Consider the following 115343-nt stretch of genomic DNA (forward strand, 5'->3'; position numbering starts at 1 on the left):
CCACAACTTCCTCGGATTCCTCAGCCTCGCAGCCGCACTGACCTGCTGGAAGAAACTGGCCACATGAGACAACTTCTTAGCGCGGCGGCCCGCATTCGAAGTCTTACGCGCAGTAGCCGAAACTCGAGCCGGCTCAAGAGCTTCGGCGCGTTCGACGGGGAGGCTGTCCGTTACCGATGGAGATCACCATCCAGTATGATCCACGTCACGGCCGGTCCGGCCGTGACGCGGTTGCGCGGACGCCATCGGGTCCCGAGCTGCTGCGAGGGGGTCACGGAACGAAAGGGATGAGAGTCTGTGGCCGAGAGCGGCGCCACGGGTGAGAGGCCCTGGAATTTCGAATCGGTGGTGGTGGGCGAAGACGCCCGAGCTGGCGACACGTCGCTCGATCTTCACACCGACGTGCCGCACCTGGCTCGCATGTCCGACTACTACCGCGGCGGTAAAGACAACTACCTGGCAGACCGGCAAGCAGGCGAAGAGTTCCTGAAAGTGTTTCCGGATATCGTTTCCACCATCGAGGAGAACTGTGCGTTCCTCAGGCGGGTGACCCGATTCGCCGCCGATTCAGGTGTCCGCCAGTTCCTCGACCTGGGCTCTGGTATTCCCACCAGCCCGAACATCCACGACGTGGCTCATAGCGTCGCCCGGGAGTGCCGGGTCATCTATGTCGACAACGACCCGATCGTGCTCGCTCACGGGCGGGCCCTTCTGACCGGCGCGTCAGCAGGAGCCGGCGCGACGATGGTGAACGCCGACCTGCGCGAACCAGAGGAGATCTTCGCCTCCTCCGCCGTTCGCGACATCTTCGACCTCAACCGGCCCATCGCGCTCTCAATGGCTGCGATCCTCCATTTCATTCCCGACACCGACGACCCCTACGGCCTCGTCCGCCGGTATGTGGACGCGCTCCCCGGCGGGAGTTTCTTGACGATAAGCCATGGTGACCGCGAGGCCTCACCCGACACGTCGGACGAGGGAGCCGAGGTCTACCGGCAGCGGGGATTCAAGGTCAGTGTGCGTTCCAACTCAGCGATCGAGCGTTTCTTCGATGGCCTGCGACTGGTCGACCCGGGTTTCGTATACATACACCGCTGGCGCCCCGAGAGCGCAGCGGCGGCCGAACTGGCCGACTCCCACGCCAACCTCTGTGGAGGAGTAGCCCGGATACCCACCGGCTGACCCGGCCAGCGGCTGTCTGACCGCCAGCTGGGCGGCGAGTGCTGCGGGATCGACGTGCTGCGGGATCGACGTGCTGCGGGTGGCAATACAAACCTCGGGGCCGAACTGGTAGTCGGCTCGGAGTGTGAGATCGGCTTGCGGTTCTGTGAAGGCTTCTGCGCAGTGGCGAGCCGGTCACCACCACGCGCACAGTTCGGCGACGCTGGCGCACCAGTGGCTCCGTGTGGGCGCCGAATGCGGCACGTTCACTTCCGTCGTGCGGGCGTGCACCTGCGGCTGGACGGGCAACACCGTCCCGACCACCGACCCGGCACCGCGCACACGGTATGGGCGAAAGCGGAAGGCGCCTGGAACGGCGACCACGCGGCGGCGCTAATCGCGGACACACTACGGCGGCCGGTCTCGGCAGTGCGGTCTCCACACCCTTCGCGCCCGCTTTAGCGGCTTCTGGCGAGGGGTCCGACGCCCGACAGCTCACGAGCCCAGATCAGGACGCCTATCCGTCGCCATTCCGGAGGCCGGCCCGAGCCGGTCCGGGCGCCAGCTTGAGCGGCCAGCGGACGAACACCCGTCAAGATCGACGTGGATGAGGAGTCGATGGGGCCGCACGAACTCAGTGCGCACGGTGAGTCACCGTTAACCGGCCATCAGCGAATATGCACGCCGGAGATAGCGCGGGCGATCACCAGGCGCTGGATCTCGCTCGTGCCCTCGAAGATTGTGTAGATTGCTTGATCCGCAGATCGACTACAGCGCGTGGCGTTGGCCGGGTCTCGCGGTGCGGACAGCCTGACCAGGTGTTTTCGCTGTTCAGAGCGAGAAGTAGTCCTCGTTTGACGGCTCCGTCGGGCCGAGGCTGGCTACGGAAGGTGTCCGGAACGGTCCGGCTGGCTCCGGTGGTATCCGGGTCTCTGCCGACTCCGTGTCGACGCGATCATGGTCTGCGGGCTCGTGTCCTGGCGCGGGTGCAGCCGGGTCTGGGACCGGGCTGGCTTGCTGCTCAGCGGCGAATGAGGCGTCGATGAGCTGCAGGGCGCGCTGCTCCTGGCCGACGATGCATTTCGCGTAGACCGTGAGCAGTACGCGGACGCCGTGGCCGGCCCACTCGGCGACCTGGGTGGGCGGCACTCCGGCGTTCAGCCAGCGGGACACGGCCGCATGACGTAGATCGTAGGGGCGTCGCGCGAGCGGGGAAGCGGCCTCTACCGCCGTCAGTGCCTTCTTCCGGGCTGTGCGCCACACCGCCAGGTATCGGGCTGCCTTCACCGCGCCACCCGTCTTTGATCGGAAGATCCGGCCGTCTGGCGCGATCCCGAATCGCTCGATGTGCCGGCGGAGAAGCGCGACGAGTTCGGGGTGGAGCGGGACTGGCCGGACTTCGCCCTTCTCGCGGTGCTTGAGCTCCCGGGCTTGTCGGGGCTGGTCGGGCTCGTCGGACCATCGTGGCGAGACCTCGGGGTTGTTGCCTTCGAGCGCGGCCTCGCCCCAGCCGGACTCGGGCAGAGTCAGCTGGTTGATGTTGAGTTCTTGCGTCTCACCCGGCCTGGTCGCCGCGTAGTAGCTGCAGCCGTAGAACGCCTCCAGCTCTGGGGCGTTCTCGGCGACCGCGGCGAGCAGCCGCAGCGCGCGGGTGTGGTCGACGACAACTCGACGGTCGACGACGACGACCTGGCGCGGCGGGGTCCATTGGGCGCGCTGCAGCGGGTTGGCGTCGAGGTCGCCGCGCGCGATGGCGAAATTCACGACCTGGTTGAACAGGATGCGCCGGCGGCTGATCGTGTTGGCCGCGGCTTGCTTGCCGTCCAGGCGGTGGGACAGCGCGACGAGCGCAGCGCGTGCAACGTCGATGTCGTCGAGGTCGTGGACGGGCCGGCTGTGCCGCTCCATCCAGGTGAGCACGGCTGCCCAGCCGGCGGGTGGCTCGTTCTCGATGCGTCGGCCATCTGGCTGCAGGGTGATGCGCCTTCCGGTGAGGAAAGCCCAGCCCCCCAGCGCTTCACGGACCAGCTCGGCGAGGGCGGCCGGTGGCGGTTCGTCGAACAGGGCCGGGGTGATCGCCACGAGCGCTTCGGCGACCGCGCGCCGGGTCCCTGGTGCCTGGTGCTCGGCCCATTTCGCGTCGGCGAAGTCACGGGCGACCTCGAGCCAGGTCCGCGCTGGTGGCGGCGCCGGCTGCGCGATGGCGCGCCACTCGGCCAGCGGAAGCCCGGACTCGACGTCGAACGCCTCGCCCTTCCGGACGGCGGTGAGGATCTCGGCGCGGCGCGACTCGGCGGCCGACTTCGAGGCGAACGTGCGGGTGTTCGCGCGGGGCCGTCCGGCGACCTGCCAGCCGACCTGCCAACTGGAACCATTCTTGCGCCGGAGTTCCCTGACCGACCAGACGCGGACATCGAAGGTGGTTCGCCGGTCCTCCCCGCCCGGGTCGGGGACGCCGGCCTGGATGCGGTTCATGAGGCGGCCGGGTCGCGGGTCAGGCTGTCGAGCCAGCTGTTTAGGTCGTTACGGGCTACCCGGATCTGGCCGTTGGGCAGTTTGATGACCTTCGGGCCGGTGCCCTTGGTCTGCCAGTCGTGCCAGGTCGACCGCGGCAGCGGGCTGTCAGGTCCACCGAGTTCGGCGAGCACCTGGTCGAGGGTGAGCAGAACTCGCTGGTCGGGCCGGGCCGGCGGCTTCTTTTCTCGACCGGGATTTCGCCCAGTCATGGCACCGCACGTTCCGGACCGATGTCCTCGTCAACGACACCGCGAAGGTCACCGTCTCGTTCATCGGGAAAACTGGGTCACCACGAACGACCTCGTGCATGTCATCGTGGCTGCATACGGGACCGGATTCAGATTTGCCGCAGCCAAGCTGCGACCGGGTCCCAGCCTCCGCCGTCTTGTGGACGTCTCCATCCTCCTTGATCACGGTGTGACGTCGGCGGGCTCGCTGCTGGAGATGGCTTCGGCCGTGACTCCCGGTGCGGTTCGTGCAGCCGGCGACGCTGACACGTGACGTGCCACTATCTCTTCTTCGCGCCGTCGGCGCCCACGCGTCCGGCAAGCCCGGCCTGACCGCGTAGAAGCCCTTCAGGCCGACGATGTCGATGGCGCATGGGGGGACCTCCGCGTCGTGACGCGGCTGGCCGTCTCTCTTGTGTGTCGGCCTCGGCCGATTTCGCGGCACGCAGCGGCACCATTCCCCTGGACCCTTGTGGCGTAGCCGCAAGGGTCATCTGTGCCGGAGCAGGAGGGCCTCGGGGGTGGGCGCACCGTTTGGTCCGGTTCGTGCGGGACGGGACCTGTCGGCTCAACCACCGCCGTAGCCCTGCGGATCTTTCGGTCTTGGGCAAAGGAAGATGAGGATGGTGGGAAATTGAAAAGGGAGTGACTCCAGAAATCATCATTGATCATTGGTCGGGGCGGTCCCCTACCTGCCAAGATGTGATGAGACGGGTGATTCTCGCGGAGTACGACGCGGCGACTCGCAGCCGTGAGGGAACCCGCGAGTCCCGGCGTCCGGACTGCGGTCACGGTGGCGACGCCGAGACCGGCGCGGATCCTCAGAGCCGGCGGCCTGTCCGGCAGGTCGACGCCCCGCCGGCGGTCGTGGGAGGGCTGACCCTGCTCTGTCCGGCTCCGCGCGAGCGGTTGCCGTTCGGTGCTGGTGGGCTGGCGGCGTTACGATGTTGTCGTGACTGAGATGCCGCTGCCGGAGGGCGAGCAGCTTGCCCTCGTGGCCCGGGAGGCTGCCGAGTCCGGGCAGGTCGTCTATCTGACCGACCACGGCCGGCGGCTGGCGGCGATCGTCCCTGCGGGCCTGGCTGAGCTGCTCGAACGCGGCGCCGAGGCGCGCGGGGGCCGACGGGTTCTGGGCGCCCGCGGCGCGGGGCACAGCGGGCGGCATGACATCTCCGAACGGATTGAGGAGATCCTCGCCAACGAGGTGACGCCGTAGCTCTCGTCGTCGATGCTGGGCCGCTCTACGCCTACGTCGACGCCGATGACCAGCACCACGAAGCCTGCGCGGACCTGTTGGAGACGCACCCCGGCCCGCTCATTGTCCCGACCCTGGTTCTGACCGAGGTCGTCTACCTGCTCGGTACTCGTCTCGGGACCCACGCGGAGCTGCGCTTCCTTGGCGATCTTGCGTCCGGTGCCTTCGACATCGAGCCCGTCCACACCACCGACTGGCTTCGCATCGCCGACCTGGTCGGCCGGTACCAGGATCTTCCGCTCGGCACCGTCGACGCCTCCGTGATCGCGTGCGCGGAACGTCTCGGTATTGACGAGGTCGCGACGGTCGACAGACGCCACTTCACCGTCGTCAAGGCAAACCGGACGCTGAGCCTCCTACCCTGACGCCGTCTCCCGGCGCACCAGCACTTTATTGATCTTCCAGTGATGCCGTCATCCAGGGAGCCCCGTCGAAGCCGGCGGGCGATGTCGGCGCAGATCCTCCAACGGCTGGGTGGTCTGGACGGCGCTCTTCGTGCTGCCCGGCCCGGTCTCGTAGCGGACGGGACTGCTTGTCTCGCGGATTGGTCGGCGGCGGGTGCCGGCGGGCCGACATTGAGGTGAGCCGCTGGCGGGCGTCGAGGGCGGGCCGGTCCGGGCCGCGTCGCCTGGCGCCGGCCTTGGGTGGCGCGCGGTGGTGCCATCGCGAGGGCCGGCGGGACGCGGCGACCGCCACGATCGCCCGGAGGCCGGCGCGCCGCGGGTCGCCGCGAGTTCAACCCTTCAGCGTGCACGCCCCCGGCATCACGGTGGCCCTCGCGCTGGCCCTCACGGAGGCATCATGCAGGCCCTCACGGAGACCATCGCGCTGCGGTTGTCGGGATGTGCGGTTCGGCCGGGGTGACGGTCGCGGTGTTATCGGCGGTGACATGCGCAGTGTCAGTGGCTCGCAGGCTGGAGGGTTGGCCTGCCGGCGGGTTGCTGGCGATCACTCATGATCGTCAGGGCGTCGAGCGCTCCGGGAGATGCCGTCTTCCCGGCCTGTTCGGCGGCGCTAGGACTGGCCGCCAGCTGGGCGGATGTCTGTCGCGATGGCCGACGTGATGACCGGCCTGGTGACCGAGGTTTGCGCGGTGTCGTGCGTGGTGTCGATGGCGGTGACAGCGGTTCGCAGGCTGGGAGCTGTCCGGGTGGCTGCCGGCTGTGCCGGCGCTGCTGCTCCTCGCTGATCGGAGCGTCCTATGGCGTGCCGCGATCACTGCTCGAGTAGTTCTCGTCTGTCACGTCGCAGGGGCGTCCGGACCGGTGGTGCGCGGTGATCGCGACGGCTCGGGTGTTGCGGATACGGCCCGGTTCACCGGGGGAGTTGCGGCGTGCGGCTCGGGCGGTGGTCGCCTATGTGGAGGGTGGCCAGTCGGGGTCCTCGGTCGGGTTGGCGGGCTACTACGGCCGGGCGGTCGGCCGGGCGCGGGGGCAGCTGGCGGAGCTGGTCGGGCTGCGGGGCGAGGTGACGGGAAAGGCGCTGGCCCGGCTGCTGGAGGGCCGGCATGCGGTGACCGGTCGGCCGTTGCTGCCAGCGGCCGGGTCGGCGGCGCGGGTGCGGTCCGCCACCCGGGACGCCGGCACGGCGGCAGCCCGGCCGGCGGGCAGCGGCGGCGCGGCGGCCGACGGGGCTGGCGAGCTGCTGACGTTGAGGCAGGCGTCCGTGCTGGCCGGGGTGAGCGCGACGTACCTGCGTTTCCTGGTCCGGAAGACGGCCCTGGCCGGGGAGGAGGCCTCCGCCGAGATGCTGGCCGGGCGCAAGGGTGCGGATGGGCAGTGGCGGGTTCGCCGCGGCGACCTGGAACGGTGGATGGCGGCGCGGGTGGAGCCGGCGATGGTGCTCGGGTTCGACGTCGTGTGCGCGGCGCCGAAGTCGGTGAGTTTGCTCTGGGCGTTCGGGGACGCGGCGATGCGGGCGGATGTCGCGGCCGCGTTGGACGCGGCGGTCGACGCGACGATCGGCTACCTGGAGCGGCATGCCGCATTCGGGAAGGTCGCCGGGCGCAACCGGCCCGCCGAGGGCCTCGCGGTGGCGTCGTATCTGCATGACGTGTCGCGCAGCGTCGAGGCGCATCTGCACGTCCACAACATCGTGATCAACGCTGTGGTCGTGCCCACGGACGACGACGGTTCGGACATGTCGGTGTCGGGCTGGGAGTGGCGGGCGCTCGACGGTGCGGTGCTGCTGGGCCATGTCCGGACCGCGGGATTCGTCGGCGCGGCGGTGCTGCGCCACGAGCTCGCCAAGCGTCGCGGCCTGGAGTGGGGACCGGTCCGTAACGGGGTCGCGGAGCTGGCGGCGTTCCCCGCGGAGCTGTTGACGGCGTTCTCGACGCGGCACGGCGAGGTGATGGACGAGTTCACTCAACTCGTCGCCGCCGGGTTCGAGCCGTCGGGAGCGACGATGTCCGCCGCGCAACGCGGCTCGCGGGCGCCCAAGACTGTGCTGGCCGACGAGGCAGTGCATGCGTTGCAGGTCGATCGGCTGGAAGCGGGCGGATGGACCGTCGGCCAGGTCCGCGCACTTTCCGCCGCAGGGGAGTACCGGCCGGAGCCGGTGAGCGACCGGGATGTCGCCGAGCTGTTCACCCTGCTGGCCGGCCCGGTGGGGCTGACGGAGAAGTCGACGATGTTCGGCCGCCGCGACATCGTCCGCCACATCTCCGCTTGGAGCTGCGACCGGCTCGACGCGGAGGCGATCGAGCGGCTCGCCGACCGGTTCCTCGCCGATCCGCGGGTCGTTTACCTGCTGGACGCGACGCCGGGGCAGCGACGCCGGCAGGAACCGGAGCCTCTCTACACCGTCGAGGACATGCTGGACGCTGAGAAGCGGCTGCTCGCGCTGATCAGTCGGGGCCGCGTCGCCGCCGGCGTCGCGCCTCGTGTCCTGGCCAGCGCTCGGCTCGTCGATGCGCACCTGGCCGCCGCCACCCGCGACCCCACCGGCCTTGGCGCGAGCCCGCACGGCGCGTCTGGCACGACCGGCGCGAACGCAGGAGGCGCGAACGGCGCGACTGGCGCCGCGGCCGACCGCGCCGGTCTGCGCGGTAGTAGCGTGCGCGCCGGTCGAGCCGCCGGCCCGGTCGCAGATACGGGCACGGGTCGGACCGTGGACCCGGAGACCAACGGTGCGCCGCCGCGTGCCGGGAGCGTCGGACCGGTGCTGTCCGGGGAGCAGGCGGAGCTGGTGCGCAGGCTCCTCGCCGACCAGGACCTGGTGCGTCTCGCGGTCGGGGCCGCAGGGACCGGCAAGACGGAGGCGATGCGAGTCCTGGTCGACATCGTCGAAGCCGAGGGCCGGACGGTGTTCGCGACCGCGCACGGTGGCCGGCAGGCCGAGGAGCTGGCCGACCGGATCGGCGTCCCGGCACGGGTCGTCGCGAGCTGGTTGACCCTCCTCGACGCGGTCGACGCCGACCCCGCCGGCGAACTAGCCGCGGTGTGGCCAGCAGGGTCGGTGCTGATCGTGGACGAGGCGACTCAGATAGGCACACGCGACGCCGTTCGCCTGGTCGACTACGCCGCCCGGAACGGGACGGTCGTGATCCTGCTAGGTGACCCGGCGCAGCTCGGATCGGTCGCGGCGGGTGGCTGGTTCCGTCATCTCGTCGAGACGACCCCCGACGTGCCGACGCTGACGACCGTGCACCGCCAGACCGGGCCGGAGATGGCGGTGGTCCGCGCCGCGCTCGACGCGCTGCGCGCCGAAGCTGGCTCCCCGATCGCAGCGCTCGACCGGCTCGCCTCGACGGGCAAGATCCATCTCGCCGACGACTCGGATGCGCTGCTCGCCCAGGCGGTGGCCGACTGGTACGCCGAGCGTCGCCGCCAAATCGACGCCATCGAGCAGGACACGCTCGGCCCAGACCCGGACACTGTTCGCCCTCGGCCCGCCCAGGCGCCGAAGCCGGTCAAGGCGCACCTGCTGGCCGAGCGCCACCGCGACGTCGAGGCGCTCAACCGCGCGGCCAGGACGCTCCTGACCGCGGACGGCAGCCTGACCGGCCCGCCGCTGGCCGTCGCCGGCCGGGAGTTCCAGGTCGGCGACGAGGTCGTCACCCTCACCCAGACCGGCCACACGCTGATCCCTGCCGGCCGGCCCGGCTCGGCATACATCCGCACCGGCACCATCGGCGTCGTCACCGCCGTACACGTCGACCCCGCCAACCCGGCCGCCCAGTCGCTGACGGTCTACTTCCCGTCCAAGGGCGCCGTCGTCGTGCCGTGGACCTACCTCACCCACCAGTTCGATGACGGCCGCGACGGCGGCCTCGCCCACGCCTACGCACTGACCGCGGCCAAGGCGCAGGGCTCGACGATGGACACTGCCCGCGCCCTTGTCACCGACGACACCTCACGGGCTGGCCTTTATGTCATGCTGTCCCGCGCCCGCACCGACCTGGCCGCCTACCTGATCCGCCGAGAGGACCTCACCACCCGCGACGATGACGAGAACTGGCTGCCCGCCGCCCCCAGCCCCGGATCGCACGACCCGATCGAGCGGCTGGCCGGCCGCCTCGAACGCTCCGAGCTCGAATACACCGCTGCCGCCCGGGACCCGGTCGCCGCCAGCGCCCATCAGCTGCGCGCCACGCACACCCTCGCCGAACTCACCGCCCTGCGCGCCGGCCGGCGCGCCTCGGAACGTCTCCCCGGCCAGCACCTCCCGGTAGCGACTGCGCCGGCGGGCTCCACCAGGTCCGACGTGGACCGCACGAGCCACGAGCGCGCCGCCGCGAGCCGCGACGCGCCGTTCGCGCCGGACGCGCCGTTCGCGCCGAGCCAGGCGTCGCCGGCCGAGCCGAGCCGGCCGGCCCGCTCCGCGTCGGTCCGGCAAGTCGCGGCGGCGGCGGGTGTGCCGATCGGGCCGAGGACCGGCCCGAGTATGTCCGGCAGAGGATCCGACCAGGGCGCCCTCGACGTCGACGCGATATCGCGGCAGGTTCTACTGCGCCGCGCCGAGCTGGCCTCAGAGGCCGCCCTTCGCGCGGCTGCGCTCACCGACCCGCCAGCCCGGCTCGTCGCCCGGATCGGGCCCCGACCGACGGCCGGCCCGAAGCGTGCGGTGTGGGACAGGGCAGTCAGCGGCCTCGCGATCTACCACGCCCGCCATCGACCCGCCGCCCCGATCTGGTCAGCCGGCCCACCGCCCGGCGCCACCCCCGACGACCGGACACGCGACCCGTGGCTTGTGGCCCGCGACCAGGCCACCCGACTTGCCCACGCCTGGGCCGCGTTCCTGCCCGAATCGGTGCGAGACCAGTTCACGAATCCCGGCCAGAGGGTGCCCCGCGACCGGGCGATCGCCGGCCTGCATGCTCTCCTGGACGCCGGTCACCCGCCTGCTCGGCTCGCCGCAGCCCTCCGCCAAGATCCGGTCGATCGTGTCCAGACCGCAGCCGCGATCCTCGACCACCGCGTAGCCGACCTGTGTCGCCGCGCTGGGATCGACCTGACGCTCTACGACCTACCAGCCCCCGGCACCGCCCAGCAGGAATGGAACGCTGTCACCGACCTGCTCGCCCGAGCCGAGACGTCCCACCTCGCCATCCGCCCGACCCCGGCGCTCGCCGCCGAACGCCGGACCCTCACCGCGAGACTGGCCCGGCCGGGCGATCACAACCCAGCCGCCGGCCCGGCTGCCGCACCGGGAAGCGAGCCGCTCCAGCGGGCCGAGCTGCTGGCACGCGCGGAACTGGAGACCCGGCTTCGCCGTATCGAGGCCGCCCTCGACCGGCAAACCGCCGAGGCCCTCCTCCACGCGAATTCCGAGCCCACCAGCTACCTCGTCTCACTGCTCGGCCCCCGCCCACTCGACAGCGGTGCCGAGACAACCGAGTGGAATCAGGCGGCCGGCCGTGTCGAGCACTACCGTCACCACATCCTCGGCTTGCCCTACGGTCCACCCGCCCGGCCCGGTGCCGCCGATCCCATACTCCATGCGCTGGGAGACCGACCCATCGACCCCAGTGACGCAGCCAATTATGACCGGGCCTGCGACATTGATAGCTTGCGCGGCTACCAATTGGAGATGTAGTCAGTTTGTCGCGCCAATCCGACACCGCGATCGATCAGGCTCCGCGGAGACCGTCAGGCCTCGTGCTCGGAGAGGTGGGCGCAGCCACGATGCCCCCCAAGCTGGCTAACCGGCTGGAACAGACGTTTCTTCGGTAAGACTGTCAAGTCGGTGACTGGCAAGACGCGTGCCGTCTAGTAGCCATTCTCGCCCCTCGGCAGCAACTCCCTGGAGGAGGTGCAGCGTGTGGTGTAGGCCTGCGGCATCGAGGGCGGCGGCGGAGATCGAGTCCGCTGTCTCGTTCGGTAGGGGATGGCCGGCTGAGCCTGTGACCTCAAAGCTGATCTCGTCTTGGTCGACGAGCCTAAGCTTGAAGCTTCGTTCACCGCCGTCCTTGCGGCTCATCCGGACGGAGGCAATCACGTCGAACCGGTACTCGACCTCCTGCCAGTCGTGGAACGATCCCTGCGCGAAATTGAGCTCGGCCGTTAGTTGGCGAACTCCTCTGTCTGTCAGCAGAAAGACCATAATGGTGTAGCGGCTGTAACGCCAAGGACCGCGTAGTACGCGGGCGCGGCCTGCGGGATCAGCGCGCTCGTGGATGAACCCGTAGGACAACACATCACTTGGGAGCAACCGGTGCACTTTGAGCGCTGAGTCCAATAGTAGTGCCCGGTCGCATTCCAACCATGCCGCCATCTCGGTGTCTTCGGGCCTGCGTTCCTCCAGTTCGTCGCGCCATGTACGATATGCGCGATCGTCTTCTCGCTTAGTGCGGCGCGCGTCCACTCTGTCCGCGCGGCTCCGGCGGAATTCCAGGTATATTTGTGATACGGCGCGTGCCGTAAGCGATATTCCGCCAGCAGTCAGCAGCGCAGCCCCTATCGTGGCAAGGCGATCAGACTGAGCTGCCTTAAGAATGGCCGAGCTCCAGGCGGTGCCGCCGCCGGCGATCAACAATATTGCCGCCGCCCGTTGTGGGAGGGGAGTCGCCAGCTCGCGGCGATAGTCCCATAGCGAGCCGTCTTGCCAACGATCCCGCGTTCTTCTGGCGCGGTGCTTGATGAGCCAGGAAATCTTTTCTATCGGGATGCGGGAATCACGGTACACTTCGACGATCTCATCGCGCATTGCGCGGCGGATGGCGGCGGTCTGCTTCATCCACTCCCCGCGCCCCGTGTCGGGGAGTCTGTTCGTGGCGAAAAAGTGGTCGAACGTTTTATCCACCTTGTCCGCGAAGCCATCCAGAGGCGGTCGATGTCTTCGTATTGGCGAATTTCTATATTCGGCATCCTTCTGTCGGCGCCGCAGGGTCCGAAATCGCCAGTCGAGTGCGTATCGGCCACCGATACAGCTCGCAGTCAGAGCGAGGCAGCATGTCACGAGCGCTGCCGCGGAGCCCGCGCGCGCCAGGGTATCAAAGACATCCTTCGTCCCGAGCGCAAGCGCCGCAAGGGCCGCCACGCCACTCAGAACGGAGGTGGTAAAGATCTCGATCGGTCTTGTGGGCCGCTCTCTCGGCGCGGCGGGGTCTGCCTCGAAGAACAGCGGAACCCGACCGTGGCGATCATCCTTCTTGTGGTCTTGCTCGGCTCGGGCAACGGCTAGTTTCCAGAGTTCGTTCTCGATGGGGCCATCTAAGTACATTTCCAAATGTCGGAGGACATTGTCGCGTTGTGGACCATCGAGATTCTCGAGTCCGGCGAGCACCTCAGAGAAACTCCCTGAAGGTTGTTCGACCGCCTCTACTAGGTCGCGGACGATCCGGACGGCACGGTCCCATGGGTCTTCCGGCTTCGGTTCCGTGCTCGCACCGAAGAGCGGCGACGGATCTCGGAGAAGCTTGCGTTCCTCGTCCGAAAGCTCCCGCCAAGTTCGGCCACTGACCTGCGAGAGCATCCAGTAAAAGCAGACTCGGGAACCGCTGGCCCCGGACTTGACTGCCCCGTCGATCGTCTTGCGGGCGAGCCCCGACATTCCGCCGTCGAGGTATCTGACTCCAAGGTCGAACTTCTCAGGGGCTGTCCCGTCGTCACCAGTCATGTAGATGTAGACGGAGCCGTGGACAGTCTCGGTCTGCAAACCGACCCACGCGGAGTCCCCGGCAATATTCGTTGTGCCAGGATGCGGTGCGGTCACGACATCGCCTGTGCGAGCGTGATAGCGAGTGCGGCCAGGGCGGCCGCGTCGGCCACATCGGCGACGAGGCCGCGCACCTTCTTGAGAGCGAGCACAAGCTTGCCCTGCTCGGAGCCGGACCCACTGGTCAGAGCGTCGTCGGCCATGTCGAGTTCGCCCTCCGCGGCGCCGCGCGTGTCTTCGTCCAACTCGCCGGATGCACAGGCCCGGGTGACCTCGGCCCGGAGACTAGCGAGCACTGCGGTCAGGTCCTTCGGCTGCTGGGCGGCGGAACGTCCCATATTGATCTTGACGTCGCCGCGTACATTGCCAGCCTGCATACCGACGCGCGCGTTTCCGGAGGCGATGTTGCGGGTCATGTCACGCATGTCCGTTCCCTTCACCGTGGCGGTAGATGTTTTCGCATTGTCAGGCATGGGCTCGGCGGCAACTACTCTCTCGGCCAGGGCGACGGCGAAGGCAGCTGCGTTTTGGACCGCTCGTTCCTGCCAGCGCTCGCGGTCGCTGACCTGCTTGGTCCCGTCTGCCCGATCGCTGATAGCCCGGATCACGACCGCGGGTCGGCTCCTGTTCAGGTGCGCCGCCTGCGCGACCCCGGCGCCTTCCATCTCGACTGCCATAGCGTCGTTGTAGTGATCGAGGAGCCATCGTGCGTCTGCTGATGTCTTCGAGTCGATGACCATCTCGCCGGCTGCGATCGGGCCAAAATGAACGGACGGAGCCGGCCCCCGGTCGGACAGGTTGCCCATCCACTCGCCGTTTCTTTTTACCTCGCGCGCAAGCTGATCGATTGCGTGCGGGATCTCCCACGCTCGCGGCCTGGACTTGCGTCCGTCGTCTTCACTGGTGGCGCCGTGGTAGGCGTAGATGTGGGTCGCCACAACGATGTCGCCGAGTCCGAGATTGGAGCGGAGCGCGCCCGCAACACCGACGAAGAAGACGGCAGTTGGGTCGAACTCGGTGATGGCCCTCTCGGCGATGATCGCGGCAGCGCCGTTACCTTTTCCGACCAGTGCCAACGCGATCTGGCACCGACCAGAAGCGACCTTTCCTAGCTCAAACTGGGTACCCTGAGGATGTCTACGAAAGCGCCTGTCTTGCATCTGTTGCCGAACCGCGTCGTACTCGGAATCCAACGCAGTGAGAATTACAACCGGTTTGCGGGTCACTGGAGCTCCTTCAAAGTCGGCGGCCGGGGCGGACGGACCATCGGTGGGTACAGGGTTTTGTTTGGCCCCGCCGCGAAGAGGCGAGCGGGCCGCCCCGCGGTAGCACGTGCCTGCCCGGCGGGAGCGATGAAGCCTTCCGTCGTGCGGACCTTCCGGGCGAAGTTCCTAGGGTCGAGAGGCATCCCCCACACCGCCTCGTAAACCTCCTGGAGGTCGGCGATCGAGAAAACAGCGTCGCAGAATGCAGTCGCGAGGGCGGAGTGCTCCAGCTTCGAGCGGGCACGCTCGACGCCGTCGGTGACGATCCGCTTGTGGTCGAAGGCGAGATCACATCGAGCGTCGAGAAACTGATCGACTGGCCGCCAAGCGGCGTCAGCGGCGTCGGTTCCTGCGACGGGATCAGGTAGCTGCGGCGCGATCGCCAGATAGGCCACGGAGACCACACGTCCACGTGGGTCACGGCCGGGCTCGTCGTACACACCAAGCTGTTCAAGATGTAGCCCAGAAACGTCCAGGCCAGTCTCTTCCGCGAGTTCCCGAGTCGCCGCGGCCTGGATGCTCTCCTCGGCGTGAGCCAAGAAGCCGCCCGGCAGGGCCAGGGCGCCCCGGTAGGGCTCCTCGCCTCGTTCAACGAGCAGCACTCGTAGGACCGATTGCCGCAGGGTCAGGATCACCAGGTCCACGGCGATCAGCACGGACGGCGGTCTCCAAGGTTCTTCTTGCATGCCACCAGACTAGCTTCCTGTCAGGATGACAGAAAGTGGCGATGTTGTCGTCTAGGCGACAATCGATGGCGTGAGGCGAAGGAGCGTCGCGCCCCGAGGCTGCGAGGTACGCGGGTCCGCGGTGGCGGCAGTGTCATTGGCTAGGGCGGCCCAAGCCCTACGCAGGCAGGTTTCCGAATTATGATCTTGTCCGCGACCTCATCGATAATCGGCGATCCTCGGGCGCCGCCAGCGCGACTGGCCGCACGGGCGTCTTCTCAGGCGGCGGCTATGGCTTGGCGGCGCCATTCGGATAGGTAGCGGCGGGCGGTGCCCGCGTGTAGGTCGATGACGGGCGCGAGGTCTCGGGCGAGGGCGTAGTCGGTGCGCGGGTCGTCGGGGGCGACGTCGCGGAGCAGAACGGCGGCGAGGCGGGCGCGTTTGCTGCCGCGCCGGCAGGTGCGCAGGGCCCGAGTGAGCACGGCCGGCGGGATGGGCTCCGGCGCGTCCCACCCCGCGTCGCCGTCCGGCCAGGGCTCGTCGCTGTCTGGGGCCGACAGCGGTGCGGCGTTCTCGATCTGCGCGGCGGGCGCCGGGAGAGACGAGCCGGAGGCGGTCGGATGGCCGGCGTGTTGGACAGCGGTCGGCTCCATGCGCTGCCGGTCGTCGAGGTGCTCCAGGCCATTCGCCCCGTGCGCTTCGGCGCCAACCTGGCTGTCGTCGTGGCCGGCGGCGTTTGGGCGGTCGCCGCTGAGCGTGGACCGTCGGGTGCTGTCCGGGTCAGGACTGCGTGGGCCGGCGGCACGTTCCGGCTGGTGGCGAGCCTTACGGATCTGGCTCATGAGCATTTCGTAGGACCCGATCAAAGCTGCTGATGGCCACGCGGCTATCAACCTGGCTGCGAGGTCAGGCTCGGCGTGCATGACGTTCGCGGCGATGCTCGCGGTGGAAGCCAGCGCGAGCAGTGCATATGGCAGTGGGGAACGGCGGCGGCCAGCGCGGCTGTCGGCGAGGAGGGTCAGGCTCGCCGCGACGATCAGCCCGTCGACCGAGATCGGCACGATCGCCGCCGTCACCCGGTCCTCGCCGTGTTCGCGGGCGACGCCGGCCATGTGTCTGTAGGACACGATGCCGGCGATCAGCGCGACGGTGACGACGGCCGCGACGGTCGCCAGCCGGATCCAAAGCTCCCCGTTTCCTCTCCGCGACCCGCGCGTTCTGCTGGCCTCCGAGAGCGCGACTGCTGCGTCGCGTGGGCTGGTCAGCGGGACGGCGGAGACGTCGGTCGTCGTGGCCGTTGCAGCAGTCCCAGACGGGCGCGCCGAGGCGGGGCCGGCGGCGACGCGTGGGCCGGCGGCGGGCCGGGCTATGCGGGGCCGGACGTCGGTCGGCTCGCCCGGGCGGCCCTGGGCGGCGGTTGGCTTGTTGGCACGGGGCCGGGTGGTCGGAGTGGTCATAGCGGCCTGCCAAATGAGTAGGGAGCTCCTATATCGGCAGTGCGAATCTGCGGGCCGGTTCCGGAAGCCGTTGGCGGGGACTGGAGGCGAAGGTCCCGGCGGCGTCACCGCCGGTGTCACCACGGATGTCATCGCCGACGACATCGCGGCGGGCATCGCGCGGAACTGGGACCTTGTGGAGGCCATCCGTACGGGCATCGCTGACCCGCCGGACCGCCTGGCGGGGTGGGGTAGGCGGGTCAGGCCGCGGGGGCGCAGGCGCGCCGCAGAAGGCGGACGAGGGTGAGAGCGCGGTCAGCGGTTTGGGCGGCCAGCCAAGCGAGGAGCCGTTCGTCGTCCGGGCCGAGTGGCATGCCGGTCAGGGCGGCCCGTAGTTCGGCGGCCCTACCCGTCAAGGTCGTCGGTAGTGAAGCCGACGAGCTCCTGGCCGAGCCTCCCGGTGGCCTTCGCCTGCCCGTGCGATACCGGGCCATCCATCGGCCCCGATGTGGCGGTGGACAGGAACGCCAACGTGGTGTCGACGTCGCCGTATGACTCGACGAACCGGGCCGCGGCCGGCAGTTGCCGCAGGAGGGCGATCACACCGGCTACTTCGTCGTCCGGCTGGACCGTCACCTCGAACGGACTTTCCGGCGTCAGCCGCGCCCGGCCAACCTCGGCGCGCGGCGCCTTGTCGTCGGCCCGGACAGAGCCGGGGAGCCGCTCCGGCTCGGCTGTGTCCATGTGGCTGGGTGTGGGGCTGAGGGTGTGGATCTCGGTGACCACGCTGGTGAACCGCTCCTCCCACGCCGCCCACCCTTCCCGGGTCGCCGGCAAATGCGACAGGTCTGGGACGAGCAGCACCGCGTCTGGGTGACGGGCGATCTCGTCGACGGCGAGGGTCAGCCCTGGGCGGACCGTTGCGTCGTCGGGGGTCTGGCGGTCGGCGTAGACCTCGACGAGATCAAGCCCCGCCTGCCGGGCTTGGACGGCGAGGCGGTGGTGCAAGCCGTTGATCCGGTCCTCGTCGCCCGGGATGCACACGTAGCCGACCGCGCGGCGTAGCCCGGTCTGCGTGTCGGTTTCAGGGTCTGGCGGCGCCGCGAGAACGTCTCCCGCCTCGTCGGTGGACGTGTCGGGGCTGGGAGACGCGGGGGAGGGGACGGGCAGGGGGCGTGGCGCGGGCTGGGCCATCGCATCCTCCAGACCAAGGAGTGGGGTCAGACGGGTCCGCGATCCGGGCGCCTGGGTCCGCGACCGGGTGCGTTGGGCCGACATTAGCACCATGCCTTAAGGCAAATCTAGATGCCTTAAGGCATGCAATCATGCTGCGGGACAGTGGATGCGGCTATGGTCTAGGGCATGTCGTCCGCCGGACCGCCCTACACGCGGATCGCCGCGTCACTGCGCGAAAAGATCGCTTCCGGTGAGTACCCACCTGGCTCCCGGCTTCCGCCGCACCGGGAACTCGCCCGCACCTACGAGGCCGCGCAGGAGACGATCAGACGGGCCATCGCCCAGCTCCAAGCCGAAGGGCTCGTCGAGACCCGAGGCCAGCACGGCACGTTCGTCCAGACCCGTCACTCGGTCCGGCGGATCGCGACCGACTTCTACCAACGCCGCCCGGCCACCTCGACCGAACCCACCTCACCGTTCGCGCGCTCCGTCGAGGCCTCCGGCGGCCACGCCACCTGGGACCACGAGACCACCCACGAGAGTGCGGACGAGCACATCGCCGACCGGCTCGCGATCCAGACCGGCGACCCCGTCGTCGTCACCCGCTACCTCTACCGCCACGACGGAACACCCATCCAGACCGCCGTCTCCTGGGAACCCGCGGCCCTCACAGCCGGAACCCCGATCGAGCTACCCGAAGCCGGCGCCGCCGTCGGCGTTGTCGCGCGCTTCGACACCATCGGCCAGCACATCGACTCTGTCACCGAAGAGATGACCGCTCGGCCGCCCAGCCCAGCCGAGGTCGAGACGCTGGCGATACCACCAGGCGTTTCCGTCCTGGCCATGAGCCGCACGTACTACGTCGGCGAGACACCGGTCGAGACAGCCGACATCGTCATGGCCGGCCACCGGAACCTCCTCGCCTACCGCCTCGCCGTCAACTGACAGGAACGGGCGGTCAGGAGGTCGATGCGCTCGGGGGCTCGCCGACCATCTGGGGGTCCGTCTGTCGAGTGACCACGGCGAGCTGGCTCAGGCGTCGTCCCAGGCGCGTTCGGTGGCATCGGCGCACGGCGCAGACAATCCGCCGAGCCACTACATCCGTTCGTTCGTTCTGAGCAAGGCGATACGAATGGTCGCCATCGCGGCCGGTGTCCATGGACCCGCGCCCCCAACACCGGGCTGTCGACGGGTAGTCAAGCTTACCGAGGGCTTGTTGGCGGCTGGACCCGATGTGACCATGGATGGTTAGTGCGTTCCATCGCCGCCCGGCTATCGGGCGCGCCCGTCGGCGGCTCCAGCCACTCGCAGTCCCGAGCAATCCACTCCTTGGACGGCGGGCCGGTTCACGAGGAGTTCCCTGAGCGCCGCCGCGCTGGCGGGCCGTGACCTTTGGAAATGCTGAGTGCCTGGCTACGCGGCCGGTGGCGCCTTCTTCGTGGGAGGACTTGTGGATTCGTCGGTGGTTGAGGCCCTCATCAGGAGCCGGACGCTGGGCCCCGGGGGCTTTCGGGGGTTGGTCACTGTCCTCGCCGCGGTGTCTCCGGAGCGTCTGCTGACTCTGGCTGATCGTGCGGACCTGGACTCGGACACTCGGGCTGATCTTGTGCGGGCCGCCCGGCGGTACGACGTCGTCCCGATGCTGGACCGTTGGCCGGCTGACATCGGTCTTGTGAAAACGGCGGAAGCCGCACATGGGCCCGAGCCGTCACTGGTGGTGTACTGCGCAGTGCAGGGCTGGCTGGTGGAAGCGCGCGAAATGGCGGCCAGGCTGCGGCCCGGCGACATCGGTTCGGTTTCCTACCGGTGGGAGCGGGAAGTCGGCGCCCCGATCCCCGACGACGTTCGGATGGCCTTGCTCGACGCGCTGATGGTGAGACGCGAGCGGCCGACCGGGCTCGCCGAGATGACCGAGCGTGAACAAGACAAGTTCATGGAACGGATGCGGGCGGAGAACGAACATCGAGCGCAGGCCGTCTGGGACTTGCTCGAACCCGTGCCGCACCTGTGGGTCGAGCTCGCTCAGGACAGCAAGCACGCGAACATCGTCCGTTCGGTCCTTCTCGAGTACCCGGACGAGATACCCGACGACGTGCTGATCGCCTGCCTTCCCACCGTAACCCTCGACCATCTTCTCGCAACCCTGGATGACGCGCCTAGCTGGCTGGACGGCAAGGTACGTATGACGGTCGCCGCAGGGCACGTCCGCCGCCGGCCTAGGCTCCGCGTGATCGCGACGGACAGGCTGCGACAGATAGCACAAGACGCTGTCGACGGCGGCTGGACGCCGCGTCGCCGGTCGCTCGGGCCGGACTGGTCGGGCATCGCCAACCTTGCCGCCCTGACCGACGATCCAGCTCTCCTCTCGGCGGCCGCGGCGGCAGCCGCCGAACCTGAACGACGCGAAGCGCCGTACCTGCGCTACTACCCAAATGTCCCTGACAGCCAAGCTGAGCGCACCGACGCCATCCTGGCCTTGGTGGCCAACCGGGCGACGCCCGGCGCGGACTTGGTCGCCGTCCTGCCGACGCTGGACGGACAGACCCTGAGCAGGGTGCTGGAGCAGGCCGGCGAGGACCTCGCCGCCGCCTGCCACACCCAGCTTGACCGGCTCGCACGGGAGGCCGCGGCCCGCCAGCCCAAATACGTCGCCGTTCCCAGCGACGAGGAGTTGGCCCGCAGCGCTGACCCGGTGGCGGTGCTGCGTGACCATTTGCGGTATCTCCGCTACCCCGCTGCGCAGCGGGACCTTACCGCCGAAGGTCTGCTTCGCAGTCGCTACACCACACGCGAACTCCTGGAACTGATCCCGGCTCGCCATGTGCTGAGCTACGCCGACCGGGCCGACCAGATCGCGGAAATGATCATCGAGGTCTGTGGCGACCAGATCGGCCGATGGCAGGCGCTCGCCGGCGCCGCCGAGGCCAAGCCTGCGCTATCAATGACCTTCAAGGCCTGGCTGGCGCGGCTCGGCGACTGACCCCACCGCCCTTACATGATCTCCATGGCCCGCTTTCCAGAGCCAATGATCTCGCTGATGTGGAGGTGCCGCTGCACCCGCGAGGTGACGGCGCCGGCCTTTACTGTCTGACTCCGGCTGTTGCATCCGTCCTGGCCGCCACCGGCTCTTGCGTCTGATTGAGCCATCAGTGTCGGTTGCGACAGTCGCAGCCTGCTTGCGGGGGCGACAAGGAACGACACGGAATCGTGTCGGCGCGAGCGTGCCAGGTCGGATTCCGCGCTGTTGTGGTGTCAGGGAATTGGCAGCGGTACGGACGGATGCGAGGAAGACTTTGTCGCGGCGTCTCATTGGAGGCGCTGGGTCCGTGTCGTGGGGTGGTGGGATGGGGATCGGAGACGAGATCCGGGCGCGTCGGCTCGGCGGGGTCCGGGTGTCGGCGCAGCGGGTGTTCACCAATCGGATGCCGGAGAAGGCAGCGTTCGACGCCAAGGCCGCGGAGCTGCGCGAACGCGTCGCGGCCGAGCCGGATCTCATCCATGACTTCACCGCCCCACGGCGCAATGTTCTGGCGTTTTACGGAGACGGTGGGATCGGGAAGACGAGCCTGAGCCGGGAGCTGGAGCGCCAGTTCGTGACCGACGAGGGTGTGGCGCGGTGCGCGGTACGGGTCGATTTCTCGGAGCCGTCGTCACTGGACCCGGAGATGCTCCTGCTGCAGGTGCGGGCTGGCCTCGCCTCCCTCGGCCGGTTCCCGGCGTTCGACACGGCGCTGGCGGTCTACTGGTCGCGGCAGAACCCTGGGACGCCGCTGGCGGAGTTCGTCGCCCGTCAGTCGTCGCTCGGAGGTGCGGCAGCTCGGGACCGCTTCGCTCACGATCTTGCGGACTTCACGCAGAGCCTTGTCGACAACGCCGGAGCGGTCGTCGGCGGAGCGAGCCGGACGGCGCGATTCGCCTGGCGGCAGATCCAGGACGCGCTGGTCGTTCGGGATCTGCGGCGCAACTGCCCGTTCTTCGAGCAGGTCGTCACCGAACCGAACACCGAACAGCTTCGACTGCACCTTCCGCTGCTCCTCGCCTGGGACCTGACGAGGATCCAGCGGCGGCAGGCCGCCGAGGTGGTGGTCTTTCTCGACACGTTCGAGACCGTGCCGAACCAGCGGCGCTCGGCCCGGCTCGGCGACGTCGAGGACGCGGTGGTGCGGACGGTGTTCTTCCTGGCGAATGTGCTGTTCGTCGTCACGTCGAGGCGCCGCCTGGACTGGGCGGTCGAGGGACGGTCGGCATCCCTGGAGTTCGCGGGGCCGAACGCCTGGCCCGGTCTGCTCGCGGGGCCGGCGAGCGACCAGCACCGGGTCGGGATGCTGTCGCGGGCGGACTGCGAGGAGTACCTTTCCGGCTGCCTGCTCGACGAACGGGGCCAGCCGCTGATCGCGCCGGGGCTGCGGGCCGAGATCGCCCGGCTTTCCGAGGGAATGCCGCTCTACCTCGACGTCGCCGCGAACCACTTCCTCGCGCTGGTCGCCCGCGGGCAGGAACCGGCGCCGGACGACTTCACGGGCGGGTTGCCGCAGATCGTGATGCGGCTGATGGAGGACCTCGACGCCGACCAGGGCGACCTGTTGCGCGCCGCCGCGTTGCTGCGTGTCTTCGACCGCGGCACGCTACGAGTCGCGCTGCCGGGGTTGCGATCCTCGGCCGTCGAGCAGTTCCTCGACCGCAGCTTCGTGCTGCGCCGCGAGGACAACCTCTTCTCGATCCACGAGCTGTTGCAGACCTCGATCCGCCGCCAGGACTCCTTCACCTCCGACCCATGGGCGGCGAGCGAGTGGGCCGAGGTCGGTGGCAGGCTCGTCGCGCACTGGTCCGCCGAGTTCGACGACCCGGCCGCGCGGATCTGGTGGGACCGGCGCACCCAGGCGCTCGCGTTCTGGCAGCTCGTCGGCCTCTACGCCACAACCGGCACCGAGATACCGCGCCTCGCCTACATCATCATGCAGGTGCAACTGCGGGGAGTCTGGGCCACGATCGAGGCGGCGCGTGAACAACCCGCGGCGCTGCTCACCGAACAGGGCCACGCGCTCCTCGAACTCCTCGACGGGATGATGCGCCGCCAGATCGGCGACCTCGCCGACACCGTGACCACCCTCGAACCGTTCGCCCGCGGCGAGCGGCCCATCGAGACGAACCTGCGCCGCCTCGCGCTGTACTACCTCGGCGAGACCTATGACCTGCGAGGCGGCGACGCCGCCGGGACATTCCGCACAATCGCTGACGGCCACAACGATCGCCTCGCGAGCGAGGCCCTCATCTCCTATGCCCATTCCCGTTCCCGCGACGGCGATCAGCTCGCGGCACTGAACCTCGCCCGCCGCTTCGACCCTGACATCGACGACGGAGAGTTGCACTACCGGCTCCACGAACTGCTCGGCCACATCTGGTGGTGCTCTGGCGACTTCGACACCGCCGCCCACCATTTCCTGATCACCTTGCGCCGCGCCGAGGCCAATGACTCACCCCTGCTGACCGCACTGGCCCGCCGCCACCTGTGCCTGGCGCAGTGCTGGAACAACCCGACAGCGGTCCTCGCCGAGATCGACGAGGTCGAACAGCTCAACCGCGACCTCGGCCTCCCACCCGGCATCGCCCAGTGCCAGATGTCGCGTGCGACCGCCCTCATTGGCCAGGCCCCGCTCGACGACATCGACCAGATGCTCACTGCCGCCGCCGACACGTTCACCCGCTCCGGTTACCTCGACGACGCCATCGGCCCGCTGGCCACCGCCGTCTTCGCCGCCGCGGCCTACGGCTACCCCGTCCTCGCCATCCGTCGCCGCGCCGACCTGATGCGCCGTGCCCAGGGTCGCCGCGTCCGTCACTGGCTCGCCGCCGCGGACATCTGGACCCTGGGCGCTCCCGAGCCCAGCCACCCCGTCACGTGGCCTTCCGGGCTCGACGCGGGCACCGCCGCCTGGGCCAGGCCGCTCCTTGAGCGGCTACCCCGGTGAATCCGACTGGTGCCGGTCCCGCTCGGTTGCGGCATCGCCGTAGAGATGGTGCAGCCAGTTGTAGTGGAACAGGCCCCCGTCTACCGGTATGTCGGCGCCGGTGACGTAGGCCGCCTCCGGCGAGCACAGCCAGGTGATCACTCGGGCCACGTCCTGCGGCGTGCCCAGACGCCGCGCCGGAATCATCGCGTCGACCGCCGCCCGATGCCGGTCGCCGTCCACGGCCGGGCCGTGGCCGGTATCGATCGCGCCCGGCGAGACCGCGTTGACCCGGATCCCGCGCGGTGCCAGCTCCACCGCCATCTCCCGCATCAACATCAACAGGGCAGCCTTGGACGCCGAGTAGTCCGGAGACATCCGCACCCGCGAACTGTGCAACGACAGGTTGAACACCACCGACCCGGTCGTGCCCCGCGCAAGCATGCGGTCGACGACCGCGCGCGAGACGGCCCACGTCCCGACGATGTTCGTGTGCAACACCCGCGCCGCCTCCGCGACCGGCAACTCGGTGAATGACCGCCCGGCCATCACCCCCACGTTGTTGACCAGCACCTCGACCGCCACCGACTCGTCGATCAGCGACCACAGGTCGACGGCGACGTCCGCGATGTCGTGCTGCACGGGCAGGCACCCTGCGGGCAAGCTCGCCGCGGCGAGCGCTTGGCCGTCACGATCAACGGCCACGATCCGATACCCGCTCGCCGCGAGACCCCGAGCAGTCGCTAGACCGATCCCGCTCCCCGCGCCCGTGACCAGAGCCCACGGCCGAACATCGCCCCGCAACATGGGGCCGATCTTACGAAGCAGCCTCATGCAGGCCCCCGCGCAGGTCACGGCGTCTGCGACTCGCACGCCTCGTGCCAAACCGGCTCAACGAAAGCGCACTTCTTCGCGCCACCACGGTCCATCGCCGGATCGGAGCAGAACGATGCGAGTGACAGGCCGTTGAGGAAGTCGTACGAATGTTCGACCTGACGGATATCTTGCTACGCCGGGCTGGTGCGACCGAAAAATGTCGATTCCGCACCGCCGAGGCCGGAATGTTGGTATCTGTGTGGGTGGAGGCTGTCGCGCTGGGCCTTTGGCTTGTGGGGGTTCTGGCGCCGCGCACTACGGTGTGGTCCGGATCAGGCGGGGTGGCTACGGGGGTGCCTGAGTGGATGTGTTCGCGGTCCGCGAGAAGCTGGTTCGCGACTATGAGGAGTTCGTACGCGGGTTCCTGACCATCCGAAACGCGCGGATCCGGGACCACGTCGAGGGAGCGATCAAGAACGGCCTGCTGTGGCCGGAGGCGTGGCTGTCGCTGAACCCGGCGTTCGAGCCCGGTGGTGAGATCGCGGACCTGGCGCGCTCTGCCCAGGGCACAAGGGGCGCGGACGGTACTGGCGGCGCCGGTGCGGTCCTTCACCCGGGGTGCGCGGACATCTTCCAGATCAAGGGGCTTCCGATCCGGCTGCACCGCCATCAGCGGGACGCGCTGGAACTCGCCAAGGAAGGCAATAGCTACGTCGTCACGACGGGCACCGGCTCGGGCAAGAGCCTCACCTACCTGGTGCCGATCGTGGATCACGTTCTGCGGGTCGGCACCGGTGGCGGACTGAAGGCGATCATCGTCTATCCGATGAACGCGCTGGCGAATTCCCAGTACGAAGCCCTGCGGGAGTTCCTCGGCGGCGACAAGCGGGTGTCGGTCGCGCGTTACACCTCGCAGGAGAACGACGCTCGCCGTCGGGAGATCCTGGACGAGCCGCCGGACATCCTGATGACTAACTACGTGATGCTGGATCTGATCCTGACCCGGCCGCACGAACGGCGCCGGCTGGTCGACAGCGCGGGTGGCCTACGATTCCTGGTGCTGGATGAGCTGCACACCTACCGCGGCCGGCAGGGTGCGGACGTGGCGATGCTCGTCCGCCGCGTGCGAGAGGCATGCGACAGCCCACAGGTGCAGTGCGTCGGGACGTCGGCGACATTGTCGACGGAGGGAACGCGGGAACAGCAGCACGAAGAGATCGCGAAAACCGCGACCAGGCTCTTCGGACAGCCGGTCAACGCGGCCCATGTGGTCGACGAGTCGCTTCGGCGCGCGACCGCCGATCTACCAGTCAGCGTGAGCGAACTGACCGCGGCGGTCGATCGGTCGACGCCGCCGGCAGACCTGTCTTCGGATCCGCTGGCAAGCTGGGCCGAGACCGAATTCGGCCTGAATCCGGAGCCGACCGCGGGTCCAGGCAGCCCGCTACGGCTGGTCCGCCGCAAGCCGCGCCGGCTGCGCGAGGTTGCCCGCGAGTTGGCCGCGTTGACGACCCGGCCGGTCAGCTTCTGCGATGCGGCGCTGCGGGCGACGCTGTTGGCAGGCAGCAAGCAACGTGACGAGTTCGGCCGGCCACTGTTCGCGTTTCGTCTGCACCAGTTCGTCGGCAAGGGCGACACGGTCTACGTCTCGATCGAGGCCGAGGACGTCCGGCACGTGACGACCCGCCGCCAGCTTGTCCATCCGGAGAAGCCGGGGGCGATCCTCGTCCCGTTGATGTTCTGCCGGGAGTGCGGCCAGGAGTATCTGCAAGTCATCCGCCGCGGCGGCCGATTCGCCGTCGATGGTGACTTCAATGGCGCGGAGGACGAGGAGCACGGCGGCTATCTCTATGTGTCCTCGTCGAACCCGTGGCCGGTCGGGGACGAGGCGGTCAGGGCACGGCTACCCGGGTCGTGGCTCGAACCGGATGGGTCGCTGCCGAAGAACCGACGACCGATGTTGCCCGAGGTGGTCCGAGTCCCTCCAGACGGCCGTCAGCTCGACGACCTCGGCCCAGGTTCGGGCGAGGGCATCGAGGCGGCGTTCGTCCGAGCGCCGTTCCGGTTCTGCCTGAACCCGAGCTGCCGGGTGTCGTATGAGTCGGCGCGCCAGCAGGATTTCGCGAAGCTGTCGAGTCTGGGCTCGGAGGGCCGAAGCTCCGCGACGACGGTGCTGAGCTCGAGTCTGCTGCGGGTGCTGCGCGCGGACGAGGAGTTGGAGGAGGACGCGCGCAAGCTACTGGCATTCACCGACAATCGGCAGGACGCGTCGCTACAGGCCGGCCACTTCAACGACTTCGTGCAGGTGAGCCTGATCCGCGCGGCGCTCCATCGGGCGTGCGTGGACGCCGGCCCCGGCGGGCTGAGCCATGAAGACCTGCCCAAGCAGGTCGTGAGGGCGATGAGCCTCCCTCGCGAGCGGTACGCGGAGCAGCCGCGCGCGAAAGCGAGCTCGGTCCGGGAGCAGGCCGACCGGGCACTGCGGCACGTCATCGAGCTGCGGCTCTATCTGGACCTCCAGCGCGGCGTCAGGATCACGATGCCGAACCTGGAGCAGACGGGGCTGCTCGTCATCGGATACCGCGACCTCAACGAGGCGGCGGCAGACGACGATGCCTGGCGCGGCACGGAACTGGCCCCGATCGACTCGGCCGACCGCGAGCGGTTGATGACGGTGCTCCTTGATGAGATGCGCCGCGGCTTGTCCGTCCGGCACGAGGCCCTGACCGAAGAGGGGTTCGATCGGGCGCTGGCGCTGGCGGGCGAGCACCTCGTCGAGCAGTGGAAGCTGGAGGAGACCGACCTTTTCGTCGCCCCTCGGCTGCTGCCGCGCGCACGCCGCGGGAGCGAAACGCGCAGCGATCAGTACGTCTCCGGCCGGTCGGCCTATGGCCGTTACCTGCGCCAAGAGTTGCGCCGCCTGACGGACCATCCGATGTCCATCGACGACGCCAGCGTGGCGATCGGTCACATCCTCGAGGTGCTGGGAGACGGGAATCCCCAGACCGGCGAGGACGGCTACGGCATCCTGCACACCGTCGAGGGTGCCGACCGTCGCGGCGGGCGCGACCAGCCGCGGGTCCGCTCGCGGCCCGCTACCGCCGCCGAGCCGCCGGAGCGCAGCGAGATCGGCTACCAGTTGAAGGCTTCCACGTTGGTCTGGAAGGCCGGCGACGGCAAGAAGCGGGCTGCGGACCCGTTGCGGGTGACGGTTAGCCAGGACGGCGGCGAGCCGAACCGGTACTTCGTCGATCTCTACCAGGACCGGGCACGCGAGCTCGCTGGCCTGTCGTCCGCCGAGCACACAGCCCAGGTGCCGACTCTGCTGCGCGCGCAGCGGGAACGCGACTTTCGGAACGCCGACCTGTCGGTGATGTTCTGCTCGCCGACGATGGAGCTCGGTGTCGACATTTCGTCGCTGAACGCAGTGATGATGCGCAACGCGCCACCCACGCCGGCGAACTACGCGCAGCGCTCGGGACGGGCTGGGCGGCAGAGCCAGCCGGCGCTCGTCGTCACCTACTGCACGACCGGAAGCGCCCACGACCAGTACTACTTCGCCCGCTCGGATCAGATGGTGGCGGGCACGGTCGCCCCGCCGCGGATCGACCTCACAAACCAGGATCTCGTCCAGTCCCATGTGCAGGCGATCTGGCTGGCCGAATGCACAGTCCTGCCGTTGGGCCATTCGCTGGTCAGCGTGCTGGACGCGGGCGGTGAGGCCCCGACTCTAAAGCTCAAGCCCGAGGTTGTCGCGATGCTTTCCGACGAGGACGCGGCGCGGCGCGCCGCCCACCGCGCCCGCCGGGTCCTCGCACAGACCCCGGAGGTGACGGTCGCGAACGGCGCCCCCTGGTACGACGAGGAGTGGGTCGACCGGACAATCAGGCGGGCGCTGAATAATTTTGACGAGGCCTGCGACCGATGGCGGATTCTGTACCGGGACGCATACCGCGAGCTCACCGAGGCGAACCGGGTGATCGGCGACGTCTCCGCGTCAGCGGACGCGGTGAACGCGGCGAGAGGTCGCCACCGCGAGGCCGCCACTCGTTTGGATCTGCTACGCAACAGCGACACGTCGCTCGACCAGTCGGACTTCTACACCTACCGCTACCTGGCCTCCGAAGGCTTCCTGCCCGGCTACAGCTTCCCCCGGCTGCCCGTGTCGGCGTTCGTGCCAGCCAGGCGCGGCCGGCAGTTCGAGGGCAACTACCTGTCCAGGCCTCGGTTCCTGGCGATCAGCGAGTTCGGCCCCGGCGCGCTCGTCTACCACGAGGGCGCCCGATACGAGGTGTACAAGGTCGCCCGCTCGCTGCGCGGGGGCGACGCGGGCGGTCAGCCGCGGCTGGACCTGGAGTCTGCGAAGGTATGCGGCGGGTGCGGGGCGCTGCACCCACCCGTCGACGATGTCTGCGGTTCCTGTCTGCGTGAGCTGCCGACGGCGATGACGAACCTGTTGCGGATGACGACCGCGAGCACGATTCGCCGGTCGCGGATTAGCTCTGACGAGGAGGAGCGCCGCCGGCAGGGCTTCGACATTCGTACCGCGATCGCGATGGCCGTCAATGGCCCGGATCGCCGGGTGGAGGCGGTGGTCCGGGGCTCGGACGAGTTGCCACTGGCTCGGCTGCTGTACGCGGACGCGGCGACGCTGCGGCGGATGAACGTCGGGCTCAGACGCCGCAAGTCCAAGGAGCCGACCGGCTATCGGCTCGACGCGGCCACCGGACGGTGGGCGCGCCGTCGCGAGCAGCCCGTCGAACCGGACGACATCACCGAGACCGCGCCCGCGACCGGCAGGGGCGCGAAGGAGGTCCCGTTCCGGGGCGAGCTGGTGATCCCCTACGTGCAGGACCGGCGTAATGCCCTCATCCTCGACTGGCACGGCTCGCTACCGGTCGGCGAGGCGGGTAACGCGCCGTTGGCGAGCCTGCAGTACGCGCTCAAGCGCGCGGTCCAGGTGGTCTACGACCTGGAGGACTCGGAACTGGCTGCCGAGGCCCTGCCGACGATCTCCGACCGCCAGCGCATCCTGCTCTACGAGTCGGCCGAAGGCGGCGCGGGGGTGCTGCGCCACCTACTGTCCGACGGTGCGCTCGACGCCGTCGCCCGCACCGCGCTCGGCCTGCTGCACTTCAATCTCGACGGCTCCGACCGGGGCGCCCCCGACGGCGTCGACGAGCGTTGCGCCCAGGCCTGCTATGACTGCCTGCTGTCCTACGGCAACCAGACCGAGCACGAACTGCTCGACCGGTTCGCTGCACGGCCACTCCTCCTAGGCCTCGCTGACAGCAGCACCGGCCTCGTGCAGCCCGAGCCGATGCAGACCGTCATGCCGGCTCAACCTCATTCGCCGACCAGTGCCGGCCAGCTGCTCACGCCGGTATCTGGGGGCACTGTCGCAGCCTGGGGGCGGGCAGCGGCGACGGAGCGTTTCGTCGGCTGGCTGAGGACCAACGGGTACCGGCTTCCGGACGCGACCGGCGAGCTTATCGGCGCCGCAGATGCCCGCCCCGACCTGCACTACCGGCTGGACTTCGGAAACTGCGCCGTCTTCCTCGACGGCGCAGGCGAGGACAACCAGGCGGGCGCCGACGCGGCCGACCGTCTTTCGGCGCTCGGCTGGAGTGTGATCGACATCGGGCCCGAGCAGGAATGGGCGACGCGGGTGGCAGCACTGGACAGCATCTTCGGCCCAGGAACCGTGGCATGACGGCGACGGACACGACAACAGGCCCCACACCGGCGTCCTTCGCGGTCGGCTCGCTGGTCCGCACGCGCGGCAGGGAATGGGTCGTCCTGCCCGGCGCGACCGCCGGCCTTTTGCTGCTGCGCCCGCTCGGCGGCGCGCAGGATGAAGTCGCCGGCGTACTGCCCGCGCTCGAGCGGGTCGAGTCGGCGACCTTCCCGCCGCCGGCCGCCGACGACCTGGGCGACGCGACCAGCGCTCGGCTGCTGCGTTCCGCGCTGCGCCTCGGGTTCCGCTCCTCGGGCGGCCCGTTCCGATCGCTCGCCGGGCTCGCGGTTACCCCTCGCTCCTATCAGCTTGTCCCGCTGCTGATGGCGTTGCGGATGGACACCGTCCGTCTACTCATCGCCGACGGCGTGGGCATCGGCAAGACCATCGAGGCCGGCCTGATCGTCGCCGAACTGCTCGCGCAGGGCGGCGCTACCCGGTTCACGGTGCTGTGCTCTCCCGCGCTCGCCCAGCAGTGGCACGACGAACTCGCCAAGAAGTTCGGTCTCCAGACGACGCTGGTCCTGGCGTCGACCGCCGGCCGGCTCGAACGGGACCTGCCCCCCGGAGAGTCGCTCTTCGAGCATCACCTGTACACGATCGTCTCGACTGATTTCATCAAGTCCAGCCGGCGCCGTGATGAGTTCCTGCGAGCCTGCCCGGACCTGGTCATCGTGGACGAGGCCCACACCTGCGTCGCCGCGGACGACAGCACTAGTGCTACCGGCCGGGCCACCCAGCAGCGCCAGGCCCTGCTCACCGGCCTCGCTGCCGACCATGAACGCCACCTCCTGCTGCTGACCGCGACCCCGCACAGCGGGAAGGCTGCGGCGTTCCGCGCGCTCCTCAGCCTGCTCGACCCGTCGCTCGCCAACCTTCCCGAGGACCTTTCCGGCGATACCCGGCGCCGCGAGCGGGAGCGGATCGCCCGTCACCTCGTCCAGCGCCAGCGCGCCGACATCCGCGCCTATCTCGACGAGACGACGTCGTTCCCCGACCGCCAGACGACCGAGGAGTCCTACCAGCTCTCCCCCGCCTACCGGGATCTGTTCGCCGACGTCCTCACCTTCGCGCGTGACAGCGTCACCGACGCGTCCGGCGGCAAGGTCGCCCAGCGCGTCCGCTGGTGGTCAGTGCTCGCCCTGCTGCGCTCACTCGCCTCGTCGCCGGCTGCCGCCGTGGAGACGCTGCGCAACCGCAGCGGCATCGCCGACGCCGAGGACGTCGCCGACGCCGACGCCCGTGGTGAGGCCACCGTCCTGGATCTCACCGACGCGGCCTCTGTCGACGGCGCCGACACTAGCCCCGGCGCCCAGCTCGACCCATCGAAGCGGCGTCTCGCCGCGATGGCGACAATCGCTGAGAAGCTCTACGGGCCGAAGTCGGACGCGAAACTCGCCGGCGGCATCCAGATCGTCAAGCAGCTCCTCGACGGCGGCGATGCGGTCGTCGTCTTCTGCCGCTACATCTCCACCGCCGCCTACCTCGCCGACGCGCTGCGCGCCGCGAAGGGCTTCGCCGACGTCCAGGTCGCGGCCGTCACCGGCCAGCAACCGCCCGACGACCGGGCAGCGACCGTCGCCGACCTTGCCGAACGCACCGCCGGCTCGACCCGGCGGGTGCTGGTCGCGACCGACTGCTTGTCCGAAGGCATCAACCTGCACCAGCACTTCAGCGCCGTCGTTCACTACGACCTGTCGTGGAACCCGACCCGCCACGAGCAGCGCGAAGGCCGTGTCGACCGGTTCGGCCAGACCGCACCCGTCGTCCACGCCGTCACCTACTTCGGTGCTGATAACCCGATCGACCGGCTCGTTCTCGACGTGCTGCTGCGCCGCCACAACGCGATCCGCAAGGACACCGGCGTCTCCGTCCCCGTGCCCGCCGACTCCGAGGTCGTGCTGTCGGCCGTGCTGGAAGGGCTCGTCGCCGCCACTGCGCCGTCGGGCCAGCTGGAGCTGGAAGGAATCGGTGCGGCGGCGCGTGCCGACCTACTCAACCGCTGGGTGTCCGCGGCCGAACGCGAGAAGCGTTCCCGCAGCCTCTACGCCCAGGAACAGGTCAGGCCCGAGGAGGTCGGCCGCGAGGTCGCCGAGATCCGCGCGAGCCTGGGCGGGCCCGACGAGGTCCGCGGCTTCACTCTCGACACGCTCGCCTCCCTGCGCTCGCCTGCCCATCAACTCGGCGATGGGCGCTACCACGTCGTCACCGCGGGCCTACCACCGACGCTGCGCGACCAGATCGGCCGCGAGATCCTCGAAGCACGCCGGGGACGCGGCGGCGGCCGCTTCGCGGCCAGCTCTAGGGTCGACGACTTCTGCCTCGCCCCAGCCTTGCCCGCCGCACCAGGCGAAGTGGTGCTGACGCGCACCGACCCGACCGTCGAGACGTTAGCCCGATACGTGCTGGACACTGCGCTCGACCAGGTCGGCGTCGACGAACAGGACCGGCCGGCCCGCCGCTGTGGCGTCATGGTCACCGACGCGGTCGACACCCGCACCGTTCTCCTGCTCCTCCGCTACCGGCTGCACCTGACGCTGCCCGGCCGCGCCGGCCTTCGCCCGCTCGTCGCCGAGGAGGCCCGCGTCCTCGCCTTCACCGGGACCCCAGCGACCCCGAGCTGGCTCGACGAGCCGCAGGTCGCCGCGCAGCTCGCCGCCCGGCCCGTCGCGAACTATCCGCGCGACGTGGCTGTGGCCGACCTTCACCGGATGATCGGTCGCCTCGACGGACTCACCGGGCACCTGGACGACGTCGGTGACGAGCTGGCCGCGGCCCTGCTCGCAAGCCATCGCCGCGTCCGGGAAGCCGCAGGCTCCACCGGGAACCTGGTCCGCCGTGGCCTGTCCGTCAAAGCCCAGCGACCAGCCGACATCCTCGGCGTCTACCTGCATCTCCCGGCGGCCCGCCCATGACCACCACCACGCTCACCCCGACCTCAGCGCTTGGCAGGCAGGTGCGCATCGCCGGCATCGTTGGCGCGTTCACGACCGTGCGCGCCGTCGGCGGTCTGCTGCCTACCGATACCCTCATCGCCGTCAGCGCCAGCCGCGACCTGCCCGGCCTCAGCCCAGCCGACTACGGCCTCGTCGGCCGCGAGACCCTGCGCGAGGCGGCGAACCGCTCGTTCACCCGGCTGCAGGCGGCGTGGGCCGACTTCCGGCGCCTGGTCCCACCTGTACCGGTCACCGGCGCGCAGACCGAGCCGACCCGCCGCTGGCTGCGGGTCCTGTTCGAGGAGCTCGGCTACGGCCGGCTGCCTACCGCGCCGGCCGGCGGCATCGTCGTCGCCGGACCGACCGGGCAACGCAGCTACCCAGTCTCCCACCTGTGGGCAAGCAGCCCGATCCACCTGCTCGGCGCCGGCATCAGCCTCGACCACCGCACCGCCGGCGTCGCCGGCGCCGCCGCGTCCGCGCCGCACTCGATGCTCCAGGAGCTGCTCAACCGCTCGCCCGACCTGCTCTGGGGCTTCGTCTCCAACGGCCTGCGGCTGCGCCTGCTGCGCGACTCGGCGTCCCTGGTCCGCCAAGCCTTCGTCGAGTTCGATCTGGAGGCGATGTTCGACGGCGAGGTCTTCGCAGACTTCGCCCTGCTCTGGCTCGTCGCGCACGCCAGCCGGGTCGAGCCCCGGGCCGACGAGAAGCGTTCCGACAGCGAACCCAGCACGGCGAACTGCTGGCTGGAGCGCTGGAGGGCCGAAGGCGCGACCCGCGGCACCCGTGCCCTGACGGCCCTGCGCGGTGGCGTCAGCCAGGCGCTCACCATCCTCGGCCGCGGCTTCCTGGACCACCCGGCCAACGGCGCACTGCAGGCCGCGCTCCGTGACGGCGGCCTGCCTGGCCGCGAGTACTACCGCCTGCTGCTACGCGTCGTCTACCAGCTCCTCGTGCTGTTCGTCGCCGAGGACCGCGACCTGCTCCATCCACCGACCGCGAGCGCCGCGGCCCGCGAGACGTACGCCCACTACTTCTCCTCCGACCGGCTGCGCCGGCTCGCCCGCCGCCGAGCCGGCGTCACCGGCGGCCGGCACCACGACCTGTGGACCGCCCACCGGCTCATCCTCGCCGGCCTCGGCGCCGAAACCGGCAGGCCCGAGCTGGGCCTGCCCGGCCTCGGCGGGATCTACGAACCGGACCTGCTCGGTGCCCTCGGCGCGGCGGACCTCACCAACGCCGACCTGCTCGCCGCCGTCCGCGCGCTGTCCGTCATCCGCGACGACGCCGGCCTGCCGCGCCAGGTCGACTACCGCAACCTCGGCGCCGAGGAGCTCGGCGGCATCTACGAGTCTCTGCTCGAACTCGTGCCGACGTTCGACCCGACCACCGGCGAGTTCACCCTCGACATCGCCGCCGGCCACGACCGCAAGACCACCGGCAGCTACTACACGCCACCCGGCCTCGTCGAGATCCTCCTCAACGAAGCCCTCGACCCAGTCCTCGACGAGGCCGCCGCCGCGCCAGACCCTGAAGCGGCACTCCTCGCGGTCACGGTTTGCGACCCAGCCTGCGGCTCAGGGCACTTCCTCGCGGCCGCGGCCCGCCGCATCGCTCGGCGTCTCGCCGCTGTCCGCACCGGTGAGGCAGAGCCGCCGGTCGAGGCCACCCAACATGCCATGCGCGACGTCGTCGCCCACTGTGTCTACGGCGTCGACCTCAACCCCATGGCCGCCGAGCTCGCCAAGGTCGCCCTCTGGCTCGAAGCCCTCGACCCCGGTCAGCCTCTGTCGTTCCTCGACGCCCACATCAAGGTCGGCAACGCCTTGATCGGCGACACCCTGCTCGACGCGAATCTCGCCAGCCAGCACCGGGCCGACGATCCACTACTGGACAGCGCACGGGTCGGCGATCAGGTCGAGCTGGTCCGGCAGTCCCTGCCCGACGAGGCCTTCACGGCGAAGGCTGGCGATGACAAGGCGCAGGTCGCCTTCTACCGCAGGCAGAATCGCGGCGAACGGAAGGCGATGCGTGACCCCGAGTCGTCCCTGTTCGCGATCGGGACCCGGGACGGGTGGCGGTCGGCCTTCCGGCGTGTCGCCGACCTGCCCGAGGACAGCCTCGCCGCCGTTCACGAGAAGAAGCACGCCTGGCAGGAAGCGGAAGCCGACCAGACCATGGCTCGCGAACGGCTCGCCGCCGACGCGTGGTGCGCAGCCTTCGCCTGGCCGCACAGGCTCGACCCGGAGGCGGTCAGCCGTAGCGAGCAACGCGTCAACCGAGGACTCCTGCCCCTGGACCCGCCCGAGCTACGCGCCGATTCGCCACCGCCGACAGCGGCGACCATCGCCCGCATCCGCGAGACCGGCGCGGACGCCCTGACCACGGCCCAGCTGCGGGAGCTCGCCCGGCTCCGCCGCCAGCATCGCTTCTTCCACTGGCCGCTGGAGTTTCCCGAGATCCTCCCCGGCGGCTTCTCCTGCGTCCTGGGCAACCCGCCCTGGGAGCGGGTCAAGCTCCAGGACGAGGAGTTCTTCGCGACCCGCGAGCCCGAGATCGCCGAGGCGCCGAACGCCGCGGCCCGCAAGAAGATGATCGCAAGGCTGCCCATGGACCGGCCCGCGCTGTGGAACGCCTATGAGCAGACCCTGCGCGCCTCCGACATCGCGGGCCGCTTCGGCCACGACTCGGGCCGCTACCCGCTCACCGGCCGCGGCGACATCAACACCTTCCAGCTCTTCGCCGAGCACGATCTCAGCATCACCGCGGGCCACGGCCGCGCCGGTGTCGTCCTTCCCACGAACATCGCCACCGGAGACACCACTGCACCCTTCTTTCGCCACCTCGTCGCGACATCGACCCTCGCGGGTTTCTTCGACTTCGAGAACGAGGCGAAGATCTTCCCGGGGGTCGATCACCGGGTGCGGTTCGCTCTCCTCCTGACGACAGGTGGGACGCAAATCCGCCAGCCCGTCTTGGCCTTCTCCACCCGCTACCTGAGCGACCTCCCTGAGCGGCGGTTCACGCTGACGCCCGATGAGTTGTTGGCGGTCAACCCCAACAGCGGCACCCTTCCCGTGTTCCGCTCCCGGGTCGACGCCGAGATCACCGTCGGCATCCACCGGCGCGTCCCGGTCCTCATCGGCGGCGACGAGAACCCATGGGGAATTTCGTTCCTGACGATGTTTCACATGGCGAACGACTCGTCGTCGTTTCGGACCGAGAAGCAGCTGCGCGAGGACGGCTGGACCGACGACGGAAACGCCTTCGTCCACGGCCACCAGCGCATGCTTCCGCTGTTCGAGGCGAAAATGCTGCACTTCTACGACCACCGCTACGGCACCTATCACGGCCAGACCACCGCCCAGGCCAACATGGGAACGCTCCCGCGACTGACGACCGAACAGCACGACGACCCCGATGAGTCGGTCTGGCCCCGCTACTGGGTGGACGAGGCTGCGGTCTGCCAGGCGATGGCCGACCGTTGGGACCGCGCCTGGCTTCTCGGGTTTCGAGAAACTGCCCGGAACGTCGATGAGCGTACATTCATTGCGACGGTGCTACCAGAGTCTGGCGTCGGCCACAAGTTCCCACTTCTACTCCCGGACACCGGCAGCCCGGTCGGATGCCTTCAAGCAAACCTGGCGTCATTGGTTGTCGATTACGCCGCGCGGCAGAAGCACTCTGGCACCTCACTCGGCTACTTCCTCATCAGGCAGCTTCCAATCCTGCCACCAGACAACTATCGCAAGCCAGCCGCGTGGCAGATGGATGAAGGGCTTCGAGACTGGATCACTGGTCGAGTCCTTGAGCTGACCTACACATCGTCGGACATGGCGCCCTACGCCGAAGACCTCCACGACGACGGGCCGCCGTTCCGTTGGGTTCCTGAGCGGCGCGCGCAGATCCGGGCCGAGCTGGACGCCGCCTACCTGCATCTCTACGGGCTGTCGCGGGCCGAGGCGGAGCACGTCCTTGACTCGTTCTTCGTCCTCCGTAAGAACGAGGAGCGAATCTTCGACGAGTTCCGGACTCGGCGTCTCGTGTTGGCTGTGTACGACGCGATGGCGGCCGGCAGCTTCGTCTCGCCGCTGGAGCCGCCACCGGGCGATGGCCCACGCCATCTCGACGACGGGCGGCAGGTGGTCCCCGAGAAGGAACGTAGCGGCGGCCCTGACTTCGAGATCGATGAGCTCTCCGGCACGCTGTTCCCGCCCGACGGAACGTTGTTCTAGTTCTCTCGTCGACTATCGCTATACGAAGGGGTCACCGTGAGCGGTGAGGAGCTGGTCTACGCGGCGGCTCTGCAGGTGCTGGAACGGGGCTTCGTCCAGGACGACTCCGTGTTCACGCCCGGCCGGGCCATCTGGACCCAGGCCAACGCCCGTGAGCTGGCCAGCCGGTTGGCGCATCCTTCGGCGGGTGCCGGGAGTTCTTTCCTGGACAAGCTGCGGTCGGAGCTGGCGGGCGCGGGGTTGGAGGTTGTCCAGCTCGCGGCGGAGCTCATCTACTTTCACCTGCTGCCCGGCTCGGTGATGAAGGGCACGACGAAGCGGGTCGCGATCCGGGGGGTTTTCGGCGGTATGGACGGCGCGGTGCGGCTGCCCGCCGATCTCGACGCGGCCTTGGACAGCGGTGTGCTGAAGGTCGGTGTCGCTTACAACACGTACCGGGCCGCCCAGGTGACCTGGCTGGCGGAGGTCGTGGCGCACCTCAAGAATGAGCCCGAGCAGGCGCGGAGCGCCTTCCTCGCGGACCCGTGGGTTCTGCGCGAGCTGCTCGACCAACTTCCGAACACGACCGCGGCCGGCCAGCGGCGTGCCCTCCTGCACCTGGCTTTTCCGGATGTCTTCCTCAACAGCCTCCGCGCCGACCACCCAGCCGCGATCATGCAGGCATTCTCCGACCAGATAGAGCCGCTGCCAGCCTCCGGCGACATCGAGATCGATTTCGCCGCCTTCTGGCAGGCAATGCGCGCGAAGTACCGCCAGCCGGTCAACTTCTTCCAGTCTCCGTGGCGGGAGCAGTGGCTGGCAGCGCAGCAGGATTCGGAGCCGGCCGCGTCGTCCCAGCCAGGCTGGCTGGTGCGGGGCGCCAACGTCGCAGGTAAGAATCTGGTGCCGGACTGGCTGCGCGACGGCTACTGCGCGCTGTCCCTTCCCGACTACGGCGCGATCGCGCCTGGGCTGTCGCGTATCGCGCTGGCCAAGCTGGTCCGGGAGACTGAACCTGGTCTGAGCCCGAACCAGGAGGGGGCTCGGGTAACCTTGCTGGACCGTTTCTTCAACCGGATGAAGGTCGGCGACCTCGTCGTGACCGTCAACGAGGCTCGTGTCTATGCCGGTTTCGTGACCGGCGAACCGGCCTGGGCACCCGAGAGTCCATTGGCCGACCGACGGCGCGCCGTCCGCTGGCTCAACGCCGAACGCCCCTTCCCTCGCGCCGACCTCTCCGACACGGCGCGAGACCGGCTGTCGGGTCAGCTGGCGATCAGTGACCTCGGCGAGACCCGGACCGAGATTCTCCAGCTCATCCAGGTGGTCACGGGCGACGATGAGGCGCCGGAAGATCTGGGCGCCGTCGACGTGGATGACCTGCCGCTATCCGCCGCCGCGGACCAGCACCTGGTCGTCGAGGTCCGGCTACCGCTGAAGGCACTCCCGGTACCGGGGATCGAGCTGGCGGACGAGCTTCTCGTCGAACCTGGCTGGCTCGCCGAGACGATGGATCTCCTGAACGAGAAGAAGCACCTGGTCCTCTATGGGCCGCCCGGCACCGGCAAGACCTATCTCGCCCAGGCGCTGGCGCGATTCGCGGCCGAGCAGACCGATGGTGACCACCGGCTGGTGCAGTTCCATCCGTCGTACGCCTACGAGGATTTCGTCGAGGGCTTCCGCCCTTCGACTGCCGGCGGCGAGTCGTTCCGGTTCGCGAAGGAGCACGGCCCGTTTCGCCGGCTCGTCGCGGCGGCCGCCGGGAACCCGTCGGGCGCCTATGTGTTAGTCATCGACGAGATCAACCGGGCCAATCTCGCGAAGGTGTTCGGAGAGCTGTACTTCCTGCTGGAGTACCGGGACCGGACGATCCAGCTGCAGTACTCCCCGGACGAGGACTTCGTTCTGCCCGCCAATGTCTTCCTGATCGGCACGATGAACACCGCCGACCGGTCGATCGCGCTGGTCGACGCGGCGATGCGGCGCAGGTTCGCCTGGCAGGGCCTGTTCCCGAGCGTGCCGCCCGTCCGCGAGATGCTGCGTCGCTGGCTGACCCGTCAAGGCCTGCCGGCCTACGTCGCCGACCTTCTGGACGCGCTGAACGCGGAGATCGCCGACCGGGACGCGGCCGTCGGCCCGTCCTACCTGATGAACCGTCGCGTCGATACCGAGCTGGGCCTGGGCCGTATCTGGCGCACGCAGATCCTCCCGCTGCTGGAGGAGCGCCACCTCGGCGAGCACCCCGACGTCGCCGCTTACGTCCTTGAGCGCTACGGCCTTGGTGCACTGCTTCCCAGGGTACTGACGGGGCAGTCCGCGCCAGACGTCCCCAGCCAACCATCCGATCCGGACACGGCGGTCGACAGCACCGACGCCACGGCTGACTGAACGCCTTGATGCCCGAACGCATCGTCCTCGCCGAATACAAGAGCGACCGCATTCCGGGTCTATCGCCTGAGATCGCGCGGACGTTCGAGGCCACTGGCGCGGTGAAGGTCAGCCGTGATCTCGATGGCGTCATCCGCCTCGCTGCGTCGTCGACCGTTGGTCTTGTCCGTGCCGGCGACGTCGAGCTCGTCCTCACGCCGAAGGTCGGAGTCGCCCGGCTGTTGTGGCTCATCGGTCACGCCCAGAACCAGTCCGGCTGGCGTGACGACGACGTCGACCTGGAAGAGACCGACGACCTCGTCGCCGGCCTCGCCGTAGCGTTCGCGCACCGCGCCGGCCGAGCCCTCGCTCCGGGGGTGCTTCGCGGCTACCAGACCGTCGAAGAAACCTCGCCAATGCTGCGCGGCCGCCTGCGCGAGGCCGACCAGCTGCGCACCCGCCTCGGCCGCGTCTACCCGCTGGAGGTCCGCTACGACGACTACACCGCCGACATTCCCGAGAACCACCTCCTGCTCGCCGCGACTCGCCGCCTCCTGCGACTGCCTGGTGTGCCGGCCGCCACCCGCATTGAGCTGCACCGCTTGAACCGCGGCCTTGCCGACGTCACCCAGCGTCCTCCCGGCACGCGGCTGCCGATGCCCGCGGTGAGCAGGCTGAACCGCCGCTACCAGCCGGCCCTGCGCCTGGCCCAGATCGTCCTCGCAAACCATGGCATCGACATGCCCGCGGCCCCGAACGCGCCCGGCGGCCCAACCGTCGCGGCCACCGGTTTCCTCTTCGACATGAACAAGGTCTACGAGGACTGGCTGACCGCGACCGTCCGCATCGCGCTCGAACCGTACGGCGGCGTCGTCGAGGGTCAGCGCGTGATCCACCTCGACGAGTCCGGCCGTCTGGCCCCCCGCCCGGACATCACCTGGTGGCGCGACGGCCGCTGCCTCGCCGTCCTCGACGCCAAATACAAATCCCCGAAAGGCCATGACTTCCCCGCCGACGACCTCTACCAGCTGATCGCCTACTGCACCGCCCTCGATCTCCCCGAAGGCCACCTCATCTACGCCGGCGGAGTCCCGACGAGCTATGGCATCCGGGGCTCCGGCCCCCGAATTCGCTGCCACGTCCTCGATCTCCGCCGGCCGGTAACGACTCTTCTTGTCAAACTGTCGGAAATTGCCGAGAGCGTCGCGGCATTCCAGGCCGGCAACCCGAGAAATACTCCCAGTGAGAACAAAGGTCGGTGAAGGAATCACGTGACTCGCGTCGATGTAATCCGAGAGGGACTCGTTCAGCGAGCATTCTGGGTTCACCAGAGAATCGGCGATGGAATTCGTATTGGAATCTCCCAGAGTGAAGAAACCGTCACCGAGTCAATTCTTCTCGACATCGCCCTCCAGGTTCCAAATATTCAGGTAAAGACATTCACTCGCAAGCAAGAGGCTGCTACCGGTGCCGACTGGGAGTGGTGGTGGGAGGGTGAACGCTATTGGTTCGGAATGCTTGTCCAGGCGAAGCGACTGCACCATAATACTAGCGGTCAGCCATGGTATGAATTCTGGCACGCGACGAGGGAAAGCCGATACGGACCGTGGGTGAAGCAGGTAGACCAGCTGCTCGAGGCGAGTAGGCAGTGTGGCCTTCCGGCGATTTATGTTCTCTACAACGGACCGCAACCGAACCGCGTATCCAGTTGTCCGCTTGGAAATTCCTACGGCGTCTATAACGGAGTAACATTCATTACTGCTGAAGTGGCGAAGAAATTTGCGTCGCACCGCAAGGTGTCGCTTGCGGAGATAATGCCCCACGCTCGTCCGTGGTCCTGTTTGCTGTGCGACCCAGAACGGTGTCCGGGGGGATCTGATCGGCCTCGTACGGCCAAGCTGCGTCGCATTTCCTCTGAATATGGTCTGAAATCCTCTGATCTCGCGAATCGGGCATATAGTGCGGTCTACTCGGGGGGCCTTAATCTGCCTCTCCTGCGGGATTCGAGATCGGAAGACCGAGGCACCTCCAGCCCGTTCGAGCTCTTGACAATCCGTGGTGGTGGCGCAGCGACTTGGTCGTCAGATGACGAATGGGAAAATCTCGCTAGGCAAGCAATGCGCGAAGAACCACCCCCTTACGTGCGCAATGCTAGTTCTGCTGATGCCGAATCGTATGCTCAACGGCTGCTGGTGATGCGTCGAAGCGGCTGACGACGGGGGACCGGTGCTGCAGGTGAAACCGCTACAGGTGCCGGGGGCATTGGTCCAGTCGGATCGTTGATTTCACTACGAGGGTCCGGGTTGCCTTGCGTCACCACCTGATCTGCAATAGGGCCAATCTCGAAACAGCCCTGCATCAGGCCGGAACTGCGTCATGGGACTCTGGCAGATCGGCGAACGGTACGCCGAAGTTTGCGTGGCCGGTCGAAGCGGGGGCTGTGTTCTCGGTTATCTGCATCTCGGGTGTCATGCGACGGCGGCTCGTGGTGACGTGCCGACGGGGCGGAGTTCGGGGAACAGGATGTCGGGGTGGTCGGTGTCGGTGAGTTCCCAGATGACGCGGGACTGGGCGGCGCCGCGGGTGAAGACCGTGACCGGGTGGGGGACGACGATCGTGCCGTTCTCCCAGGCGCACCGTGGCCGCACCGCGCAGGTGATCACTGGGACCGGGTGGCCGGTCGGGACGGCGGCGCGCTGGTCGGAGAGTCGTCGCGCGACGGCGAGGGCCAGCATGGTCTGTGCGGGCGAGACCAGTGCTGGGCAGATGGCGAGTGCCTGTACGGCGTTGCGCCGTGCCATTGATCGGGCGACGCTTTCGGCCGTCAGCACGCCGGCTGGGATGAATTCTGGCCACGGCCTTAGCCCGAGCAGCACACCAGCCTTGCGAGGCAGGGGGAAGCGTTCCAGTTCGACCGTCTCTGGTCCGAGTCCGTCGCCGCCGTCCAGCTCGATCATCGTGACCGTCAAGGTTCCTCCCGCCTGACATTCCGTGGAGCCCACCGCCGCCGTGCCGGTGAGACCGGTGCTGGCCGGGGGAGCATCGCCAGCCCGACCGGTGCCGGCATGCGCCACTATTGGTGCTGGTCTCCTTTCTGGCAGTGACGGGATCGGCGAACTCTGCGCGACGTCTCGTCCGCTCAGCCGGGGCGTCTTCGGGGCATCTGAGGGACGTCTCGACGACGTCCGCGGCCGGGCCAGGACAAACGGCCGCCGGTGAGGGGATCATCGAAGGGAGTCCCGCCGCTCCTGAGGACGGCTGCCACGATGAGTTCCCCGCCCCGAACCCTGCTCGCGTCCCTCGTCACCCAGCGCTGCCTGACCGTCGAGGAGTTCTGCGCCGCATTCGCCGACACGGCGACGGCGATCGGCGCCGGCACCCATGGCATCACCGACCGGCAGGCGAAGCGTTGGCTCGCCGGCACGCTCGTCACCCGGCCGTTCCCGGCCGCCTGCCGGGTCCTCGAGGCCATGTTCGACCAGCCCGCCGCCGCCCTTCTCGGCCCGCCGGCGTCCACGACCGCTTCGGCTCTGACCCCGGTTCCGCGGAACGCGGACACCTACCCTGGGCGAGCGGCGCCCGCACCGTCGCAGCGGCCCGGCCACCTTTCGGGGAAGGCAACCCTCATGGCTGAAGACGCCGAGGACACACTGCGGTTCCTCGCCCGCGCCGAGGACGCCAGCCCGGCCGAGATCCTCGACCTGCTCTGGTCGGATGTCCGTCGCCTCGCCCGCACCTACGGCGACCGCCTGACGTTCCTCGCGGAGGACCTCGTCACCGCCCGCCGCGCCGTCTTCCGCCTCCTTGAGGCCCCAAATTCACCCGCGCGCAGCCGCGACCTGTATTTCCTCGGCGGCGTCGTCTGCGCGATGCTCGCCCACACCTCCCGCGACCTCGGCCAGCACGACAGCACCCAGGCCTACCAGCGCAGCGCCCTGCTTTGCGCGGACCGCGCCGGCCACGACGGACTACGCCTGTTCGTCCGCACCGAACAAGCCGCCACCGCCTACTGGGCCGGCCAACACACCGCCTCCGCCCACCTTGCCCAGCAAGCCGCCGACGAAGCCCGCACAGTCCGCGGCTCGTTGGCTGTCCTGCCCGCTATCCAGGAAGCCCGCGCCTGGGCCGCCGCCGGCCGCGCCGGCCTCGCAACCGCCGCGCTCACCCGTGCCAGCGACCTGCGGGACCAGATCACCCCCGATGACCTGGACGACCTCGGCGGCATCCTCGCCCTCCCGCTGCCCGAACAACTCGGCATCGCCGCCGGCACCGCCGCCTGGCTCCCCGACGCCGCAGGGGCCGAACGCGCCGCCCAACACGCCCTCACCGCCTACGAGACCGCCCCGCCAGCCGAACGCTCCTACAACTCCGAAGCGATCGCCCGCGCCGACCTGGCCCTGGCCCGCGTTCGGGGAGCTGCCCTCGATGGCGCCATCGACGCGATTGCGCCCGTCCTCGCGATCCCACCGGAACGGCGCGTCCACCAGATCCGCGCCAGCGTCACCCGCGTCAGCCACGCGCTATCCGGGCCGCGTTTCCGCGGGTCCGCCACCGCCCGGGACACGGTTGCCGCCGTCGAGGCATTCACCGGCGAACGGCCTGAAGCCGTCCCGCCCGGCCTCACAGCCACCGACAAGCCATAACAAACAGCCCGCGGTTCGAGCGTCCGCCTCGGCCCGGACTCGCGCGAGACGCGCCGCGCCACGAGCCGGTCTGCATCACCAAGTCCGGGGCGCCCGGCGCCGCGATGCTCGAAACCGGCCCACTGCCGTCACGCGGCGCCTCGGCACGCGCCAAGCCGATCTCCTGCGCGTGAGGCCACGCCGTCGCTCGGCCGGACCGGACGTCGTCTCATACCGGATGTTGTCACCGCAAGGAACACCCGCAGCCTCCTCACAAACGTCATCGCGGACAACACGGTCACCGCGACAGTCGCCGCCAACGTCACCGGCGGCCGCTCTGTCACTGCGACCGTAACGAAGGGCGTGGCGCGGCCCTCGTCGATCTGCGCGCCGACGAGCCGAACAACGACCGGCAGCCCGAGGGTGTGCTCGCTGCGACCGGCCGCGAGCCAAGACGGGCCGAGCGGGGCCGTGAAGCTGAGCCAGCCGTCACGTACCAATAGAACAGGGTCGGCCGGAGGCGGCTTGCTCCTCCGCACAGGGCCTCCGGACCGCCCGTGTCTGGGCTGTCTGGCGGCGCGGCGCTGGCCGGCGAACTCGCTGTCGACTATACGTCGACGCGATCTTGTGGAGCGATGTCTCGTGGTGAGCGACCGCTAACCAACCCTTAGCGAATGTGCACGCCAGAGATGGCCCGGGCGATCACCAGGCGCTGGATCTCACTCGTGCCCTCGAAGATCGTGTAGATCTTAGAATCGCGGTACATGCGTTCGACCGGGTGCTCGCGGCTGTAGCCGGCGCCGCCGAGGATCTGGACGGCTTTCTCGGTGACGGCGACGGCTACCTCGCCGGCCTTCAGCTTGGACATGGAGCCCTCGCCGGCGACGAACGTCTTGTCCTGCTTGCCCATCCAGGCCGCTCGCCAGATGAGCAGCCGGGCGGCGTCGATCTCCGTCTTCATGTCGGCCAGGGCGAACGCGATCGCCTGGTTCTCGATGATGGGGCGGCCGAACGTCTCGCGGGTCTTGGCGTAGTCGAGGGCGTATTCGTAGGCGGCGCGGGCGATGCCGACCGCCTGGGCGCCGACGGTGGGGCGGGTGCGTTCAAAGGTCGCCATCGCGCCCTGGCCGCGGGAGTGGCCGCCTTCGCGGGCCTTGGCCAGGCGGGCGTCGAGCTTGTCCTTGCCGCCGAGCAGGCAGCTGCCGGGGACCCGGACGTCGTCGAAGAAGAGGTCGGCCGTGTGAGAGGCACGCAGGCCGAGTTTCTTGATCTTCTTGGCGGCGACCAGGCCGGGGGTGTTCGGCGGGATGACGAACGTGGCCTGGCCGCGGGACTTGAGCTCCGGGTCGACGGAGGCGACGACGACGTGGATGTTCGCGATGCCGCCGTTGGTGATCCAGGCTTTCTGACCGTTGAGCACCCATTCGTCGGTGGCCTCGTCGTAGCGGGCCCTGGTGCGAAGCGAGGAGACATCGGAGCCGGCGCCGGGCTCGGAGACGCAGAAAGCACCGAGCTTCGGGTCTGACGCATCGCCGTAGCACTGCGGCGCCCACTCGACGAGCTGCTCCAGCGTGCCGGCCGACGAGATCCCGGCTGCGGCGAGGCTGCTACCCATGATGGCCAGGCCAATGCCGGCGTCGCCCCAGAACAGCTCCTCGGAGGCGATCGGCAGCGACAGGCCGGTCTCGTCGCCGAACATGGTCGCTAGCGAGTCGAACCCGTAGAGGCCGATCTTGGCGGCCTCCTGGATGACGGGCCAGGGCGTCTCTTCCCGCTCGTCCCATTCAGACGCCGCCGGCCGGACGACCTCGGCGGCGAAGCCGTGCACCCAGTCGCGCAGTTCGCTCTGCTCGTCCGTCAGGTCGAGGCTGAAGCCCATCGCGGTTCGTTCCCTCCGCTGCGGTCGTGCGGTACGGCACGGTGAGCATACCGACGGGTAACTTTGCGCGGAAGTAGATGCGCTCTGGTCCGCTATCTCCCCGCCGGGCATCGAGCAAGCGGTCCCTTGAACGAGTCATCCGTCAAGGCCACCGATCGTGGCCCCGTCTCGACCACGTCGTAGGACTCGCGGCATTCTGCCCCAGGGGCGGTGGTGGACGAACTCGCGGTGCCGAACGAAAGCAGCGCGGCCCAGGGGAGTGTGCTGTTTGATCCGGTCCATGGACCTGTTCCGAGGTCAGGACGGGCGCACGCGGTGACGCCGGGTGAGGCCCGCGCCCGGTTCGCGGCCGCCCGGGTCGCGCGGCTCGCGACCGTCGCGGCCGGTGGAGCGCCCCGGCTCGTGCCCGTCACTTTCGCGCTCCTGCCCGAGCCGGCCGCTCTGGGGGCACCAAACGCCCTGGGGGCGTCAGACGCCGTGGGGGCGCCGGACGCTCTGGGCGCGCGGTACACATTGGGGACGCTGGACCCCCTGGGAACGATCGTGACTGCGGTTGACCACAAGCCGAAGCGGACGACGCGGCTGCGCCGGTTGGACGACATCGCCCACGAACCGCGCGTGACCCTGCTCGTGGACGAGTACGACGACGAGTGGACTCGTCTGTGGTGGGCCCGAGCGGACGGCGTCGCCCAGGTCGTCGAGCCAAGGCATCCGGACCACGCCGCGGCGGTGCGCGCGCTGTCCGCCCGCTACCCGCAATACCGCGAACAGCCCCCGTCCGGGCCCGCGATCCTGATCACCGTGACTCAATGGTCCGGCTGGTCCTACGTCCCCTGACCGGACCTATGGGCCTCGACCGCGTCGGTCAGGCCCAGACTGGGCGCGAGCCGAGCCTCGGCGGCGTCGATCTTGCTCGCGCTCGTTCATGCGCCGTGGTTGCGGTTCCGCGTGTTCCGCCGACCGCGACCAGCAAGATTGCTGTCTTGGCCCTCGCGTGGCTGTAGCCGTTGGCCATTCGCGACCACCAGAGGGCCAAAACGGCGATCAAACCCCAGCGGCGCCGCCCTCGCTATGCCTGCAGCAGAGTCAGGTCATGCTGACGTGTTCCAGGACCTCGGAGACTGGGCGGCGCTTGGTCGGGGTCAGGGGCGGGACGGAGCGGTCCGGGTAGCCGGCGCGCAGGATCATCTGGGCATGGCCGGCGCCGCCCGTCGCCGAGCGGACCAGCGTGCGGGTCGCCTCGATGTCGACCGCCTGGCCCAGTGGGGACGTCCCGAGCCCGGCGGTGGTCGCCGCCAGCAGCACCCGGCCGAGCGCACGGCCGGCGCGCAGCCGGTCCGCCGGCCCGTCGGCGTCGGTGCCGAGCACCAGTGCCTCCGGATGCTCGACCCGGTCATCGAGAGCCGGACCCGCGTCGGCCCGGCCGGCACCGGCGCCGGTGGCGCCAGGACCAGGACCAGCACCGGCGCCGCCGGTGAAGTCGCGCAGCGGGAACTCGGCGTACTGGGGCTTCGCGCCCGGGTCGGCCGTCGCCCAGGTGATGCCGTCGACGGCGTCGGGGTCGGTCCGCGTCCAGGTGGCGAGCTCGGCCAGGTAATGCGGGTCGTGGTGCTCGAACCAGTCGGCCCTGGCGAGGAGCACCGCCAGTTCCACCCGGGCGTCCTCGCCGGTCAGCACGGACAGCCAGCAGCCCTCGGCCTCGGCCGCGTGGCGCAGCTCGCGGATCTCGTCGGCGGGCACCGCACCGGGCCCGAACGGGCGTCGGTCGGTGTGTCGCTGGGTGATCGCCGCGGCCAGCCGGGACTCGTCCTCGGTCGGCGGCCGGTTGCCCAGGACCTGCAGTGTGGCCAGCCGCCCGGTGCTGATGTCGGGGCCGTCTGGCAGCTCGGCGACCTCGACGTCGAGCCCGGCCGCTCGCAACGACAGCCAGCCGTTGAGCAGCGCGGCACCGCAGCTGACCAGCAGCTGGCGATGGTCCGGGTCGATCACGGGAAGCGCTCGGCTCAGGTCGGCGGACAGCTCCAGCGTGTCGCCGCGCAGCCGCCACTTCCACGGCTGGCTGTTGTGGATCGACGGCGCGAGGCCGGCGGACTCGACCGCGGCCTGGACCTGTGCCGCGGAGATCGTCGTTCCTTCCATGGACATGGTCCGTCCCCTCGCTTCACGGCCGGCCAGGGCGCGAACCTGCGGCCGGGCCCGGCGCGGCAGCAGCCCCGGCAGCCGATGCCATCCTTACCGACTACCTTCCCCGCGAGGCGCCGTCATCCCCGACAAGAGCCGAAGTCCGGCCGGGAGTGGGCCGTCCCGCCCCGACGGAGCGGGTCAGAAGGCGCGGGTCAGCCGGAGCAGGCCGAACCGGAGCACGCCGGACCAGAGCAGGGCCGGACCGGAACACGCGGGCCCGGCACGGCGTCGGACCGGAGCAGGGCCAGCGCGGGGCGGATCAGCAGGACGGGGCGGGCGAGCCGTTCGTGCCGCTGTAGATGTAGGAGTGTTGGACCCAGCCACCGGAGAGCAGCTGGTCCCAGACGGTGTTGTTCCCGTCCGTCTGCTGGCAGCGCAGCACGACCAGCGCCCCGCCGACCAGCTGGCCCACCGGGTCCGCGCCGAGCAGCGCGTTCGTCAGCGCGCCGACCACGCCGCCGACGATCTGGAGGACCGCGACGGTCTTGGTGACCGGGAACGGCCCGGTGTCCGGCCGGGGTGCGCTGGAACCGAGCTGGGGCCGGCTGACCGAGCCGACGCAGGCCGGCGCGCCGGATGGCGCGGAAGTGCCGGACTGGACGTACCCAGCCGGAATCCAGCCCGAGCTGGTGTAGACCCACAGCCTGGTCGTCGTGTTGCCGGCCGTGACCTGCTGGGCGTAGACCCCGCAGTAGACGTCCACCGGCGTGCCGCTGGGAACCGTGCCGCTCGCGCCGCCGAACAGGCTGAGGGTCGTCGGGCCGAGGTAGACCGTCACCGGCCCGCCGTTCGAGTTGACGACGGTCGTTCGTGCGGGCGGGGCGGCGTCGATCGGGAGGCCGGAGGAGCTCGGCTGTCCCAGCGGGGCCGTGGCCTGACCACTCGGAGGTGTCGCCACGCCCGACACCTCCGCGGTACCGGCGCCCGTGGCCGCCAGCTGGTCGGGGCCGGACGCTCCCGCGGGCCCGCCGTTCACCCGGCCTGGCCCGCCGGCCGGGCCACCCATGGCTGACCGGCCGGTCGCGCCGGCCGTCAACGGGCCGGCTGACCCGTTCGCGGCGGCGGTCGGCCCACCCCCGGCGCGGTCGGCCTCGATCAGCGGTCTCGCGATCAGGGCCGCGATCAGGAGCATGACCGCCACCAGCGCGAGCAGCACCAGTCGACGGCGGCGGCGCCGGCGGCGCAGCGCCCGAGCCCCGAGCTCCCTTGGTGCCGCCGCGGTGCCCGTGGCACTTGCCGGCGCCTGGACCGGCTGCGCCGCCGCCTGCGCCGCCACTGGTTGCGCCGCGACCGCCCGCGCCGGCGCCTGGGCTGCCGCCGCGACCGATGACGACGGTGCGGCGGCTTCGGCCTGGGTTTGCGGGGCGGCGGCGTCGGAGACCGCGACCGGCCCGGCCGCGTCCCCAGGCTGGGCGAACAGCGCGAACGCCGACCCGTCGACGACGCCGACCCGCTCGGACCGCGCGCCCGTCACGGCGGCGCCCGTCATGGCGGCGCCCGCTGCGGCGGCCCGAGGCTCGGCGGCGGCCGGCGGGCGGACCAGTGGCGTGGTGGACTCGTTCGGGTCGTCGTCGACCGGATTGACCACGGCTGGCGGAGCCGGGCTGGCGAGCGCTCTGACCAGGCCGGCCAGCGCGACACCGACCCCGTCCGCCGCGTGCGCGGGCCCGACCGCCTGCGGCGCGGGTCCGCCGGCCGGCAGCGCGCTCCCAGCGGGCTCGAGCACGGTCCCGGCGCGGGCGGCCGGGACAGGAGCGTCGGCAGCCGAGCGGCTTCCGCCGATCAGGGCGAGGCCCGCGGTCGTCCCGGGCGTCGCGGCGGGCGGCTCCCAGTCGGCCAGCAGCCGCCGGGCAGCGGGGCCGGCCTCGACCGGGTCCTCGACCGGCTGCCCGGTGAGGATCGCGACCAGCGCGACGGCGTCGGGCCGCTGGGTTGGATCGCGGCGCAGGGCGGCGCTGACGGCGGGCAGCAGCTCGTCGGGCACGCCGTCCAGGGCCGGCTCGGTGGACAGGATGCGCATCGCGGTCGCGGCTGCGGTCTGCGCGTCGAAGGGGTGGCGGCCGCGAGCGGCGAAGGCGACGCACATGCCCCAGGTGAAGACGTCGGTGGCCCGGGTCGCCGGGTCACCGTTGAGCTGCTCGGGCGCCATCCAGGCGACCGTCCCGATGACGTTGCCGGTGCTGGTGTTGCTGGTGAGGTCCTCGGCTCGCGCCAGCCCGAAGTCGATGATCTTCGGGCCTTCCCAGGAGAGCAGGATGTTCGCGGGCTTGAGGTCGCGGTGCACCACGTTGGCGGCATGCACGGCCACCAGGCCCTCGGCGAGCCCGACGGCCAGCGTGAGCAGGTTCGCGCTGCGCAGAGCGCCGCCGCGGGTGACCGCCGCCATGAGGTTGGCGCCCTCGACGTACTCGGTCACCATCCACGGCTCGTCGGCGTCCGGGTCGGCGTCCAGCACCTGGGCGACGCAGCTGCCGCGGACCCGGGCCGCCGCGCTGACCTCGCGGCGGAACCGACCGCGGAACTCGGGCTCGTCCAGCAGGTCCGCCCGGATGACCTTCACGGCGACCGGCTGGCCGTCCGTGCTCACCCCGAGGTAGACGGTGCCCATGCCACCGGAGCCGAGCCGCCCCCGCAGCCGGTAGGGGCCGACGGACCGACGGTCGGTGGGGCCCAGGGGAGTCAACATGCCCGTGCCACTCCACCCGGTCTGGGAGACGCCGGCCGAGCGCCACCGCGTCCCGTACCGGGTCGCCGCCGGCCGGCCAGGCGCGGAAACCGGCGTAAGACCACGTGGAGCAGCACTGTCGCGCTTCCCCCTCGCTGGTCGCCGCCGGCGCCGCCGGACCCGTGCTGGCGTTCGCGGGTCACGGTAGGGCATATCGTCCCGAGAAATCCTCGCAGAGTGGTCTACGAGTGTCGGCAAGGGCCTGGTGTAGTCCGCGTCCTGAGTGACCGGCTGCGATCGTGGGTAAACCGTGGGAATGGCTGTAGCCGATCCCGAGGCTGTGATTGCCGAGCTGATGTCTCGTCATGGCCGGACGTTCGCCGACGACTTCACGGCCGACGTCCCCGCCGACACCGCCGAGGCCATGTTCCGGCTGCTGGTGTTCGCGACGCTCGCGAGCGCCCGGATCCGGTCCTCGGCCGCGCTGGAAGCGGCGAACGCTCTGTTCGACCAAGGCTGGACCAGCCCGCGGGTCATGGCCGAGACCACCTGGGAGCAGCGGGTCCAGGTGCTCAACAAGCACGGCTACGCGCGGTACGACGAGAGCACCGCCCGGATCCTCGGCGAGTCGTGCCACTACCTGCTGGAGACCTACGACGGCGACATCCGGGCGGTCCGCGAGGCGGCCGACCACCATCGCGACCGCGAGCGCGACCTGTTGCTGCAGGTCAAGGGCATCGGGCCGGTCGGCGCCGACATTTTTCTGCGGGAGGCACAGGCCGGCTGGGACGAGCTGATCCCGTACGTCGACGCCCGTACCCGCCAGACCGCCCGGGAGCTCGGCCTGCCCGCCGAGCCGCGGCGGCTGCTGGACCTGATCGACCGAGACCAGTTCCCCAAGCTGGTGGCCGCGCTCGTGCGCAGCCGGCTGGAGCACGACACCGAGGACGTCCGCGACGCGGCCTCCACCCGGTAGCCCGCGCGGGCGGCGCGCGCGGGGCTGGGAAGATTGCCGGTGGTTCGGCTGTTACGGTGCAGGCTTCGCGCCTGTCGCCGATGCGACCGCCGAACGAGCCAGTCCCAGTCAGTCGAGCCCGTCCGCCCCCGCCGGCGCGGAGCGCGGGCTCCCCAGCCGCGGAGGAGCGCCGTGTCCTCGACCCGTGACCCGCGGCTCGCCCGCGAACAGGCGTACTTGGATCTCCTGTACTCCCGGCTCGACGAGGTCAGCGACCTCACCCGCAGCCAGCTGCGCCAGGTGCTGCTCGACGTCGGCACCGGGACCCCGCAGTCCGTGGTGGAACGCGACGTCTTCGCGGCCACCCACGCCGAACGGCTGTCCAGGCTGGAGGCCGCCGAGGGCCGGCTGTGCTTCGGAGCGATGGACCGTTTCGACGGCGCGCGCACCTACATCGGCCGGATCGGGCTTTCCGACGTCGAGCAGGAGCCGATCCTCGTCGACTGGCGCGCGCCGGTCGCCACGGCCTTCTACCAGGCGACGCTCGCCGACCCGCGCGGGCTGACCCGCCGCCGCCACCTGCGCACCAAGGGCCGTGAGGTCACCGGTGTCGCCGACGACCTGCTGGCCGTCGGCCCCGGCGAGGCCGGCCGGACCACCCCGGACGCCGACGGCTCCGCTCCAGCCGCTGACACGCCTACCGGCGACACGATGCTGCTGGACGCGCTGTCCGCGCCGCGCACCGGCCGGATGGGCGACATCATCGCCACCCTGCAGGCCGAACAGGACCGCATCATCCGGGCCGACTCCCGATCGGTGCTGGTCGTCGACGGCGGGCCGGGGACCGGGAAGACCGCGGTCGCCCTGCACCGGGCCGCCTATCTCCTCTACACCGAGCGGGCCCGGCTGGAGCGCTCCGGTGTCCTGATCGTCGGGCCGAGCCCGGTGTTCCTGCGCTACATCGACCAGGTGCTGCCGTCGCTCGGCGAGACCGGCGTGGTGTTCGCGACCCCCGGGCGGCTCTACCCCGGCGTCGCGGCGACCGCCACCGACCCGGTCGCGGTCGCGACCGTCAAGGGTGACGAGCGGATGGCCGCCGTGCTCGCGGCAGCGGTGCGTGACCACCAGCGGCTGCCGCGCCGGACGATCGAGATCCTCCATGACGACGACCGGGTCCTGCGGCTGGATCGGGACACGGTTGCCCGCGCCCGCACTCGGGCCCGGCGCAGCCGCCGCCCGCACAACGGCGCGAGGCTGGTGTTCCTGCGCGAGCTGCTGGACGAGCTCACCAGCCAGGTCGTGAAGCAGATCTCCGGCGGGCTGCTCGACGACGACGAGCGCGCCGACGTCCGCGAGGGCCTGTGGGCCGACCCGGTGGTCCGCCGTGAGCTCGACGCGCTGTGGCCGCGGGTCACCCCGGCCCAGCTGCTCGACCGGCTCTACTCCGACCCGAACCTGCTCGCCCGCGCGGTCGCCAGGACCCTGACCCCTGCCGAGCAGGCCCTGCTCCGCCGAGGCGGGCCCAGCGCGTCCGGAGGCGCCGCCGGCTCGGCAGACGAGGGCGCCGCGACGGCCGGGACCGGCGGTGATGACCTTTTCAGCGCCCTGGAAGCCGCCGAGCGGCCGCCGCCGCCGCGCCGTGGCCAGGTCAACCGGGTGTGGACGGTCGCCGACGTCCCGCTGCTGGATGAGGCGGCCGAGCTGCTCGGTGACCCGGACGAGGGCAGCCGGGCGGCGGCCGAGGCGCGCGCGGCCCGCGAGCGCGCCGCCGAGATGCGCTACGCCGAGGACGTCCTGGAGATGCTGGGCCTGGCCGGCCAGCTCGACGCCGAGACCGTCGCCGACCGCTGGCGCGGCCCGCGACGGCGGGCGAGCGCGGCCGAGCATGGCGCCACCGACCGCGAGTGGGCGTTCGGCCACCTGATCGTCGACGAGGCACAGGAGGTCTCGCCGATGCTCTGGCGACTGCTGTGGCGGCGCTGCCCGGCGCGCAGCGCCACCCTCGTCGGCGACCTCGCCCAGGCGGCCCGCCCCGGCGCGCCGACGAACTGGGCGCAGATCCTCACCCCCCATGTCGGGGACCGGTTCCGGGTCGAGCGGCTCACCGTCAACTACCGCACGCCCCGCGAGATCATGAACGTGGCCGCCGACGTGCTGGCCGTGGCCGTGCCCGGCGCGACGCCGCCGGAGTCGGTCCGCTCGGTCGGCGAGAAGCCGCTGGCGATCCGGGCCGGCGCGCCCGGGGAGCAGGCCGACCAGCAGCGGCTCGACGGCGGCCCGGCCGAGCGGACGTGGGCCGGCCGGACCCAGGCCGACCGGGACCGGGCCGAGGCGGCGCTCGTCGACGCGGTCGTCGCCGAGACGATCCGGACCGCCGGGATGATCGGTGAGGGCCGGATCGCGGTGATCACGGCGCCCCCGGCGCTGCCGGCGGTGCGCGCGGCGCTCTGGCGGGTCGCGCCCGAGCTGCTCGGCGCCGCCGGGAACCCGGACGTCGACCCTGCCCGCAACGGCGCGGGCGCCCGGGCCGGCGCCGCGGCGGCCAGGAGCGTGGACGGGACCAACGCGGACGTGCTGGACGCCCGGGTGGCCGTGCTCAGCGTCGCCGACAGCAAGGGCCTGGAGTTCGACGCCGTCCTGCTGGTCGAACCCGCTGAGCTGCTCGCCGGGCCTACGCGCGGTCTCGCCGACCTCTACGTCGCGCTCACCCGCGCGACCCGGTCGCTCACCGTCGTGCACACCGGCGAGCTCCCGCCGGTCTTGGGTCAGCTCGCGGCGGCCTGACCGAAGGCCCGAAAAACTGTCACATACCCGGGTTAGGTTCTCCGGTTGTCAGGTGGACCTAGCACGGGGGTGGTGGTTCCTGTGGCGGACAAGTACAAGGGGTCTGGGGCTGGGGTGTCGGACCCGACAGGGGTGTCGGTGGTCGGGGGGTCGACGGTCCCGCCAGCAGCCACGGCCGGGCTGCGAGTGCCGTTGGTCCCGCGGGCGACGGCCTGGCTGCTGGGGCGGCTCACGGGCAGCACGACCGCGCGGCGCAGCGTGCGGTTCTTCGACGACGCGGGGCCCAGGCTCGTCGCGATCGTCGCGATGGACCTCGCCGGCGCGCTCTCCTTCGCGGCCGCGCCGTTCATCCTGCGACATCTGATCGACACCGGCCTCACCGCGCCGCACGGGAACTCGGCGCTGATCGTCTCTGTGGCGGCCCTGCTCGTCGTCGCGCTGTTGCAGGCCCTCGCGAACGCCGTCTCGTCGGTGCTCAGCTCGGGGCTCGGCGAGCTGGTCGGGCAGCGCGCCGGGCAGGCGGTGCACGACCAGCTGCTGCGGGTGCCGTTCGCGTTCTTCCCGGGGCAGCGCCAGGGCGAGCTGTTCACCCTGTTCGGCCGGGACGCCGACGAGATCGAGACCGCCGTCGCGATGGTGCTGCCGCGCGCGGTGACGACCGCGATCAGCGCGGTCGTCGGCGTCGCGACCATCGCCGTCCTCGACTGGCGGCTCGCCGCCGTGTCGCTGGTGCTCGCGCCCGGGGTGTTCGCCCTGCTGGCCGTCGGGCGCCGGGAGGGCCGCAGCCTGTCCGTCGAGCTGATCAAGCTGCGGGTGAAGCACTTCGCCCAGATCGGCGACACGACCGGTGTCTCCGGCGCGCTGCACATCCGGCTGTTCGACCGCACCGAGCACGAGTCACGCCGGTACGCCGAGATCGCCGACGGCATCCGCCGGACCGCGCAGCGGCGCAACCAGGTCAACGCCCGCGCCCAGCTCATGTCGTCGGCCGGGTCCGCGGTCGCGGTCGTCATCGTCGTCGGCTTCGGCTCGTGGCTGGTCAGCACCGACCGGGCCACGATCGGGACCCTGCTCGCCTTCGCGAGCGCCCTCGTCTACGCCTACCGGCCGGTGACCGGGCTGGCCGAGAGCCGCTCGGACCTGCTGGACGCCGGGGTCGCCTTCGAACGGGTCTTCGGGCTGCTCGACGTCGACACGGACGTGCGTGACCTGCCGGTCGTCGGTCCCGGTCGGGCCGCCGCGGCGGGGACGCCGTCCCGCGGGCCGCTGGTGCCCGCGCAGCCGGGCGAGGCCGACGCCGGCTACGCGCGGACCTGGCGGTCGGCGCCCGAGATCCGGATCGAGGATCTCTGGTTCCGCTACGAACGCGACCCGAGATCCGACTGGACCGCGGCCGGCCGGGAGCTCGGCCGGCGCTGGTGGGACGTCCAGGGCGCCGAGGCGGCCGAGAACCGGCGCGAGGAGGCCGAGCTCGCCGCCGCGGCAGCGGCGGACGCCGCCGCCGGCGTCGAGCAGGAGTGGGCCCTGCGGAACCTCAACCTGGTGGCCGCCGCCGGCGCGAAGACCGCGATCGTCGGGGCCAGCGGCGCCGGCAAGAGCACGCTCGGCGGCCTGCTCGCCGGCCTCTACCTCGCCACCCGCGGCCACATCCGCTGCGACGGCGAGGACCTCGCGACGATGGACTGGCGGCGGCTGCGCTCGATCGTCGGCGTCGTCCCGCAGGACCCGTACATGTTCCACGACACGATCGCGGCGAACATCCGGTACGGCCGGATCGACGCCACCAACGCCGAGCTGGAGGCGGCCGCGCTCGACGCCGGCCTCGGCTCGCTGCTGGAGAAGCTGCCGAAACGGCTGGAGACGGTCGTCGGCGCGCGGGGATACCAGCTCTCCGGCGGCGAACGGCAACGGGTGGCGCTGGCCCGGGTGCTGCTCGCGGACCCGCCGATGCTCGTCCTCGACGAGGCGACCTCCCAGCTCGACTCGGTCACCGAGCAGATCGTGCAGGAGGCGCTGGCCCGCCTGGGGGTCGGCCGGACCCGGGTCGTGATCGCCCACCGGCTGTCCACCATCGTCGACGCGGACGTGATCCACGTGATGGCGGACGGGCAGGTCGTCGAGTCAGGCACCCACGACGACCTGCTCGCCCGCGGCGGCGCCTACGCCCACCTCTACGCCCGCCAGGTAGGCGACGACGACCCCGCCCGATCCTGACCGGGCGGGGTCATTCAGTCTCAGGACCTTTTCGGCCCGCGGCGGCGTCCAACGTTCGTCGAGGGGTCCGGCGCCCAGCTGGTGCGCGGACGCCGAGGCCTGGACGCCGTCACTGCTCCGGGGGGAACGGAAATATGGCTGGCTGGGTGTTGGCGATTGATGTCGGCACGAGCTTCACCACCGCCGCGGTGCTCGGCGGCCGTGACGGGCCGGGCGTGGTGGGGCGGCCCGAGATCGTCGAGATCGAGCACAGCCGCTACCTGCCGTCGGTGGTCGTGCTCGACGAGGACGGCACGCTGGTGACTGGGCAGTCGGCCACGGCGCTGAGCGGCCTGCTGCCGGAACGGACCGAGCGGCTGCCCAAGCGCGCGCTCGTCGCGACCGACCAGGTCCGGCTCGGCGCCACGACCGTCGACACGGCCGAGCTGGTCGCCGCCCTGATCACCCGGGTCCTCGGCGAGGCGCGGCGACGGTTCGGCGGGCCGCCGCCGGACCAGGTGGTGTTCACCCATCCCGCCCGCTGGGGCGAGGACGAACTCGCCCGGCTGCGGCTCGCCGCGAGCAAGGCCGGTGTCGCCAACACGGTGTTCGTGCCGGAGCCGGTGGCGGCCGCCGTCTGGCATGCGCACCAGCACGATGTGCCGGTCGGGGCGCACGTCGCGGTCTACGACTTCGGCGGTGGGACCTTCGACACCGCAGTCCTCACCCGCACTCCGGATGGCTTCGTCGTCCTCGGGCGCCCCGGCGGCGATCCGCACCTCGGCGGCGAGGACCTCGATGAGGCGCTGCACGAGCTCGTCGCCGCGCATGCGAGTGAGGCGCAGCCGCAGGCGTGGGAGCGCCTCTGGGCCGGCACCGGCCGGGCCGCCCGCCGCAGCCAGAACCTTCTTCGCCGCGACCTGACCACCGCGAAGGAACACCTCTCGCGCAGCCCCAGCGCGACCGTCCTGCCGCCCGAGTTCGACGACGGCATCCGGATCACCCGGCCCGAGTTCGAGGACGCTGTCGGCGACCGGCTGCGAGCCACGGTCGCCGAGCTCGTCGCGACCGTTCGCGGCGCCGGGTTGGTCCCCGGCGACCTGGCCGCCGTCTATCTCACCGGCGGCTCCAGCGCCGTTCCCATGGTCAGCCAGCTCCTGACCGAGGAGCTCGGCACCCTTCCCGTCGCCACCGACGACCCCAAGACCGTGGTCGTCCTCGGCGCCCTCCTCGCGCAGCCGACCGCCAGCGCCACGCAGGCGGAGCAGGGCGGGGCCGAACGCGGCGAGGAGTGCGAGGAGAGGACCACCACCGGGAGCGGGGGCGACGGCGGCGTGGGAACGGCCGAGTCCACCCCCACCCCCGACCGGCCCGCGGTTCGCAACGACCGGCTGGACATTCTGCTGGCCGCACTCGGCATCGCGGCGACCATTCTCGTCTTCACACAGGCGCGGGACTTCACCGTCCTGCCGGCCACGACGTGGACGGTTCTCAGTGTTCTTGGGCTCCTGGCCAGCCTGGTCCCCAGCCGTTGGAGAACGGGCTCCGCCGGCAAGGTCCTGGACCTCGTTGCCGGCGTTGGAACAGGGGCAAGCCTTGCGATGGCCTGGATTCTCGGCGTGACCCTCGCCTGGGACCAGCCCTACCACGAAAATCTTCTCTGGTTTCACTGGCACTACGCAATGAAGATCGCCATCGTTGCCTCGGTGCTTCTCCTGGTCACCGCTCGCCTGATGCATCGACACGCGTCGCGTGGCCTGCACATGGGCTGGCCGGTCGTCCTCGCGATCCTGCTGGTCGGCTACGGCATCGGTATCGACATCGGGTGGACAGGCCGCCACCGGTTCAGGTTCCAGCCGGTGATCGTGGACCTCGCCTACGCGCTGGTCGCGGTGCAGCTTCTGATGGCCGTAGTCGCCTTCGCGCGAGGCTCGACGCCGGCCGCGCGGGCCCTGGGCGGGTTCGTCATCGGCGTTGGCGCTCTGGCCAGCATCGCTGCCGGCGGCGGGCACGACGTCCTCGCGCAGGCAGGAATCACGCTGGTCGCCTCGGACTATTACTACGATCTGATTCCCGCACTGATTCCGGCCCTGTTGATCGGCTTCCGTCTCACTTTCCGAGACAGGGGCGGGTTGTTCCTCCCTGCCGCCAGCCTGGCGATCGTCCTTCCGCCGACCTGGGTTTTCCTCCGCCTTGAGCACAGCCCCGAGAAGCATTTGGGGTTGTTCTGCCTCGTGATGCTCCTGGGGGTGGCCGTTGCCGACGTCGTCGGCCCGCTGCTGCAGCGGACAGCCGCCAACAGGCAAAGCGCCGCGACGCCGTCAGGCACCGGGGAAAGCGGGCAGCGATGACGGGCTGGTCCCTCGCGGTCGACTTCGGGACGAGCTTCACGTGCGCGGCCTGGCAGGTTGGTGGCGGGGCCGCCGAGGTGCTGGAGATCGACAACAGCAGGTATCTGCCGTCGGCCGTGTGGCTGGACCCAGATGGGCAGCTGACGACCGGGAAGACCGCCGTCAGCCAGGGCGGGGCGTTTCCGGAGCGGCTGGAGCGGCTTCCGAAGCGAGCGCTGGTGACCGCGGAGGCGATCCTGCTCGGCGAGGAGACGGTCGGGACCGTCGACGTCGTCGCGGCGGTGCTGCGGCGGGTGGCCGCGGAGGCGAGACGGAGGTCGGACGGGACGCCGCCGTCGCGCGCGGTGCTGACTCACCCGGCCCGCTGGACGGCGGCCGACCTGGACAAGCTGCGGCTCGCCGCGGAGAAGGCGGGGCTGCCCACCCCGGTGTTCGTGTCGGAGCCGGTGGCGGCGGCCAGCTGGTACGCGGCCAGCGAGGACATCCCCGACGGCGCGCACCTCGCCGTGTACGACCTCGGCGGCGGCACGTTGGACACGGCGGTGCTCCGGCGGGTCGGTGGTGGCTTCACCGTGGTGGGCCGCCCGGGTGGGGACGGGCACTTCGGCGGTGAGGACGTCGACGAGGCGATGCTGGAGGTTGTCGGTGGGCACGCCGCCGATCTCGACCAGGCCAGCTGGGAGCGGATCTGGTCGGACACCTCACGCGCCGGCAACCGCACCCGCGCGCTCACCCGCCAGGATCTCGTCCTGGCCAAGGAATCGCTGTCCCGCTCCGCGACGCACACCCTCTATCTGATGGGCTTCGACGACGGCATCCGGGTCACCCGCCGGGAGCTGGAGGACGCCGTCGGGGACCGGCTCGACGCCAGCATCGACGAGCTGGTCGCCACGATCGCCTCCGCAGGTCTGGCCCCGGACCAGCTGTTCGCGATCTGCCTCACGGGCAACGCGACCCGGATGCCCCGGATCAGCGAGCTGGTCAGCGCCCGCACCGGCCAGCTCCCGCGCGCCACCGGCGATCCCAAGACCGTCACCGCTCTCGGCGCGCTGATCGCGGCCGGCACGACCGGCGCGCCACCGCTGGTCAGCCGCCCGCCCGTAGGCGTGCCGCCCGTCGGCCGCCCGCCTGTTCCGCCGCCGCTGGTCAGCCGCCCGCCCGTCGGTCAGCCGCCCCTCACCGCGCGGGCAGGCGACGGGTCCCGGGTGCCAGGCCCCACCGCGCCGGTCCAGGTGGCGCTGTTCCGCGGCGGGCTCCGACGAACCGGTGCACACGCCTGGGCGGACCCGGTTCCGCCGGGCTGGCCCACGCCGGTGGCGGTCCCGCCGGCGGCCGGCGGCCCGGCGCCGGGCACGCCACCGCCTGGAACCGGATGGGGCGGACTTCCTCCGGCTGCTCCGGCCGGGCCCCAGCGGTTCGCGGCGCCCGTAGGCACCGGGCCGACGGTGGTGTCCCAGCCTGGTATCTGGAAGACGAAGATCAGCCGGCTCGGCGCGGGGTCACCCGCCGTCGGGGCGGGTCCTGGCGGAAGGCCGACGCTGTTCGTGACCGGCCTGGCCGGGAGGCTGCACGCGGTCGACCTGGCGACTGGTCACCAGGTCTGGGCGCTCGGCCTCGGCAATGGCGGTTCGTCGCCCGTCGTCGCGGACGGTGTCGTCTACTGCGGCGGCCGTCCGAACCAGCTTTTCGCCCTGGATGCGGCGACGGGCCAGCCGCGCTGGGCGTTCCACGGTGCCAGCGGCGTGGACGCGGCACCGGCGCTGTCCGGCGGTGTCCTGTTCGCGGGCGGCTGGGACGGCAGGGTGTACGCCCTGGACGCGGAGACCGGAGCGGTGCGGTGGATCCAGCCCGCCGGCGGCTGGGTCGCGGCCGCACCGGCCGTCGTCGGCGACACGCTCTACGTCGGCTGCGGCAGCGGTCGGCTCTATGCCGTCGGCGCCGGCGAGGGTGAACTGCGGTGGCAGTACGACGCCGGTGGGGCGATCTGGTCGGCTCCGGCGGTCCTGACCGGCTCGACGGGGGAAGCGGACCTGGTCGTCGTCGGAAGTCATGCCCACGTGCTGCACGGGATCGACGCGGCGACCGGGCAGGCGCGGTGGCGCCGCCCACTGAGCGGTGGCGTCTACACCGCACCCGCCGTCGACCCGGAGGGGATCGCGTATCTCACCAGCCAGGGCGGGATGCTCACCGCGGTGGACACCCGTGACGGTTCCGTGCGCTGGACCCGGCACGTCGGCGGTGACCACGCGAACGCGGCCCTCACCCCCGGCCTGGTGGTGATCACGGGTGCTCGGGGACGGCTGCACGGGCTGGACGCCGCGACGGGCACCAGCCGCTGGACGGCGAAGCTCGGCAGCCTGTCTGACGCCTCCCCGATCGTGATCACCGGTCTGCCCGGCCTCGGCGCGTCAACCCTCGTCGCCGTCGGCACGTCCGCCGGCACCCTGCTCACGCTGGACGCCGAGACCGGCAACCGTTGAAAGAAACCGCTCCGGCCCCTGCGCGGCAAGGCCGGTTGGCGGGGACCCTTTCGGCGGCCGTCTCCCAGGTCTCTCGAACTGTTTCTGCGCGGGCGGAACATTTGGGCCCGGTCACGCCGTCCAATCCGTGCCGTCGGATCCGGCGGCAGCCTCGCCCAGGGGGAGCGATGCCCAACCACCGCCAGTCGATCCAGGTCAGAGCCGGGACCGAGGCAGCCGCAAGCGTGAACCGGACGCCGCTCCGAGCCGGCCGAGCCGGCGCCGGAGGCCGGTCGCGGCGAGTGCGCGTCGCCGTGGGAACCGCTGGCGCGCTGCTGCTCGCGACACTCGGCCTGGCCGCGTTCGCCGGCCCCGCTGCCGCCGATCCGCCCGCATCTACGACGCCAGCTGGCGGACCTGGCGTGATTTTGCACGGCCCGGGAACGACCAGTGTTCTCACCGGGGGCGGCGCGCAGGACACGGTTGGCGCGACCGGGACCGGGACCGACTCGCGGAACGACACGACGACCCCTGCGACTCCGACGACTCCGACCACCCCGACGACGCCTGCGACCCCTGCGACCCCGACGACCTCCGTGGAGACAAGCTCGCCCGCGGTAGTCGATCCGGACGGCAAGGGCGGCGGCCACACCGGGCTGTGGATCCTGCTCGGGCTGATACTCGGCGCGGCCGGCGGCTATGGGGTGGCCCGGCTCGTGGGCGGCGGGAGGCAGGACGACGTGCCCGCGCCGGTAGCCGCGCGGGTTCCGTCCGGCCAGTCCGGCTGGTCGGACGTCGACTACGGGGAGATCGCCGGTGCCGGCGGCGAGGCGGCCTGGGCACAGACCCGCCCGATGGCGCCGGTCGGCGGCCGTGGGCCGGCCACCGGGGCCCCGACACGCGTCGACCCGGCGGTGGCCCGGGCCGCGCAGGAGCGTGACCGGCTGGTCCGCGCCTGCATTGACGTCTCCGACCGGCTGCAGGACACCGACCGCGGCCTGTGGCGGCGGCTGAACGCCGAGCTGGCCGACGTCGGCGTCGAGGTCGTCGCCCCGAGCGAGGGCGACCCGTTCGACCCCAACCTGCAGGAGGCCACCGGCAGCGAGCCGACGGCCGACCCAGGGCGGCACATGACGGTCGCGAGCACCGAGTTCACCGGGTTCACCGATCACGGCAAGGTGCTGCGCCGTCCGGCGGTGGTCGTCTTCCGAGCCGACCAGGTGCCGCGATAGTGACCGCTCCGAGCCCGCCCGCGGCTGGCGCCGCCCCGGTCGACGCGGGCCTGCTCACCGCGAGGGTGGCGCGCGCCGCGACCGACACCGCGGCGATCGCGGTGTCGGTCGGGGACCAGAGCGGGGCGAGCCTGCTGACCCTGTCGACCCAGCGGCTGCGGGCCGGCGCGGCCACGGTCGTCGTCGTGGGCGAGAAGAAGCGCGGCAAGAGCTCGTTGCTCAACGCGCTGCTTGGCCGGGAGGGCCTGCTGCCGGTGGACGTCGACGTGGCGACGAACGTCCACCTCACGGTCGGCTACGCGGAGCAGGACATCGCCCGCGCGACGGTCGCCGTGCCGGTGGGAGCCTCGGGTTCCCCGTCGTCGGCGGGGGCACCGGGCGGCCCAGGGGACGCGCCGGCGGTGCGTACGGAGGTCGTCCCGATCGACCTCGCAGACCTCGCCGAGTACGCGGCCGTCGACCCGGCCCGCTCGAACGATCCGGAGCGGGCGGGTCTGGCGACCAGGGACAACGTGCTGCACGTGGACATCGGGCTGCCCGACCCGCTGCTGCGCCATGGCCTTCGGCTGGTGGACACGCCAGGGGTCGGCGGCCTGGTGGCCGGCCACGCCCGGGCCGCGGCCGCGGCCGCCAGCGCCGCGGACGCGCTGCTGTTCGTGGTCAGCGGGCAGAGCGAGCTGACAGCCTCGGAGCACGGCTTCCTGCGCCAGCTGCGCGAGCGGACCAGCGAGGTGCTGTTCGTGCTCGCCCAGATCGACAAGTACCCGGACTGGCGGGACGTGCTCGCCCGCAACCAGGAGCTGATCCGCGACCACGCGCCGGCACTCGCCGACGCGCCGTGGTTTCCCGTGAGCAGCCGTTTCAAGCTCGACGCGGATCGGTTCGCCGAGCGCGGCCGGGCCGACCGGGCCGCGACGCTGACCGAGCGCAGCGGGTTCGTCCCGCTGATGGCCGCGCTCACCGACACGGTCGCCGAGCGGGCCGACCGGATCCGGATGCGCAACACCCTGCACGCCACCGGTCAGGTGCTGGACAGGCTGGAGGCCGGGCAGCGCACCCGGCTGCGCTCGCTCGCGCACGACCCCGCGCTGCTCGCCGAGATCAACGACCGGCGCGCCCGGCTGACCGCGGCCCGCGAGGAGACCGCCTGGTGGCGGGCCCACCTGGCCGAACGCTTCCAGGGCCTGGACAACGTGGCCCGGCTCGAGCTGAGCAGGCTGATCGCCGATCTGCAGGCCGAGGCGGACCAGCGGATCGTCGCCGCGGGAGCCGAATACCTGGCGCAGCTACCCCAGGACCTGGCCGGCTCGGTGGGCGCCATCTGGATGACCATGCAGCGCCTCGTCGAGCGGGGCCTCGCCGAGATCTCCGGCGAGCTGGGCCAGCGGTTCGAGGCCGCGGGCATGCCGGAGCTCTCGCTCGGCCTCGCGCTGCCGGACCGGCTCAAGACGTTGCCGACGGTCGCCCGTTCGGGTCCGGAACGCCGCGGCCTCGGCGAGACGTTCGACCGGATCGTGCCGAGCGTCGGTCTGGGCACGCTGACCTTCACGCTGCTCAGCGGCGCGTCGCTCGCCCTCGGGCCGGTGGCCCCGGTCATCGCCGGGGTTGCCGTCGTTCTCGCCGTCGGCCGCCGGCGGATCGGCAACGAAGAGACGATGAAGGCTCGCGCGGACGCCCGCCGTTATGTCTCAACGGTCTCGGACCGGCTGAGAACGGAGCTGCCGCCCGTCGTGCAGCAGTCGCTGCGCTCGGCCATGGCGACACTGCGCGACCACGTCACCGACGCACTGACGATCGCGATCAGCCAGCTGGAGGAGGAGATAGCCGAGCACAACCGGACCCTTCGTCGCGCGGATGAGCAGAACGCGCCGCGCCGCACCGCCGTCACCAATAACCTGAATCTGATCGAGAATCTTCGCCGGCAGTCCGGGGCTCTGCGGACCGCGCTCGACGGCGAGCAGTAACGGGGGTAAGCGCAATGGAAGTCCACAGCCACGAGGGTGACTACGGCCAGCACTTCGACGACACGTCGGCCTACGACCATCAGGGGTATGACCCGTCGACGGCGCTCGACCATTCCGGGGGAAGCGATTCCTGGGGTTCGCCAGCCGGGTACGGCGGCGGCCAGGAGTACTCCACCCCCGACCCGTCCGGCACCTACGCCGAGATCCACGTCCTGGACCATTCCGGCGACGACGTGGTGACGACCGGGGCGGACGGCCAGGTCAACATCTACGACCCCTCAGGCGACGACTTCATCACCGGCCTCTCCGCCGACGGATCTACGCAGGTGCTGGTCGGCGGTTCCTCCGACGCGGGTTCCGTCGCCGGCTCCACAGACGAGGGTTCCGTCGCCAGCCCGGACACGGTGGCGCAGGCCGACCCATCCGGCTATGGCGACCCGTCCGGCTACGGGAGCGCGGTGGGCGGCGGCGCGGCGGCGGGCGGATACACGCCGGCCTTCGACGCGACCGCCGGCTACTCGTCGATGGGCAACCTCGGCCCGGTCGGGCCGATGCTGGATCAGACCGACCTTCTCAGCCACCAGGTCGCGGCCCTTGAGCACCAGATCGACGCGGGCCTGCCCCCGGCCGACCCGGTCGCGGCCGGCGGCCTCGGTGACGGCTTCCTGCCCGACCCGTCGGTCCTGCGGGTGAGTGGGGACACCGCCGCACTGATGAACCAGATCAACGGGCAGATGCACGTCGCGCAGGGCCTCGTCGACGGCGCGGAGCACCAGACCGGCCAGGACCCCGCGGCGGCGGGCGGCTACGGCATTGACCAGGCGTTCGCCGACTCCGGCATCGCCCCCGGCTCGATCTCGCCGAGTGTGCTGAACCAGCTGCGCATGAATGAGGCGATCATGCACAACCCGGCGGGTGCCGCCCGGATCGCCCCGCTGATCGAGGGGGATATCCACCAGACCCAGGTCGAGACCAGCATCGCCCAGTACAACCAGTCGATCGCCACCGACAACGAGATCTCGGCCGCGACCGACCCGTTCTAAGAAGGCGTCTGGCCCACGGGGAGCACTCCGGTCCCATCCACCCCGTCTCGGTCCGCTGGCTCGCGGCGCCAATCTCGCCGGTTCACTGCCGTTCCTCACTGGCGCGGCAATGCACGCGCAGATGTCGCAGGAAAGTCGGATCTAGAGGACTTTCCGCCGGAAGTCTCGTGCACAATGCGAGCAAGGCCTCTGCTTCTACTGGTTTGTGGCGGGCCCGGAGCTGACGCTCCGGTTCCGCCCGGCCGGTCGGGCAGTCGGGGCAGGCCTCCCGGGGGGAATGCATGACGCACGTATGTGGGCCGGACGACGACTGCCTTGACGGGGCCCTCGCGGCCCCCGCTGTGGCACGGGCTGATCTGGCGTCGGCCCGGTCGGGCCCGCCGGACGACGCGCTGGTGGCGCAGGCGGCGGCGGGCGACCGGGGCGCGTTCGACCGGCTCGTCGGGCCGCACCAGCGCCAGTTGTGGGCCGTGTGCCGGCGGATCACCGGCGACGACCAGGACGCCGACGACGCGTTGCAGAACGCGCTCGTGGCGGCCTGGACCAGCCTGCCGGCATTCGAGGGGCGGTCGCGGCTCTCGACCTGGCTGCACCGCGTGGCGACGAACGCGGCTCTCGACGAGGTCCGCCGCCGCTCGCGGCGGCCGGCGCCGGTCGCCGAGCTTCCGGTCGAGGCGGTGGCGGCCGAACCGGCGCTCGCCGACCGGATCGCCGACCGGCTCGCCTTCGACGCGGCGGTCGCCACGCTGGCGGCGCCGTTTCGGGCCACGTTGCTGCTGCGCGACGTGTGTGGGCTGAGCTACCTGGAGATCGCGCGTGAACGCGGCATCCCGGTGGACACGGTCAAGTCGCAGCTGCACCGCGGCCGGCAGGCACTCGCCGCCCGGCTCGTCGCCTGACCGACCCCGGCCGGGACCGTCCTGGCCGGGCGTATTCCGAACCGTCCCTGCGTACTCCAACCGTCCCTGCGTACTCCAGACGTCACTGAGGAACCGATGCGAACGCCGTTGTGCGACCAGACCCTCGTCCTGTGCGCGGAGGCGACGGAGCGGCTCGCGCCGGGCCCGGCGCGTGACGCGGTGGCGGCGGTCTCCGAGCGGCTGCGGGAACGCACGCTGCGGCTCGCGGTCGGTGGCCGGGTCAACGCGGGAAAGTCGACGCTGGTCAACGCGCTGCTGGGCCAGCGGCTCGCGGCGACGGACGCGACCGAGTGCACGATGGTCGTCACCTGGTTTCGTCACCACCACCAGAACCGGATCGTGGTGACCCCGCACACCGGGGAGCCGTTCATGCTGCCGCCGGCCCGGGGCGGCGGAGCTCCCGCCGACCTGAGGCTGCCTCGCGAGCAGATCCGGACGGTGACGGTCGAGGTCGCCAACCAGGCGCTCGCCGCCCGGCACATCCTGATCGACACCCCGGGCCTGGACTCGCTGACCGGCCTCGACGAGGGCTCCCTAGCCGCCCTCGCGGACGCGGACGCGCTCCTCTACGTCACTCCGCACCCGGGGGAGCGCGACGCCGAGGCGATCGAGGGCCTGCGTGGCACAGCCCTCGGCGCGAACCTCACCGCGGCCAACGTGCTCGGCGTGCTCAGCAGGGTCGACCAGCTCGGCGACGGTCGCGACGACGTATGGGAGCAGGCCCGGCGGGTCGCCGGTCGGTACGCCGCCGACCTGCGCGGCCTGGTCGGCGACGTCGTGCCGGTGATCGGCCTGCTCGCGCAGACCGCGGGCGGCGACGAGTTCACCGAGGCGGACACCAGGCTGCTGCACCAGCTCGCCGCCGCGACCGCCGACGATCTCGAAGACGCGCTGTACTCGCACGCGGACTTCCTCGACTGGGACACCGGCCCGCTGCGGGCCGACGACAGGGTCCGGCTGCTGCGGCTGCTCGGCACCTACGGTCTGCGGACCTGCGCCACGCTGATCGCCGAGGGCGTCGCGGGGACGCCCCGGCTGCTCGCCGCGCTCGAGGAGCGTTCCGGCGTCGTCGAGCTGCGGGCGCAGGTCGAGCGCCGTTTCATCGTGGGTGCCGATCGGCTGCGGGCGACCCGCGCGCTCGGGGACCTCGAGAAGGCCAGCTGGCTCGGCGACGACGCCGACGCCCGGCTCGTACTCGCCGGCCTGCGCTCGGAGATCGACCGGCTCCGCCGCGACCCCGTGCTGCGGCAGGCGGAGCTCGCCGGCGCCCTGCGCGAGCTCGCCGCCGGCCGGCTTCGCGTCGACGACGCCACCGCGACCGCGCTGGTCGCGTTCGCCACCGGGCCGACGACGGCCGCTCGCCTCGGGCTGCCTGACGGCGCCGCGCCCGCGCAGATCGCCGAGGCGGCCGGCGCCTGGGTGCGGCGTTGGCGTGAGCTGGAGGCGAGCCCGTCGAGGCTCGTCGTCCGCTATGCCCGGGCGGCCCGCGAGCTCGCCGAGGCTCTCTACTTCGAGACGACCGGCTGAAGCGCCGCCGGTGTGATCGCGTTGTGATCACCTGATCACCTGAAGCCGCACTCTGGCCGCGAAGTATCATCAAAAGGACACGTACCGGTTTCAACCGATTGCATGGCGGGTGCGTTCATAAGGGAGGAAGCCACCCTTTCGGTACGAGGAGCGCCATGCCCGCCGCGCAGTACGAGCGATCGCCTCGCTCCGACCGGCCGCCGGCTGTCGACCGCGCCGGCCAGACGGACCACCCGGACGGTCCTGGTGAGCCCGGTGATGCAGGCCCCGGCGGTAAACCGGGCCAGGCGGACACCCGCCCATCGACCCACCTGGGCTGGACCGGGATCGACCTGCTCGCGCTGCTGGGCGGGCTGTCGGGGCGTCGGGCCCGCCAGCGTGGCGAGCCGACCCGCTGGTCACGCCGGGCCGTCGCCATCCTGGCGGTGATCGTCGCGGTGCTCGGGTCCGCGATCGTGCTGCGCGGCTACCTGCCCGCGGACCCGCGGCTCCTCGTGTACGGGGACTCGCTGATCGTCGAGTCGCAGGAGCCCTTCAAGCAGGCGGCGCTGGACGCGGGCGCGCACGCGATCGAGCTGCGTGCCTGGAGCGGCACCGCCCCCTGCAACTGGGTCGACGACGTGCCGGGCCAGATCCGCGACTTCCGGCCGACGGTCGCCGTGCTCGCGTTCTCCGGGAACCTGCCGGCCTGCATGACCGGACGCGACCTGCTCACCGGCTACCGGCAGGACGTGACCACGATGGTCGACCAACTGGTGTCCGCGGGCGTCCAGGTCCGGCTGGTCGAGGAGCCGGCGCGCAAGGCCGACCCGGTCGACGCCTCGGGGCGTACCGAGCTCGGCCGGCTGTGGGCCACGATCGCGCGCGAGACGCCGAACACCCGGGTGGTGCGGGCCGATCTCGCGGTGACCGCCGCTGGCCGGTTCGTCCCGTCCCTGCCGTGTGACCCGGGGGAGCCGTGCGGGCCGGACGGCCAGATCACCGTCCGCGCCCCCGACGGCGTGCACTTCTGCCCGAATCTCGTCGGGACCGGCGGCAGCTGTGGCGTGTACTCGAGCGGCGCCCACCGCTATGGCGCCGCCGTCGCCCGAGGTGCCCTCGACTGAGCGCGGGCACCAGGCGTGCCGCTGGTTCCGTCCAGGGATCGCCGTCCCGCGTTCAGATTTCCTCGATATTTCGTCTCCGTGTCGCCGAGGTCTCCGTCTCGGCCAGGGCGATTGACTTTCTTCACTGATCTAGTGAACATTGTGGCATGCCCTCCGCCACCGTCCGACCGCCGCTCGGCCGCGCGCCGTCCGCCGTCGCGCCGTCGCGGTCCTGTCCACCTTCTGTGACCTGTCGGAGCTTCTGAACAGCGTGCGCTGAGCGCGGCCTCATCGGCTCGGCGCGTTCCGGCGCCCGAGCCGGGCCTGAGGCCCGCGGGCGCAGGGCAGTCTCTCTTCGCCAGGAGTTCGCCCCGCCGCCACCCGGTCGTGTCGGCGGCCAGGCTTCCCCGGCGCACCGTCAAGGCGTGCCCCCCGTGCCGTCGGCTCCCAGTGGTCGCGGTACTGTCGCGCGTCGCACTGTGTGTCTGGCCACTTCGGCGTGCACGTGCCGCGTTCTCGTCCTAGCGGTTCGGACGGGGCCGCTGCCCGGGAACGCCGCGGCGACCGGCACGGGCCGCCACTGCCGCGGGTCTACCAGAAACCAGGAGTGTTCGATGACCCCAACGCTCATCCCGGCCGTGCCGAGCGCCCGGTCGGCACAGGAACCGGCGTTCGTGCCGGCGCCGGCCGGGCCCGCCGAGTCCCGCGACCGGCACGCCCGGCTCTGGCGCAGCGCCGAGCCGACCGGCCAGCCGCGCGGCTCCGTCGTCGTGCTGCCCGGTCGCGGCGAGTCGGCCGAGCTGTTCGAGCAGCTCGCCTTCCGACTCTCGCTCGACGGCTACGAGGTGACCTACCTCGGGCCCGGCGAGGACAGCACGCTGGCGCTCGGCGAGTGCCGGGTCCCGGGCCGGCCGTTCGCGCTGGTTGGCTCGGACACCGGCGCGCTGCGGGCGCTCACCGCGTCCGGCTCGCCGGCCCTGCGTACCGACGCCCTCGTGCTGCTGGGCCTGCCGCTGCTCTACCGTCCCGTCGCCGGCGAGGTCCCGACCGAGCCGCCGCCGCGGGCGCTGCCCGACCTGCCGATCCTGCTCGTGCACGGCGTCGACGACGAGGTCAGCCCGCTGCCCGTCGTGCGGATGACGACCCGCACCGCGCCGCGCGCGCACCTGGTGACCGTCCCCGGTGGCCACCAGGTGCTGTCCGACCCGAGCTGGCGTGCCGCCGCGGCCCACACGATCGCGTTCCTCGAGGACGTGGCGATCGGCGCGTCCGTGTAGATCCGGCCCGTTGTTGGCCTCAGGTGACCGGGCCCGTTGTTGGCCTCAGGTGACACAGGCGGACGGGGTATGTCGACGGGGCGGTACCGTCGCGGGCATGTCCACGACCGGTGCCGCCGAGGCGGTCGTCTACGACGCGGTCCGTACGCCCTGCGGGCGCGGCCGGTCCGGCGGGGCGCTGTACGGCGTCAAGCCGGTCTCCCTGGTCGCGGGGCTGGTCGGCGAGATCCGCGAGCGCAACCCGAAGCTGGACGTCGGCCGGCTGGCTGACCTCGTCCTCGGCGTCGCCACGCCTGTCGGGGACCAGGGCGGCGACCTCGCCCGCGCCGCCGCCCTCGTCGCCGGGCTGCCGGACGATGTCGGCGGCCTGGTGGTCAACCGGATCGGCGCCTCCGGCCTGGAGGCCGTCAACCTGGCCGCCGCCCGGGTCCGGGCCGGCGACGACGCGCTGCTGCTCGCCGGCGGGGTCGAGTCGATGTCCCGGCTGCCGGCCGGCGTCGACGGCGGGCCGTGGGCGAACGACCCGGCGACGAACTACCTGACCCACTACGTACCTCCCGGCGTCGCCGCCGATCTGCTGGCGACCGTCACCGGCCTGGGCCGCGCGGAGCTCGACGCCTACGCCGCCCGCTCGCGGCAGCGCGCGACCGAGGCGTGGGCCGACGGCCGCTTCGACCAGGCCGTCGTGCCGGTACGCGACCACGGCCTGCCGGTCCTGGACCACGACGAACGGGTCGGCCCCATCGGGCCCGGCGACAAGGTGGCGCCCGAGCGGCTCGACGCCGTCGCCGACTTCCTCGCCCGGCTCGCGCCCGCGTTCACCCAGGCCGGCGAGCAGGCCGGTTTCGACGCCGTCGCGCTGCGGCGCTATCACTGGCTGGAGCGGGTCGAGCACGTCCACACGGCCGGGAACGCGGCCGGCGCCGCCGACGGGGCCGCGCTCGTCCTGATCGGCGACGCCCAGGTCGGCGCCGAGCTGGGGCTGCGACCGCTGGCCCGGGTCGTGGCGACCGCGTCGGCGGGGGCGGAGCCGACGCTCGCGCTCACCGGCGCCGGGGCCGCGACCCGCAAGCTGCTCACCCGGGCGGGGCTGCGCGTCGCCGACGTCGACCTCTTCGAGATCGACGAGTCCTACGCGGCCGTGGCCCTCGCCTACCAGCGGGACCTCGACGTCCCGGACGAGCGTCTCAACGTCAACGGCGGCGGGATCGCGCTGGGCCACCCGCTGGGCGCGATCGGCGCGATGCTGGTCGCCACCGCCGTCGCCGAGCTGTCCCGCCGCGGCGCCCGCCGGGCCGTCGTCGCGCTGTCGGCGGCGGCGGGGATGGGCGTGGCGACGCTGCTCGAACGGATCTGACCGCGGCCCACGCGGTCCCCGCGGACCCAGCCCCTCGCCGACCCAGCCCCTCGCCGACCCAGCACATCGCAGACCCAGCCCCTCGCGATCCGGAGACGAGACGATGCCCGAGCCGACGTCAGCCCCCGTGCGGCCGACGGTCCTGCCGCCGATGGAAGGGTCCGAGCCGGCCGGGTCCGCGCCCGACAGCGACCGGATCGGTGTGATCGGCTGGGAGCGGGACGCCGACGGGATCGTCGTGCTCACCGTCGACGACCCGGACCACGCGGCGAACACCACGAACGCGGCGTTCCGCGCGTCACTGGGGGTCGTCGTGGACCGCCTGGAACGGGCCCGGGACACGATCACCGGGGTTGTCGTCACGTCGGCGAAGAAGACGTTCGTCACGGGAGCCGACCTGCGGGAGCTGGTCAGGCTCGGCCCGGCGGACCGGCTCGCCGCCTTCGAGACGGCCGCCGCCGTGAAGGACCAGCTGCGCCGGCTGGAGACGCTCGGGCGCCCGGTGGTCGCGGCGATCGGGGGAGCCGCGCTCGGTGGCGGGCTGGAGATCGCGCTCGCCTGCCACCACCGGATCGCGGCGGACGTGCCCGGCTCCCAGCTCGGCCTGCCCGAGGTCACGCTCGGGCTCGCGCCGTCGGGCGGCGGGATCGTGCGGTCGGTGCGGCTGCTCGGGGTGCGCAGCGCCCTGGTCAACGTGCTGCTCGCGGGCCAGCGGTACAGCCCGGCGCAGGCCCGCGCCCTCGGGCTGGTCGACGAGCTGGTCGGCTCCGTGGACGAGCTGCTGCCCGCGGCGCGGGCGTGGATCCAGGCGAACCTGGACGCGACGGCCCGCTGGGACGTGCCGGGCTACCAGATTCCCGGTGGCGGGCCGGCGCTGGCCGCCGCGCGGCCGGCGCTGCCGGCCGGGCTGCGCCGCCAGGCCGCGGCGGAGGGCGCGCCGGCGGGACCGGCGATCCTGGCCGCCGCCGTCGAGGGCGCCCAGGTCGACCTCGCGACGGCGTCGGTCATCGAGTCGCGGTACTACGCCGAGCTGGTCACCGGCCCGGTGGCGACGAACATGATCAAGGCATTCTACTTCGACCTCGGGCGGATCGGGACGGCCGTGCGCCCGGCGGGGCAGGCACCGGTCGCCGTGACGAGGGCCGCGGTCCTCGGCGCCGGGCCGACCGGGGCCTCGCTCGCGTACGCGCTCGCCAAGGCGGGCGTGGACGTCGTCCTCACCGGCGCGTCGGCCGAGGCCGCCGGGCTCGGTAAGGGCTACGCCGAGCGGCTCGTCGCCGACGCCGTGCGCCGGGGCAGCACCCGACCGCCGGTCGGGAAGGCACTGCTCGCCCGGATCACGGCCACCGCGGACCAGGCGGCGCTGGCCGGCGTAGACGTCGTCATCGAGGCGACCGACCCCGCCGCGCCCGCCGGAACCGTCGAGCTGGCCGCGGCCCGCGACGCCGTGCCAGGGGCGCTGCTGTGCGTGGCCTCGGCCGCGCCGCTGGCGGATCAGCCCCCGGCCGCCGCGACGTCGGAGCCCGGCGATCTGGTCGACGTCGTGGGCCTGCGGCTGGCCGGCCCGGCCGACCGGACCTCGCTCGTCGAGATCGTCGTCGGCGACGGGACCGGAGATGCCGCGCTGGCGCGGGCGATCGACCTGGTCACCCAGCTGCGCAAGACCCCGATCGTCGTCCATGAGGCCGCCCCCGGCGCCACGGCCGGGGCGGGCGTCGGCGGCGGGTCGTTCGTCGGCCGGCTGCTCGGGGCGTTCGTCGCCGAGGGCGCCGCGATGGTCGGCGCCGGGGTGCCCGCCGCGTCGATCGAGCAGGCCGGCACGCAGGCCGGCTTCCCGTCCTCCCCGCTGCGGCTGCTCGACGAGCTGACCGGGCCAGCGGTGCGGGGCGCGCTCGGCGACGACGCGTCCGCCGCCGCGGCCGTGCTCGACCAGATGATCGAGCTCGGCCGGCCGGGGCGGGCGGGCGGCGCCGGTTTCTACGACTACGCCGATGGGCGCCCGCCCGGCCTGTGGCCAGGACTGCGTGACCGGTTCGGCGGCACGCTCGACCCGGCTGAGCTCGCGTTCGACGAACTGGTCGAGCGGCTGCTGGTCGCGGTCGCGCTGGCCGGCGTCCGCGCGCTGGCGGACGGGACGGTGCGCACGGTGGCGGAGACCAACATCGGCTCGCTCACCGGCGCCGGGTTCCCGGCCTGGACCGGGGGCGTGCTCGGGTACGTCAACGGCTTTGCCGGCGGGCCGGCCGGCTTCGTCGCCCGCGCCCGTGACCTCGCGGCCCGGCACGGCGACCGGTTCGCGCCGCCGCCGTCCCTCGTCGACCGCGCCGCCAGCGGCGAGCTGTACGACTGAAACTCCGGCCGGTCCGTCGATCAGTGGACGCGGATGCTGGCGGCCGGGTAGACCGAGGAGCGGCCGGTGAAACGGGTTGTTGTGAACCCGATCCCGGCGCGCGGCCGATGCGGGGCGGAGCCAGGTCGCCACCGGGGGTGCCGCGACCGCTGCGTGGAGAGGGAGTGACGGTCGATGGCGCCTGCCGCCGCACAGAGGACGGGTCCGCTCGCGGGGCTGCGGGTGGTCGAGCTCGCCGGGATCGGGCCGGGCCCCCACGCCGCGATGGTGCTCGCCGACCTCGGCGCCGACGTGGTCCGGGTGGAGCGGCCGGCGACCGGTGGCGCGATCCCCGGCGCCCCGGCCACCGGTGACCATCTCATGCGCGGCCGGCGCTCGGTGGCCCTCGACCTGAAGGACGCCGCAGGCAAGGAGCGGCTGCTCGCGCTGGTCGAGCGCGCCGACGTGCTGATCGAGGGCTACCGCCCCGGGGTGGCCGAACGGCTCGGCGTCGGGCCAGACGTGTGCCTGGACCGCAATCCGCGACTGGTCTACGCCCGGATGACCGGCTGGGGCCAGGACGGCCCGTGGGCCCACACCGCCGGCCACGACCTGAACTACATCTCCGTCACCGGCATCCTGCACGCGATCGGCCCCAGGGACGGCAAGCCGGTCGTCCCGCTCAACCTCGTCGGCGACTTCGGTGGCGGCTCGATGTTCCTGCTCACCGGGATCCTCGCGGCGCTGTGGGAGCGGGAGCGCTCGGGCGCTGGCCAGGTGGTGGACGCGGCGATGGTCGACGGCGCCAGTGTGCTCGCGCAGATGATGTGGGCCTGGCGTGCCACCGGCTTCTGGTCCGACGAACGCGGCACCAACGTCCTGGACGGCGGCGCGCCCTACTACGACACCTACGTGTGCGCCGACGGCCGCCACGTCGCGGTCGGCGCGATCGAGCCGCAGTTCTACGCCGCGCTGCTCGCGGGTCTCGGCCTCACCGACGACGCGGCGCTGCCCCGGCAGAACGACCGCGCCGGCTGGCCCGCGCTGCGCGCCAGGCTGGCGGCGACGTTCCTGACGAGGACCCGGGACGAGTGGGCCACCGTCTTCGACGGCACGGATGCCTGCGTCACCCCGGTGCTGACCTTCGCCGAGGCCACCACGCACCCGCACCTGACCGCGCGGGGCACGCTGATGACGTTGGACGGCGTCCAGCAGCCGGCACCGGCGCCACGGTTCTCCCGGACCGCGCCGGCCGTGCCGTCCCCGCCGCCGTTGACGGGCGCCGACACCGACGCGGTCCTGGCCGACTGGCTCGGCGCTTCGAGCGTGCGTGAGTGAGCGCTCATTAGAATAGTGGCGGCTCGTGGCGACGCACGAGTCAACCGGAGTCAGGGAAGGCGGGGCACGTGGAGATAGCGGGCGCGACAGCGGTCGTCACCGGCGGTGCGTCGGGGCTGGGACTGGCGACGGCCAGGCGGTTGCACAAGGCCGGCGCGAGCGTGGTCCTGCTCGACCTGCCGACGAGCGCGGGCGATAAGGCCGCTGCCGAGATCGGCGAGCGGGCCCGGTTCGCCCCGGCCGACGTCACTGACCCCGCCGCGGTCACCGCGGCCCTCGACCTGGCCGAGGAGCTGGGCGCGCTGCGGGTGGTGGTCAACTGCGCGGGCATCGGTCCGCCGACCCGGGTGCTCGGGCGCGGCGGCGTGCACCCGCTGGAGGCCTTCACCAAGGTGATCAACGTCAACCTGGTCGGGTCGTTCAACGTGCTGCGCCTGGGCGCGGAGCGGATCGTGCGGAACGAGCCGCTTCCCGGCAACGAGCGCGGTGTCATCGTCAACACGGCTTCGGTCGCCGCGTTCGACGGCCAGATCGGTCAGGCCGCCTACGCCGCCTCCAAGGGCGGAATCGTCGGCATGACGCTGCCGATCGCCCGCGATCTGGCGGACAAGCTGATCCGGGTGGTCACCATCGCCCCCGGCCTGTTCAAGACGCCGCTGCTGGCGAGCCTGCCGGAAGCCGCGCAGGAGTCCCTCGGCCAGCAGACCCCGCACCCCAGCCGGCTGGGCGACCCGGACGAGTACGCGGCCTTGGTCGAGCACATCGTCGCCAACCCGATGCTCAACGGCGAGGTCATCCGCCTCGACGGCGCCATCCGGATGGCGCCGCGCTAGGTCGGCTTCGCCGCTTCCTGATCGCCGTTTCGGCCCTGTAGTGGTCGTCGTGGACCAGCTGTCGCGACCGGCTGAGGGCCGAAACGGCGATCAAGGGGGCTGGGCTCAGTCCGCGAGGACGGCGGGCACCGCCGGATCCTCGGACGGACGCTGCGTGGGCGCGAGGTCGGGGCCGGCTGCCGGCTGGCCGTCGCCTTCGGAGCCGGCGAGCCGCTTCGGGATCAGGAACGCCAGCGGCACCGAGAGCACGGAGAAGATCACCGGCAACCAGAAGGTCGTGCCGAAGGCGGTCGCCAGCCAGTGGGTTCCCGGCCCGCCGCCGGAGGCCGCCGCCGCCTCGCCGCCGGCGCCGGCATGCGAGCGGATCTGGGTGGCGAGCACGACCGCGAGAACGGCCGTGCCGATCGAGCCGCCGATCTGCTGCAGGATGCGCGACGTGGTCGTCGCCCGCGGAATCTGGTCGTGGCGCAGCCCGTGGTAGGTCGCCGTCATCGTCGGAATCATCGACAGCGCCATGCCGATGCCCCGCACCGCCAGGGAACCGCCGAGCAGCCACTCGCTCGGGTTGTGCCCGGCCTGGGTGTAGGCCACCGAGCCCAGCGCGGTGAGGATCAGCCCGACGGCCACCATCCCGCGTGCCGACAGCCGGTTCGCCCGCGGCGCGACGAGGATCAGCCCGATTCCCAGCCCGAGGCCCTGCGGGGCGAGCAGCAGGCCCGCCCCGGTCGCGTCCCGGCCGCGGACGACCTGTTCGAACAGCGGCGTCAGGAACATGGCGCCGTACAACGACATGCCGAACAGGAACATCAGCCCGGTCGAGCCGAGGAAGGCGTGGTTGCGCAGCAGGCGCAGGTCGATGATCGGCTCGGCCCGGGTCCGAAGCGCGTGCACGACGAACAGGGCGAGCAGCACGAGGCCGATGAGCAGTGGGACGAGCACGTGGGAGTGCCCGAAGCCGCCCTTGCTGCCGGCCTCGGAGAATCCGTACACGGCGACGGCGAGCCCGGGGGAGAGCAGCGCCAGCCCGAGCAGGTCGAGAGGATGTCGTTCGTCCTGGCGGGTGTCCGGTAGGACCCGGATCGCCAGGATGATCGCGATGATGCAGACCGGGATGTTGATCAGGAAGATCCAGCGCCAGCTGATGCTGTCGATGATCACTCCGCCGATGACCGGGCCGAGGATCGGGGTGAGGATCGCCGGAACGGAGATCGTCGCCATCAGCTTGGGCAGCTGGGCCGGCCCCGCGGCCTGGGCGAGGATCGTCTGCATCAGCGGCAGCAGCAGTCCGCCGCCCAGGCCCTGCAGCACGCGGAACCCGATCAGGCTGCTCGCCGACCAGGCCACGCCGCACAGCGCCGAACCAGCCAGGAACAGGATCAGCGACAGGATCCACATTCGTTTGCCGCCGAACCGCTCCACCGACCAGCCGGTCAGCGGGATCACCATCGCCAGTGCCAGCAGGTAGCCGGTCGAGACCCACTGGATCGTCGAGACGCCGACGTCGAACTTGCGTCCCAGTGTGTCGATGGCGACCGAGGTGATCGTCGCGTCAAGCTGAACCGCGACGACGCCGACCAGGATGACGAGGGCCAGCCGGACGAGCGCCGGGTCCAGCTTGTCGGACTTCGGGGCTGCTTCGGTGGCCGGGCCTGTCGAGGGTGGTGGCGAGCTCATCGGGCCTCTCCGTGGGGGCGGGGCGCCTTTGCCGTCGCTGTCGGCGGGCCGGGCGGTGTCGACTCATGGCCATGGTGCCGGAGGGTCTCGGGCCGGCGGCGCTTCGCTCGGCCGGTTTCGTGTGTCCGTCCGTGCCGCTGTCCGTCCGTGCCGCGGTCGCCGGATGGCGAACTCCGCCCGCCCGGTGGTCTGCTGACCCGGCGGGCGAAGCGGACGCGGGCCGAGCGGGCCGATACACCGTATCGCCAACTGAGACGGTGTATCAACCTCGCCCCCCGGTGCCCCGCGTGGGGAGGCCGGCGGACCGAGGGAACCCGACGACGGGGAAGCCGGCTCCGTATCCTTGGACGATGCGAGGCCACGCGGACAAGCCCCGCACGCCGCCTGCCGCGACCGCTGGCCCAGGCCCGATCGCCGGCGACGACGCCCGGGCACTGTTGGACTGGCCTGGCCGGCGCCGGCGCCGCGGCGCCTCGCTCGTCCCCTCCACCGCGCCCGACGACGAGGCGCTCGGTTCTCTGTGGTTCCGACCGGCACCCACGGACCGGCCGGCCGCGCTGACGCGGGAGGCGATCGTCGCCACCGCGTTGGAACTGGCCGACGCCGAGGGCATCGACGCGGTCTCGATCCGACGGGTGGCCGGCGTGCTCGGTGCCCGGCCGATGAGCCTCTACTCGCATATCGGCCGCAAGCAGGACCTGATCGACCTCATGGTCAACGAGGCGATCGGCGAATGCCTGGTCCCGGGTGATCTCCCGGCGGACTGGCGGGACGCGCTGCGCCTCATCGCGCTCCACATCCGGGACGGGGCCCGCCGTCACCCGTGGATGCTGTCGGTGGCCGCGAAACGCGCCTCCCTCAGCCCGAACGCGTTGCGCAACTTCGACCAGTCCCTCGCGGCCGTCTCCGGCCTGGATATCGACCGGGACCGCAAGATCGCGATTTTGACCGCCGTCGACACGTACACCGTCGGCCAGGTCGTCCGCGAGATCGCCAGCCTTCCGGCGCTCGACGGCACCCCGGCGCTGGACGCCCCGGACCAGCCCGACGCGGCGTCCTCGGGCGGCACCGGCCGGTCGTGGCTGCGCGCGGCCGAGGGCTACGTGCGCCGGCTGGTCGAGACGGGCGAGTATCCGCACATCGCCGCCTTCGGCATCGACGCGGCGATCCAGGCCCATGAGTTCGACGCCGACGCCGCGGAGCGCCGATTCACCGACGGCCTCACCTGGCTGCTCGACGGCATCGCGGCCACGCTGCCCGCCGCCGACCGCTGACCGCCCGCCGTCCCGGCGCGTCTCGGCTAGGACGCGGGCCAGAGGTCGCGGCGGCGCAGGACGGTGCGGAGCGACTCGGGACGGTCGGTGATGATCCCGTCGACGCCGAGGTCGAGCAGCGCGTCCATCACGGCCTCGTCGTTGATGGTCCAGACGTGGACCGGAAGACCGACGGCCTTCATGTAGCGGACGAAGCGGGCGTCGCAGACCCGGATCGATCGGAACGAGACCGGTACCTGGACGACGTCGCGCTCCACGAGGCCGCGCGGTCGCCGGGTGGCCAGCCGGGACGGCAGGACGCTCCACATCCGGGCCGCGGCGATCGCGGACATGCCGGCGCCGAGGCACAGTCCCGGCCCGGCCAGTCGGCGGGCCTCGCGGGCGACCTCGTCGTCGAACGAGGTGACGCAGACCCGGTCCAGCGCGTTCGCCCGGCGCAGCGCGGCGATCGTCGGTTCAAGCGCAGCCGCTTCCTTCACGTCGAGGTTGAGCCGCGCGTCGGGCCATCGGTCCAGCAGCTCGTCCAGCCGGGGGATCGGCTGGCCACCGGAGGAGGTCGGCTGATCCTGGACTGTCGGGGCTGGCGTCGCGGGCCCGGCTGGGGGAGTCGTGGCCGGTCGTGCGGACGGCGGGTGAAGGCGGATGCGCGCGGCCTCGGCCGCGGTGAGATCGGAGAGCGGGCCAGTATGGTCCGACACCCTGTCGAGGGTCGGATCGTGCAGGATCATGGCCGTCCCATCCCGCGTCACCCGGATGTCGGTCTCCAGGTAGCGGTACCCCAGCGCGACCGCGTGCGCGAAGGCCGGCCACGAGTTCTCCGGCCACGGCCCGGCCCCGCCGCGATGCGCGAACGCGATCGGCCCCGGATGGTCAAGAAACGCATACCGAGCCATGGTCGTCCCAGGTCCTCTCGTCGCCCGACGGTCGGAGCCCCATTCTGGGTTCCGTGCGGCCAGGCTGAGAGGTCAGGAGGCCGCGAGCTGGTGGTGCTCCCGTGCGGCTGCTCGTCGTGCCTCCCGGACGAGGATGGTGAGCGCCGGGGTTCGGACGGCCTCGGTCCAGGCCAGCGTGAGATGCGTGACGGGCAGGTCTGCCACCGGCACGGGCACGACGGCGTTGCCGGCGCGGTCGGCGACGGTCTCTCCCGCGATCACCACCGTCAGGCCGAGCGCGACGCGGTCGAGGATCTCGTCCAGCGGGGCCTCGGGGCAGCTCGCGGAGAAGCCGTCGAGGCGGCGTAGCTCCGCCATGGTCACGGCGCTGCGGTGGGTGAGCGGATGGCCGGTCGGGAGCAGGGCGACGGGCGCCTCGGTCATCACCTGGGCAGTCTGGAGGCCGGCCAGGTCGTCGGTGTCGCAGACCAGCGCGACGTCCGCCCGTCCGTCTCGGATCGCGGTGACTGGCTCCCGGGTGAAGATCATCTCTACCGGCACGGTGCTCTCGTGGGCGGCGTAGCCGGCCAGCACTGCGGGCAGCAGGCCGGAGCCCACCGCGGGCCGCACGGCGAGGACCAGTCGTGACGGCCGGGCGGCCTGCTGGGTCCGCCGGACCGCGGCGTCGAGAGCGTCGAGCGCCGCGCGGCTCTCGCGCAGGAACACCTCTCCCGGCGGCGTCAACGAGACACGGCGGGTGGAGCGCTCCAGCAACTGAACGCCGAGACGCCGTTCCAGCCGGCTGATCGCCCGGGAGAGCGGTGGCTGCGCGATGCCGAGCCGCTGGGCGGCCCGGCCGAAATGCAGCTCCTCGGCGACGGCGACGAAGTACGTGAGCTGGGCGGTCTCCAGCCTGTCCATACCTCCACGGTACTAATCGGCGGAGATCAGCCGGGGATCTCCAGCACGACGCGGCCGCGGGTGCCGCCGCCGGCCATCGCCCGCTGGGCCCACGCGGCGTCCCGCAGCGGATAGGTGGCACCGACCCGGGGAGTCAGCCGGCCCGCCTCGGCCAGCCCGACCACGGCCGCCAGATCCGCGTGAACGAGCCGGGCGAACACCGGGACGGACCCAGGCGTGGCGAAGTCGGCGATCGAGGCCACCCGGACCGCCGGGCCGCCGAGCCCGCGACCGTCCGCCAGCGCGCCCCGCCCGGCGGCGTCGAGAACGGCGTCGACCCCGTCCGGGGCGAGTTCGATGGCCCGCGCGGCGGCCTCGGGCCCGTAGGCGATCGGCTCCGCGCCGAGCGAGGCCAGGTAGCCGAAGTCGGGCGTGGACGCAGTGGCGAGCACCCGTGCCCCGGTGGCGAGCGCGATCTGGACCGCGAGCGAACCGACACCGCCCCCGCTGCCGTGCACCAGCAGGGTCTCGCCCGGTGCCACGGCAAGGGCGTGCCTGACCGCCTGATAAGCCGTCAGCCCGCCGAGCGGCAGCGCCGCCGCCTGCGCCCAGCTCAGGTTCGCGGGTTTGTGGAACAGCGTGCGGACGTCGGCGGCTACCTGCTCCGCGTAACCGCCGTGCGCGCGCTGGACGTCGCCGCGAATGTAGCCGATCACTTCGTCGCCCGGCGCGAACTCGGGCGCGGCGGGCCCGGCCCGCTCGACCACGCCGGCGATATCCCAGCCCGGGACCACCGGGAAGAAGGTCTCCACGGTGTGATCCATGGCCCCCGCCTGGTAGCTGAGGTCGGCGGCGTTGAGGCCGGCGGCCCTGACCCTGACCAGGACCGAGTCCACGTGGGTCCGCGGTTCTGGCAGGTCCACGATCTCCAGCACATCGGGACCGCCGTAGCGGCGGTAAACGGCGGCTCTCACGGAAGGTCAATCCTGACGTCGGAGGTCGATCGGCGATTGCCGTCCTCATCCATTCGAGCAGTTCGGCGGAAGCCGGTCGATGCCAGTCCGGGTATCGACCGATACCCGGCAGGTATAGGCGTTCAAAGGTGGCCAGAAGATTCTGCTTATACCTGGGAGGTATCGACCAGTACCGAATGGGAGATAGCTCGGGCGGCATCCCGGTGGTGGCATGGGGACGCGGTCGACAGGCCGCCGAGCTCAGAAGGAGAGAACCGCCGATGAGTCCCGAACGTGAAATCGAGGAAGTACTGGCCCGCTACGTCCGCGCCGCCGACCACCGCGACCCCACGGCCATGTCGAAGCTGTTCACCGACGACGCGGTCGTCGAGATCTACTACACCGGTGGCGGCGCGGCGGAACCACTCGGCGAGCTGCACGGGGCCGAGACCATCGGCCAGGCGGTCGCCGGCCAGATGGCCGCGCACCCGCCGCTCGGCTGGAGCCACCACACCACCCTCAACCCGATCGTGCGGGTCGACGGGAACACCGGCACGTTCGACGCGCAGTTCGTCGTCTACGACGTCCGCGGCCGTGAACGGCCCGCGACCGGCTGGCCGGCCGGCAGCCTCGGCGCCCAGGGATCGATCGTCCCGATCGAGTCCGGCTACCTCCTCGCCACGCTGCTGCGCACCGAGGGCGGGTGGAAGCTGACCAGGCACATCATCAGGCACGACCTGCCGTACGCCTTCCCGAGCTGAACGGCTGGCCCGCCGGTGGTCCGGATCCGGCGATCACCGGCATTCAACGGCACCGCTACTGGGGCGTCGGACGGCGTCCGTAACACACTGTTACGATAGACCACTGTCTGGTACTTCCCGGGCGGTGTCTCGTCCGCGGCCATGCCGACGTCGGGCCGAGGGGGCAGACGATGAGGCAGATGGGGCAAGCCGAGCAGCCCACCGCCGACGGCCCCGTCGCCGCCGAGCCGCGCCGTGGCGGCGGGCCGCTCGGCGGTGACGGGTCGCCCGGCCTGGCCTTCCCCGCCGGGCGGCCGAGCCCAGCCGCCGACGAGCTGATCTCCTCGTTGTCCCAGGCGCTGGTGCGATCCCGCCGGCTGCTGGCGGCCACCAGCGCCCTGGGCACGGTGCTGACCGTCGCCGATGTGGCCGACGTGGCGTTCCGGACCGCAGCCGAGGACGCCGCGGTGACCTTCGCCGGGTTCGTCCTGTTCGGCGAGGACGGATCACCCGGTCGGGTGCTGGCCTGGCCGACGCTTTCCGATCCGGTCTTCACGGACATCTGGGTGCACGCCCGCAACCCCGGCCCGGCGGCCCTCGGCGAGGTCGTGCGGACCGGGCGGCCGCGCTTCGACCGGAGCCGGGCCGGCTACCTGGCCGACTTTCCGGACCGCCGGGACGTCTTCGACGCGATCGGCATCGATGCCACGGCGACCCTGCCGCTCATCGTCTCCGGCCGGATCATCGGGGTGCTCTCCCTCGCCTGGTCCGGGCCTCGGTCCTTCGACGAGGACGAACGCGCCTACCTGCGCACCCTCACCGGCGTCTACGCCCAGGCGGTCGAACGGGCCAGGCTGCACGAACGGCAACGGTCCGTCGTCGAGACTCTGCAGCGCGCGATCCTGCCGCGGGCGCTGCCCACCCTGCCGGGCCTGAAGCTCGTCGCCCGGTACCTGCCGGCCGGCCGCGACGCCGAGATCGGGGGCGACTGGTACGACGCCGCCGTGCGGCCGGACGGAACCGTCACCCTGGTCGTCGGGGACGTCGGTGGCCACGGCCTGCCCGCGGTCTCGGCGATGGCGGAGCTGCGCCACGCCGCCCACGCCTACGCGATCGAGGGCCGTGACCCGGCCGCCATCACCACCCAGCTGTCCGCCAACCTCGTCGCCGCGCAGGACGACGTCCTCGCCACAGCGGTCGTCGCGACATTCGCCCCCGACAGCGGTCGTCTCACCTGGTCGTGCGCCGGCCATCCGCCGCCGTTGGTGCTCTCCAGCGCTGGCGCCGAGTACCTCGACGACGTACACGGCCCGATGCTCGGCGTCGAACCGGGATACGACTATGGCGAGGAGTCCAGGACCCTGCCGCCAGCCAGTCGTCTCCTGCTCTACAGTGACGGGCTGATCGAGCGGCGGGACACCTCCCTCACCGACCGGCTCGACGCCCTCGCCACGGCTGCGGCGGCCTGCCTCGCCGCCGGCGCCGACGAACTGGACGCGCTCTGCGACCAGCTTCTCGCCGAGGTCGCCGGCCCGCAGGGCCGCGAGGACGACGTCTGCCTCCTCGCCACCCGTGGTGGCTGAACGCCCTTACTCGCGGGGCAGTCATTCAGCTAAGAAGAGCGGGACGAAGCTCAGTAGATCCCGGGGATGATGCGCCAGCGCACGCGGGCGCGGTACTCGTCCCAGAGCGCGCCGTACTTGGCGGCGCAGCGGCGGTCGTCGTCGATCTGGCGCGGCACGAGCAGGCCGACGTAGTAAAGGGGATACAGCCAGGGCCAGGGGTCACCTGGCGTGCCGAGGGCGAGGGTGATCCCGGTGGCCATGAGGATTTCGCCGAGGTAGTTGATGTGGCGGGCGGCGCCCCAGAAACCGCCGCAGAGCAGCGTGCGTTCGCCATCGCTGACCGAACGCGGCTCCAGCAGGCCGAAGGCGCGGGCGGTCGGATCGCGCTTGAAGAGGAACTTCTGCATGTTCGCCCCGCGCGCGAGCGTCCAGCCGGTGGCGAAGACGACGCCGGCGAGGACCAGCAGCCAGAGCGGGGCGTGCGGGTCAGGCTGGTCGGCCCGCGCCCAGAGGCCCACGCAGTAGAAGTACGGGTAGAAGACCAGGCAGCCCCAGCCGAGCTTGAAGCCCACCCGCTCGGCGAAGAGGTCGTACGTGTAGAGGTGGACGTGTTCGAAGGTGAGGTAGTCCACCACGAAGTAGGTCAGCAGCCCGGCCGAGAGCGCGACGGCGGCGCTGAGGTGGCCGATCGCGCGATCCTGGTGGGCGGCGAACGACAGGACGTTGAGCTCCAGCAGCACCGCGCCCGCCAGGTAGAGAAACATCTTCGCGTCGACCCTGCCGCCGCGCCAGCGCGGGTTCTCCCGGCGCCCGAGGTAAAGGTCGGCGAGCAGCGGCTTCCCGGTCGGCGGGGCCGGCAGGACGAGGGCTCCGGTGAACAGCAGGCCGAAGACGCAGGCGCCGGCGAGCTCGGCCCAGCGGTGCCGCCAGAGCTCGTCGGCCGGCACCGCGTTCACGGCGACGAGCAGCACGGCGATCCCGACGGTGGCCACGAGGACGACGAGGCCGTTGAGCCGGTAACGCAGCGGTCGATCGTGATCGTCGCGCACGTAGCCGTCGATCCAGCGGCCGGGAAGAACGACGTGTAGGGCGAGGATGGCGCCGAAGGCGATCCACGGGATGAAGAAGCCGAGGATCATGGTGCGTCGAAGCCCTTCACTGCGCGACCCATGATCGCGGTGGCGGTGGCGCGCGGGAGCACACGACGCATGGCGAACGCGGCGAGCTTGTTCGTGTGGCCCGGGGTGACGAGCGCCTTGCGGCCCAGACCCGCGAGGGCGGCCTCGACGACCTGGTCGGGATCGAGGGTGCCCGGTGCGTCACGTCCGACGGTCGCGGCGTACCCGGGCGTGCGCACCGCGCCGGCCACACAGGCGAGGACGTCGACGCCGGCGGGCCGCAGCTCGGAGTGCAGGCTCTCGGCCAGGGACGTGGTGAAGGCCTTGCTGGCGGCGTAGGCGGCAAGGCTCGGGCCGCCCTGGTTGCCGGCCAGCGAGGACATCAGGACCAGCGAGCCGCGGCGGCGCTCGGTCATCGCCGGGACGAGCTGGTGGATGAGGGCCAGCGGGCCGCGGATGTTGACGTCGACGAGGCGCTGGGCGTCCCGCGGCGGATGGTCCAGCAGGGGGCCCGCGAACGAGAAGGCCGCGTTGTAGACGGCGGTGCCGATCTCGAGCCCGCTGCCGGCCGCGGAGAGGCGGTCCCCGAAGTCCGGCTCGGCGAGGTCGGCGGCCAGCGGCCGCACCTCGACTCCGTGCTCGGCGGCCAGCCGCTGGGCCAGCTGTTCGAGCGGCCCGGGACGGCGCGCGACGGCCAGGACGTGCAGGCCGCGACGGGCGAGCGCCTCGACCCAGGCGGCACCGAGGCCCTCGGAGGCCCCGGCGACGACAGCCCACGGCCCTGCTGGCGGGTGAGTGCGTAACGCGGGCATAGGACGCGACCCTACCCAGCGCGTCCCGCCTTGCCCAGCGCGTCCGGTGTGCCCGGCTTGCGCAGGACCACCAGGCGGTATCGGACCGCGCCGAGGGCCGAGAGCAGAAAGAGCAGGAGCGTGGAACGGATGGGGACATGCCCGCGACCGGATACGGCGCGAGAGACGCCGTCCGCGAGCAGATAGAGGTAGGTGGGCAGTGTGAGCCTGGTGACGTCGGCGTCCTGCTCGACCACGAGTCCGGCCTTGTCGGCCATTGCCTGATAGTCGCCGTCCGACCAGGTCGACTGCCGGCCGTATCCCTTGGCGACCTGGTCCTCCAGCCAGCGGCTGACGGCGTTTGCCGGCTCTGCCTTGTCCACCCGCACGAAGTCGGAAAGAGAAACCCGTCCGCCGGGTTTCAGCACGCGCTGCGCCTCACGGAGGAAGGTGAGCCGGGACGGGAAATGGAAGATGCATTCGACGGCGAGAACCGCGTCGAAGGCGGCCGAGGGAAGCGGAAGCGCGCAGCCATCCGCGCAGATGAACTGGGCTCGGGTGGGCAGGGCCCGGGTGAGCTGGCGATGGTCGATGTTGACGCCGACCAGTCGCGCCGCCGGTAATCGTTCGGACAATCGCCCCAGCGTTCCCCCGAAACCGCAGCCGACATCCAGGACCGTCATGCCATCGGAGATCAACGCCCCGCCGGCGACCGTGTCATCGAGACGCTCCTGCGCTGCGACGACACTCTGCCCTCGAATTCCGGTACCGCGTAACCGCGGCCATAGCCCCCAATGTATGTGCCGAGAGAAGGCATCCGCCGTCCGATCGCCTTGGCTACGGTTCTCGAGTAGCACGTCTATATAGGGAAGCTCCACATTCGCACCATAGACCGTGCGGGTCCGAGAAGCCTGTTAATGGCCCTGACCTGGCCCCTTCTGGGCCGGTTCGGACTCGTTGCTGCTCGGTCCCTGGAGGCGCCAGAACACCGCCCACTGGTCGATCCGCGTCAGGGGCGCGGTGATGCCGTGCGCGGCGCGGTAGTCGTGGACCGCCTCCGCGCACGCCGGGATCTGGTAGTCGTCGATGATCACGAATCCGCCCGGTGACACCTTCGGGTACAGGCTGTCCAGCGTGTCCATGGTCGACTCGTACAGGTCACCGTCGAGCCTGAGCACCGCGATCCGCTCGATCGGCGCGGTGGGCAGGGTGTCGCGGAACCATCCCTTCAGGAACCGGACCTGGTCGTCGAGCAGCCCGTAGACGTCGAAGTTCGCCCGCACCTGCTCCAGCGGGATGGCCAGCACGGCGTTGGCCAGGTGCAGCCGGGTCTGCTGGTCGCTCGGGTGGCTGTCCGGCCCGCTGACCGGCATCCCCTCGAACGAGTCGCACGCCCACACCAGCCGGTCGGTCACCCCGTAGGCACGCAGGACCGCGCGCATGAAGATCGCCGTTCCGCCGCGCCAGACCCCCGTCTCGACCAGGTCGCCAGGGATGCCCTCGGTGATCGCCGTGGCGGCGCAGGCGTGGACGTTGTCCAGCCGGGCCCGCCCGACCATCGTGTGCGCGACGGATGGCCAGTCCTGGCCGGTGGCTCGCCGGTCGCCGTCGAACGCCGCCTCGGCCCGGGAGACGGGCGGATCCTGGTAGATCGTGTTCGTGAGGATCCGCTTCATCAGGTCGAGGTAGTCCTCGTTCCCGGCCCGGTGCGCCGTCGGCGGACTGACCACAGTCACATCGTCGTCCCATCTCGCGGCCACGGCCACGGCTCGTCTGCCCCTCGCGGGAGCCCCCGGATGGTTCGATCCTGGCCGGTGTCGACGCGGGCCGCGACCAAAGTCGATCCCTCGCCTCGCGGCGATGGCCTGGCTGGGGCGAGGACACTGGCCGCATGTTGCCCGACCGCGCGGTCGCCGGCGCGGACCTTCCCGTCCGGGACGTGCTGCCCGCGCTCCTCGCCGCGCTGGCCGGCGACGCTCGTCCCGCGCACGGTCCCGGCACCGGCCCGCGCGGGGCCGCCGTACTGGTGGCACCGCCCGGCACGGGCAAGACGACGCTGGTGCCGCTGGCGCTCGCGGACGAGGTCAGCGGCCGGGTCCTGGTCGCGGAACCGCGGCGCATCGCGGTCCGGGCGGCGGCGCGGCGGATGGCCGCTCTCGCCGGCGGCGAGGGACGCGGTGAGGTCGGCGGTGAGGTCGGCTACGCGATCCGTGGCGAACGCCGCGTCGGGCCGTCGACCCGGGTCGAGGTGGTCACGACGGGAGTGCTCGTCCGGCGCTTGCAGCGTGACCCGGAGCTGCCCGGGACCGACGTCGTGATCCTGGACGAGTGCCACGAGCGGCATCTCGACGCCGACCTGGCCCTCGCGTTCATGCTCGACGTCCGCGCGACGCTGCGCCCCGACCTGAGGCTGCTCGCGACCTCGGCGACCGCCGACACACGGCGGCTGGCCGGCCTGCTCGGCGGCGCCGGGCCGGCCGCGCCCGTCGTCGGCACGGATGCCCCGCTGTTCGGCGTCGACGTGGTCTGGGCACCCGCGCCGGGCCCGATCGCGCCGGCGCACGGCCTGCGCGTCGACCCGCGGCTGCTCGACCACGTCGCCGCGACCATCGGGCGGGCCCTGCGGGAGACGTCCGGGGACGTGCTCGTCTTCCTGCCCGGAGCGGGGGAGATCGGCGCGGTCGCCGGCCGGATCGCGGGCCACCGGGACACGGTGGACGTGGTCACCCTGCACGGCAAGCAGTCCGGTCAGACCCAGGACGCCGCGCTGCGGGCCGGACCGCGCCGCCGGATCGTGCTGGCGACCGCGGTGGCGGAGAGCAGCCTCACCGTGCCCGGGGTCCGGGTCGTGGTCGACGCCGGCCTGGCCCGCTCCCCGCGCATGGATCATGCCCGCGGGCTGGGCTCGCTGGTGACCGTGCGGGTGTCGCGGTCGTCCGCCAGCCAGCGGGCCGGCCGCGCGGGACGGGAAGCACCGGGCCGGGTGTACCGCTGCTGGTCCGCCGCCGAGCACGACCGGCTGCCCGCGCAGGCCGAACCGGAGATCGCCGTCGCCGACCTGACCGGCTTCGCCCTGGATCTCGCGGTCTGGGGTCATCCCGGCGGAACCGGGCTCGACCTGCTCAGCGACCCGCCGGCGGGCGCGATGGAGGCCGCCGGGGCATCCCTGCGGGCGCTCGGAGCGCTGGACGCCGCTGGGCGCGTGACCGCGCGGGGACGGGCGATCGCCGCGGTGGGGGCCCATCCCCGGCTGGCCCGGGCGCTGATCGACGGCGGTCCCGCCGTCGGCGCCCAGCGCGCGGCCGAGGTGGTGGCGATCCTCTCGGGGGACGGACCGGCGGGCGCGGGGTCGTCCGACGACCTCGTGGCGACCTGGCGGCGCCTGCGAGCGGGCACCGACCGGGCCGCGTCCGCCCGGTGGCGGGACGAAGCCCGGCGGTTGCGCCCAGCCGCCGAACCGTCCGCTCCCGCCGAACCGTCCGCTCCCGCAGGAACACCGCCTGGCAGCACGGTGACCGACGACCTCGCGGCGGGCCTCGTCGTCGGGCTCGCGTTCCCGGAACGGCTCGCCCGGGCTCGTGCCCCGGGTGGGGCGACGTACCTGATGGCCGGTGGCACGGCCGCGGAGCTGACGGGCGGCTCGGCCCTCACCGGGGCGGAGTGGCTGGCCATCGCGGTCGCGGACCGAGGGGCCGGGCGGACCTCAGCCCACGTGCGCCTGGCCGTGACGCTCGACGCGGCGACCGCGCGCGAGGCGGGCGCGGCCTTCCTGCGCACCGCCGACGAGGTCGCCTGGTCCGGCGGTGACGTCGTCGCCCGCCGGGTCGACCGCCTCGGCGCGATCGTCCTGGCCGAACGCCCGCTGGCCCGGCCCGACCGGTCGCTACTGGAAGCCGCGCTCCTCGACGGGCTGCGCCACGAGGGGCTCGCGGTGCTGCGGTGGACCCGCGACGCGACCGCGCTGCGGGAACGGCTCGCCTTCTGCCACCGGGTCCTCGGTGATCCCTGGCCGGACGTGAGCGACGCCGCGCTGCTGGAATCGGCGCCTGCCTGGCTCGGCGCCGACCTACGGGACGTGCGGCGCCGCGCGGATCTGGAGCGCATCGACGCTGGGCCGGCGCTGCGCCGCCTGCTGCCCTGGCCGCGGGCGGCCCAGTTCGACGAGCTGGCGCCGGAGCGGGTGGAGGTGCCGAGCGGGTCGCGGGTGCGGCTCGACTACAGCGGTACCGGCGGTCCCGTGCTGGCCGTGAAGATCGCCGAGGTGTTCGGCTGGGAACGGGTGCCGGCCGTCGCGGACGGACGCGTTCCGGTCGTCCTGCACCTGCTCTCGCCGGCGGGCCGCCCGGTGGCCGTGACGAGCGACCTGCCGTCGTTCTGGCGGTCCGGCTACCCGCGGGTTCGCTCGGAACTGCGGGGGCGCTACCCGCGCCATCCCTGGCCGGATGACCCCACCACCGCATCCCCGACCCGCCGCGTCGCCCCCCGCGGCCCCCGGTGACCGGGACCCTGGACCGCACATCCTCGGCAGCCTCACGCGAGCGGAACGGTGGCGCTGGTAGAAGTAATTCGGGTATCCGACGCGCGGAGCGGAACCTGACCTTGGCCGCGCAGGGATCGATCCCTTAGCGGACCGGCGGGCACGCGGCCTCATGCGGTATTCGGAGGGTTTTGATGGCCTCTCTCCCGGCCGTTTTCTTCGCGATTGTGGTTGTCGGGATCGTGGCCCTCTCCCGAGGCGAGGTGCGCTGGGCTCGCATTCACAGCCGACGAGTCGCCGCTCTCGTCGTCTTCCTCGGCCTCATCGCGTTCGCGGCTGTTGGAAGCGAGCTACCGAACAACACGACGACGGGCGGTAAGGAATCTGACGTGTCGACGGTCGGCGTCGCGAGCCTGTCCACTCCCGGAGATCTTGGCGGCCTCTCGCCAGCCAGCACGCCGGCTCCCGACCAGACACCGCCGCCGCCGGCCAGCGCGCGCTGTCGCCCGGTGACGAACCGAGGCAAGTGCTACCAGGCGGGCGAGGTCTGCCGGAGGGGCGACCGCGGCAGCCAGGGAGTGGGCGTCAACGGCGAGGCAATCGTGTGCCGGGACGACAACGGCTGGCGGTGGGAGCCCGCGTAGCCAGCTCGCCGGGCTGGGACGGTGATATTCCGCTCCGGCCGGGGTAGGCGTCCAGACACTGACCTGCCATCACCCGAGGTTCCTGACCGGTCGTTGGACAGCGCGTTGACTAAAGGTCGCCGGCGGATCACGGGACATGGAAGAGGTGGCGCGATGCGAGTGCTCCCGTTGAAAGCGGACCGCCGTGACGGCGCTCCCGCGCACCCGGCCTGGCGCACGTTCCGACTGTGGTTCGCCCTCGCGGTGGTTGTTCTGCTGGCCTGGGCGGCCACCCGGCCGGCTGTGCGCTCGTTGTTCGTCGCCCCGAAGACGGACACCTCGGCGGGCCTCGTGGAGGCGGACTACTCGGCTAACGGCCCCTACTCCACGACGACCCAGGACGTCGCAGACCCGGCTGGCACCGCGCACTACCGACTCTTCCGCCCGGCCGACTACGCGACGCTCGGATTCCTGAGCCCGATCGTCACCTGGGGAGTCGGGACCGGCGGGACCCCCACCCAGTACTCGGACCTGCTCGACCATCTCGCGTCGTACGGGTTCACGGTGATCGCCCCGGACCAGCACAACACCGGCAGCGGCGGCGAGATCGCGGCGGCGGCGCGTTACCTGATCACGCAGGCCCGGACGGCCGGAAGCGTCTTCGACGGTCGCCTCGACGTGCACAGGGTCGCCGCGGCCGGCCATTCTCAGGGCGCCGGCGGCGCGGTCCGGGCGGCCGTCGACAATCCGGCGTTGATCGACACCGTTGTGACCTTCTCGCTGCCCAGCAAGACCTGGGTCGCGGCCAACGCGGACTACCCGACGAAGAGCGACTGCATGTTCGACCTGACCCAGCTGCGCCAACCGGCATTCCTCATCGGAACGCACGGGGTCTTCGACTCGGTCATCGCCAGCGCCGCGACCGAACGGGCCTTCTACGACCAGGTGCCGGGCCGTGCCGTCCTCGGCCTCATCGAGAGCTCAGGCGGGAAGGTGGCCGACCACAACTCGGTCCAGGGCGCCGCCGGGTCCCGTGGCTTCCTCGGCTACGTCACCGCATGGCTGTGCGCCGAGCTGCGCGGCGACCCGGTGGCCGCAGCCGCGTTCGACGGCACCCGTCCCGAGCTCGTCGGTAACGCCAACTGGCCCGGCAGCGCCACCAGGTAACGCGCCATCTGGCGACCAGGGCATTCACATAGGCCGGGAGCGGCCTATCCGCGGTCGCCGCGTCGTTTCGCCAGTTCGATGGTGACGCGGTGGCCGGGGCCGGTGGAGCTGGAGACCTCGCCGGCGAGGGCGCTGAGCACGGTCCAGGCGAAGGTGTCCTTCGAGGGTGGTTCGCCGTCGAGGCTGTCGACCGAGACGGTGACTCGCATGAGCCCGGGGGAGAGGCTGAAGGCGCATTCGAGTGCGGAGCCGGGGACGGCGGAGACCAGGAGCAGCGCGGATGCCTCGTCGACGGCGATCCGTAGGTCCTCGATGTCCTCGAGGGTGAAGTCGAGGCGGGCGGCGAGTGAGGCCGTCGCGGTACGCAGAACGGTCAGGTAGGCGCCGGCGGCCGGAATGGTGAGCTGCACGACGTCGCGCAGGCCGCCTCCGTGGACGCCGCTGGAGTTGCCCGTGCCGTCGGCTGAAGGCGTCGGATCCACGTTCTACCCCCAGTGCTGCGTCGTTCCGGTGGCGAGATCTCGCCGCCGGCGGTGAGTTCGAGTTGTCGTCCCCCGGATGGGCACGTACCTAACGCCTACATCATCCGGCCCCGCGGCCGGCTCGTCGCGGCGGGCGTCCAGCGGTCCACGTACAGCCACCGGGCGGCCAACCGACGGCCGTGCGGGCTGGCCCTGCCGCTGGGTCGTGGCGCTGGACTCGTCGGGTGTCCTGGTTGCTGGGGAGCCGAGCAGGCGCTCGACCTCGGGTCCGGGAGCAGGGGCCCAGCTGGTCCGCGGGGACAGTCGCTGGGGAACCGACTCCCCCGTCGCTATGGCACGGACCGTTCTGTCGGCCGCCGGCCCAGGGTCGGCGGCTGGGCGCACCCCGCCGCGCGCCTCCGCGTGCGGTGGCCGGTGGGGCGCCCGCTGTACCCACGGTACCCACGCGGAGCGGGGTGGCGCAGGTCGGCCGATCAAACGCCGTGGGCGCGTTGTTGTCGGCTAAGTGGGGATCCGGCGATCCGTGGCCGGGTCGGCGTCGGTCGCCGCGAGCGCGGCGATACCTTCCGCGCCCAGCCGCCAGGTCGTCCAGCCCTCCATGGGCGCGGCGCCCAACGTGCGGTAGAAGGCCTGCGCCGAGGTGTTCCAGTCCAGCACGTCCCACTCGAGCCGCTGGTGGCCGCGGTCGCGCGCGATCGCGGCGAGCCGGGCCAGCAGCGCCCGGCCATGCCCGCCGCGGCGGTGCTCCGGTGCGACGAACAGGTCGACGAGGAACGACCCGGTCCGCCCGGTCCAGGTCGAGAACGTCTCGTGCCAGATCGCGAACCCGACGACCAGGCCAGCCGGTTCCTGCTGGTCCGCGTCCTGCGTGACGGCCACCAGAGCGCCGGCGGACGGTCGCGCGCCGAACAGCGCCTCGGTGAGGTCCGGCTCGGTCATCTTCACCGCGTCCGGCTCGCGTTCGTACTCCGCGAGTGCTCGGACGAGCCGAAGCACCGTCGCGACGTCACCCGGCTGGGCTGGGCGAATCATGGTCGTCTCCTGGGCTGGCGGGGAAAACGACGTCCCCGGGAGCCTGGGGCACCCGGGGACGTCGGCAGAGCAGGCGAGATCAGGCAGCGGCCTTGGTCTCCCAGAAGACCTTGGCGATCTCGTCGATCTTGTCGATCAGCTTCTGGCCGTCAGCCGGGTCGACCGAGCCCTTGGCGCCCGCCGCGCCGGCGGCCTTGGTGGCCTGCCAGAACAGGTCGTGCAGCTCCGGGTACTTCTCCAGGTGGTTCGGCTTGAAGTAGTCGGTCCACAGCACCCACAGGTGGTGCTTGACCAGGTCGGCCCGCTCCTCCTTGATGGAGAGCGCACGCGACCGGAAGACCGGGTCCTCGTTGCCCTGGTACTTCTCCTGGATCGCCTTGACCGACTGGGCCTCGATCCGGGCCTGCGCCGGGTCGTAGACGCCGCAGGGGAGGTCGCAGTGCGCGCTCACCTGGGTCTTGGGATGCAGCAGGCTCATGCCGCCGTCCTTCCTCGCACGATCGTCGCGTCGGGGGCACGGGCGGTGCGCGAACCGAGCGCGCCTGCGCGGGCCGATCCGTGTTTCGCGCGCCTGGCCGGCCTCGCGCGTCGCGCGCGGCGGCTGGCGTGCGGGGGCGCCGGCCCGTGTCCCCACCTTCTGGCAACCTACCTCTGTGCGGCCTTGCATTCCCGTGCGGGCGGTCTCCGTCCGCGGTGCGTCGATGGTCCCGACGTTGCGCGACGGCGACGCCTGCCTGGTCTGGTGGGGCCGGGCGCCGCGGCCCGGTGACGTGGTCGTGGCCCGGCTTCCCGGCGGCCGTGGGCTCGGCGTGAAGCGCGCGCAGTTCGCCGACCCGGACGGCAGCTGGTGGCTGCGATCGGACAACGTCGGGGTCGGCACCGACAGCGCCGCCTTCGGCATGGTCCCTGGTCAGGACGTGGTGGGCCGCGTGCTGGTGCGCTACTGGCCGAAGCCGGCCTGGCTGCGCAGGTCGGCGTAGAACGCCTGGCAGGCGGCGTACGACGGCAGCAGCCCCGCGGCCTCGGCCTCCTTGAGCGTGGGGGCGACGGCGTCCTTGTCGGACAGCAGCGGGGTCAGGTCCGCCGGCCAGGGCAGCCCGAGGTCGGGGTCGAGGGGGTTGATGCCACGCTCCCGGCCCGGGGTGTATGGCGTTGAACACAGGTAGGAGACCTGCGCGCCGTCGGTCAGCGCGATGAACGCGTGCCCGAGGCCCTCCGCGAGATAGATCCCCTTGCGGTCGACGTCATCGAGCTGGACGGCGGCCCACTGGCCGAACGTCGGCGAGCCGACCCGGATGTCGATCACACAGTCCAGCACCCGGCCGGACACACAGGTGACGTATTTCGCCTGGCTCGGTGGCACGTCGGCGTAGTGCACCCCGCGCAGCGTCCCCGCCCTGCTGATGCTGTGGTTGCCCTGGGCCAGCCCGAGCGGGTGGCCCAGGGCCTTCTCCAGCGCGTCGGCGCGGAACCACTCGAGGAAGGTGCCGCGGCTGTCGGTGTGCTGTCGTGGGGTGAAGACCCACGCGTCCGGTACGGACAGTTCGGTGACGTCCACGCTTGCGGACCGTACCGGTTCGCCCGACCGGCCGTACGCCCAGGCCTCCCGGCGATCCGCTGGCGTCACTGGGGTCAGCGCACCGTGGCTCAGAGCACCTTGGACAGGAAGGACTTCGTCCTGTCGTGCCGGGGGTTGACGAGGACCTGGTCGGGCGGCCCGGTCTCGACCACGACGCCGCCGTCCATGAACACGACGGTGTCGGCCGCCTCGCGCGCGAAGCCCATCTCGTGGGTGACGACGACCATCGTCATGCCCTCCGTGGCGAGCTGCCGCATGATCGCGAGCACCTCGCCGACGAGCTCCGGGTCCAGCGCGGACGTGGGCTCGTCGAACAGCATCAGCTTGGGCCGCATCGCGAGCGCCCGGGCGATCGCCACCCGCTGCTGCTGGCCGCCGGACAGCTGGGACGGGTAGGCCTCACAACGGTGGCCCAGGCCGACCCGGTCCAGCAGGCCGCGGGCGCGTTCCTCGACCTCCGAGCGCTTCTCACGGCGGACCCGCAGCGGCGCCTCCATGATGTTCTCAAGCGCCGTCTTGTGGGCGAACAGGTTGAACCGCTGGAAGACCATGCCGATCTCGGCCCGCCGCTTCGAGACCTCGCGCTCGCGCAGCTCGTGCAGCTTCCCGCCGTGCTCCCGGTAGCCGACCAGGTCGCCGTCGATCCACAGCCGGCCGGCGTCGATCTTCTCCAGGTGGTTCATGCAGCGCAGCACGGTGGTCTTGCCGGAGCCGGACGGCCCGATCAGGCAGAGCACCTCGCCGGGATCGACCCGCAGACTCACCCCGCGCAGCACGTGGTTGCGCCCGAACGACCGGTGGACGTCCTCGGCGAGCACCATCGGGGTGATCTCGGCTGTCTTGCTCCCGGCCGTCGTGGTCCCGGCGGTTGTCTGGTCGGTCATGCGATCCCCCCGCTCCCGTCGCGACTGCCGTACGTCGCGCTGACAAGGGCCGCCTGGCGCCGCGTTGCCGGGTCGTAGCGGCGTTCCAGGAAGTACTGGCCGACGCTGAGCACCGAGGTCAACGCCAGGTACCAGATGGCGGCCACGATCAGCAGCGGGATCGTCTGGTAGTTGCGCGCATAGATCAGCTGGACCGAGTAGGTCAGCTCGATGACCGCGATGACGCTGACCAGCGAGCTGGTCTTGAGCATGGAGATCGTCTCGTTGCCGGTCGGCGGAATGATGACCTTCATCGCCTGCGGCAGCACGATCCGGCGCATGGTGAGGCCGCGGCCCATCCCGAGCGCCTGCGCGGCCTCGATCTGTCCCTCATCGACCGCCGAGATGCCGGCGCGCACGACCTCGGCCATGTAGGCGGCCTCGTTCAGCCCGAGGCCGAGGATGCCGGCGACGATCAGCGGTATCAGCTTGTTCGAGTCGGCCGAGGCGAACTCGGGCCCGAACGGGATCCCCACCGCGATTCGTGGGTAGAGCGCGCCGATCGTCCCCCAGAAGATCAGCTGAAGGAGCACCGGGGTGCCGCGGAAGAACCACGTGTACACCCACGAGACGCCGCTCAGCAGCGGGTTCGGCGACTGGCGCATGATCGCGAGCAGGACGCCTCCGACGACGCCGATGAGCATCGCGAAGAAGGTCAGGTAGACGGTCGCCCACAGGCCGCGCAGCACCGGCTCGGTGAACAGGTACTTCCAGACGATGTCCCATCGGAACCGGTGGTTGGTGACCAGGCCGTGGACGCCCATGGCGACCAGCAGCAGGACGACGGCCGCCGTGACCCAGCGACCCGGGTAGCGGACGGGGACCGCCTTGATAGCGGTGGCTGGCGTCGTCGGCGGGGCGCCGTCCGCGGGCGCGGCGGCTGCCGCCGCGTCGGGGACCGGGGTCCCCGACGCGGCGCCCGTCACGTTGTCAGCTGGTAGCGCCATTGATCTGCGGGCTGGTGATGGCCCCGTCCTCGACGCCCCACTTGGTGAGGATCTGCTTGTAGGTGCCGTCGGCGATGAGCGACTTCAGCGCCGTCAGCAGCGGCTGGGCCAGGCCCGAGTTCTTCGGGACCGCGATGCCGTAGGGCGCGGTGCCGTATGGGGTGCCGACCAGCTTCAGCTTGCCGTCGGAGAGCTTCACCTGGTAGTCGGCGACCGGGGAGTCGGCCATCGAGACCTGCGCGCGGCCGGAGGTCAGCGCGAGGTTGGCGCCGTTCTGGTCCGGGAACTGGCTGACGGTCACGCCCGGCTTGCCGGCGGTCTTGCAGGTGCCGTCCTGCGCGGTGGCGTCGTCGGCCTGGGTGGTGCCCTTCTCGACGGCGACCGTCAGGCCGCACAGGTCGTCGAGGGTCTTCACGGCCGCCGGCTTGTCGGCGCTGGTGAAGAACGAGGTGCCGGCCGAGAAGTAGGTGACGAAGTCGACCTTGGCCTCGCGCTCCTTGGTGTCGGTGAACGACGAGATGCCGATGTTGTACTTGCCGGCGTCGAGGGCCGGGATGATGTCGTCGAAGCCGACGTTCTTGACGTCGACCTTGGTGCCGAGCGCGGTACCGAGCGCCTTGATCAGGTCCGCGTCCATGCCGACGACGGTCTTGCCGTCGGTGTCGAAGAACTCGTTCGGCGCGTATGAGGCGTCCGCGGCGGCGGTGAGCGTCTTGCCGGCGAGCGCGGCCGGCAGCGTGGCCACGGCCGAGACGGCCGCACTCGGCGTGCTGGCGGCCGAGGAGCCCCCGCTGCTGCCGCCACAGGCGGCCAGCGCGGCCGCCAGGCTCACCACAGCGGTCGCGGCGAGCGTCCTGCGCACGGCGCGACGGCCGACGGCCAGGCCGCCGTCCAGGCTCCGGTGTTCTCGACTGCGCATGCCGATCCTCTCCAGATTTCAACCGATACCCGACGGACGGCCCCGCCGCGCCGGTCCAGACGGGCCGTCCGTGGCGGGGCGGCTCGCGGACCGTGAGGTCCCCGGCTGCCGGCCGGGTCGTTCGGCTGGCTCGGTTGGCGCTCGGCTCGCGCCCTCCCCGTCCAGGCGTGCGGACCGCGCTCGCGCGGTCCTGCCAGGCCGTTTCTGGGTCGGGCAGGCGACAACGGCGGCGCACGTCCTGGGCAATCACCCAAGCCTGGTGGCGTGTCAGTAGTGCTACAGGGATGCTTCGTTCACGTTTCAAGACATTTCTCTTGCATGTCGTTGAGGTAAGCGTCCGCTGCGATCGGGCGATCGAAGCTGCCGGGCCGGTCGCCAAGGAAGGCCCACGACGTGCAATATTTGAACGGTGCCCCGGGCGACCCCCGGTTCCACCCCCGCCTCCTCACGCCGGAGGCGGCGGCTCCCGCTGCTCGCCGACCATCGGTCGGCTCCCCGGAAGCCGCGATGTCCGTCCGGAGGGATGCCGCCGGAACCCCGGAGTCGGGCCCAGCCCGACCACGCTGGGCGACCCCCGGAATGACCGCACGAGCATCCGCCTTGACAGCCGATGGGCGAGCTCAGCACTTCCTGGACCTCCACCAGCAGTAGCCCCGACGCCGCGCCGAGCACGAGAACCACGCCAGGCGACAGGGCGCCCGTAAACAGGAGCACTTCCGTGACAGCGACCGCAGACCACCAGACTCTCGACCAGATCTCCTCGTCCGTCGCCGGCAGCCCCGCGACCGGCGGCCCCGCCGTCAGCCCTCGGGTGTCCGACGACGACCCGGTCTTCACGCTGCACCGCGGCGGCAAGATCGCTCTTGAGGTGACCTCCCCGCTGGAGAATGCCGACGACCTCTCGATGGCCTACACCCCCGGAGTCGCCCGGGTGTGCCTGGCGATCGAGGAGACGCCGGCGCTGGCGGAGGACTACACCTGGCGCGGCAACGTGGTCGCCGTCGTCACGGACGGGACCGCCGTGCTCGGGCTCGGCGACATCGGCCCGGCAGCCTCCCTGCCCGTCATGGAGGGCAAGGCCGCGCTGTTCAAGCACTTCGCCGGTGTCGACTCGGTGCCGATCGCCCTGAGCACCAAGGACGTCGACGAGATCGTCAACACGGTCGTCGCGATCGCCCCGAGCTTCGGCGGGATCAACCTGGAGGACATCTCCGCGCCGCGCTGCTTCGAGGTCGAGCGCCGCCTGCAGGAGCTCCTGGACATCCCGGTCTTCCACGACGACCAGCACGGCACCGCGATCGTCGCGCTCGCCGCGCTGGAGAACGCGGCCCGGCTGACCGGACGGCGCCTCGAGGACCTGCGCGCCGTCGTCTCCGGCGCGGGCGCCTCCGGCATCGCCGTGACGAAGATCATTCTCGCGGCCGGCATCGGCGACATCGCCGTCGGCGACCGCAAAGGCATGATCCACTCTGGCCGGACCGACCTGACCCCGGTCAAGGCCGAGATCGCCGCCCTGACCAACAAGGCGGGGCTGGCCGGCTCGATCGAGGCGGCGCTCGCCGGGGCGGACGTCTTCATCGGGCTGTCCTCGGGCACGGTGTCCGAGGAGGCGGTCGCGACCATGGCGCCGAACTCGATCATCTTCGCGATGGCCAACCCCGACCCGGAGGTCCACCCCGAGGTGGCCCACCGGTACGCGGCCGTCGTCGCCACCGGGCGCAGCGACTTCCCGAACCAGATCAACAACGTGCTCGCCTTCCCCGGCGTCTTCCGCGGGGCACTCGACGTGCGGGCGAGCCGGGTGACCGAGGGCATGAAGCTCGCGGCGGCCCGGGCGCTGGCCGACGTGATCGCGGACGAGCTCGCGCCGGACCACATCATCCCGAGCCCGTTCGACCGCCGGGTCGCCCCGGCCGTCGCGGCCGCGGTCGCCGCCGCCGCGAAGGCCGACGGAGTCGCCCGCCGGTAGGGCGGAGCGGCCAGAACGGGCGCGGAGCGCCCGCTGGCGGCTCCGCCGGCTCGGCGCTTCGCGCCTCCCCAGCGTGATTCGGGGATCTGCGAAGTGCCGGGGTGGACGCTGGTCCAGGGTCGGGACCTTGGCCGGGTTCGGCTAGGCGATGTGAGTGACGCGCGATGCCCGGCTCCCTCAGAGGGAGCCGGGCATCGGCGGTTTTTCGGGGGCGGCTCAGAGCCGGCCGCAGGCGCTGCAGGGGGCCTTCGCGGCTACGTCCTCGACCAGGCGCAGCGCGCCGCAGCCGGCGTAGGAGCAGGCGACGAAGTCGCCGTGCGGGACGACGAACACGGGCAGGCCGTCGTCGGAGAAGATCCGTGGCTCGGGCGTGGGCGCGTCGGCGGGTTCCCGGCGTCGCCAGCGGGGGCGGCGCGCGTGCCGGCCAGCAGGCACCGGGGGTGCCGTCGCGGGGCCGGTCGCGGGCGGTACCGCCCTGGCGGCGGACAGTCCGGTCGGGGGCGACGTCGGTTCAGGAGCCACCACGGTCAAGAGTCCAGCACATCCGGCGCCGGGCCGCGACCGGCGCCCCCCGGGAAGCCACGGGGCGCAGTGGCCGTACCGTGGGCGCGCCGCGGGGCCGTCCGCCTCGGACTGTGGTCCAGGCCGGCCCGAGACCTCCCGACTCCTGGCATCCGGCCGGAGGTGGCGCGTCTGGGCCGCGAGCGCTGAGGTGGCGCCGGTAGGGCGTCGGCCATAGGGTTTTGTCCGTGCTTGCCGCCGCCGTAGTGTCCATCAACCCCGACGACCCGCTGGCCGGCCTGGCCGTGGGGGAGCAGCCGGAACCGGCCGCCCGGGAGGACTGGACGACGGTCTCGGTCCGGGCCGCGGCCCTCAACCACCATGACCTGTTCAGCCTGCGCGGGGTGGGCCTGCCGGCCGAGCGGCTGCCGATGATTCTCGGCTGCGACGCCGCGGGCGTCACCGCGGACGGGACCGAGGTCATCCTGCACGCCGTGATCGGCGACCCGGCCGCCGGCGGCGGCGACGAGACGCTGGACCCGAAGCGGTCCCTGCTCTCGGAGCTGCACCCCGGCACGCTCGCCGAGCAGGTCGCCGTCCCGAACCGCAACCTGGTGCCCAAGCCCGCGTCGCTGTCCTGGGAGGAGGCGGCCTGCCTGCCGACGGCCTGGCTGACCGCCTACCGGATGATCTTCACCAAGGCCGGCCTGCCCGCCGACGGCGGCGGCAAGGTGCTCATCCAGGGTGCCGGCGGCGGCGTGGCCACCGCCGCGATCCTGCTGGCCAAGGCGGCCGGTCACACCGTCTTCGTCACCTCCCGTGACGAGGCCAAGCGCAAGCGCGCTCTCGACCTCGGCGCCGACGCCGCCCTCGAGACCGGTGCCCGGGTGCCGGCCCGCGTCGACGCCGTCATCGAGACGGTCGGTGCCGCCACCTGGGGTCACTCGCTGAAGTCGCTGCGTCCCGGCGGCACGGTCGTCTGCTCGGGCGCGACCAGCGGCCCGAACCCGCCGGCCGACCTCACCCGGATCTTCTTCCTGCAGCTCAACGTGCTGGGCTCGACGATGGGCACCCGCGACGAGCTGGCCGCCCTGGTCGCGTTCCTCGACCGCACCGGCGTCCGCCCGCTGATCGACGACGTCCGCCCGCTCGCCGACGCCCGGACGTCCTTCGAGCGCATCTCCCAGGGCGAGCTCTACGGCAAGCTCGTCCTCACGGTCTGAGCACCGGCGGCCGGAGCAGGAACTCGGCTGTCAGACGGCTGCCACCCGGATGCGTGAGTCGTCGCCGGCAAGAGCGCTGATGTCGCCGGGGTCGCTGGTCATGATGACCACTGGGCTTGTACCGGCGACCCGCCTCGCTGTCGCGACAACCATGGCGTCGACGGTCGTGCCGCCATCGGCGAGCAGTACGCCCGCCTCCCGCGCGAGCGACTCGTCGAGCGGATGGACGTCGCCGACGGACTTCAGCACTCGGTTCACGGCCGCGTCCCGCCGCTGATCGCCGCGAATCAGCTCGGTGATCACCGGTGCGGGCACCCAGACCTGGGATTGTTCGCGCAGCGCGGCGGCGAGCATCGTCCGCGCTGTCTTGTCGAGTCGAGACAGAGCGATGACCGCTCCGGTGTCGAGGACGAAGGGAACCCCGAGCGGAGCGGCGGGTGGCCGTCGTCTCGTTACGGGCGGAACCACCGGCGCGCCTCCTCGACGTCCTCATCCGGCACCGGGCCGCCCTCGTCGTCGGCCGCAGCGAGGAACTCCGCGAGGCGGTCATGCTGGAGCCGCTGGCGCAGGGCCGCGTTGACGTAAGCGGAGAACTCTCTTGGTCCGACCCGCTCCCGAGCCTCTCGGACCAGGTCCGAGTCGAGCGTGAGCGACACCTTGGTCACGGCCACGCTCCAATCCTACTTCAAAGGCGATAGCGGGCGACCCTGATCGCTGCATCGGTCCCGACTTGGGGCCGTGATGGGTCGGAAACTGATGGGTACGACAGTATCGATACCGCGCAAACCGGTCAAGCGATCCCGGAGGCAGGCGCGTGCTGTCTGCCGTCTGCGGCCTTGCGGTCACGTCTCCAGTCGGACGAACTGGATGCTTATGATCTCCTGGCCCTCGTGCTGCGTAACGGTGTACCAAATTGTCACGCCGTCCGATGGCAGACGAAGTTCGTAGGAGCCCGGCAAAGGCTCATCATGGGGAAACGGGTCCGCGAGCGTCGGGACGGGCTCCTCCAACAGGTGGAAGACTGTCCGCTGAACTACCCGCCGGGATGGCTGCGGGAGAGCTTCGATGTCCTGCCATGATGATCCTGGAAAGCGTACGAGGCGATCACTCACTGATACCCCACGCTTCAGCTAGCTCATCGCGGGAGAAGGTGGGTGCATCGTCGCGTGGCCCGCGATCGGCCATGATCCGGGCCCTGGCAATGGATCGCCCAACTTCAAGCCGCAGCCGCCTCACTTCGGCTTTCAGAGATTCCAGCTCTGCTCGAGGGATGCTCACCATCTCGGATGCGTCGACGCTCATGTGCGGCTCCTCGGCTCGGCATCTACCAGTCTAGCCAGCTTGTAGATCATGAGTCAGAGGTCGGGGTCGTCGTCGGGGCGGGCGAGCCAGGTGGCGAGGGACTCGATCACGGACTCGTGCTCGGGGTGCAGGTCGACGAAGGTGCGCAGCGAGTCAGCGAGCCATTCGAGGGTGACGGTCTCCTCGCCGCGCCGGGCGGCCAGTTCCTCGATGCCCCGGTCAGTGAAGTACATCTGCGTCGCTCCCTGCCGGATCGCCGTCTGCGGGGGGTTGCCTTGATCGCCGTTTTGGCCCTCGCGTGGTCGCAAACGAGTCGCCGGAGCAACCACCAGAGGGCCAAAACGGCGATCAAGAAGCTGCGTAGATGGCTAGAAGGGTCTTCAGCGCTCGACTAGGGGGAGCGCCAGCGGGCGGCCGGGCCGGCCGGCCGGAGGCGGTTGACGCCCCCGGCCGATCGCCCTAAGCGGCGAAGGCGGCCTCGATGAGGGCCTTCTGCTCCTTCTCGTGGACCTTGGACGAGCCGGAGGCCGGGGCGGCGGACGCCTTGCGGGAGACGCGGCGCAGCCGCAGCCCGGCCGGGAGGTGCTCGGGTAGGTGCAGGGCGACGTGCGGGTAGGCCCCCTGGTTCGCCGGCTCCTCCTGGACCCAGACCACGTCGGTCGCGTTCGGGTAGCGGCGCAGCGCCTCGGCGACCTCGGCGCCCGGGGTCGGGTAGAGCTGCTCGACCCGCAGGAGCGCGAACTGGCCCTTGTCGTCCCGGTGGGCCCGCGCCTCGGCCAGGTCCCAGTGGACCTTGCCCGCGGACAGCAGCACCCGGCGCACAGCCGACGGGTCGGTGATGGTCGCGTCGTCGATGACGGGCTGCCAGCTGCCGGCCGTCAGCTCCTGCACGGAGGCCGCCGCGGCCTTCAGCCGCAGCATCGACTTCGGCGTGAAGACGACCAGCGGCCGGCGGACCGGCGACAGCGTGTGGCGGCGCAGCAGGTGGAAGTAGCTGGCCGGCGACGACGGCGCGGACACCGTCATGTTGTCGTCCGCGCACAGCAGCAGGAAGCGCTCCATCCGGGCGGAGGAGTGGTCCGGGCCCTGGCCCTCGTAGCCGTGCGGCAGCAGCAGCGTCAGCGCGTTGCGCTGGCCCCACTTGGCCTCGCCGGCCGAGAGGAACTCGTCGATGATCGACTGTGCGCCGTTGGCGAAGTCGCCGAACTGCGCCTCCCACAGGACCAGCATGTCCAGCCGGGCGACCGAGTAGCCGTACTCGAAGCCCATGGCCGCGTACTCGGACAGCAGCGAGTCGTAGGCGTAGAACGTGCCGACCTGGCCGCCGTCGGCCCGGCGCAGCGTGCGCAGCGGGGCGTGGTCCTCGCCGGTGTAGCGGTCGACGAGGACGGCGTGGCGCTGGCCGAAGGTGCCGCGCCGGCTGTCCTGGCCGGTCAGACGGACCGAGCGCCCGTCGAGCAGCAGGGAGCCGAACGCGATCGTCTCGGCGCAGGCCCAGTCGATCGAGCCGTTCTCGATCATCTGGGCTCGCCGCTCCAGCTGCGGGCGCAGCCGCGGGTGGACGGTGAAGTCGGCCGGCAGGTTCACCTGGGTGTCGATGACCTGCTTGACGACCTCCAGCGGCACCGCCGTGGAGACGGCGGCGGCAGCGGCCGCGTCCTCGGCGGTGATGACGATCCGCGGCTGCGGGGTGGGCTTGTCGCCGGTCGTGTCGCGGGTCTCGGCGAAGGCCTTCTCCAGCTCCAGGCGGTAGGTCTTCATCGCCTCCTCGGCCTGGTCGCGGGTGATGTCACCGCGGCCGATGAGGGCCTCCGTGTAGAGCTTGCGGACCGAGCGCTTCGCGGCGATCTCGTCGTACATGAGCGGCTGGGTGAACGACGGCTCGTCCATCTCGTTGTGGCCGCGGCGCCGGTAGCAGATCATGTCGATCACGACGTCCTTGTGGAACGCCTCGCGGTAGTCGAACGCCAGCGCCGCCACCCGGACGCAAGCCTCGGGGTCGTCGCCGTTGACGTGGAAGATCGGCGCCTGGACCATCCGGGCGACGTCGGTCGCGTACACCGACGAGCGGCTCTCGGTGGGCGACGTGGTGAAGCCGACCTGGTTGTTGATCACCAGGTGGACCGTGCCGCCAGTGCGGTAGCCGCGCAGCTGGGAGAGGTTCAGCGTCTCGGCGACCACGCCCTGGCCGGCGAACGCGGCGTCACCGTGGACGAGCACCGGCAGGACCGTGAAGCCCTCGATGCCCTTGTTCAGGATGTCCTGCTTGGCGCGCACGACGCCTTCCAGGACCGGGTCGACGGCCTCCAGATGCGAGGGGTTCGCGACCACCGAGACCGGGATCTGCTTGCCCTCCCGGCACTGGTAGTGGCCCTCGGCGCCCAGGTGGTACTTCACGTCGCCCGAGCCGTGCGCGGTCTGCGGGTCGAGGTGGCCCTCGAACTCGGCGAAGATCTGCCGGTAGGACTTGCCGACGATGTTCGCCAGCACGTTCAGCCGGCCGCGGTGCGCCATGCCGATGACGACCTCGTCCATGCCGGCGCCCGAGGCCCGCGAGAGCACCTCGTCGAGCAGCGGGATGGCCGACTCGGCACCCTCAAGCGAGAACCGGCGCTGGCCGACGTACTTGGTCTGCAGGAAGGACTCGAACGCCTCGGCGGCGCCCAGGCGCTCCAGCACGTGCAGCTGCTCGGCCGGGTCGGGCCGCTCGGCCGAGCGCTCCACCCGGGCCTGGATCCACTTGCGCTCGTCCGGCTCCTGGATGTGCATGTACTCGATGCCGACCCGGCGGCAGTACGAGTCGCGGACCACGCCCATGACGTCACGCAGGCTCATCGTGCGCTGGCCGGCGAACCCGGCGACCGGGAACTCCCGGTCCAGGTCCCACAGCGTCAGGCCGTGGCTGCGGATGTCCAGGTCGGGGTGGCTGCGGATGGTGAACTCGAGCGGGTTCGTGTCCGCCATCAGGTGGCCGCGGACGCGGAACGCGTGGATCAGCTCCTGTACCCGGGCCGAGTGGTCGAGGTCGCCCTCGTGGCTGGTCGGGATGTCGGTGATCCAGCGGACCGGCTCGTACGGGACCCGCAGCGAGCGGAAGATCTCGTCGTAGAACTCGTCCTCGCCCAGCAGCAGCTGGTGGATCCGGCGCAGGTACTCACCCGACTGGGCGCCCTGGATGATCCGGTGGTCGTAGGTGCTGGTCAGCGTGGTGACCTTGGAGATCGCCATCCGGGCCAGCGTCTCGGTGGAGGCGCCGGCGAACTCGGCCGGGTACTCCATCGCGCCGACGCCGATGATCGTGCCCTGGCCCTCCATGAGGCGCGGCACCGAGTGCACGGTGCCGATGCCGCCCGGGTTGGTCAGGCTGATCGTGACGCCGGAGAAGTCGTCCGTGGTGAGCTTGCCGGTCCGGGCGCGGCGCACGATGTCCTCGTAGGTGCCCCAGAACCCGGCGAAGTCCATCGTCTCGGCCTGCTTGAGCGCGGCGACGACGAGCTGGCGGCCCTTGGCCGTGACCAGGTCGATCGCCAGGCCCAGGTTGACGTGCTCCGGCTGGACCAGCGCCGGCTTGCCGCCGACGGTCGCGAACGAGTTGTTCATCTCCGGGAAGGCCTCGAGCGCCTTCACCATCGCGTACCCGATGAGGTGGGTGAAGGAGATCTTGCCGCCGCGCGAGCGGGCCAGGTGGCGGTTGATGACGATCCGGTTGTCGATCATCAGCTTGGCCGGGACGGCGCGCACCGAGGTCGCCGTCGGCACGTGCAGCGACGTCTCCATGTTGGTGACGACCCGGGCGGAGGCACCGCGCAGCGTGGTCGTCAGGGTCCCGGCGGCCGCGTCCGGCGCGGTGGGCGCCGCCGGCTTCGCCGCGGGCGCGGCCGGAGCGGCGGCGGCCGGGGCGACGGCGACGGGGGCCGGGGCCGGGGTGGCGGGAGGAGCCGGCGTGGCCGGAGCCGGAGCGGGCGCGGCGGCCACGGGCGGGGCGCTGGCCGCGGCCTCGGCGGGCGTCGGGGACACGGTTCCGACGGCCGCGCGGGCGCTTTCCGGGTCCGTGTGGTCGGTCGCCGTAGGCGCGCCCGGATGGTAATCGGACAGGAACTCACGCCATTCGGGTGACACACTCTCTGGATCCGCCAGGTACTGCTGGTAGATCTCGAAGACCAGCCACTCGTTGGTTCCGAAGTCGGGTCCTGACGCGGGTACCGTCGGTGCTGTCACGGGGCCAATCGCCTCTATCCACGGTCTGACTTCACTAGCTTTTGCAAGATCGAAATGGTGCCTTCGCGGGCCGAAAGGCGACCTTCGAAAGGCCCTTCGGTTCGCCGGTCCAGGCTACTCGCCGGGGTCGAACGCCCCCACGCGGCCCATTGCGGCATATCAGTATGCGGCCGGCGACCCGGCCCTCAACCCCGCCATTCGGGGCCTTCGCGGTGGCCGGACGTGGTCGCGCGACTCCCTTGTGGCATCCCGCGCCGGGCGCCCCGGCGCGCGGCGGCCCGCGCGCCTCCTCGCCGCGCCCTGTCGTCGCCGCTCGTGGCGACGCGGCTACCCGTGGCTGTCCGATGCCGTGCGGTGTGAGTTTCCCGGCATCGTCGCGGCGACGGCAACCGCGGCCGGCGCCGTGTCGTGTTGACAGACCCGCTGGTGGCCCGCCGGACCCGCGGACGAACGCGGCGGTATGCGACGCTGCCCGCCATGGCGGCGGACGGGCGGGCGACCACGGACGGGCAGGCCCCGGGCGGCTACCGGGTGGGCATCGACGTCGGCGGCACCTTCACCGACCTCGCGGCCGTCGGGCCGGACGGCCGGACGATGTACGCGAAGGTGCCTTCGGTCCCGGCGGATCCCTCGGTCGCGGTCCTCGCCGCGCTGTCCCTGGCCTTCGAGCAGAGCTCAGGGCTCACAGACCTTCCCGCGAGCCTGGCGGCGGGAGCACCGCCGGCCGGCTGGATCGAGCGGTTCGCGCACGGCACCACCGTCGCCACCAACGCGCTGCTCGAACGGGCCGGCGCGCGGACCGCGCTCGTCACCACGCACGGCTTCCGGGACGTCATCGAGATCGGCCGGCAGAACCGGCCGTCGCTCTACGACCTGACCAGGGACCGGCCGGCGAGCCTGGTCCCGCGCGAGCTGCGGTTCACCGTCCGAGAGCGGTGCGGGCCCGACGGGGTACTGGAGCCCCTCACCGCCGCCGAGATCGACCGGGTGGTCGAGCGGGTCGCGGGCGTCGAGGGCCTCGCGGCGGTGGCCGTCTGCCTGCTGTTCTCGTTCGCCTGGCCGGAGCACGAGCTGGCTGTCGCCGACGCCCTGCGGGCCCGGCTGCCGGGGGTGACCGTCGTCGCGTCCAGCGAGGTGCTGCCGGCGTTCCGCGAGTACGAACGGTTCGCGACGGCCACCGCCGACGCCTACCTCACCCCGAAGCTGTCGTCCTACCTGACCCGGCTGCGGGGCCGGCTCGCGGAGGCGGGGATCGGCGAGCCGCTGGTCATGCAGTCGTCGGGCGGGGTCGCGGCGCTCGCCGAGGCGGCCGCGCACGCCGCCACCTGCGTGCTGTCCGGGCCGGCCGGCGGCGTGGTCGGAGCGGCCTACGTGGCCGGGCTGTCCGGGGTCCGCGACCTGTTGACGTTCGACATGGGCGGCACCTCGACCGACGTCGCCCCGGTGCTCGACGGGCAGGCGCTGACCACCTCCGAGTCGGTCCTGGCCGGCGTCCCGATCATGCTTGCGACGGTGGACGTGCACTCCGTCAGCGCGGGCGGCGGGTCGATCGCCTGGGTCGACTCCGGGGGCGCCCTGCGGGTCGGGCCGGCCTCGGCGGGTGCGGACCCGGGACCCGCCTGCTATCAGCGCGGCGGGCGCGAGGCGACGGTCACCGACGCGGATCTCGTGCTCGGCTACCTCGGCGACGGCGCGAGCCTCGGGGGAGAGGTCACGCTGTCGACGGCCGCCGCGACCGCGGCGCTGGAGCGTCTCGGCGCCCGGCTGGGCCTGTCCGCGCTGACCGCGGCGGCCGGGGTGGTCGCCGTCGCGGACGCGGAGATGACCCGGGCGCTGCGGGTCGTCTCCGTCGAGCGAGGGCTCGACCCACGCGCGCTCGCGCTCGTCGCCTTCGGGGGTGCCGGCGGAACCCATGCCTGCGCGCTGGCCGAGGCGCTCGGGATGACGACCGTGCTGGTGCCGCGGGCCGCCGGGGTGCTCTCGGCCCTGGGCCTCGCCCTCGGCGACGTGCGTCGCGACCACGCCGCGCCGCTGCGCGGCCGCCTCGGGGAGGTCGACCTGGCCGGCGCGTTCGACCGGCTCACCGCGGCGGCGCTCCAGGCCTCCGGGGGCGCAGACCAGGCAGCGCGGGCGCATCAACGCGACGGGAGTCCCCGGACCGGGGTGCCGCGTGAGCCCGGCGACGAGCTGCGGCTGGACCGTCGGGTGGACTGCCGCTACGTCGGGCAGGCGCACGAGCTGACGGTCTCCGCCGGCCCGATTCCGGCCGAGGTCGGCGGCGACCCCGAGCCGGCCGGCGCCGAGCCGGCCGACGCCGCTAACCGGGTGTTGGCGGCGGCCGTGCGGACCGCGTTCGAGGCGGAGCACTCTCGCCGGTACGGGCACCTGGCGCCCGAGCGCGACGTCGAGGTCGTCGCCGTCCGGCTGGTGGCGACCCTGCCCGGGGTGCGACCGGCGCTGGCCGCCGAGCCAGCCGACCCTGCCGCCCTCCGGTCCCGGCGGAGGGTCTGGCTCGACGGCGCGTGGCACGAGGTCGACGTCGTCGCCCGGGCCGCGCTCGGCGCCGGCGCCGAGCTGCCCGGTCCGGCCGTCGTCGAGTTCGCCGAGGCGACCACGCTCGTCCGCCCCGGCTGGACGGCACGGGTCGACCCCGTCGGCACGCTGGTCCTCATGCACGACCGTGACGATGTGTGATCGGATTCGGCAGAAAGAGGACTTTCGCCCCGTCGGCCGTCGCCGGGAACAGTGCGCCTGCCTGCGCCGTTACGATGGGCAAGCCGGTCCGCATCATGGCCCCCGGACCTAATATCTGTCGCTACGAGCGACCTTGCCCCGTGAGGCGACCTGGCGGGCCGGTGTTAAACGATCGAGGATCGCGTCCCCTCCGCGAGGGGGCGCGATCCTTGTTTTCCAGGCTGTCTTGTTTTCCGGGCCGTCAGGCGATCAGGGCTGGCGGTAGTGGTCCCAGCCCTGGGCGCCCTCGAACGAGGCGCCGTCCACCAGGACGCCGGAGCCCTCGGTGACCCGGCCGACGAGACGAGCGCCGGGTGGCAGCGCGGTGTCCGGCGGGAGGCAGGCGACGAAGGCGTTGTCGTCACCGCCGGTCAGGACCCACCGCACCGGGTCCGCGTCGAGCGCCGCCGCGGCGGTGCGCAGCGGTTCCGCGACCTCGAAGGCCGCGGCCCGCAGCTCCACGCGAACCCCCGAGGCGGACGCGAGGTGGCCGACGTCGGCCAGCAGCCCGTCGCTGACGTCGCACATCGCCGTCGCGCCGGCCGCGGCCAACGCCAGCCCCGCCGCGTAGGGCGGCTGGGGGCGCCGGTGCGCGTCCAACAGCTCCGCCGGACCGTCCGCGCCCGAGTCGAGCAGTTCCAGGCCCGCCTGGGCCCAGCCGAGCCGGCCCGCCACGACGACCTGGTCCCCGGGGCGCGCGCCCGAGCGGCGCACGGCGGTCGCGCCGCGCAGATCGCCCAGCGCGGTGATCGCCAGCAGCACCCGGTCGGCCGAGCTCACGTCCCCGCCGGCGACGAACGCCCCGACCTCGGCGCACTCGTCACGTAGCCCGTCGGCGAGCCGTAGTGCCCAGGAGACCGGCAGGTCGCCGGGGGCGGCCAGGCCGACGAGCAGGCCGGTCGGCCGGGCGCCCATGGCCACCACGTCGCTGAGGTTCTGCGCCGCCGCCTTGCGGCCGACGTCGTAGCCGGACGAGTAGTCGCGGCGGAAGTGCCGGCCCTCCAACAGCAGGTCGGTGGTGGCCACGACCCGGCCGTCCGGGGCCGCGAGCAGGGCCGCGTCGTCGCCGGGACCGATCAGCAGCCCGACATGCGGCGGGAACCTGGCGGTGATCGCTCTGATCAGGCCAAACTCGCCAAGGTCGGCAAGTACACCGGTCATCGGATGACAGTCATCGGGTGACGGCGGCGAAGCCGGGCGGGCGCACGTCGGAACTCTAACGTCGCGGGTGACCCGCGCGCCGGGTCCCGGCCGGGCGACCGCGGGTGGCCGGCGGCCCGCGGAATGGACGGCCCGCGGCGCGCGGTCGCGCTGGGCGCGGAATGGGAGTGGGCGGTTTGGCCGGAATTGCCCGGTGATCCCGCCGGGACCAGCTGTGCGCGGTGAATGACCGCGTGATGGCGCGGGGTTGGTCCCGCGGGGATTCAGGTGCGCCTTTCAAGAATTCCTGTGGGCGCCGCTCAGCGCGCTGGGGAAATCTCGCGGCGCGGCACCGAAATCGCGGGCCGAAATGTCCTCGGCCGCGCTCGGCGTGATGCCGGACGCGTGCTGACTGTTCCGTTTCGTGAGGGTCGTCGCGGTTCCGCGGTCCGATGCCTGAGTGGACGGGACCGCCGACGGGCGGCGCACTCCGGCGCGTAGTGCCCCCGAGTGGGAGCGACTGCCGCTTCTCGGCACAAGTGCTCATCCACAGTCAACTGTTCCGTTCCAGCGGCAGGTTCGACGTTCATCCGCCTGGACTTCCGGGAATGCCGGCGATAGCAACATCGCCGACATCTCACCGTCATATGGCGCTGGGACTCTGACGCCCGTGCCGCTCGACTTCCTCTGCCGCCCGTATCCCTCGGCGGCGTCGGTCGTGGACGCCTCGAGGCCCAGCCCGTGCCGCCGGAGCCGGCCGGCCCGCCCGTGGGTGGTTCCGCCCGCCGCGCCGGTGGCCGGTCGGCGGCCCGGGCGCAGGCGACGGTAGGGCGCCCGTGGCACTGCAGCCAGGGAAGGGGAAGGTCGACGGCAAGCACTACCTGCCTTCGACCCCTGAGACGGTGCGGTGGGGGGAACTGCCCACCGCCCGCACCCGCCCGGTCCTCACCGTCGACAGCGGGTCGACCGTCACCATCGACACGGTCAGCCAGGAGGGGATCCTGGAGGACCAGGGCCGTGACCCCGACGCGTTCTTCGGCCGCCACGGCGTCACCTCCTCCGAGGTGCTCGACGACGCGCGGGCCATCGCCTCGTCCGGCATCCCGCACCGCTTCGGGGTCGACGGCCCGCACGTCGTGACCGGTCCGGTGCACGTGCGCGGCGCCGAGCCGGGCGATGTGCTGCGCGTCGAGATCCTTTCGCTGCTGCCGCGGGCCCGGTACGGGATGATCTCCAACCGGCACGGCCAGGGCCTGCTCGCCGGCGAGTTCCCCGAGGGCCCGACGCCGGACCAGGACGCCGACGCGCGGCACTGGCAGGGGTTCCGCACGGTCGGCAACTTCTGCGCGGTCGAGCGCCGCCGAGGCAAGCTGTTCGGCGTGCTCGACGCGGTGGCCGGCGGCGCCCGGGTCCGCTTCCCACTCAACCCGTTCATCGGGATCATGGCGGTCGCCGTCGACCTCGGCGGGGAGCCGGGCGGGGACGTCGGGGCCGACCAGGAGGCCGGCACCGCGACGGTCCCGTCCACGTCGGTGGGCCTGCACGGCGGTGCCCTGGACTGCCGCGACCTCGGCATGGGCGCCCGCCTCTACCTGCCGGTGCAGGTGCCGGGCGCCCTGTTCGCGGTCGGCGACCCGCACTACGCGGCCGGCGACGGCAAGATCGGGCTGACCGCGTTGGAGGGCCCGCTGCGGGCCACCGTCCGGCTCTCCTCGCTGCGGGAGCCGGCGGCCAGGGCGGCGCTCGGGTCGTTGCGGGAGCCGTTCGTCGAGACGGAGGCTTCCTGGCTGACGCTGGGCCTTGACGTCGATGCCACCGAGGCCATCCGGCGGGCGGCCCGCTCGGCGGTGCTGTTCCTGTCCAGCCGGCTCAGCCTGGACCGGGCCTCGGCACTGGCCTACCTGTCGGCCGCGGCGGACTTCGGGATCAGCCAGCTCGTCAACGGCGTGCAGACCGCCTACTGCCGAATCCGGCGATCGGACTTCACCGAACCGCCGCCGCCCCGGCCGCGCCTGCCGCGCGCCGCGCTCGGCCGGCTGGTCGGCACCGGCGAGGACGTCGCCGGGTATGACGGTGCTGGTTATGATCTTCTTGACGGTCTTGGTCCGGACGGCGCCGGGATCGAGGGCGACGCGGACGACGAGATGCCGGACCGCGCGGCGCGCACCCAGGAGGACGGCGACGCCCCTCGCGAGGATGACCGCGTCGGCCTCCCGCGGGCGGCCGTCCGCCGGAAGAAGAGCAACGGTCCGGCGCCGCTAGCCACCGGCGCCGACGAGCGGGCCGAGCCGGCCGAGCCGGAGCCGCACCCGGCCGGCCCGGACGGCGGACCGGCCGCTCCCGCGCCACGGGTCGCCGACGAGGTTCCCGGCCCGCTGCCTCGGCAGGTCACCTCCGGGGCGTCCCGCCGGCCACTGCGCCGCACCGAGACGCCGACCCCGCCGGCGACGGGCTGACTCGGGCCGGCTGACCGGCAGGCAGGTCAGGTCCCCGTCGGCCGGGCAGTCGGGCCGGGCGGTCGCCGGGGCGGCTAGCCGAGGTCGTCGTCGAGCCCGTCCTGGTCGGACAGCGCCATGGGCCGCCAACCGGCCGTGGGCGGGGCGATGACCGGGCTGGAGCCGACGGCCGGCACGCCGGCCTCCCGGGCCGGCGCGGACCCGTCCACCGGGGTGATGCCGGCGGCCGCGAGGCGGGGCCACAGGCTGGCCAGGGCCGCGGCCGGGTCGGACTCGAAGTCGGACTGGCGGACCCGCCAGAACGGCCAGCCGGCCCGGCGCAGCTGGCGCTCCCTGGCGAAGTCGTGCGCGACCTGGGCCGTGGTCTCGACCGCGTCGCCGTCGCACTCGACCGCCAGCCGGGCTCGGCCGCCAGCGACCACCAGGTCGATCCGCCGGCCGTTCACCTCCACCTGAGGGGTCACCTGGTAGCCGGCGCTCGTGAGCTCGCGGAACACCCGCTGCTCGAACAGCGAGTCGAACCGGGGGTGCGGGATGTCCGGGGCGACCTCGTCGAGGCGCGGCGGCTCCTCGGCCGTCCGCTCGTCGACCTGGCTGTGCGCCAGCACGAAGGACAGGTAGCTGTGCCGCAGGTCGCCGGGATCGAGGTCCTCGAGCCCGGCGGAGTGGAAGAGCCAGACCTGGTCGCGGGCGCGCGAGGCGGCGACGTTGAACCGCCGCTGGTACTCCTGGCGGGTCAGCGCGATGGCCGGCGCGCCCGGCGCGACGACCATCGACAGGAACACAACGTCCCGCTCGTCGCCCTGGAAATCCGGTGGGGTTCCGACCCGTAGCCTGCGGCGCAGCTGTTCGGCGGCCGGCAGCCGCGCTCCCAACAGCGCGCGGATCAGCTCGGCCTGGCCGGTGCCCTGCAGGACCACGACCCCGAACGAGGCGCCGTCATAGCGC

76 protein-coding genes and 1 pseudogene (1 of these 77 running past the window's edge) are annotated in these 115343 nt (G+C 71.7%); 42 read left to right on the forward strand and 35 right to left on the reverse strand.

The features are described from left to right. Nucleotides 1–297 precede the first annotated feature (297 nt). On the forward strand, nt 298–1182 hold the full coding sequence (locus I6A60_RS06740) for an SAM-dependent methyltransferase (protein WP_203022990.1): 885 nt from the start codon (nt 298–300) through the stop codon (nt 1180–1182). Between the two features lie 810 nt (nt 1183–1992). On the opposite strand, the gene I6A60_RS06745 is transcribed toward I6A60_RS06740, so the two are convergent. Continuing rightward, nucleotides 1993–3636 (reverse strand): tyrosine-type recombinase/integrase, encoded by a 1644-nt coding sequence (locus I6A60_RS06745; protein WP_203022991.1) that lies wholly within the window; start codon nt 3634–3636, stop codon nt 1993–1995. Next, nucleotides 3633–3887: an AlpA family transcriptional regulator gene (locus I6A60_RS06750; protein WP_203022992.1), complete on the reverse strand. Its 255-nt coding sequence runs from the start codon at nt 3885–3887 to the stop codon at nt 3633–3635. The genes I6A60_RS06745 and I6A60_RS06750 overlap by 4 nt, the downstream gene beginning before the upstream one ends. Nucleotides 3888–4866: 979 nt before the next feature. Here I6A60_RS06750 and I6A60_RS06755 point away from each other — a divergent pair. The 3 genes and pseudogenes from I6A60_RS06755 to mobF all read left to right on the forward strand — a co-directional run bounded on the left by I6A60_RS06755 (nt 4867) and on the right by mobF (nt 11199). Beyond that, entirely contained in the window at nt 4867–5121 is a 255-nt protein-coding gene (locus I6A60_RS06755; RefSeq protein ID WP_238434921.1) for a hypothetical protein, read from the forward strand. 17 nt (nt 5122–5138) lie between these two features. Continuing rightward, nucleotides 5139–5525: pseudogene (locus I6A60_RS06760) on the forward strand (type II toxin-antitoxin system VapC family toxin); the annotation flags it as partial. 982 nt (nt 5526–6507) lie between these two features. After that, the gene (mobF, locus tag I6A60_RS06765) at nt 6508–11199 is read left to right on the forward strand and encodes a MobF family relaxase (protein ID WP_374210297.1); all 4692 of its coding nucleotides are present in this window, start codon (nt 6508–6510) and stop codon (nt 11197–11199) included. Between the two features lie 105 nt (nt 11200–11304). Here the strand turns inward: mobF and I6A60_RS06770 are convergent, their stop codons facing one another. From I6A60_RS06770 to I6A60_RS06790, 5 genes are all read right to left on the reverse strand, one after another. Then, nucleotides 11305–13317, reverse strand: coding sequence for a hypothetical protein (locus I6A60_RS06770; RefSeq protein WP_203022995.1), 2013 nt, complete (start codon nt 13315–13317; stop codon nt 11305–11307). Continuing rightward, nucleotides 13314–14486 carry a 5'-methylthioadenosine/S-adenosylhomocysteine nucleosidase gene (locus tag I6A60_RS06775; protein ID WP_203022996.1) on the reverse strand — a complete coding sequence of 391 codons (1173 nt, stop codon included), beginning with the start codon at nt 14484–14486 and terminating at the stop codon, nt 13314–13316. The genes I6A60_RS06770 and I6A60_RS06775 overlap by 4 nt, the downstream gene beginning before the upstream one ends. Beyond that, nucleotides 14483–15211, reverse strand: coding sequence for an NUDIX hydrolase (locus I6A60_RS06780; protein WP_203022997.1), 729 nt, complete (start codon nt 15209–15211; stop codon nt 14483–14485). Before I6A60_RS06780 ends, I6A60_RS06775 begins: the two co-directional genes overlap by 4 nt. Before the next feature lie 257 nt (nt 15212–15468). Continuing rightward, a complete protein-coding gene (locus I6A60_RS06785) occupies nt 15469–16647 on the reverse strand; it encodes a DUF2637 domain-containing protein (RefSeq protein WP_203022998.1) in 1179 nt (392 codons plus the stop codon). Nucleotides 16648–17031: 384 nt separating this feature from the next. Next, entirely contained in the window at nt 17032–17820 is a 789-nt protein-coding gene (locus I6A60_RS06790) for a hypothetical protein (protein ID WP_203022999.1), read from the reverse strand. Nucleotides 17821–17988: 168 nt separating this feature from the next. Between I6A60_RS06790 and I6A60_RS06795 the strand changes: the two genes are divergently transcribed. The 3 genes from I6A60_RS06795 to I6A60_RS06805 all read left to right on the forward strand — a co-directional run bounded on the left by I6A60_RS06795 (nt 17989) and on the right by I6A60_RS06805 (nt 23771). Then, the gene (locus I6A60_RS06795) at nt 17989–18747 is read left to right on the forward strand and encodes a GntR family transcriptional regulator (RefSeq protein WP_203023000.1); all 759 of its coding nucleotides are present in this window, start codon (nt 17989–17991) and stop codon (nt 18745–18747) included. 505 nt (nt 18748–19252) lie between these two features. Then, a complete protein-coding gene (locus I6A60_RS06800) occupies nt 19253–20782 on the forward strand; it encodes a hypothetical protein (RefSeq protein WP_203023001.1) in 1530 nt (509 codons plus the stop codon). 364 nt (nt 20783–21146) lie between these two features. Then, complete coding sequence (locus I6A60_RS06805) at nt 21147–23771, forward strand: hypothetical protein (RefSeq protein ID WP_203023002.1); 2625 nt, start codon at nt 21147–21149, stop codon at nt 23769–23771. On the opposite strand, the gene I6A60_RS06810 is transcribed toward I6A60_RS06805, so the two are convergent. After that, on the reverse strand, nt 23760–24584 hold the full coding sequence (locus I6A60_RS06810) for an SDR family oxidoreductase (RefSeq protein ID WP_307873556.1): 825 nt from the start codon (nt 24582–24584) through the stop codon (nt 23760–23762). The genes I6A60_RS06805 and I6A60_RS06810 overlap by 12 nt on opposite strands. A 343-nt stretch (nt 24585–24927) precedes the next feature. Between I6A60_RS06810 and I6A60_RS06815 the strand changes: the two genes are divergently transcribed. From I6A60_RS06815 to I6A60_RS43915, 6 genes are read left to right on the forward strand one after another with little or no spacing between them, the layout of a single operon-like run. Further along, nucleotides 24928–30279 carry a DEAD/DEAH box helicase gene (locus tag I6A60_RS06815; RefSeq protein ID WP_203023004.1) on the forward strand — a complete coding sequence of 1784 codons (5352 nt, stop codon included), beginning with the start codon at nt 24928–24930 and terminating at the stop codon, nt 30277–30279. Then, on the forward strand, nt 30276–33218 hold the full coding sequence (locus I6A60_RS06820; RefSeq protein ID WP_203023005.1) for a helicase-related protein: 2943 nt from the start codon (nt 30276–30278) through the stop codon (nt 33216–33218). The genes I6A60_RS06815 and I6A60_RS06820 overlap by 4 nt, the downstream gene beginning before the upstream one ends. Then, nucleotides 33215–37474 carry an Eco57I restriction-modification methylase domain-containing protein gene (locus tag I6A60_RS06825; RefSeq protein ID WP_203023006.1) on the forward strand — a complete coding sequence of 1420 codons (4260 nt, stop codon included), beginning with the start codon at nt 33215–33217 and terminating at the stop codon, nt 37472–37474. The genes I6A60_RS06820 and I6A60_RS06825 overlap by 4 nt, the downstream gene beginning before the upstream one ends. Before the next feature lie 36 nt (nt 37475–37510). Further along, entirely contained in the window at nt 37511–39841 is a 2331-nt protein-coding gene (locus I6A60_RS06830) for an AAA family ATPase (protein WP_203023007.1), read from the forward strand. 8 nt (nt 39842–39849) lie between these two features. Next, a complete protein-coding gene (locus tag I6A60_RS06835) occupies nt 39850–41082 on the forward strand; it encodes an McrC family protein (protein WP_203023008.1) in 1233 nt (410 codons plus the stop codon). A 9-nt stretch (nt 41083–41091) separates the two neighbouring features. Beyond that, a complete protein-coding gene (locus tag I6A60_RS43915; RefSeq protein WP_374113362.1) occupies nt 41092–42033 on the forward strand; it encodes a DUF6615 family protein in 942 nt (313 codons plus the stop codon). A gap of 255 nt (nt 42034–42288) precedes the next feature. Here I6A60_RS43915 and I6A60_RS06840 read toward each other — a convergent pair whose 3' ends face one another. Continuing rightward, nucleotides 42289–42789 (reverse strand): hypothetical protein, encoded by a 501-nt coding sequence (locus I6A60_RS06840; protein ID WP_203023009.1) that lies wholly within the window; start codon nt 42787–42789, stop codon nt 42289–42291. 297 nt (nt 42790–43086) lie between these two features. Here I6A60_RS06840 and I6A60_RS06845 point away from each other — a divergent pair, with 297 nt between their 5' ends. After that, a complete protein-coding gene (locus tag I6A60_RS06845) occupies nt 43087–44463 on the forward strand; it encodes a hypothetical protein (RefSeq protein ID WP_203023010.1) in 1377 nt (458 codons plus the stop codon). 646 nt (nt 44464–45109) lie between these two features. On the opposite strand, the gene I6A60_RS06850 is transcribed toward I6A60_RS06845, so the two are convergent. Further along, nucleotides 45110–46321 (reverse strand): acyl-CoA dehydrogenase family protein, encoded by a 1212-nt coding sequence (locus I6A60_RS06850; RefSeq protein ID WP_203023011.1) that lies wholly within the window; start codon nt 46319–46321, stop codon nt 45110–45112. A gap of 315 nt (nt 46322–46636) precedes the next feature. On the opposite strand from I6A60_RS06850, the gene I6A60_RS06855 reads away from it, so the two are divergent. Further along, complete coding sequence (locus tag I6A60_RS06855; RefSeq protein WP_307873557.1) at nt 46637–47158, forward strand: TIGR03668 family PPOX class F420-dependent oxidoreductase; 522 nt, start codon at nt 46637–46639, stop codon at nt 47156–47158. A gap of 249 nt (nt 47159–47407) precedes the next feature. Here the strand turns inward: I6A60_RS06855 and I6A60_RS06860 are convergent, their stop codons facing one another. Both I6A60_RS06860 and I6A60_RS06865 read right to left on the reverse strand, forming a co-directional pair. Then, nucleotides 47408–48466 (reverse strand): nitroreductase, encoded by a 1059-nt coding sequence (locus I6A60_RS06860; protein ID WP_203023012.1) that lies wholly within the window; start codon nt 48464–48466, stop codon nt 47408–47410. Between the two features lie 298 nt (nt 48467–48764). Then, complete coding sequence (locus tag I6A60_RS06865; RefSeq protein WP_203042283.1) at nt 48765–51191, reverse strand: serine/threonine-protein kinase; 2427 nt, start codon at nt 51189–51191, stop codon at nt 48765–48767. A gap of 295 nt (nt 51192–51486) precedes the next feature. Between I6A60_RS06865 and I6A60_RS06870 the strand changes: the two genes are divergently transcribed. The 16 genes from I6A60_RS06870 to I6A60_RS06945 all read left to right on the forward strand — a co-directional run bounded on the left by I6A60_RS06870 (nt 51487) and on the right by I6A60_RS06945 (nt 76817). Further along, complete coding sequence (locus I6A60_RS06870; RefSeq protein ID WP_203016510.1) at nt 51487–52146, forward strand: hypothetical protein; 660 nt, start codon at nt 51487–51489, stop codon at nt 52144–52146. 171 nt (nt 52147–52317) lie between these two features. After that, complete coding sequence (locus tag I6A60_RS06875) at nt 52318–54909, forward strand: ATP-binding domain-containing protein (RefSeq protein ID WP_203016519.1); 2592 nt, start codon at nt 52318–52320, stop codon at nt 54907–54909. A gap of 72 nt (nt 54910–54981) precedes the next feature. Continuing rightward, nucleotides 54982–57123 carry an ABC transporter ATP-binding protein gene (locus I6A60_RS06880; protein ID WP_307873558.1) on the forward strand — a complete coding sequence of 714 codons (2142 nt, stop codon included), beginning with the start codon at nt 54982–54984 and terminating at the stop codon, nt 57121–57123. Nucleotides 57124–57269: 146 nt separating this feature from the next. Continuing rightward, nucleotides 57270–59453 (forward strand): Hsp70 family protein, encoded by a 2184-nt coding sequence (locus I6A60_RS06885; protein WP_203016521.1) that lies wholly within the window; start codon nt 57270–57272, stop codon nt 59451–59453. After that, on the forward strand, nt 59450–61933 hold the full coding sequence (locus I6A60_RS06890) for a PQQ-binding-like beta-propeller repeat protein (RefSeq protein ID WP_203016530.1): 2484 nt from the start codon (nt 59450–59452) through the stop codon (nt 61931–61933). Before I6A60_RS06885 ends, I6A60_RS06890 begins: the two co-directional genes overlap by 4 nt. A 293-nt stretch (nt 61934–62226) precedes the next feature. Next, a complete protein-coding gene (locus tag I6A60_RS43370) occupies nt 62227–63144 on the forward strand; it encodes a nucleotide exchange factor GrpE (RefSeq protein WP_203042284.1) in 918 nt (305 codons plus the stop codon). Continuing rightward, entirely contained in the window at nt 63144–65108 is a 1965-nt protein-coding gene (locus I6A60_RS06900; protein WP_203016539.1) for a dynamin family protein, read from the forward strand. The genes I6A60_RS43370 and I6A60_RS06900 overlap by 1 nt, the downstream gene beginning before the upstream one ends. Nucleotides 65109–65122: 14 nt before the next feature. Further along, nucleotides 65123–66151: a hypothetical protein gene (locus tag I6A60_RS06905; protein ID WP_203016541.1), complete on the forward strand. Its 1029-nt coding sequence runs from the start codon at nt 65123–65125 to the stop codon at nt 66149–66151. A 281-nt stretch (nt 66152–66432) separates the two neighbouring features. Beyond that, nucleotides 66433–67050, forward strand: coding sequence for an RNA polymerase sigma factor (locus tag I6A60_RS06910; protein WP_203016543.1), 618 nt, complete (start codon nt 66433–66435; stop codon nt 67048–67050). A gap of 96 nt (nt 67051–67146) precedes the next feature. Then, nucleotides 67147–68598: a dynamin family protein gene (locus I6A60_RS06915; RefSeq protein ID WP_203016559.1), complete on the forward strand. Its 1452-nt coding sequence runs from the start codon at nt 67147–67149 to the stop codon at nt 68596–68598. A gap of 155 nt (nt 68599–68753) precedes the next feature. Then, nucleotides 68754–69704 (forward strand): hypothetical protein, encoded by a 951-nt coding sequence (locus tag I6A60_RS06920; RefSeq protein WP_203016561.1) that lies wholly within the window; start codon nt 68754–68756, stop codon nt 69702–69704. Nucleotides 69705–70297: 593 nt separating this feature from the next. Continuing rightward, entirely contained in the window at nt 70298–70960 is a 663-nt protein-coding gene (locus I6A60_RS06925) for an alpha/beta hydrolase (protein WP_203016569.1), read from the forward strand. Nucleotides 70961–71057: 97 nt separating this feature from the next. Next, entirely contained in the window at nt 71058–72317 is a 1260-nt protein-coding gene (locus I6A60_RS06930; RefSeq protein WP_203016571.1) for an acetyl-CoA C-acyltransferase, read from the forward strand. A 103-nt stretch (nt 72318–72420) separates the two neighbouring features. Then, nucleotides 72421–74667, forward strand: a complete 2247-nt coding sequence (locus I6A60_RS06935; RefSeq protein ID WP_238434916.1) for an enoyl-CoA hydratase-related protein — start codon at nt 72421–72423, stop codon at nt 74665–74667. Between the two features lie 174 nt (nt 74668–74841). Continuing rightward, nucleotides 74842–75984, forward strand: a complete 1143-nt coding sequence (locus tag I6A60_RS06940; protein ID WP_203016573.1) for a CaiB/BaiF CoA-transferase family protein — start codon at nt 74842–74844, stop codon at nt 75982–75984. A gap of 68 nt (nt 75985–76052) precedes the next feature. Then, nucleotides 76053–76817, forward strand: coding sequence for a 3-hydroxyacyl-CoA dehydrogenase (locus I6A60_RS06945; protein WP_203016575.1), 765 nt, complete (start codon nt 76053–76055; stop codon nt 76815–76817). Between the two features lie 105 nt (nt 76818–76922). Here I6A60_RS06945 and I6A60_RS06950 read toward each other — a convergent pair whose 3' ends face one another. Then, complete coding sequence (locus I6A60_RS06950; RefSeq protein ID WP_203016577.1) at nt 76923–78491, reverse strand: MDR family MFS transporter; 1569 nt, start codon at nt 78489–78491, stop codon at nt 76923–76925. Between the two features lie 350 nt (nt 78492–78841). Between I6A60_RS06950 and I6A60_RS06955 the strand changes: the two genes are divergently transcribed. Next, nucleotides 78842–79765, forward strand: coding sequence for a TetR/AcrR family transcriptional regulator C-terminal domain-containing protein (locus I6A60_RS06955; protein WP_203016579.1), 924 nt, complete (start codon nt 78842–78844; stop codon nt 79763–79765). A 26-nt stretch (nt 79766–79791) separates the two neighbouring features. Here I6A60_RS06955 and I6A60_RS06960 read toward each other — a convergent pair whose 3' ends face one another. The 3 genes from I6A60_RS06960 to I6A60_RS06970 form a co-directional block, all read right to left on the reverse strand. Continuing rightward, nucleotides 79792–80658, reverse strand: a complete 867-nt coding sequence (locus I6A60_RS06960; protein ID WP_203016581.1) for a glycerophosphodiester phosphodiesterase family protein — start codon at nt 80656–80658, stop codon at nt 79792–79794. Between the two features lie 72 nt (nt 80659–80730). Beyond that, nucleotides 80731–81558, reverse strand: coding sequence for a LysR family transcriptional regulator (locus I6A60_RS06965; protein ID WP_203016589.1), 828 nt, complete (start codon nt 81556–81558; stop codon nt 80731–80733). A 26-nt stretch (nt 81559–81584) separates the two neighbouring features. Beyond that, nucleotides 81585–82511 carry an NADP-dependent oxidoreductase gene (locus tag I6A60_RS06970; RefSeq protein WP_203016591.1) on the reverse strand — a complete coding sequence of 309 codons (927 nt, stop codon included), beginning with the start codon at nt 82509–82511 and terminating at the stop codon, nt 81585–81587. Between the two features lie 260 nt (nt 82512–82771). On the opposite strand from I6A60_RS06970, the gene I6A60_RS06975 reads away from it, so the two are divergent. Further along, complete coding sequence (locus tag I6A60_RS06975; protein ID WP_203016593.1) at nt 82772–83251, forward strand: nuclear transport factor 2 family protein; 480 nt, start codon at nt 82772–82774, stop codon at nt 83249–83251. A gap of 179 nt (nt 83252–83430) precedes the next feature. Next, nucleotides 83431–84813 carry a PP2C family protein-serine/threonine phosphatase gene (locus tag I6A60_RS06980; RefSeq protein ID WP_238434917.1) on the forward strand — a complete coding sequence of 461 codons (1383 nt, stop codon included), beginning with the start codon at nt 83431–83433 and terminating at the stop codon, nt 84811–84813. 50 nt (nt 84814–84863) lie between these two features. On the opposite strand, the gene I6A60_RS06985 is transcribed toward I6A60_RS06980, so the two are convergent. Genes I6A60_RS06985 through I6A60_RS07000 form a run of 4 tightly spaced genes read right to left on the reverse strand, consistent with a single transcriptional unit; the run spans nt 84864 to nt 88470 of the window. Further along, on the reverse strand, nt 84864–85934 hold the full coding sequence (locus tag I6A60_RS06985) for an ergosterol biosynthesis protein (protein WP_203016603.1): 1071 nt from the start codon (nt 85932–85934) through the stop codon (nt 84864–84866). Next, complete coding sequence (locus I6A60_RS06990; protein ID WP_203016613.1) at nt 85931–86725, reverse strand: SDR family oxidoreductase; 795 nt, start codon at nt 86723–86725, stop codon at nt 85931–85933. Before I6A60_RS06990 ends, I6A60_RS06985 begins: the two co-directional genes overlap by 4 nt. 11 nt (nt 86726–86736) lie before the next feature. After that, on the reverse strand, nt 86737–87582 hold the full coding sequence (locus I6A60_RS06995; protein ID WP_203016615.1) for a class I SAM-dependent methyltransferase: 846 nt from the start codon (nt 87580–87582) through the stop codon (nt 86737–86739). A gap of 36 nt (nt 87583–87618) precedes the next feature. After that, nucleotides 87619–88470 carry a TylF/MycF family methyltransferase gene (locus I6A60_RS07000; RefSeq protein WP_203016617.1) on the reverse strand — a complete coding sequence of 284 codons (852 nt, stop codon included), beginning with the start codon at nt 88468–88470 and terminating at the stop codon, nt 87619–87621. A gap of 125 nt (nt 88471–88595) precedes the next feature. On the opposite strand from I6A60_RS07000, the gene hrpB reads away from it, so the two are divergent. The 3 genes from hrpB (at nt 88596) to I6A60_RS07015 (ending at nt 92971) form a co-directional block, all read left to right on the forward strand. Next, nucleotides 88596–91202, forward strand: coding sequence for an ATP-dependent helicase HrpB (hrpB, locus tag I6A60_RS07005; protein WP_203016619.1), 2607 nt, complete (start codon nt 88596–88598; stop codon nt 91200–91202). Between the two features lie 173 nt (nt 91203–91375). Continuing rightward, the gene (locus I6A60_RS07010) at nt 91376–91825 is read left to right on the forward strand and encodes a hypothetical protein (protein WP_203016621.1); all 450 of its coding nucleotides are present in this window, start codon (nt 91376–91378) and stop codon (nt 91823–91825) included. A 153-nt stretch (nt 91826–91978) separates the two neighbouring features. Continuing rightward, nucleotides 91979–92971, forward strand: a complete 993-nt coding sequence (locus I6A60_RS07015) for a hypothetical protein (protein WP_203016623.1) — start codon at nt 91979–91981, stop codon at nt 92969–92971. A 44-nt stretch (nt 92972–93015) separates the two neighbouring features. Here I6A60_RS07015 and I6A60_RS41345 read toward each other — a convergent pair whose 3' ends face one another. From I6A60_RS41345 to sodN, 3 genes are all read right to left on the reverse strand, one after another. Continuing rightward, complete coding sequence (locus I6A60_RS41345; protein WP_307873560.1) at nt 93016–93453, reverse strand: anti-sigma factor; 438 nt, start codon at nt 93451–93453, stop codon at nt 93016–93018. Nucleotides 93454–93954: 501 nt separating this feature from the next. Continuing rightward, on the reverse strand, nt 93955–94485 hold the full coding sequence (locus I6A60_RS07025) for a GNAT family N-acetyltransferase (protein WP_203016625.1): 531 nt from the start codon (nt 94483–94485) through the stop codon (nt 93955–93957). Nucleotides 94486–94564: 79 nt separating this feature from the next. Next, entirely contained in the window at nt 94565–94963 is a 399-nt protein-coding gene (gene sodN, locus I6A60_RS07030; RefSeq protein WP_203016627.1) for a superoxide dismutase, Ni, read from the reverse strand. A gap of 193 nt (nt 94964–95156) precedes the next feature. Between sodN and I6A60_RS43375 the strand changes: the two genes are divergently transcribed. After that, entirely contained in the window at nt 95157–95465 is a 309-nt protein-coding gene (locus tag I6A60_RS43375; RefSeq protein WP_307873562.1) for a S24/S26 family peptidase, read from the forward strand. On the opposite strand, the gene I6A60_RS07040 is transcribed toward I6A60_RS43375, so the two are convergent. The 4 genes from I6A60_RS07040 to I6A60_RS07055 all read right to left on the reverse strand — a co-directional run bounded on the left by I6A60_RS07040 (nt 95426) and on the right by I6A60_RS07055 (nt 98853). Next, complete coding sequence (locus I6A60_RS07040; protein ID WP_013422012.1) at nt 95426–96043, reverse strand: dTDP-4-dehydrorhamnose 3,5-epimerase family protein; 618 nt, start codon at nt 96041–96043, stop codon at nt 95426–95428. The two genes, I6A60_RS43375 and I6A60_RS07040, sit on opposite strands and share 40 nt — an antisense overlap. Nucleotides 96044–96132: 89 nt before the next feature. After that, complete coding sequence (locus I6A60_RS07045; protein WP_374113363.1) at nt 96133–96948, reverse strand: amino acid ABC transporter ATP-binding protein; 816 nt, start codon at nt 96946–96948, stop codon at nt 96133–96135. Further along, entirely contained in the window at nt 96945–97934 is a 990-nt protein-coding gene (locus tag I6A60_RS07050) for an amino acid ABC transporter permease (protein ID WP_203055577.1), read from the reverse strand. Before I6A60_RS07050 ends, I6A60_RS07045 begins: the two co-directional genes overlap by 4 nt. After that, nucleotides 97918–98853 carry an ABC transporter substrate-binding protein gene (locus tag I6A60_RS07055; RefSeq protein WP_203016633.1) on the reverse strand — a complete coding sequence of 312 codons (936 nt, stop codon included), beginning with the start codon at nt 98851–98853 and terminating at the stop codon, nt 97918–97920. The genes I6A60_RS07050 and I6A60_RS07055 overlap by 17 nt, the downstream gene beginning before the upstream one ends. Nucleotides 98854–99571: 718 nt before the next feature. On the opposite strand from I6A60_RS07055, the gene I6A60_RS07060 reads away from it, so the two are divergent. Next, a complete protein-coding gene (locus tag I6A60_RS07060) occupies nt 99572–100822 on the forward strand; it encodes an NADP-dependent malic enzyme (protein ID WP_203042286.1) in 1251 nt (416 codons plus the stop codon). A gap of 216 nt (nt 100823–101038) precedes the next feature. Here I6A60_RS07060 and I6A60_RS07065 read toward each other — a convergent pair whose 3' ends face one another. Continuing rightward, nucleotides 101039–101344 carry a hypothetical protein gene (locus tag I6A60_RS07065; RefSeq protein ID WP_203016663.1) on the reverse strand — a complete coding sequence of 102 codons (306 nt, stop codon included), beginning with the start codon at nt 101342–101344 and terminating at the stop codon, nt 101039–101041. Between the two features lie 227 nt (nt 101345–101571). Here I6A60_RS07065 and I6A60_RS07070 point away from each other — a divergent pair, with 227 nt between their 5' ends. Beyond that, a complete protein-coding gene (locus I6A60_RS07070) occupies nt 101572–102546 on the forward strand; it encodes a zinc-binding dehydrogenase (protein ID WP_203016634.1) in 975 nt (324 codons plus the stop codon). Between the two features lie 30 nt (nt 102547–102576). On the opposite strand, the gene I6A60_RS07075 is transcribed toward I6A60_RS07070, so the two are convergent. The 5 genes from I6A60_RS07075 to I6A60_RS07095 all read right to left on the reverse strand — a co-directional run bounded on the left by I6A60_RS07075 (nt 102577) and on the right by I6A60_RS07095 (nt 108066). Next, complete coding sequence (locus I6A60_RS07075; RefSeq protein WP_203016641.1) at nt 102577–103014, reverse strand: PIN domain-containing protein; 438 nt, start codon at nt 103012–103014, stop codon at nt 102577–102579. Beyond that, nucleotides 102999–103217 carry a hypothetical protein gene (locus I6A60_RS07080; protein WP_203016643.1) on the reverse strand — a complete coding sequence of 73 codons (219 nt, stop codon included), beginning with the start codon at nt 103215–103217 and terminating at the stop codon, nt 102999–103001. The genes I6A60_RS07075 and I6A60_RS07080 overlap by 16 nt, the downstream gene beginning before the upstream one ends. Nucleotides 103218–103650: 433 nt before the next feature. Further along, a complete protein-coding gene (locus tag I6A60_RS07085) occupies nt 103651–103848 on the reverse strand; it encodes a hypothetical protein (protein ID WP_157734808.1) in 198 nt (65 codons plus the stop codon). Nucleotides 103849–103901: 53 nt separating this feature from the next. Beyond that, the gene (locus I6A60_RS07090) at nt 103902–104081 is read right to left on the reverse strand and encodes a DUF6104 family protein (RefSeq protein ID WP_013422020.1); all 180 of its coding nucleotides are present in this window, start codon (nt 104079–104081) and stop codon (nt 103902–103904) included. A gap of 226 nt (nt 104082–104307) precedes the next feature. Next, complete coding sequence (locus I6A60_RS07095) at nt 104308–108066, reverse strand: multifunctional oxoglutarate decarboxylase/oxoglutarate dehydrogenase thiamine pyrophosphate-binding subunit/dihydrolipoyllysine-residue succinyltransferase subunit (protein ID WP_203016649.1); 3759 nt, start codon at nt 108064–108066, stop codon at nt 104308–104310. Between the two features lie 477 nt (nt 108067–108543). Here I6A60_RS07095 and I6A60_RS07100 point away from each other — a divergent pair, with 477 nt between their 5' ends. Then, the gene (locus I6A60_RS07100) at nt 108544–110760 is read left to right on the forward strand and encodes a hydantoinase/oxoprolinase family protein (protein WP_203055578.1); all 2217 of its coding nucleotides are present in this window, start codon (nt 108544–108546) and stop codon (nt 110758–110760) included. Nucleotides 110761–111009: 249 nt separating this feature from the next. Here the strand turns inward: I6A60_RS07100 and I6A60_RS07105 are convergent, their stop codons facing one another. Next, a complete protein-coding gene (locus tag I6A60_RS07105) occupies nt 111010–111960 on the reverse strand; it encodes a thiamine-phosphate kinase (RefSeq protein WP_203016653.1) in 951 nt (316 codons plus the stop codon). Between the two features lie 815 nt (nt 111961–112775). Here I6A60_RS07105 and I6A60_RS07110 point away from each other — a divergent pair. Continuing rightward, a complete protein-coding gene (locus tag I6A60_RS07110) occupies nt 112776–114395 on the forward strand; it encodes an acetamidase/formamidase family protein (protein ID WP_203016655.1) in 1620 nt (539 codons plus the stop codon). A gap of 74 nt (nt 114396–114469) precedes the next feature. Here I6A60_RS07110 and I6A60_RS07115 read toward each other — a convergent pair. Beyond that, the coding region annotated (locus tag I6A60_RS07115; protein ID WP_238434919.1) for an AAA domain-containing protein crosses the window boundary (this coding region is incomplete at its 5' end): on the reverse strand, nt 114470–115343 show 874 of its 1893 nt. 1019 nt of the annotated region lie beyond the right edge of the window.

This window comes from Frankia sp. AgB1.9 (genome assembly GCF_016786355.1).
Lineage (GTDB): Bacteria > Actinomycetota > Actinomycetes > Frankiales > Frankiaceae > Pseudofrankia.

What these genes read in the sequence shown, in the direction of transcription:
- I6A60_RS06745 (WP_203022991.1), bottom strand. Translation starts at nt 3,636, where the DNA reads ATGAACCGCATCCAGGCCGGCGTCCCCGACCCGGGCGGGGAGGACCGG.
- I6A60_RS06750 (WP_203022992.1), bottom strand. Translation starts at nt 3,887, where the DNA reads ATGACTGGGCGAAATCCCGGTCGAGAAAAGAAGCCGCCGGCCCGGCCC.
- I6A60_RS06755 (WP_238434921.1), top strand. Translation starts at nt 4,867, where the DNA reads ATGCCGCTGCCGGAGGGCGAGCAGCTTGCCCTCGTGGCCCGGGAGGCT.
- I6A60_RS06780 (WP_203022997.1), bottom strand. Translation starts at nt 15,211, where the DNA reads ATGCAAGAAGAACCTTGGAGACCGCCGTCCGTGCTGATCGCCGTGGAC.
- I6A60_RS06785 (WP_203022998.1), bottom strand. Translation starts at nt 16,647, where the DNA reads ATGACCACTCCGACCACCCGGCCCCGTGCCAACAAGCCAACCGCCGCC.
- I6A60_RS06790 (WP_203022999.1), bottom strand. Translation starts at nt 17,820, where the DNA reads ATGGCCCAGCCCGCGCCACGCCCCCTGCCCGTCCCCTCCCCCGCGTCT.
- I6A60_RS06795 (WP_203023000.1), top strand. Translation starts at nt 17,989, where the DNA reads ATGTCGTCCGCCGGACCGCCCTACACGCGGATCGCCGCGTCACTGCGC.
- I6A60_RS06805 (WP_203023002.1), top strand. Translation starts at nt 21,147, where the DNA reads ATGGGGATCGGAGACGAGATCCGGGCGCGTCGGCTCGGCGGGGTCCGG.
- I6A60_RS06810 (WP_307873556.1), bottom strand. Translation starts at nt 24,584, where the DNA reads ATGAGGCTGCTTCGTAAGATCGGCCCCATGTTGCGGGGCGATGTTCGG.
- I6A60_RS06820 (WP_203023005.1), top strand. Translation starts at nt 30,276, where the DNA reads ATGACGGCGACGGACACGACAACAGGCCCCACACCGGCGTCCTTCGCG.
- I6A60_RS06825 (WP_203023006.1), top strand. Translation starts at nt 33,215, where the DNA reads ATGACCACCACCACGCTCACCCCGACCTCAGCGCTTGGCAGGCAGGTG.
- I6A60_RS06835 (WP_203023008.1), top strand. Translation starts at nt 39,850, where the DNA reads ATGCCCGAACGCATCGTCCTCGCCGAATACAAGAGCGACCGCATTCCG.
- I6A60_RS06845 (WP_203023010.1), top strand. Translation starts at nt 43,087, where the DNA reads ATGAGTTCCCCGCCCCGAACCCTGCTCGCGTCCCTCGTCACCCAGCGC.
- I6A60_RS06850 (WP_203023011.1), bottom strand. Translation starts at nt 46,321, where the DNA reads ATGGGCTTCAGCCTCGACCTGACGGACGAGCAGAGCGAACTGCGCGAC.
- I6A60_RS06860 (WP_203023012.1), bottom strand. Translation starts at nt 48,466, where the DNA reads ATGTCCATGGAAGGAACGACGATCTCCGCGGCACAGGTCCAGGCCGCG.
- I6A60_RS06865 (WP_203042283.1), bottom strand. Translation starts at nt 51,191, where the DNA reads ATGTTGACTCCCCTGGGCCCCACCGACCGTCGGTCCGTCGGCCCCTAC.
- I6A60_RS06870 (WP_203016510.1), top strand. Translation starts at nt 51,487, where the DNA reads ATGGCTGTAGCCGATCCCGAGGCTGTGATTGCCGAGCTGATGTCTCGT.
- I6A60_RS06890 (WP_203016530.1), top strand. Translation starts at nt 59,450, where the DNA reads ATGACGGGCTGGTCCCTCGCGGTCGACTTCGGGACGAGCTTCACGTGC.
- I6A60_RS06905 (WP_203016541.1), top strand. Translation starts at nt 65,123, where the DNA reads ATGGAAGTCCACAGCCACGAGGGTGACTACGGCCAGCACTTCGACGAC.
- I6A60_RS06910 (WP_203016543.1), top strand. Translation starts at nt 66,433, where the DNA reads ATGACGCACGTATGTGGGCCGGACGACGACTGCCTTGACGGGGCCCTC.
- I6A60_RS06915 (WP_203016559.1), top strand. Translation starts at nt 67,147, where the DNA reads ATGCGAACGCCGTTGTGCGACCAGACCCTCGTCCTGTGCGCGGAGGCG.
- I6A60_RS06920 (WP_203016561.1), top strand. Translation starts at nt 68,754, where the DNA reads ATGCCCGCCGCGCAGTACGAGCGATCGCCTCGCTCCGACCGGCCGCCG.
- I6A60_RS06925 (WP_203016569.1), top strand. Translation starts at nt 70,298, where the DNA reads ATGACCCCAACGCTCATCCCGGCCGTGCCGAGCGCCCGGTCGGCACAG.
- I6A60_RS06930 (WP_203016571.1), top strand. Translation starts at nt 71,058, where the DNA reads ATGTCCACGACCGGTGCCGCCGAGGCGGTCGTCTACGACGCGGTCCGT.
- I6A60_RS06935 (WP_238434916.1), top strand. Translation starts at nt 72,421, where the DNA reads ATGCCCGAGCCGACGTCAGCCCCCGTGCGGCCGACGGTCCTGCCGCCG.
- I6A60_RS06940 (WP_203016573.1), top strand. Translation starts at nt 74,842, where the DNA reads ATGGCGCCTGCCGCCGCACAGAGGACGGGTCCGCTCGCGGGGCTGCGG.
- I6A60_RS06950 (WP_203016577.1), bottom strand. Translation starts at nt 78,491, where the DNA reads ATGAGCTCGCCACCACCCTCGACAGGCCCGGCCACCGAAGCAGCCCCG.
- I6A60_RS06955 (WP_203016579.1), top strand. Translation starts at nt 78,842, where the DNA reads ATGCGAGGCCACGCGGACAAGCCCCGCACGCCGCCTGCCGCGACCGCT.
- I6A60_RS06960 (WP_203016581.1), bottom strand. Translation starts at nt 80,658, where the DNA reads ATGGCTCGGTATGCGTTTCTTGACCATCCGGGGCCGATCGCGTTCGCG.
- I6A60_RS06965 (WP_203016589.1), bottom strand. Translation starts at nt 81,558, where the DNA reads ATGGACAGGCTGGAGACCGCCCAGCTCACGTACTTCGTCGCCGTCGCC.
- I6A60_RS06975 (WP_203016593.1), top strand. Translation starts at nt 82,772, where the DNA reads ATGAGTCCCGAACGTGAAATCGAGGAAGTACTGGCCCGCTACGTCCGC.
- I6A60_RS06980 (WP_238434917.1), top strand. Translation starts at nt 83,431, where the DNA reads ATGGGGCAAGCCGAGCAGCCCACCGCCGACGGCCCCGTCGCCGCCGAG.
- I6A60_RS06985 (WP_203016603.1), bottom strand. Translation starts at nt 85,934, where the DNA reads ATGATCCTCGGCTTCTTCATCCCGTGGATCGCCTTCGGCGCCATCCTC.
- I6A60_RS06990 (WP_203016613.1), bottom strand. Translation starts at nt 86,725, where the DNA reads ATGCCCGCGTTACGCACTCACCCGCCAGCAGGGCCGTGGGCTGTCGTC.
- hrpB (WP_203016619.1), top strand. Translation starts at nt 88,596, where the DNA reads ATGTTGCCCGACCGCGCGGTCGCCGGCGCGGACCTTCCCGTCCGGGAC.
- I6A60_RS07010 (WP_203016621.1), top strand. Translation starts at nt 91,376, where the DNA reads ATGGCCTCTCTCCCGGCCGTTTTCTTCGCGATTGTGGTTGTCGGGATC.
- I6A60_RS07015 (WP_203016623.1), top strand. Translation starts at nt 91,979, where the DNA reads ATGCGAGTGCTCCCGTTGAAAGCGGACCGCCGTGACGGCGCTCCCGCG.
- I6A60_RS07025 (WP_203016625.1), bottom strand. Translation starts at nt 94,485, where the DNA reads ATGATTCGCCCAGCCCAGCCGGGTGACGTCGCGACGGTGCTTCGGCTC.
- sodN (WP_203016627.1), bottom strand. Translation starts at nt 94,963, where the DNA reads ATGAGCCTGCTGCATCCCAAGACCCAGGTGAGCGCGCACTGCGACCTC.
- I6A60_RS07045 (WP_374113363.1), bottom strand. Translation starts at nt 96,948, where the DNA reads ATGACCGACCAGACAACCGCCGGGACCACGACGGCCGGGAGCAAGACA.
- I6A60_RS07050 (WP_203055577.1), bottom strand. Translation starts at nt 97,934, where the DNA reads ATGGCGCTACCAGCTGACAACGTGACGGGCGCCGCGTCGGGGACCCCG.
- I6A60_RS07055 (WP_203016633.1), bottom strand. Translation starts at nt 98,853, where the DNA reads ATGCGCAGTCGAGAACACCGGAGCCTGGACGGCGGCCTGGCCGTCGGC.
- I6A60_RS07085 (WP_157734808.1), bottom strand. Translation starts at nt 103,848, where the DNA reads ATGAGCGTCGACGCATCCGAGATGGTGAGCATCCCTCGAGCAGAGCTG.
- I6A60_RS07090 (WP_013422020.1), bottom strand. Translation starts at nt 104,081, where the DNA reads ATGTACTTCACTGACCGGGGCATCGAGGAACTGGCCGCCCGGCGCGGC.
- I6A60_RS07100 (WP_203055578.1), top strand. Translation starts at nt 108,544, where the DNA reads ATGGCGGCGGACGGGCGGGCGACCACGGACGGGCAGGCCCCGGGCGGC.
- I6A60_RS07105 (WP_203016653.1), bottom strand. Translation starts at nt 111,960, where the DNA reads ATGACCGGTGTACTTGCCGACCTTGGCGAGTTTGGCCTGATCAGAGCG.